Raw genomic sequence first — 114509 nt, 5'->3', positions numbered from 1 at the left:
GGTCACCCACAGCCTGGCGATCGTCACCAGCACCACCACGGTGAGTGCCGATCCGATGAGGACTGCCGCGCCGGCCAGGCCCGCCGCCTGCGTGGCCTGCGCGCTGGTCATCGGTGGCGAGGTGGGCTGACCGCCCTGGTCCAGCCAGACCGGGACCGTGCCCGCCACCGGGGCGCGGGTCGGCAGCTCGACGACCGCGAACCGCTCGTCCGGCGGTTCGCCCCACCGGACCGCCACCGAGCGCTGCGCCGTCGTGCTGCCGACCTCGGCGACCACCGTGGCCACCACCTGCTGCCTGGTCGCGTGCTCGCGCTCCACCTGGGCGAGCCGACCGCGCAGTTCGCCCTGCGCCACCACGGTCGCCAGCACGATGGCGGCCACGGCCGAGAGCACCGCGAAGACCAGGGCGATCGGTTCGAAGTAGTCGGTGCGCCGGCGCAGCGGGTTCGCGCCGGGGAACACCCGGCGAAGCAGGCGCCGCAGGCCGTCGCGGTTCCGGTCGGCTCCCATGACGAGCCTTCTTCCGCCCCGAACACATCATCCGGCAAGGGCCAATGTACGACCCGCCCGGACCGAAAGCCATCCGCCGCGAGCAGGGCGAACAGCTGTCTACGGGAGCTTCCAGTCGATGGGCTCGACGCCCTTCGCCGCGAGGAGCTCGTTGACCCGGCTGAACGGGCGGCTGCCGAAAAAACCACGGTCGGCGGACATCGGACTGGGATGCGCCGACTCGATGCAGTCCACGCCCGGCATCAGCGGCCGCAGGTCGCGGGCGTCGCGGCCCCACAGGATCGCCACCAGCGGTTCGTCGCGTGCGGCAAGCGCCTTGATGGCCTGCGCGGTGACCTTTTCCCACCCCTTGCCGCGGTGCGAACCGGGCTTGTGGGGCCGCACGGTCAGGGACCTGTTGAGCAACAGCACGCCACGCTCGGTCCACGGCGTGAGGTCACCACTGGAGGGCGTGGGGTAGCCGAGGTCGTCGGTGTACTCGCGGAAGATGTTGACCAGGCTGCGCGGCGGTGCGACGCCGGGCGCGACCGAGAAGCTCAGCCCCACCGGATGGCCCGGGGTGGGGTACGGGTCCTGGCCGACGATCAGCACCCGGACCTCGTCGAACGGCTGCTGGAAGGCACGCAGGACGTGTTCCGGGGCAGGCAGGTAGGTGCGCCCGGCGGCGACCTCTGCGCGCAGAAACTCACCCATCGCCTTGATCTGGTCGGCGACCGGTTCCAGAGCTCGCGCCCAACCGGCCTCCACGAGTTCGCTCAGCGGACGTGCGGCCATGGCTGAACACCGTAGCGAGATCCACGATCAGTCCGGCGACGGGCCCCGCGGTACTCGCCGAGCACACAAACGTGACGCAAATCACATTCTATAGAAGTAACGTCACGCCTCATGCGGTTTCGCGCGGTATCCACAGCACACCCGATAGTGTCATTTTCGCCTGTCATACCGCTATTTCGGCGGGCAAATCGGTCGCTCGTCAGACACGACACCGACGGCGCTCGAACGGTGAGATTCCGCATAAGCGGAATACCATCTCCAAAGCGTTGTGTGCTGTTTTGGTGGCCTCCCACTGGTCGCTCGGCTAGGTTCTGCGGAGTTCGAATCGACCACGACCGTGGCTGGCATGACCCGGAGGTGGGCCGCAAACTCATGACTTCGCCGGAAACAGCCGAAACACCCGAGCAAAGATCACTGCTGCGCCGGGCCGTTGGCGCAGCCGCGATCGGCAACTGCACGGAGTGGTACGACTTCGGCGTCTACGCGTACGTGGCCGCCTACGTGGGCCATCAGTTCTTCCCCGGACCGTGGGAGACCGTCTCCGCCTTCGGCGTCTTCGCGATCTCGTTTCTGTTCCGGCCGCTGGGCAGCCTGTTCTTCGGCCCGCTGGGCGACCGGATCGGCAGGCAGAAGGTGCTGGCCGTGACGATCCTGCTGATGTCCGGCTCGACGTTCGTCATCGGTTTGCTGCCCACCTACCAGACCATCGGCATCGTGGCGCCGATGCTGCTGCTGCTGTGCCGGTTGTTGCAGGGCTTCTCCACCGGAGGTGAATACGGCGGCGCGGCCACCTACATCGCCGAGTACGCACCCGACCGGCGGCGCGGCTTCTGGGGCAGCTGGCTGGAATTCGGCACGCTCGTCGGATTCGGATTCGGTGCGCTGGTGCCGACAATCCTGATCCTCAACCTGGACAGCGCCGACATGGCGAGCTGGGGTTGGCGTATTCCGTTCCTGATCGCCGGTCCGCTCGGCGCCGTCGGGCTCTACCTGCGGGCCAGGCTGGAGGACACCCCGGCGTTCAAGGACCTGGAGGCCAGCCACAAGGTCGCCAAGTCCCCGCTGAAGGACCTCGTCCGCGAGTGGTGGCGGCAGCTGCTGATCCTGATGGGCATCGTGGTGCTCATCAACGTCGCCAACTACACGATCCTCACCTACATGGAGACCTACCTGAAGAGCACCCTGCACGTCCCGGACGGGCAGGAGTACCAGGTCCTGGTGCCGCTGCTGCTCACGGTGGCCTTCATGCTGGTGGTCATCACGCCGGTCGGCGCGCTGTCGGACCGGGTGGGTCGCAAGCCACTGTTCCTGTCCGCGGCGATCTGCTTCCTGGTGCTGCCGGTCCCGGCGTTCCTGCTGATCGCGCAGGCCACCGTGCCGACCACGGTGCTGGGTCTGGGGCTGCTGGCGATCGGGCACGTGCAGCTGATCGGCCCGCTGGCCGCGACGCTACCGGCGATGTTCCCGACCAAGGTCCGCTACGCGGCCTTCAGCGTCGGCTACAACATCTCCACCGCGGCGTTCGGCGGGACCGCGCCGCTGGTCAACGACGCGGTGGTGCAGTCCACCGGCAACAGCCTCTTCCCCGCCTTCTACCTGATGGGCGCGGCGCTGGTGGCGCTGGTGCCGATCCTGCTGCTGAAGGAGACGGCGCGCCAGCCGCTGATGCAGGACGCACCGGCCCCGGCGACGTCCCCGGCGTCCTGACCCGTTCGCCCCGACGGACCCCGGTGTGCGACCGCGCACCGGGGTCCGTCGCGTCAGCGCCAGTGCTCCCAGCCCGACGGCCCCTCGTAGACCGCGCCGTCGACCGTCACGCCCGAGCCCTCGGCGACCACGCCCACGGCCCGCCAGCCCTCCGGCAGCGGGCGGTCGGGTGGGAACGTCGCGGCCAGTGCCTGGTCCTCGCCGCCGGTGAGCACCCAGTGCCGCGCGTCGGCGCCGAGCGCCGAGGCCACCTCGTTCAGCCGCTGCGGGACCTCGACCTGCTCGGTGCGGATGTCGATGGCGACCTGCGAGGCGGCCGCGATGTGCCCGAGATCGGCCAGCAGCCCGTCGGAGGTGTCCACCATGGCCGTCGCGCCCGCGGCGGCCGCCTGCGGCCCGGCCGCGTACGGCGGCTCCGGGACGCGGTGCGCCCCGACCACCGCCACCGGGGAGCGGAAACCCCGCCCCAGCACGGCCAGCCCGGCCGCCGACCAGCCCAGCCGGCCGACCACCGCCACCACGTCCCCGGGCCGCGCCCCGGAGCGCGTCACCGGCTCCCGGCCCTGCAGGTCGCCCAGCGCCGTGATCGAGATCGTCAGTGAGGTCGCCGACACCATGTCGCCCCCGACGATGCCGATGCCGACCTGCTGTGCTTCTTCCCACATGCCCTCGACCAGCTCGTCGACCACGTGGCAGGGCAGGTCCGGCGAGCAGCCCAGGCCGACCAGCAGCCCGGTCGGCACCGCGCCCATGGCGGCGATGTCGGAGAGGTTGACCGCGACCGCCTTGCGCCCCACCTGGTGCGGGGTCGACCAGTCGAAACGGAAGTGCACCTGCTCCACGAGCACGTCCGTGGTGGCGACCACCCGGCCGTCCGGGGCGGCCACGACGGCCGCGTCGTCCCCTGGTCCGAGCACCGTGCCCGGCGGGAATTCCCGGCCAGCCGTCACCCGATCGATGAGACCGAACTCACCCACCTGGGAAACGGTCTGTGCGTCCTGCGACGGATCAGGACCCAACTGGGACCTTCCTTCCTTGAGCATCCGCTCGGTCCGATGGGGTAGCTTTCTGCCAGTTTCCTACCCCGAGCACATGGGCGAGACGAAGGGGCACGCCGTGGTTCAGGCATACATCCTCATCCAGACCGAAGTCGGCAAGGCGGCGGCGGTGGCCGCCGAGATCGCCGGGTCGCCGGGCGTCATCAGCGCCGAGGACGTCACCGGCCCCTACGACGTGATCGTCCGCGCCGAGGCGGAGAACGTCGACCAGCTCGGCAAGATGGTCGTCGCCAGGATCCAGAACGTGGAGGGCATCACCCGCACCCTGACGTGTCCGGTGGTGCACCTGTGACGAGTGGGCGGTCGCCCCGGTAGAACCGGGCCCCGCACCTCCTTCGCGCGGCCAGGCCGGTGCCGGCGGGCACCGGCGGCCGTGCTGTAGTGGACGACGTGGTTCACCAATCAGCGCCCGGAGTGCCCCGGCCGGTGTTGATCGTGGCGATCACGCTCGGTGCACTCCTCGCCCTGACGGTCGCCGGGATCGGCGCCTACGGCTGGTACGGCGCGCGCCAGGAGCAGCAGGCCGCGGAAGCGGCCGAGCAGGCCCGGCGCAGCGGGCCGTTGGCGCTCGCGCCGATCCCCGCGCCCCAGGCGACGTCGCCGGAGTGCGCCGCGGTCCTGGCCGCGCTGCCGCGGGAGCTGACCGTGGCCGGCGCGCGGGTGCCGCGCCGCGAGCTGGCGCAGCCCGCGCCCCCGGCGACGGTGGCGTGGGGCGACGCCGAGCACGACCCGGTGACGGTGCGGTGCGGCATCGACGCACCGGCGGAGCTGACGCCGACGTCGCAGCTGCTGGACGTCTCGGGGGTGAGCTGGCTGGAGATCAGCCAGGGCGGCGACACCTCCTGGTTGGCCGTCGACCGCCCGGTTTACGTGGCACTCAGCGCCCCCGGCGGAACCGGCACCGGCCCGCTGCAGGACCTCTCCGCGATCCTGCGCGACACGCTGCCGAAACAGCCCGTCTTCCGCTGACCCGCTACGCGGCCGCAACAGCGCGCGGGGCAAACGCTTCCGGGTGCGCTCAGCGCAGGCCGGTACCGCGGGCGATCGCCGTGTCGATCAGCGTGCTCAGCAACGTCGTGTAGTCCACCCCGGTGTGCGCCCACATCCGCGGGTACAGCGAGATGGACGTGAAACCCGGCATCGTGTTGACCTCGTTGATGATCAGCTCGCCGTCCTCGCGGACGAAGAAGTCGACGCGGGCCAGTCCCTGGCACTCCAGCGCGCGGAACGCCCGCACCGCGGTGTCGCGCAGCCGCTCGATCACGTCGTCGCCGAGCTTGGCCGGGATGTCGAACTCGGTGACGTCGTCGAGGTACTTGGATTCGTAGTCGTACCAGTCGGTTTCGCCGGTGACGCGGAGCTCCGCGGGTAGCGACGCCTCGATCCGGCCATCCGGGAACTCCAGCACGCCGCACTCCACCTCGCGGCCCACCACCGCCGCCTCGATGATGACCTTCGGGTCGGTGCGGCGCGCCTCGGCGATCGCCGCGTCCAGCTCGGCCCAGTCGGTCACCTTGCTGATGCCCAGCGACGACCCGGCGCGCGCCGGCTTGACGAACACCGGCAGCCCCAGCCGCTCCCGCGCCGCCTCGTCCAGTGTGGACTGATCGCGGCGCAGGACCTCGAAGCGGCCCACTCCCAGCCCCTCGGCGGCGAGCAGCTTCTTGGTGTACTCCTTGTCCATCGACACAGCGCTGGAGAGCACGCCCGGCCCCACGTAGGGCACGTCGGCCATCTCCAGCAGGCCCTGGATGGTGCCGTCCTCGCCGAAGGCCCCGTGCAGCACCGGGAACACCACGTCCACCGACGACAGCACCTCGCCGCCGCGGCCCGGTTCCAGCAGCACGAGTTCGCGGCGCGTCGGGTCGCCGGGCAGCGCCAGGGCGGTACCCGGCGCGACCTCGGGTTCCTTGCGGTCCCGGATCTCCAGCTGCTTCGGATCGCCGGTACCCAGCACCCAGGCACCCTCGCGGGTGATGCCGACCGGCACGATCTCGAAGCGGTCCCGGTCCAGGTGCGCCAGCACGCTACCGGCGGACACGCAGGAAATGCCGTGTTCGGTGCTCCGCCCGCCGAAGACGACCGCCACCCGGATCTTGCGCTGTGTCATGCGCCGGACCATACCTGGCGGGCCGGGGCGCCGTCTCGCTGCATCGGGCGCGGACGCGTCCACGCGAGCCTGTCAGGACCTGCACAGTCGCGCGAGGATCGGCAGGGCCCGTGCCAGGTCGTCGCGCGAGCAGGCGGCGTAGCCCAGGGCGAGGCCGAACCACTGCTGCGGACCGCAGTGGTGCCGTCGCAGACCGTCAAGCACGAGCCCCTCCTCGGCGGCTTCGGCGACCACCCGCTGCTCGGTCGCGGCGTCGGGCAGCGGGAGCACGACATGCGCCCCGGCGCGGTCGCCGAACACCTCGACGCCCCGCTCCGCGAGCATGTCCACCACCAGCGAGCGGCGTTGGGACAGTTCACGGCGCAGCCGGCGCAGATGCCGTCCCAGGTCGCCGTGGCGGGCGAACTCCACCAGCACGCGCTGCCCAGCCGGAGCGGGGCTGGTCCCGGTGCGGTCGCGGTGTTCCAGCACCGCCGCCGCCACGTCGTCCGGAGCGAGCATCCACCCGACCCCGAGGGTCGGGGCGAGGATCTTGCTGGTGGTGCCCAGGTGCACCACCACGTCGGGGGCCATCGAGGCGAGCACCGGCAGCGGTGCCACGTCGTAGCGCAGCTCGCCGTCGTAGTCGTCCTCGACGATCAGCCAGTCCTCGGCGCGCGCCCGGTCCACCAACGCGATCCGGCGCTCCGCGGGCAGCCGACCGCCGATGGGGTACTGGTGCGCGGGCGAGCAGTAGACCGCCTGCACGCCGCGCGGGATGGCGTCGACCACGATGCCCGCGTGGTCGACCGGCGCGGGCACCACCCGCACACCCGCGGAGCGCAGCGCGCCGACCGCGCGCTGGTAGCCGGGCTCCTCCACCGCGACGGTCGCGCCGCGGCGCAGCACCGCGGACGCCAGCTCCACGACCGCCGACGTGGTGCCGCCGGTGGCGAGCACGTTGTCCACCGTGAGACCGCCCACGACGAGCCCGCGGTGGCGCAGGAGGTGCTCGACGACGGCCTCGCGGTACGTCACCACGCCCGCGCGGTGCGGCCGCCAGTCCGGATCGGTGTCGGCCGCCGACCGCCACGCGCGCCGCCACGCCGCCCGGTCGATGCCCTCCACCCACGGCACACCGGGGGTCAGCACCACCCGCTGCGGCGCGGGTTCCGGCTCGGGAACCCGGGTGCCCACCGCGACACCGGTGCGTGCTCCGGGCGGGCTGGTCGTGACGTACGTGCCGGAGCCGTGCCGACCGGCGATCCAGCCCTCGGCGTGCAGCTGCTCGTAGGCGGCGGCGGTCACGGTGCGGCTGACCCCGAGGTGGCGCGCGAGGGCGCGCGTGGACGGCAGCCGGTCGCCCCCGCGCAGCTGGCCGAGCGTCGCCGCGTGGCGCAGGGCGTCGGCGAGCTGCACGGCGAGCGGTCGCGCGTCGTCGCGGCGCAGCTCGATGGCGAGTTCCAGCAGCGGCGAACTCGCCGGCACGGCATGTGGCATTTCGAAAATCTCCCTGATTGGCACTTCGATAATGCCACTTCTCGGTTGATCCTGGTGGACGTGACCCGACAGCTCTCCCCCACCGCACGATCCACGATCCGCCGCGGCAGCGCGCGGGCCCGCACCGAACGCAGCGATCTGCACGCGGTGCTCGACGCCGGGCTGATCTGCCACCTCGGCCTGGTCGTCGACGGCTCACCACGAGTGTTGCCCACCGGCTACGGCCGCCGCGGCGACACCCTCTATGTGCACGGCTCCACCGGCGCGCGCAGTCTGCGTGAAGCAGCCGCGGGCGCGGAGGTGTGCGTCACCGTCACGCACCTGGACGGCATCGTCTACGCACGCTCGCTGTTCCACCACTCGGTGAACTACCGGTCCGCCGTGATCCACGGGCGGGCGCGCGGCGTCGTTGACGCCGACGAGAAGCGGGAGGCGCTGCGGGTCATCACCGAGCAGCTGGCTCCCGGGTCATGGGCGCACGCGCGGCTGCCGACCAGGCGGGAACTGGCCGCCACGGCGGTGCTCGCGCTGGACCTGGCCGAGGCGGCGGTGAAGATCCGCACCGGCGGCCCGAACGACGACGCCGAGGACGTCGCGGCCGGCACGGCGTGGTCGGGGGTGCTGCCGCTCGAACGGCGCTGGGGCACCCCGCAACCGGCGCCGGACCTCCCGCCGGACGTCGAGGTCCCGGCGCACGTGCGCGACCGGCGGTGGCCGGCGTGAGGGAACCGCACCGCGCGGGTCGACTGTGGACGATCACTCCCGGGTGCCGGTGATTCCGGGTGAGGTTCCCGGGCGCCGGTGTCTTCCGGGCGTCAGGGTTCCCGGCTCAGGCCGGTGAGCGGGTCATGGCGGTAGAAGGTCATCCGGGCCCGCTCCGGGCGGTACACGTGGACGCTCACCGCCGGGTCCGGGCCGTCGTTGCTCACCTGGTGCACGTAGTTCGGCCCGAACACCCGGGCCTGGCCTGCCACCAGCGGGTGCAGCACCTCCGCGCCGCCACGGACGACACGCTCGGTCAGCGAGCCGGTCACCACGGTGAACGCGCCCGTCGCGCCGCCGTGGTCGTGCAGTTCGGTGTGCTGGCCCGGCAACCAGCTCAGCAACCACGCCTCGTAGCCCTCGGTGCGCCGCAGCAGCCCGGCCCAGCGCTGATCCGGGTGGTAGCGCAGCAGGTGCGTCCACGAGCCACGGTCGGCGGCGAGTTCACGGGCGATGCGCACCGGGTGCGCGGTGGAAAGATCGGCAGGCGCGGCAACGGTATTCGGCGGAACGGCGAACACGGTGAAGGTCCTTCGGGATCGTTCGGGAATCCGGGCGCGCGGCAACATCAACCGCGACCACCCGGGACAGCAGGGGAATCGATCAACACGAAGAACACAGACAGAGCGCGCTGGCGACGCGGCGCAGGTCGATGTGACCCCGTCGATCAGTCATGGCGCGCAGCAACACGCCCCGAACTGAACCACCCCGCTCCGCCCCGCGTCAACTCGGGCGCACGATCTCACACCATGGTGGCGCCGGGTCCCATGGTGGCGTCGGTCAGCCGAGCGCCTGGAGGACGTCGGCGACCAGGTCGTCCGGGTCCTCGCAGCCAGCGGAGAACCGGACGAACCCCGGTGGCACCGGGTCGCCCCACTGTGCGCGCCGGTCCACCGTGCTGTGCAGGCCGCCGAAGCTCGTCGCCGCCACGACGAGCCGACTGCGTCGCACGAACTCCGCCACCGCCGCGGCGTCGGCCAGCTCGAAGCGGAACACGCCGTTCCAGCGCCGCATCTGGCGCCGTGCGAGATCGTGCGAGGGATCGTCGGGCGAACCCGGCCAGCGCAACCCGGACACCGCCGGGTGCCCGCGCAGCGCCGCCACGAGGGCCGCCGCGTTCTCCGCCTGCCGCGCCAGGCGCAGATCGAGGGTGCCCATGCTGCGGTGCGCCAGCCACGTCTCGAACGGACCGGGGATCGCACCGGACAACGTCCGCGCCCGCACCAGCCGTTCGGCGAGTTCCTCGTCGCGCACCGACACATGCCCCAGCAGCAGGTCGCTGTGCCCGGCCAACGCCTTGGTGTCACTGGCAATCACGATGTCCGCGCCGAGCTCCAGCGGGCGCTGCCCGAGCGGCGTGGCGGTGGTGTTGTCCACCGCGAGCAGCGCCCCGGCCCGGTGCGCCCGCTCGGCCAGCTCGGCGATGTCGCACACGTCCAGCCCCGGATTCGACGGGGTTTCCAGCAGCACCAACCGAACTCCGCGGAAGACCTCGTCGTCCCACGGGCCCGGCGTGGGGATCTCCCGCACGTCGAGGTCCAGCGCGGTCAGCTCGTCGCGCACGAACTGCCGCGTGGCGTAGTAGCCGTCGCTGGGCAGGACGAGCGCGTCACCCACGCCCAGCACGGCCCGCAGCACCGTGCTGATCGCCGCCATCCCCGACGGCAGCAGGACACAGCGCCCGCCGTCGAGCTCGCCGATCGCCGATTCCAGGGCGCGCCAGGTCGGATTGCCCGCGCGCCCGTAGAAGTCGCCGCCCTCGCCATCGCCCAGGTGGTACGGCGCGGCAAACACCGGACCCGGCAGCAGCGGTGTGCCGCCCACCGGTTCCGGATGGCCGCCACGCACGCAGCGGGTGCCGTCACCGAGATCCTCTGTGGTCACAACTCCCCTTCCGGGTCGGCTCACTCCGGCTTGCGTTCGCGGCCCAGCAGTTCCGCGGCCGCGGGGATGGGCGCCAGCCCCTCGTGGCACACCCGGTGCACCACGTCGGTGATCGGCATCTCCACGCCGTGGCGCGCGGCGAGCTGCCGGATCGACGAACACGACTTCACGCCCTCGGAAACCTGCCCGTGCGCGGCCTCCTGTGCCTGCGCCAGCGTCTCCCCGCGTCCCAACCGCTCCCCGAAGGTACGGTTGCGTGACAGCGGCGACATGCAGGTGGCGACCAGGTCGCCGAGCCCCGCCAGCCCGGCGAACGTCATCGGGTCGGCGCCCAGCGCCACGCCCAGCCGCGTGGTCTCGGCCAGCCCGCGGGTGATCAGGGAGGACATCGTGTTGTGCCCGAACCCGAGGCCCACGGCCATCCCGCAGGCCAACGCGATCACGTTCTTGCACGCCCCGGCCAGCTCGATGCCGACCAGATCCGTGTTGGTGTACGGCCGGAAGTAGGGCGTGGAGCACGCGTGCTGCAGGGTGACCGCGCGGTCGTGGTCCAGGCAGGCCACCACGGTCGCGGTGGGCTGCTCGGCGGCGATCTCCTTGGCCAGGTTGGGCCCGGACACCACCGCCACCTGCTCCAGCGGCACGTCGGCGACCTCGCTGATCACCTCGCTCATCCGCTTGAGCGTGCTCAGCTCCACGCCCTTGGCGAGGCTCACCAGCGTGGCGTCCGGCGGCAGCAGCGGCTGCCACCCGGCCAGGTTCTCGCGCAGCGTCTGGCTGGGCACCGCGAGCACCACCGCGCTCGCCCCGTGCATCGCCTCCACCGCGTCGCCGGTGGCGCGCAACCCCTCGGGCAGCACGACGCCGGGCAGATATCCGGAATTGCAACGGGTTTTGTTGATCTCCGCCGCCACCTCCGCCCGGCGGGCCCACAGGACCACGTCGTTGCCGGCGTCGGCGAGCACCTTCGCGAAGGTGGTGCCCCACGACCCGGCGCCGAGCACGGCGATCTTCGCGCCAGATCCTCGGCTTGTCCGGCGCTGGTGGTCGCCCAGCGGAGCCGGGGCCGCAACGTTGGTTGAGCGCTCAGGCGACGCCATCGTTGTCCCGGTCCTTGCGCGCGGAGCTGTAGAACTCGTTCGGCGGCTGCTCGCCGCGGATCTCGCCGAGCAGCTCCCGGGACCGGCTCATCGCCAGGTCCGTGACCTCACGCAGCGCACGGGTGTCGTCCTCCAGGCCGCGGAAGGCCGACAGGTCCAGCGGCTCGCCGAACGCGAGGGACACCGTCTTGCGCGGCAACGGCCGAAACTTCTTCTTGTAGTGGTCGTAGATCTCGCGGGTGCCCCACCGCGCGGCCGGGATGACCGGGATGTCGTGCGCCAGCGCGAGCCGCGCCACCCCGAGCTTCGGCGTCATCGGCCAGCCGTCCGGGTCCTTGGTGATGGTGCCGTCCGGATAGATCACGACGACCTTGCCTCGGCGCAGCGCCTCGTGCGCCTCCTGCAGGCTCTTCTGCGCGTCGGCGGTGCCCCGGAATACCGGGATCTGCTCGACCCCGACCAGGATGTTCTTGAGCACCGGCACGTTCCACAGGGTGTTCTTCGCCAGGAACCGCGGGATCCGCCCCGCGCGGTGCACGGTGACCGCGTCGAAGACCGGGTCCAGGTGCGAGACGTGGTTGAACACCAGCAGCGCCGGGCCCTCGGCGGGGATGCGGTCCAGTCCGGTCACGCGCGTGCGGGCCAGCACCGCGGTCAGCGGGTAGAAGACCGCGCGGGCCAGTTCGAGCCAGAACCTGCCCATCCCGTGGGCCTTCTCGCTGGTGTGCCTCCGCTGGCGCCGGAGGCTCTTGGGGTCCGCCACGGCAACTCCTTCTTCGGTTGCGAGAGCGAAGGTCAAGGTACCTGCCGCGCCCGGCCGCCTCGCCACCCAGCACCCGATATCCGAGGCGGTGGTGACGCGCCGCGTCCGGGCGACGCAAGATGGCTTGGTGACCGCGGGTGTGAACCTCATCGTCCCGATCAAGCCGCTGCACGCGGCCAAGTCCCGGTTGCTGGGTGCCGCCGACCGCGGCGCGGGCCGGCCGGACGCGCACGCCGGGCTGGTCACGGCCGTGGCGTTGGACACAGTGCTCGCTGCCCGCGAGGCGCCGGGCGTCGACGCCGTGGTCGTGGTGACCGCCGATCCGGCGCTGACCGAGGCGTTCACCGCCGAAGGCGTCGAGGTGCTGGCCGACACCCCGGCCGCCGGGCTGAACGCGGCCCTGCGGCACGCCGACGCGCTGCTGCGGCGGCGCGGGGTCCGTGTCGGGGCGCTGCAGGCGGATCTGCCCGCGCTGCGGCCCGGAGAACTCGGCGCCGCCGTCAGCGCCGCCGGGCCGAGCCGCGCGTTCTGCGCGGACCGGCACGGAACGGGCACGACCCTGCTGCTGGCCGAACCCGGCCGCCCGCTGGATCCACGCTTCGGCCCGGGTTCGGCCGCCGCGCACACCGCGTCCGGGGCTCGACCGCTGCCGGGCAGGTGGGACTCGCTGCGCTGCGACGTGGACACCGAAGCGGACCTGGCCGCGGCGACCCGGCTCGGGCTCGGCCCGCGGACCGCGGAACGCATCGCCGCCACCGCACCGCGCTGCGGTGGCTGACCGCGTGCGACACCACACGGCGCATGACCGAGATGACCTCGACAGAGGTCGAGCTGAACCGCTCTGATGGGCGACAATGGGCTGGTGAGCACCGAGAGCAGCGATCGGCGATCCAAGCAGCCTGCCAAGCGAACCACCTCCGCCGGCCGGTCCGCGCGTCGTGCGCCGCGCCCGGCTCGCCGACCCGGGAATGCGGCCGCTGCGGAGGCTCCCGCGAACGTCTCCCGAAGCGCCCGGGTGCCCTCCGCCCCGCCCGCCGTGACCCGCGCCGCGGCCACCACCGACCTGCCGGAGGACCGCTACCTCAACCGCGAGCTGTCCTGGCTTGACTTCAACGCCCGCGTCCTGGCCATCGCCGAGGACCGGTCGCAGCCGGTGCTGGAACGCGCCAAGTTCCTGGCGATCTTCGCGTCCAACCTGGACGAGTTCTACATGGTGCGTGTCGCCGGGCTGAAGCGCCGCGAGGAGACCGGGCTGTCGGTGCGCAGCGCCGACGGGCTCACCCCGCACGAGCAGCTGGTCCGCATCTCCGCACGCAACCAGGACCTCGTGGAGAAGCTCAGCCGCGTCTTCCTCGACGAGCTGCTGCCGGAGCTGGAGGCGCACGGCATCCGCATCCTCAGCTGGGCCGACCTGCAGGCGCCGGACCAGGCCAAGCTCACCCGCTACTTCGAGGACCACATCTTCCCGGTGCTCACCCCGCTGGCGGTCGATCCGGCGCACCCGTTCCCGTACATCTCCGGGCTGTCGCTGAACCTGGCGGTGACGGTGGCCGATCCGGACGCGGGCATCAAGCGTTTCGCGAGGGTGAAGGTGCCGGACAACGTGCCGCGGTTGATCCGCATCGAGTCCGAGCGGGAAACCGAGCGCGCCACGTTCCTGCCGCTGGAGGAGCTCATCGCCGCGCACCTCGGCAAGCTGTTCCCCGGCATGCGGGTCGCCGAGCACCACATCTTCCGGGTCACCCGCAACGCGGACCTGGAGGTCGAGGAGGACCGCGACGAGGACCTGCTGCAGGCGATGGAGCGGGAGCTGGCGCGCCGCCGGTTCGGTCCGCCGGTGCGGCTGGAAGTCACCGACACCATGAGCGAGACCATGCTGGAACTGCTGCTGCGCGAGCTGGAGGTCGATCAGCACGACGTGGTGGAGGTCAAGGGTCTGCTGGACCTGTCGTGCCTGTTCCAACTGGAGCGGTTACAGCGACCGGATCTGAAGGAATCGCCGTTCGTCCCGGCCACCCACCCCGCGTTCGCCGAGGGACAGACGTCGAAGAGCATCTTCGCCACGCTGCGCGAGGGCGACGTGCTGGTGCACCACCCGTACGACTCGTTCTCCACATCGGTGCAGCGGTTCATCGAGCAGGCCGCCGCCGATCCGCACGTGCTGGCCATCAAGCAGACCCTGTACCGGACCTCCGGCGACTCGCCCATCGTCAACGCGCTCATCGACGCCGCCGAGGCGGGCAAGCAGGTGGTGGCACTGGTGGAGCTCAAGGCGCGGTTCGACGAGCAGGCCAACATCCAGTGGGCACGCACCCTGGAGCGGGCGGGGGTGCACGTGGTCTACGGCCTCGTGGGCCTGAAGACACACTGCAAGACGGCGCTCGTGGTGCGGCAGGAGGGTTCGACGATCCGCCGCTACTGCCACCTCGGCACCGGCAACTACAACCCGAAGACCGCGCGCATCTACGAGGACCTCGGCCTGCTGACCGCGTCCCCGGAGATCGGCGCCGACCTCACCGATCTGTTCAACGTGCTCACCGGTTACGCCCGGCACGGCGAGTACCGCCGGATCCTGGTGTCGCCGCAGGGCATCCGCAACGGAATCGTGGAGCGCGTGGAGGCCGAGACGGAGCGGGCCCGGCGGGGTCTGCCGTGCGGCATCCGGATGAAGGTGAACTCGCTGGTCGACGAGCAGATCATCGACGCGCTGTACCGGGCCTCGCTGGCCGGTGTGCCGGTCAAGGTGGTGGTGCGCGGCATCTGCTCGCTCAAGGCCGGGGTCGAGGGGCTCAGCGAGAACATCGAGGTGCGCTCCATCCTGGGCCGGTTCCTGGAGCACTCCCGGGTGTTCCACTTCGTCGGCATCGACGAGCACTGGATCGGCAGCGCCGACATGATGCACCGCAACCTCGACCGCCGCATCGAGACCCAGGTGCGGGTGACCGATCCCAAGCTCACCGCGCAGCTGGACACGATGCTCGACTCCGCCCTGCACCCGTCCACCCGCTGCTGGGTGCTCAACGCCAAGGGCGACTGGGAGGCTTCGCCGCGCAGCGGGGAGCAGGTGCGCGACCACCAGGTGGAGATGCTGCGCCTGCACGGGGCGAAGGTCTCGTGACGGAGACGTGTTTCCGGCGAGGGCGGAGAGCGAGATGAGCGTGACCGAGAACGAGGTGGCCGCCGACGGGGTCGGAATGTTTGGCGGCGAACCGGTGCGGGCCGCCGGTGCGGTGCTGTGGCGCGCCGGGACCGACGGTCCCGAGATCGCCGTGGTGCACCGCCCGCGCTACGACGACTGGTCGCTGCCCAAGGGCAAGCTCGACAACGGTGAGCTTCCCGCGCACGCGGCGGTCCGCGAGGTCGCCGAGGAGACCGGGTTCTCCTGCGTGCTGTCGCGCTGGCTCGGGCGCGTTGACTACCGCGTGCCGCGGCCCGGCGGCGGGTCGGCGCCGAAGGTGGTGGACTATTTCGCCGCCCGCGCGGACGGCGGCTCGTTCACACCGAATGACGAAGTGGACGAACTGCGCTGGCTGGATCCGGCGGCGGCACGCACTCTGCTGACCTATCCGCACGACGCGGACCTGCTCGACGCGTTCCTCCGGCTGCCTGTCGAATCGGCGACCGTGTTGCTGGTGCGGCACGCGAAGGCGGGCAAGCGGTCCGACTGGGACGGAGACGACGCGCTGCGGCCGCTGACCGAAGCGGGCCGCCGCCAGCGCGACGCGTTGCGTTCCCTCCTGCTGTTGTTCGGACCGCGGCGGATCTATTCCGCACCGCGAGTGCGCTGCGAACAGACCGTGGACCGGATCGCCGCGGATCTGGGCATCGGTATCACCGCGGAACCGCTGTTCTCCGAAGAGGGCTATCGGACCGATCCCGACGGCGCCGTGCGGCGGCTGCTGCGGGTGGCGGCCGGCCCGGGCACCGCGCTGGTGTGCAGCCAGGGCGGGGTGATTCCGGATCTGGTGGGGCGCCTGGCGCGGCGGGCGGGCCTGGAACTGGGCGAGGTGGCCAGCAAGAAGGGCAGCGTGTGGACGCTGACGTTCAGCGCGGACGGCGCCTGCGGCAACGGTGACGGGCCCGCGCTGCGGCTGGCCGCCGCCGACTACCTCGCCGATCCGCTCGGCTAGCGAAGGGCGCGTGCGGGTGGCGGGAAGCGCCTGACGCCGCCCGCGGGGGGGCGTTGCCGGAAAACCAGCGGTGGACGCGGGAGCGGCCGCGCCGACGCACCACCTGCCGAACTCGTTCTCCGCGCCCCCCGTTCAGCGGCTCATCGCGCCGGTGGGCGTTGCGCACCGCCCACCGGCGCTCCGTGTTCCGGCCGCCGCTGGCGTGGCGGCCACGCCGTTCTCCGGCCCGCTCGTCCTGGTGCGGTTCAGCAGTCCGACATGCCAAACCGCATCCGGGTGTCGAACCGGCGGCTGCGCGCTCGCCGCCCTCGACGGCAGGACGGCCCCGACGCCGCGGGTCGGACGGCCGCGGCTTGGGGTCCGGGTCGGAGCAGGGCGTCCGGCGCGTTGCGCGCGCCCGATCGCCGTGAGCGGGCGGCACCTGCCCCGTGCACGGGGCCCGGAAGCCGCCCGCTCGGTCCAGTGGTGCCCGCTGCGGAGGCGAACACTCACTTCTTGGTGGACTTGCGCGTGGTCGTCGCCTTCTTGGTCGCCGGACGCGTGGTCTTGGCCGCCGTGGCCTTGGCCGTGGTCTTCGGCGTGGCCTTGGCCGTGGTCGTCCGCTTCGAGGTGGTCGCCTTGGCAGCGGTCGCCTTGGCGGTGGTCCGCTTCGGAGCGGCCTTGGTCGCGGTGGTGGCCTTCGCCGTGGTGCGACCGGTCGTCTTCGTCGCCGCGGCCCGCGTGGTCGTGGCCTTGGCGCGCGTGCCGGCAGCCTTGGTGGCGCTCGCGGTCCTGGTGGTGGCACCACGGGTGGTCGCCGCCTTGGTCGAGGAGACGCGCGGCAGTTTCCGCTGCCCGCCGACGACTTCCTTGAACTGGGTGCCAGCGCGGAAGGCCGGGACGTTGGTCTTCTTGACCTTCACGGCCTCACCGGTGCGCGGGTTGCGAGCGATGCGCGCGGCGCGGGCCCGCTTCTCGAAAACCCCAAAGCCGGTGATGTTGACCTTCTCGCCCTTGTTGACGTTGCGAACGATGATGTCCACGACGTTTTCGACAGCCTGGCTGGCGGTCTTCTTGTCGCCGAGGCGTTCTGCCAGTGCCTCGATGAGTTGGGCCTTGTTCACTTCAGTCCCTCCCAGGACACAACAACGGCCCCGTTGGGCCGACTCAATGTCAACGGTAAAGCCCCGGACAAACAAACGCCATTCGCCACGCCTCCTTTTTTCGTTGGGGCGTGGGGCATTCGGGTCGGGCCAACCGGGCTCTTCGGGGTCCTGGAGCAACTGTTCAGTTGTCCTCGGAAGAGCGGGTTTTTCCTTTCACAGCAGGAAAAACCCGCTCTCCCGGAGGGGGTCGGATCAGCCCTGCGGGGCCGGCAGGGTGGTCGGGAGGAAGCTCGGCCGGGCCCGTTCAAAAGTGTCGATCGTCTCGGCGTGGCGAAGGGTCAGACCGATGTCGTCGAGACCTTCCAGCAGCCGCCAGCGGGTGTAGTCGTCGATGGCGAAGGGCACCGTGAGGTCCTTCGCGCTCACCGTCCGCTGCTCCAGGTCGACCGTCACGGCGGTGCCGGGCTCGTTCTCCAGCAGCTTCCAGAGCAGTTCCACATCGGACTGCTCGCACTGGGCGGCCAGCAGCCCCTGCTTGCCGGCGTTGCCCCGGAAGATGTCGGCGAACCGGGAGGAGATGACCACCCGGAAGCCGTAGTCCTTGAGCGCCCACACGGCGTGCTCACGGGACGACCCGGTGCCGAAGTCGGGTCCGGCGACCAGCACGCTGCCCGCGCGGAACGGCTCCTGGTTGAGGATGAAGCCCTCGTCGGCCCGCCAGGCGGCGAACAGGGCGTCCTCGAAGCCGGTGCGGGAGACCCGCTTGAGGTAGACCGCCGGGATGATCTGGTCGGTGTCCACGTTGGACCGGCGCAGCGGGACGCCGACCCCGGTGTGCGTCTTGAACGGTTCCATCGTCACTGCTCCTGGTGGGTGGGGTTTCAGTCGAGGTCCTCGGGGGAAGACAGGGTTCCGCGCACCGCGGTGGCCGCGGCCACCAGCGGCGAGACGAGGTGGGTGCGGCCGCCCTTGCCCTGCCGGCCCTCGAAGTTGCGGTTGGAGGTGGAGGCGCTGCGCTCCCCCGGGGTGAGCTGGTCCGGGTTCATCCCCAGGCACATCGAACAACCGGCCGAACGCCATTCGGCGCCCGCGGCGGTGAAAATCGCGTCCAGCCCCTCGGACTCCGCCTGCTTGCGGACCTTCATCGAGCCGGGTACCACCAGCATCCGCACGTCCGCGGCGACCTTGCGGCCCTTGAGCACCTCGGCCGCGGCGCGCAGGTCCTCGATGCGGCCGTTGGTGCAGGAGCCGAGGAACACGGTGTCCACGGCGATCTCGCGCAGCGGAGTACCCGGTTCCAGGCCCATGTAGGCCAACGCCTTCTCCGCGGCGAGCCGCTCGCCCTCATCGGCGATCTGCGCGGGGTCCGGCACGCGCTCGCTCAGCGGCAGGCCCTGCCCCGGGTTGGTGCCCCAGGTGACGAACGGGGTGAGTTCGTCGGCGTTCAGCGTGACTTCTGCGTCGAATGTGGCGTCGTCGTCGGTGCGCAGCGTCTTCCAGTACTCGACAGCGGCGTCCCAGTCGGCGCCCTTCGGCGCGTGCGGACGGCCCTGCAGGTAGGCGAAAGTCGTCTCGTCGGGGGCGATCATGCCCGCCCGGGCACCCGCCTCGATGGACATGTTGCAGATCGTCATGCGGGCTTCCATGGACATCTTCCGGACCGCCTCGCCGCGGTACTCCAGGACGTAGCCCTGGCCGCCGCCGGTGCCGATCTTGGCGATGACGGCGAGGATGACGTCCTTGCTCGTGACGCCCGGCCGCAGGGTGCCCTCGATGTTGATGGCCATGGTTCTGAACGGCTTCAACGGCAACGTCTGGGTGGCGAGCACGTGCTCGACCTCGGAGGTGCCGATGCCGAAGGCCAGCGCGCCGAACGCACCGTGCGTGGAGGTGTGGCTGTCACCGCAGACCACGGTGGTGCCCGGCTGCGTCAGGCCCAGCTGCGGGCCAACCACGTGCACGATGCCCTGCTCGGCGTCGCCCATCGGGTGCAGCCGGATGCCGAACTCCTCGCAGTTCTTCCGCAGCGTCTCCACCTGTGTGCGCGAAACCGGGTCGGCGATCGGCAGGTCGATGCCCGTGGTGGGGACGTTGTGGTCCTCGGTGGCCAGGGTCAGGTCGGGGCGGCGCACCTTCCGGCCGGCCAACCGCAGCCCCTCGAAGGCCTGCGGACTGGTGACCTCGTGCACCAGGTGGAGGTCGATGTAGAGCAGGTCGGGTTCGTGGCCTTCACCACGGCGCACGATGTGCGCGTCCCAGACCTTCTCCGCGAGCGTTTTTCCCATCGCTGCTCCCAGTCGAGGCTGCCGAGGTCCGGACGGACCGAACCTCTCCCACAGAGTGGACTTCCCATATCTCGGGAAGTTAGTATCGGTACGTGGGACAGCATAGCGGCATCGGAGTACTGGACAAGGCGGTGGCCGTCCTGCACGCGGTCGCCAACGAGCCCTGTGGCCTGGCGGAACTGTGCAGCCGCACGGGTCTGCCCAGGGCAACGGCGCACCGCCTGGCGGTGGGCCTGGAGGTGCACCGCCTGTTGCGCAGGGGCTCGGACGGGCGCTGGCGCCCGGGAGCGGCATTGGCGGAGCTGGCGGGAGGAGCGGTGGACCCGCTCCTGGAAGCGGCGGCGGTGGTGCTGCCGAAGCTCAGGGACGTGACGGGCGAAAGCGTCCAGCTCTACCGCCGGGACGGAATGCAGAGGATCTGCATCGCAACGGCGGAACCGCCGAGCGGTTTGCGGGACACGGTTCCGGTGGGCACGGCGATGCCGATGACCGCGGGCTCGGGAGCGAAGGTCCTGGCGGCGTGGGCGGACCCGGCAACGCAGCGAGCGGTTCTGGCGGAAGCGGTCTTCGGCGAGAGGACCCTGCTGGAGGTGACCCGCCGAGGCTGGGCTCAGAGCGTGGCGGAGCGGGAATCGGGAGTGGCGAGCGTCTCGGCCCCGGTCCGAGACGCCCAGGGCAACGTGGTGGCGGCGATCTCGGTCTCCGGCCCGATCGACAGAATGGGCCGCCGGCCGGGAGCCCGCTGGGCAGCGGACCTCCTGGCAGCAGCTGAAGCCCTGCAGAACCGCCTGTAAGCCACTCAGCAAAGCACCGAGAGCGGCCCGAAACCGCTCTCCCGGCCCAACAAAGTACACCCGGGCGACCACCGCGCCGTGGGGGTGTGGGGGGCTCGGGCTCCCCATAACGGAAAAACGGAAAGAGCCCCATCCGCGCACTCAGTGGATGGGGCTCCCCCACTCTTGTAGTCCCGACGGGATTTGAACCCGCGCTACCGCCTTGAGAGGGCGGCGTCCTAGGCCGCTAGACGACGGGACCGCGTTCGGGAAGAACTCTACAACACCCTCACCCGCCCCCGACAACCACCCCCCATAACCAATACCCAGCCCAACCCACCACAACAGCCAAGGCCCCCGGGGGACACCCCCAACTTCCGGCAAACCTGGGAGGTTCCTCCTGGGAGTGGCCACACCTGGAGGCTCGGGCCCCATGGCGAAAAACGGAAAGAGCCCCATCCGCACACTCAGCAGATAGAGCCCCCCTTGATGCTGGTCCCTTGCCCAGCCCAACACACAACGACAGCGAGGAGCACACTGCGGGGTGACACCGCACCGTGGGGGCGTGGGGGCTCGGGCCCCCACAGCAAAACACGGAAAGAGCCCCATCCGCACACTCAGCGGATGGGGCTCCCCCACTCTTGTAGTCCCGACGGGATTTGAACCCGCGCTACCGCCTTGAGAGGGCGGCGTCCTAGGCCGCTAGACGACGGGACCATGTAGTTGTTGAGAGATCGTTCCGCCCCGTTACGGGGTTTCGGCGATCTGCTCGCTGGGGTACCAGGACTCGAACCTAGACTAACTGAACCAGAATCAGTCGTGCTGCCAATTACACCATACCCCATGGTGCCGCAGGGCCAGCCGCCTTTTTCGATCTCCCGGGGGAGTTCGACTCCGGACCGCTGTCCGCCGCGTCGATAAGAATATTAGACCATCCCCTCGGGAGCCCTGAAATGACCCCCCTCTGTTGAGGATCGTCGCAGGTGGCGGCGGCCGCAGCGGCCCGGAGCCGGCGTTAGCAGCTCAGCTGCGCGAGCGGGCGGCCGGACGCGCCTCGGCGTTCGGCAGGCACCGCGGGGAGGTCCGACATGAGCAGTCCGGGCAGTTCGAAGAGGCTTGTGATGGTCGGCACATCGGTGGGCCGGTCGGCGGTGCCGGTGCGGTCGAGCCAGACCCCGTGCATGCCGACGCGGGCGGCGCCCTGCGCGTCGATGTCGAGCCGGTCGCCGACGTGGACGACTTCGGCAGGGTGCAGACCGAGGGCGTCGCAGGCGGTGCGGAAGATGCGGGGGTCGGGCTTGGCGGCGCCGACCTCCTCGGAGATGACGAGCTCGTCGAAGGTGTCGGCGAGTCCGACGGCGGCGATCTTGCGGCGCTGGTAGGCGCCGGGGGCGTTGGTGATCACGGCGAGGCGCAGGCCGCTGCCGCGCAGCCAGTCGAGGCAGGGCAGGGTGTCGTCGAACAGCCGCCAGGCACGCTGCATGGCGGCCATGCGCCGCGCTTCGCGGCGTTCGGCCTCGGCCGCGTCGAGATGTTCGCCGAAGGCGGCGAAGAAGGCCCGGGTGCGTTCGACGCGCATGGTGTCGAAGTCGAGCTCGTTGGTGACGAACCGCGCGTAGTAGCGGTCCGTGGTGCGCTGCCACACGGACCAGGCGCGGTCATTACCGACGAGGGCCCGCAGGCTGTGCCGCGACGAGCCGGCGCTGTCGACCAGGGTGTCGTCGACATCGAGGCACACAGCCTTAACCTGCCCGAGTGCGCGGATGGTTGAATCTTGAGGCGCGGATATCACTCCGAGAGGCTAGGCGTTCACCGGCTGCATCCGACTCGGCCAACACGGTGATCCTGTCGGGCTGTTCCGGCGGGGCCCAGATGGAGGCATCCGCAGCACGTGGACGGGAGACCGCTTCGGCGGTTCAGCCGAGGGCTTGGCGGAGCCGCTGCAGGGAGACCTCGCGGCCGACGAGTTCCATCGACTCGTACAGCGGCGGAGACACGGTGCGCCCGGTGACGGCGACACGCACGGGCGCGAACGCCTTGCGGGGCTTGATGCCGAGGCCGTCGACGACGGAGTCCTTCAGCGCCTGTTCGATGCTCGCCGCGGTCCACTCGGGCAGCGCCTCGAGGGCGGTGATGGCGGCCTGCAGGACGGGCTTGGCGTCGTCGCCGAGAGCCTTCTGCGCGGAGGTCGGGTCGGGCTCGAACTCCTCGTCGGCGAAGAGGAATCCCATCATGCCGACCGCGTCCGAGAGCACGATGAGCCGTTCCTGCACCAGCGGCGCGGCGGCGCGGACGACGGCGAGCTGCTGCTCGGTCGGTTCCGCGGGCAGCACCCCGCCCTGCACGAGGTAGGGCACCACGCGGTCGACGAACTCGTCGGGCGCCAGGGCCCGCAGGTGCACGGAGTTGATCGCGTCGGCCTTCTTCTGGTCGAAGCGCGCCGGGTTGGAGCTGACCCGGCCGATGTCGAAGGCGTCAACCATCTCGTCGAGGGTGAACACGTCGCGGTCGTCGGCGATGGACCAGCCGAGCAGCGCGAGGTAGTTCAGCAGACCCTCGGGGAGGAATCCGCGGTCGCGGTGGTGGAACAGGTTGGACTGCGGGTCGCGCTTGGACAGCTTCTTGTTGCCCTCGCCCATGACGAACGGCAGGTGCCCGAACTCCGGGGTGAAGTCGGTCACGCCAATGCGCTGCAGGGCCTCGTAGAGGGCGATCTGGCGGGGCGTGGAGGACAGCAGGTCCTCGCCGCGCAGGACGTGGGTGATGCGCATCAGCGCATCGTCGACCGGGTTGGTCAGCGTGTAGAGCGGGTCGCCGTTGGCGCGCACCAGGACCGGGTCCGGGACACTGCCGGCGGGGAAGGTGATCTCCCCACGGACGAGGTCGGTGAAGGTGATGTCGCGCTCGGGCATCCGCAGCCGCAGGACGGGCTTGCGGCCTTCGGCGCGGTAGGCCGCGATCTGTTCCGCGGTGAGCTCGCGGTCGTGGCCGTCGTAGCCGAGCTTGGGGTCGCGTCCGGCGGCGCGGTGGCGGGCCTCGATCTCCTCCGGGGTGGAGTAGGACTCGTAGAGCTCGCCGGCGTCCAGGAGCCGCTGGGCGATGTCGGCGTAGATGTCGCGCCGCTCGCTCTGCCGGTAGGGCCCGTACGGGCCGCCGACCTCGGGTCCCTCGTCCCAGTCGAGGCCGAGCCAGCGCAGCGCTTCCAGCAGCGCCTGGTAGGACTCCTCGCTGTCCCGGTTGGCGTCGGTGTCCTCGATGCGGAACACCAGGGTGCCCCGGTGGTGCCGGGCGAACGCCCAGTTGTAGAGGGCGGTGCGGATCAGGCCGACGTGCGGGGTGCCGGTCGGCGAGGGGCAGAACCGGGCTCGGACGGGCCTGCTGGCGGCTGTGGCTGCGGCGTCTGACGTGCTCATAACACATTCAGCCTAGCCACTTGGCGTCTGCGCTTGACGAGCACACCCGGGGAGGAGCATGCTGCAGTTATTCAACAGGCGTTGAAATTCTGGAGGGATCGCAATGGAGCGAACAACGTGCTGCATCGTCGGTGGCGGCCCGGCGGGCATGGTCCTCGGCCTGCTGCTGGCCCGGTCCGGCGTCGAGGTCACCGTGCTGGAGAAGCACGGCGACTTCCTCCGCGACTTCCGGGGCGACACGGTGCACCCCACCACCCTGCACCTGCTGGACGACCTCGGCCTGGCCGAGCGGTTCGCCGAGCTGCCGCAGCGGCGGGTGGACCGCGTCTCGCTGCCCATCGGCCCCGCCGGGGAGCTGTTCACCTTCGGCGACTTCCGCGAACTGCGGGTGAAGTACAACTACGTCGCGCTGGTCCCGCAATGGGACTTCCTGGACATGCTGGCCGACGCGGGCAAGCAGGAACCCACCTTCCAGCTGCGGATGAACACCGAGGCGACCGAGCTGATCCGGGAGCGCGGCCGGGTCAACGGCGTCCGGTACCGCACCGCCGACGGCGCCACCGGCGAGATCCGGGCCACCATCACCGTCGCCTGCGACGGCCGCAAGTCGTTCGTGCGCACGCTGCCCGAGCTGGGGCTGCGGGACTTCCCGACGCCGATGGACGTCCGGTGGTTCCGGGTGCCGCGCCGCCCCGACGACCCGGCGGGTGCCATCGGGCTGATCCGCGACCGCACCTTCCTGGCCCTGCTGGACCGCGGCGACTACTTCCAGATCGCGTCGATCATCGCCAAGGGCACCGACCAGATCGGGCGCAACCGGCCGATCGAGGAGTTCAACGAGACACTGGTGCGCCAACTGCCCTGGCTGGCCGGGCGCGACCTGGTGCGCAGCTGGGACGACGTCAAGGTGCTGCACGTGACCCTGGACCGGCTGCGCCGCTGGCACGTCCCGGGCCTGCTGTGCATCGGCGACGCCGCGCACGCCATGTCCCCGGTCGGCGGCATCGGCATCAACCTGGCCGTGCAGGACGCCGTGGCAGCGGCCCGCTGTCTGGCGGAGCCGCTACGCGAGGGACGCCTGGAGCGCCGGCACGTCGCGGCGGTGCAGCGCCGACGCTGGCCGACCACGGTGCTGCTCCAGCGGATGCAGCGGGTGATCCACGACAACGTCGTCGGCCCCGCCCTGCGCGGCGAAATCGATTTCGGCAACGTGGCGCACCTGCCGCTGCCGCTGCGGGCGGTCTCGAAGCTGCCGTGGCTGCGCCGCATCCCGCCGTACGTGCTGGCCTACGGAGCGGTCCGCGAACGCCCGCCCCAGTCCGCCCTGCGCTGAGCTAGCCCTGCTGGACGGGGTTGGTGAGGGTACCGAGGCCGTCGATGGAAACAGAGACCTTCTGGCCCGGCCGCATCGGCCCCACCCCGGCCGGGGTGCCGGTCAGAATCACGTCACCGGGCAGCAGCGTCATCACCCGCGAGATCCACGAAACCAGCGCCGCGACGTCGTGCAGCAGCAGGGAGGTCCGCGAGTCCTGCTTGAGCTCGCCGTCCAGTTCGGTGCGGATGCGCAGGTCGGCCGGGTCGATCTCGGTGTCGATCCACGGCCCCAGTGGGCAGAACGTGTCGTAGCCCTTGGCGCGGGTCCACTGCCCGTCGGCCTTCTGCTGGTCGCGGGCGGTGACGTCGTTGGCGATCGTGTAGCCCAGCAGCACGTCGGTGCCGCGCGCCTCGGGCACGTCCTTGCACGGTTGGCCGACCACCGCGGCGAGTTCGCCCTCGAAGTCCACCCGCTCGGAGTTCGGCGGCAGCTTGATCGCCGCGTTCGGCCCGATGACCGAGGTGGACGGCTTCAGAAAGATCACCGGGTTCTCCGGTGGTTCACCGCCCATCTCGCGGGCGTGCTCGGCGTAGTTCTTGCCGACGCAGATGACCTTGGTGGGCAGGATCGGGGCGAGCAGCCGGACGTCGGCCATCGGCCACCTGCGCCCGGTGAAGGTCGGCTCGCCGAACGGGTGCTGGTCGATCTCGACGGCGACCGCCTTCTCCCGCGGGGCAGCCGGATCCGGCTCCAGCGCGACGAAGGACACTCCGTCGGAGTGGGCGACACGTGCCAGACGCACAACGAACCTCCGGAATCGACAGTGGACGGGGTGAGAGGCACCCCCGCACCAAGTTACTTGGCCGAAAGGCGCCCCTCACCTGCCACCCGTGCGGGGACCAGGGGCGTTGGCGGCAGCCGGTCAGCCGCGAGTGGCGGCGCCGACGCGCAACGCCTTGTACGCCAGCGCGTCGCAGAGGGCCAACCAGCTGGCCTCGACGATGTTGCCGTGCACGCCCACCGTGGTCCACTCCTCGGTGCCGTCGCGGGATTCGACCAGAACGCGGGTGACCGCGTCGGTGCCGGGCGCGTCGACGAGGATGCGCACCTTGTAGTCGGCCAGTTCCACCGCCTCCAGCCACGGCAGGTGCGGTACGAGCGCCTCGCGCAGCGCCGCGTCGAGCGCGTTGACCGGCCCGTTGCCCTCGGCGGTGGCGATCACCCGCTCGCCCGCCACGTGCACCTTCACCGTCGCCTCGGCGACCACGTCGCCGTCCGGGCGGCGGTCCAGCACCACTCGGTACGACTCCAGCCGGAACGGCGCGTCCACCGGCTCGGCGCCCGCCACCGCCGCCATCTCCCGGCGCAGCAGCAGTTCCAGCGAGGCGTCCGCGGCCTCGAAGGACCAGCCGCGCGCCTCCAGCTCCTTGACCCGCCGCACCGCGCCGGAGACCGCCTCCGGCGCACCGGACAGGTCCAGGCCGAGTTCCGCGGCCTTGAGCTCCAGGCTGGCCCGCCCGGCCATCTCGGTGACCAGCACCCGCATCCCGTTGCCCACCGCGGCCGGGTCGATGTGGTTGTACAGCTCGGGGTCCACTTTGATCGCGCTGGCGTGCAGACCGGCCTTGTGCGCGAAGGTCGACTGCCCCACGTACGCCTGGTGCGCGTCCGGCGCGAGGTTGGCGATCTCGGCCACCGCGTGCGAAACCCGGGTCAGCTCGCGGAGCTTGCCGTCCGGCAGCACCGGCATCCCCAGCTTCGTGACGAGGTTGCCGATCACCGCGAACAGGTCCGCGTTGCCGGCGCGTTCCCCGTAGCCGTTGGCGGTGCACTGTACGTGCGTGGCCCCGGCCTGCACCGCGGCGACGCTGTTGGCCACCGCGCACCCGGTGTCGTCCTGGCAGTGGATGCCGACGCGGAACCCCGTCCGCGCAACGACTTCGCCGACCGTCTCGGCCAGTTGCAGCGGCAGTTGACCGCCGTTGGTGTCGCACAGCACCACGACGTCGGCGCCCGCGGTCACGGCGGCTTCCAGCACCCGCAGCGAGGTGTCCGGGTCGAAGGCGTAGCCGTCGAAGAAGTGCTCGGCGTCGAGGAACACCCGGCGTCCCTCGCCGACCAGAAAACGCACGGTGTCCGCCACCATCGCGCAGTTCTCGTCCACATCGGTGCGCAGGGCCCGCTCGATGTGCCGACGGTCGGCTTTGGCCACCAGCGTCACCACCGGGGCGCGCGAGTCCAGCAGCGCCCGCACCTGCGGATCTTCGTCCACTGTGGTCCCGGCGCGGCGGGTCGAGCCGAAGGCGACCAGGGTCGCGTGCCGCAGGTCGAGTTCGCCGTCGGCGGCGCGCTGGAAGAACTCGGTGTCCTTCGGCAGCGCGCCGGGCCACCCGCCCTCGATGAAGCCGACGCCGAGCGAGTCCAGCAGTCGGGCGACCGCGAGCTTGTCGGTCACCGAATAGGAAATGCCTTCGCGTTGCGCGCCGTCCCGCAGGGTCGTGTCGTACACGTGGAAGTCGTCGCCCAGCGGGCATCCGGCCGGGGTGGTGCGGCTCACTGGTGTTTCTCCCGTCGGCATCGGAGGTGGATGGGTGCGGCGGCAGCGCGTAGGCAACAAAAAAGACCCCCCGCGGGTGCGAGAGGTCGCGCGCCGGGATGCGGAGTCGTTACCCGGCGCGCCTGCCAATAATGATCACACTGCGGAAAGCCACGTCATCATGCTGCCACAACGCGCCGCCGTGCCCACATGGGGGACCGTTCTTCCCAGCATCCGAAACGCGGGGCAGCCCCGCCACGGCGTGCTCGGCGTGGCTGCCCCGCGCGGTACGGCTATGTCTGCTGGGCGACCTCGCGGGAGGAGACCAGGGCCGCGAGGCGGTCGCCGATCGCGAAGGTCGCACCCGGGGCCGAGTGGTCCCGGGTCGCCAGGTCGAAGGCCACCGCCGCCTCGACGCGCCTGGCGGCCTCAGTCAGCCCGACGTGGTCGAGCAGCATCGCGACCGACAGCACCGCCGCCGTCGGGTCCGCCACGCCCTGCCCGGCGATGTCCGGGGCGCTGCCGTGCACCGGCTCGAACATGCTCGGGTTGCGCCGGGTGGCGTCGATGTTGCCGCTGGCCGCCAGGCCGATGCCGCCGGTGATCGCGCCCGCCAGGTCGGTGATGATGTCGCCGAAGAGGTTGTCGGTGACGATCACGTCGAACCGGGTCGGGTCGGTGACCAGGTGGATGGTGGTGGCGTCCACGTGCTGGTAGGCCACGGTGACGTCCGGGTACTGCAGCGAGACCTCCTCGACCACGCGAGACCACAGCGAACCGGCGTGGGTGAGCACGTTGGTCTTGTGCACCAGGGTCAGGTGCTTGCGCGGCCGGGCGGCGGCCCGGGCGAACGCGTCGCGCACCACTCGTTCCACACCGAACGCGGTGTTGATGCTGACCTCGGTGGCGATCTCGTGCGTGGTGTCCTTGCGCAGCAGGCCGCCGTTGCCCGCGTACGGGCCTTCGGTGCCCTCGCGCACCACGACCATGTCGATCTCGCCGGGGTCGGACACCGGGCTCTTCACCCCGGGGTAGAGGCGGGCCGGCCGCAGGTTCACGTGGTGGTCGAGCTCGAAGCGCAGACGCAGCAGCAGGCCGCGCTCGAGAATGCCGCTGGGCACCGAGGGGTCGCCGACCGCGCCGAGCAGGATCGCGTCGTGCTGCCGCAGTTCGCCCAGGACGGATTCGGGCAGCAGCTCCCCGGTCGCGTGCCAGCGGGCGGCTCCGAGGTCGTATCGAGTGATCTCGGTATCCGGCACGACCTCACCGAGGACCTTGAGAGCCTCGGCGATCACCTCCGGCCCGATCCCGTCGCCGGGGATCACAGCGAGCCGCATCTACACACCTCCCGGGAACCACCCCGACCCGCGGGGCTCGAACTGTTGAGCCGAAGGCTACCGGCACCCCTGCGACCGGCGGCACGCCGGGCCCACCAAGTGGATGATATGTCCCGGGGTGTGGGACACCCATACGGGTGACAGACCCCGTGGATCCTGGCGTGACAAAGGGGCCGTCCCAAGAAGCGGAACGGCCCCTGTCTCACTCGTCCGAGTGGTCTGCGGCGTTGGGCGCCAAGGTCACTCGAAGGACACGGTGCGCACGATGCGGGCGCCGACGGCCGCGCCGATCGGCTCCAGCACGCCCGGCTCGACCGGCCGGTCCACCCGCAGCAGCATGATCGCCTCGGACCGCTCGGTGGTCTGGGAGACCATCGCCGCCTCGATGTTCACGCCGACCTCACCGAGCAGCGTGCCGACCTTGCCCATCACGCCCGGCCGGTCCGGGTACTCCAGCAGCAGCACGTTGCCCTCGGCCCGCAGGTCGAAGTGGCGGCCGTTGACCTCCACCAGCTTCTCCACCTGGTTCGGCCCGGACAACGCACCCGAGACCACCGCGGTGCGACCGTCCGGCAGACCGGCGCGCACCGAGACCACGCTGCGGTGGTTCGGGCTCTCCGAGGAGGTCTTCACCTCCACCCGCACGCCCAGGTCCTCGGCCAGCTGCGGCGCGTTGACGAAGGTCACCTGGCTCTCCACCGCACCGGCGAACACACCGCGCAACGCCGCCAGCTGCAGCACCGACACGTCCTCGTCGGCCAGCTCGCCGCGGGCCTCCACGGTCACCGAGCTCGGCGTGCCTCCCAGCAACGCCGCCAGCAGCTGGCCCAGCTTCTGCGTCAGCGACAGATACGGCCGGACCTCCTCGCCGACCACGCCGCCCTGCACGTTGACCGCGTCCGGCACGAAGTCGCCGCGCAACGCCAGCCGCACCGACCTCGCCACGTCGGTGCCCGCCCGGTCCTGCGCCTCCACCGTGGACGCGCCCAGGTGCGGGGTGACGACCACATTGGGCAGCTCGAACAGCGGGCTGGAGGTGGTCGGCTCGGTCTTGAACACGTCGATGCCGGCACCACCGATGTGGCCGCTGCGCAGGGCGTCCACCAGGGCGTCCTCGTCGATCAGACCACCGCGGGCGGCGTTGACGATCAGCACGCCCGGCTTGGCCTTCTTCAGCTCCTCGGCGCCGATGAGCCCCAGCGTCTCGGCGGTCTTGGGCAGGTGGATGGAGATGGCGTCGGCACGGGACAGCAGCTCCTCCAGCGACACCAGCTCGATGCCCAGCTGGGCGGCGCGCCCCGGCGACACGTAGGGGTCGTAGGCGATCAGCTTGGTGCCGAAGGCGGCGACCCGCTGCGCGAACAGCTGGCCGATCTTGCCGAGGCCGATCACGCCGACGGTCTTGCCGTTGAGTTCCACCCCGGTGAAGGAGCTGCGCTTCCACTCGCCGCCCTTGAGGCTCGCGTCGGCCTGCGGCACGTTGCGCGCCACCGCCAGCAGCAGGGCCATCGCGTGCTCGGCGGCCGACACGATGTTGGAGGTGGGAGCGTTGACCACCATCACGCCGCGCTCGGTGGCGGCAGGCACCTCCACGTTGTCCAGGCCGACCCCGGCCCGGGCGACGACCTTGAGCTTCTTGGCCGCCGCGAGCACCTCGGCGTCGACCTTGGTGGCGGAGCGCACCAGGAGCGCGTCGGCGACGGCGACGGCGTCGAGCAGCGCCGACCGGTCGGTGCCGTCCACGTGGCGAATCTCGACCTCGTCCCCGAGGGCGTCGATCACGGACGGTGCCAGCTTCTCGGCGATCAGGACGACAGGACGGCTTGCGTTGGTCACGGGCGAACTCCAGGTGGAAAATCACGGTCGGCACGACGATGTGCCCGGACGGGGTCAGAGTTTAACGGGAGTTTGAGAAAGTCTTCACAAGGTTGTTGCCCGGATCACCGGCGCCCGACTGATCCGGTTCTTCGGCATTGTCGCAGATCAACCGGGGTGCCGGAACCACAGCGGCGCACCGTGGGGACGTACCGGGCGGGTCCACTCGGCCCCGGCACGAGGTGTGGCGCTGCCGCCGCGATCTCACGGCTCGTCGAACTCGCCGTCCTTGGCACCCGCCACGAAGGCGTCCCACTCCTCGGGCGTGAACACCAGGACCGGACCGTCCGGGTCCGCGCCGTTGCGCATCCCGACGTAGCCGTCCACGAACGCGATCTCCACGCCCGGCTCGTTGGGGTCGTCGGTGCTGGTGATCCACTCCGCGGTGGAGAAGTCCAGCTTGTGTCGGATGTGCGCCTTGTCGTCGACGATCTCGTTGTCTGCACTCACGATGCGTACTGTATCCCTCACTCGCGGCGACAGGTCCACCCCCGCGAACGCGAGGCCCGGTGGTCCTTCGTGGGGGCCACCGGGCCTCGTCGCACCCGACCGGCGCGCGGGTGGCGCGCTGCCGGTCACCAGCGGAAGCTTTCCCTACTTGTGCGTCACTTGTTCGTCCAGGACATCAGGGAGCGCAGCTTCTTGCCGACCACCTCGATCTGGTGGGCGTTGCCCTCCTCCTGGAGCTTGGTGAAGTTCGGTCGGCCGGCCTCGTCCTCGGCCACCCACTCCTTGGCGAAGGTGCCGTCCTGGATCTCACCCAGGATCTTGCGCATCGACTCCTTGACGTGGGCGTCGATGACCCGCGGGCCGCGGGTGAGGTCGCCGTACTCGGCGGTGTCGCTGCAGGAGTAGCGCTGCCCGGCAATGCCACCCTCCCACATGAGGTCAACGATCAGCTTGAGCTCGTGCAGCACCTCGAAGTAGGCGATCTCCGGCTGGTAACCGGCCTCGACCAGCACCTCGAACCCGGTCTGGACGAGCGCGGAGGCGCCGCCGCACAGCACCGCCTGCTCACCGAACAGGTCGGTCTCGGTCTCCTCCTTGAAGGTGGTCTTGATGACGCCGGCCCGGGCACCGCCGATGGCGGCGGCGTAGGACAGCGCCAGCGCCTGGGCGTTGCCCGAGGCGTCCTGCTCGACCGCGATCAGACACGGCACACCCTTGCCGTCGACGAACTGACGGCGCACCAGGTGGCCCGGGCCCTTCGGGGCGACCATGGCGACGTCGACGTCGGCCGGCGGCTGGATCAGGCCGTAGCGGATGTTGAAGCCGTGCCCGAAGAACAGGGCGTCACCCGACTTGAGGTTCGGGGCGATGTCCTCGGCGTAGATCTGGCGCTGCTTGGTGTCGGGCGCCAGGATCATGATCAGGTCGGCCTCGGCCGCGGCCTCGGCGGTGGTGAGCACCCGCAGGCCCTCCTCCTCGGCCTTGGCGCGCGACCTGGAGTTCTCCGGCAGGCCGATGCGCACATCGACGCCCGAGTCGCGCAGGCTCAGCGCGTGGGCGTGGCCCTGGCTGCCGTAGCCGATGATCGCGACCTTGCGCCCCTGCACGATGCCCAGGTCGGCGTCCGCGTCGTAGAAGATCTCAACTGCCATGGGAATTCAGCGTTCCTTTCGGACTTCTTCGGGTTGTCGGCCGGTGGCGGGGTTCAGCGCACTGCGGTGGCCGTGATGGAGCGCGGGCCACGCCCGATCGCGATCGTGCCCGACTGCACCATCTCGCGGACGCCGTACGGTTCCAGCATTCGCAGCAACGCGTCGAGCTTATCGGCGGTGCCGGTGGCCTCGATGGTGAGCGCCTCCGGCGAGACGTCCACCACCTTCGCACGGAACAGCTGCACGGTCTCCAGGACCTGGCTGCGCACCGAGGCGTCCGCGCGCACCTTGACCAGCAGCAGTTCCCGCTGGACCGACGCGTCGGGCTCCAGCTCCACGATCTTGATCACGTTGACCAGCTTGTTGAGCTGCTTGGTGACCTGCTCCAGCGGCTGCTCGCTGACGGCCACCACGATCGTCATCCGGGAGATCTCCGGGTGCTCGGTCGGCCCGACCGCGAGGGACTCGATGTTGAAGCCGCGCCGGGAGAACAGCCCGGCCACCCGGGCCAGGACCCCGGGAACGTTCTCCACCAGCACGCTCAGCGTGTGTCGGCTCATGGGCGCGCTCACCCCTCGTCCTCGTCGAACAGCGGGCGGATACCGCGCGCCGCCATGATCTCGTCATTGCTCGTGCCGGCCGCCACCATGGGCCACACCTGGGCGTCCTTGCCCACCACGAAGTCGATCACCACCGGCCGGTCGTTGATCTCCATCGCCCGCTGGATGACGCCGTCGACATCCTCTTTGGACTCGCAGCGCAGACCGGCGCACCCGTACGCCTCGGCCAGCAGCTTGAAGTCCGGGATGCGGTGCTTGTGGGTGCCAAGGTCGCTGTAGGAGTAGCGCTCGGCGTAGAAGAGGTTCTGCCACTGCCGGACCATGCCCAGGTTGCCGTTGTTGATGACGGCGACCTTGATCGGGATGTCCTCGATGGCGCAGGTGGCCAGTTCCTGGTTGGTCATCTGGAAGCAGCCGTCGCCGTCGATGGCCCACACGGTCCTGTCCGGCATCCCGACCTTGGCGCCCATCGCGGCCGGCACCGCGTAGCCCATGGTGCCCAGGCCGCCGGAGTTCAGCCAGCTGCGCGGGTTTTCGTAGCCGATGAACTGCGCGGCCCACATCTGGTGCTGCCCGACCCCGGCGGCGTAGATGGCGTCCGGGCCGACCAGCTGGCCCAGCCGCTCTATGACGTACTCCGGCGACAGGCTCCCGTCGCTCGGCCACTCGTAGCCCAGCGGGAACCGCCTGCGCCAGTCGTTGAGCTGCTCCCACCACGGTGCCAGGTCGGCCGTGCCGCTCTCGCCGGTGACCGCGGCCACCGCCTCGATCAGCTCGGCGAGCACGTCCTTGCAGTCACCGACGATCGGCACGTCGGCGTGTCGGTTCTTGGAGATCTCGGCCGGGTCGATGTCGGCGTGCACGACCTTGGCCTCCGGCGCGAAGGACGACAGCTGGCCGGTGACCCGGTCGTCGAACCGGGTGCCCAGCGCGATGAGCAGGTCGGCGCGCTGCATGGCGGCGACGGCGGCGACCGTGCCGTGCATGCCGGGCATGCCCAGGTGCTGGGGGTGCGAGTCGGGGAACGCACCGCGGGCCATCAGCGTGGTGACCACCGGGATGCCGGTGCGCTCGGCCAGTTCCCGCAGCTCGGCGTGCGCCTCGGCCTTGATGACCCCGCCGCCGACGTAGAGCACCGGGCGGCGCGCCTCGGCGATCAGCCTGGCGGCCTCGCGGACCTGCTTGCCGTGCGGCTTGCTGGTGGGCCGGTAGCCGGGCAGCTTCATCTCCGGCGGCCAGGAGAAGGAGGTGGTGGCCTGTTGGACGTCCTTGGGGATGTCCACCAGCACCGGGCCGGGCCGGCCGCTGGAGGCGATGTAGAACGCCTCGGCGATGGTGCGTGGAAGATCGTCGGGGTTGGTGACCAGGAAGTTGTGCTTGGTGATGGGCAGCGTGATACCGCAGATGTCGGCTTCCTGGAACGCGTCGGTGCCGATCAGACCGGTGGACTGCTGGCCGGTGATCGCCACGACCGGCACCGAGTCCATGTGCGCGTCGGCCAGCGCGGTGACCAGGTTGGTCGCGCCCGGACCGGAGGTGGCCATGCACACGCCGACCTTGCCGGTGGCCTGGGCGTATCCGGTGGCGGCGTGCCCGGCGCCCTGCTCGTGGCGGACCAGCACGTGCCGCACCTTCCTGGAGTCCAGGAGCGGGTCGTAGGAGGGGAGGATGGTGCCTCCCGGGATGCCGAACACGATCTCGCAACCGACGGACTCCAGCGAGCGGACCAGTGCCTGCGCACCGGTCATCTTCACTGGGGCACCGCTGGGGGGTGCGGGCTTGGGGCGGCGTCCAGGCGGGGGCGCCGGGACCGGATTCTGCCTGGTGTTGGCGCTGGTCATCGGGTCTGCCTCGGGGTCGGAGTTGGGCCGGACACGAAAAAACCCCCGCAGGCCCGAACATGGCCTGACGAGGGTTGGCGCGTCGACGCTGCGAACTTCCTAGGCGTCGACGCGCCAGGGAAGTACGAGAATGTCGAGCAGTCGCAGCATGGCCAGGACGGTAGACCGCCAGGCAAGGTTCCGTCAAACCATTCGAGACGATCATCCCACATGCTGGACACGAAAGGGCTGCGGCCACACCGCGCCGGGACGACTGTTGCCGCAGGTCGGAGTACCTCCGCACAGCAGGGCCGAGGTCCCGGTGTGACGTGCGACGCGCCCGTTCGGTGCTCGCAGGCGGGCCGATCGGCGAGGGTGAGACCATCGAGGGGTGAGCGAGACCCCGCAGGAGCCCGAGCAGCCCGAACCCGGCCAGGACACGGCGCGGGAACCCGCGCTGCCGACGTCGCTGACCTTCCGGATCACCCCGGTATCGCTGCTCGCCGTGCTCGCGATCGCCGTCTGCGCCACCCCGCTGGCCACCACCGCGGGCCCCTGGGCGCTGCTGATCTACCTGATCCCCTTGGCGATCATGGTCTGGATCCTGCGCACCCGCACCACGGTCGACCCGCAGCGGGTCGCGGTGCGCACCTTCTTCGGTGGCAGCAGTTTCGGCTGGGACGAGATCGCCTCGCTGCGACTGAACGAGCGGCGCTGGCTCAAAGCGGTGCTGCACTCCGGCAAGGAGGTCAGGCTGCCCGCGGTGCGGGTGCGGGACCTGCCGCGCCTGTCGGCGATGAGCGGTGGGCGGCTGCCCGATCCGACGTCGCAGGAGTAATGTCGGGAGCACCGCCGCGTCCCGCGCCCACAAGGCGCAACTTCCGAGGGTGACGGACCCGACGCACCACCGTCAGGCACGTGGCGCAGCCACTTCCGGGGGCACACCGCAACCGCGACACCGACAACGCGGACGCGCGGTGCCGCCGCAAGCGGCGAAGCCGTGTAGCCCACCCTCGCCGCGGGTTCTCGGCAGTTCGCTGGCGAGGACAGCCCCGACGCCGCGTATCGCGGGATCCCGGCGCCAGAAAGTGTCCGGGGTGCCGCACCCTGCACCGCCACGCAGAACGAGTTTGGAAACCGTCACATGCCTCAGCTGCGCTCTCGTACCACCACCCACGGGCGGAATGCCGCCGGCGCCCGCTCGCTGTGGCGTGCCACCGGCATGACCGACGACGACTTCGGCAAGCCCATCGTCGCGATCGCCAACTCCTACACCCAGTTCGTGCCCGGGCACGTGCACCTGCGCGACCTCGGCGACGTGGTGGCCGAGACGATCCGCGAGGCCGGCGGTGTGCCGCGGGAGTTCCACACCATCGCGGTGGACGACGGCATCGCCATGGGTCACGGCGGGATGCTCTACTCGCTGCCCTCGCGCGAGCTGATCGCCGACTCGGTGGAGTACATGGTCAACGCGCACCGGGCCGACGCGCTGGTGTGCATCTCCAACTGCGACAAGATCACCCCGGGCATGCTCAACGCCGCGATGCGGCTGAACATCCCGACGGTGTTCGTCTCCGGTGGGCCGATGGAGGCCGGCAAGGCGGTCGTGGTGGACGGCGTGGCGCACGCGCCGACCGACCTGATCACCGCCATCGCCGCGTCCGCCAACACCGCGATCGACGACGCCGGGCTCGCCGAGGTGGAGCGCTCCGCCTGCCCGACCTGCGGATCGTGCTCCGGCATGTTCACCGCGAACTCGATGAACTGCCTCACCGAGGCCCTGGGGCTGGCGCTGCCGGGCAACGGGTCGACGCTGGCCACACACGCCGCCCGCCGCGCCCTGTTCCAGGAGGCGGGGCGGACCGTGGTGCGCCTGGCGAAGCGCTACTACGGCGAGGACGACGAGTCGGTGCTGCCGCGGTCGATCGCGAACAAGAAGGCGTTCGAGAACGCGATGGCGCTGGACATGGCGATGGGCGGGTCCACCAACACGGTGCTGCACACGCTGGCCGCCGCGCGCGAGGGCGAGATCGACTTCACGCTGGAGGACATCGAGGAGATCAGCCGCCGGGTGCCGTGCCTGGCGAAGGTCAGCCCGAACTCCCACTACCACATGGAGGATGTGCACCGGGCCGGTGGCATCACCGCAATCCTCGGCGAGCTGGACCGGGCGGGGCTGCTGCACCGCAACGTCTCCTCGGTGCACAGCGCGAGCCTCACCGAGTGGCTGTCCAAGTGGGACATTCGCGGCGGTTCGCCGTCGCCGGAGGCGATCGAGCTCTTCCACGCCGCCCCGGGCGGGGCGCGCACCACGCAGGCGTTCTCCACCGAGAACCGGTGGTCCTCGTTGGACACCGACGCGGCGAACGGCTGCATCCGCGACGTGGCGCACGCCTACACCGCCGACGGCGGGCTGGCGGTGCTGCGCGGCAACCTCGCCGAGGACGGCGCGGTGGTCAAGACCGCCGGGGTCGAGGAGGAGCTGTGGCACTTCCAGGGCCCGGCCCGGGTGGTGGAGAGCCAGGAGCAGGCCGTGTCGGTGATCCTGAACAGGGAGATCCAGCCCGGTGAGGTGCTGGTCGTCCGCTACGAGGGCCCCGCGGGCGGTCCGGGCATGCAGGAGATGCTGCACCCGACGGCGTTTCTGAAGGGCTCCGGGCTGGGCAAGAAGTGCGCCTTGATCACCGACGGCCGCTTCTCCGGTGGTTCGTCGGGGCTGTCCATCGGCCACATCTCCCCGGAGGCGGCCAACGGCGGCACGATCGGGTTGGTGGAGAACGGCGACCAGATCCTCATCGACGTCCGCAACCGCAAGCTGGAGCTGCTGGTGCCGGAGGAGGTGCTGGCGGAGCGGCGGGCCAAGATGGAGGCCAGCGAGCACCCGTGGCAGCCGGTCGGCCGCGACCGCGAGGTCTCGGCGGCCCTCCGCGCCTACGCCCGCCTGGCGACCTCGGCGTCCCACGGCGCGGTCCGCGACGTCACCAAGTGAGTGAGTCGGGTGCCTCGCGCCACTCGGCGACGAGTGCCCGGCACTGTCATGAGAACGGGCCCGTGCACCGAGTGCGCGGGCCCGTTCTCGCGGTGGTTCAGGGGCGGTGGAACAGCAGCACCACCGCGGCGGCAGCGGCGAGCGCGATCACCAGGCTGATCAGCGCGAAGACCAGCGGGCGGCGGAACCACACGCGACCGTGGTCCAGCGCCGCCCGGCCCGGTCCGGTGAACATCAGCCCGAGTCCCAGCGCGCCGAGCGTCGCCTCGAACTCGAAACCGCCGGTGGCGGCGAAGAAACCGGCGCCGAGCTTGAGGTAGATCGCGTTGGCCATGACGCCGACGACACCGGCCGCGGCCAACGGGGTGAACAGGCCGAGCACCAGCAGCGCACCGGCGCCCAGCTCGGTGCCGCCGGTGATCAGCGCGAGCATCGCGTTCTGCTGGAAGCCCATGTCGGCCAGCGCCTGCGCGAACCCGTCCGGGCCCGGGCCGCCGAACGCGCCGAACAGCTTCTGCGCGCCGTGCACGAGGAAGACGCCGCCCAGGAACAGTCGCATCAGCAGCAGGCCGATGTCGGTGCTCGCGTTCCAGCCGAACGGCCTGCGCGTGTTGCCGAGTTCGTCGTAGTACTCCAGGGGGGCGCTGCCGCTCTGGTCGATCAGCGATGTGGCGTCGGCATCGGTGTAGCCGTCATCGTCGTCGTAGTAGTTGTACTTCTGCGCACCCATGCTCTGGGTCCCGCTAAGCCCGGGTGCACCTCCAGGTTGCTGCGCGTGGGCGCCGTGGCCGCGATCGTCGGGGTAGCCGCCCGCTCCGCCGGGGCGATCGTCGTGAATCCTCACGCCGGACGAGGCTAGGGCATGGTCACCCCACCGTGCGACCCCTTCCGGCAAAACGTCCTGACATGTCATTCCGCCGAGGCCGCCCTCCCGCCCCTGCGGCAGGATGACCCGATGGCGCGGCGGGTGGTTCGGGACTCCCATGATTCCGCTGGTCGCGGCGTCCGGTTCGGTGCCGAAACGTGGACACCACACCCACCAGGGGAACCTTCCATGTTCGCCGGAAGTTGGGTGCGGCACCTCCGGGGCCTGGGCGAGGGGCGGTGCTCCGCGCGTCCTCCTTCCGGAGTGTGGAACTTGGTGGGCTTACCGTGGGTTCACCGGTGGGCCGTTAGGCTCGATCGTCGTGGCAGCCCCGAACCGCATGCGTCGAGTCCTGTTGAGCACGACCATGGTGCTCGGCGTACTGCTGGCGGGCTGCGCGCAGTTCCCCGACGAGCACACCAGGCCGTGGGGCGACCCGCCCTCACTGGAGCCGCAGGCCGGTCCGCAGCCGTCGTTCGAGAGCGAACAACCACCACCGCAGACCGACACCGCACCGCAGCAGCCGGCCCAGCCGGTGGGCTGCACGGACCCGGACCCGGCCGTGGTGGCGACCTGCCTGGCCCCGGTCGGCGCGATCGCGGTGCTGCCCGACGGCAGTGCCGCGCTGGTCGGTGAACGCACCACCGGACGCGTGCTGCGGGTGGAGCGCGGCAAGAAACCCGTTGAGCTGGCGCGAATCCCGGTCGACGCCAGCAGCGGCGGGGGCCTCACCGGGCTCGCTTTGTCCCCGACCTACCACGAGGACGAGCTTTTCTACGCCTACGTCACGACCGGCAGCGACAACCGGGTCGTGCGGGTCGCTGCGGGTGATCGTCCCAAGCCGGTGCTGACCGGCATCCCCAAGGGGCCGCGCGGCAACTCCGGTGCGCTGCTGGACGACGGCCAGGGCGCGCTGCTGGTCGCCACCGGCAACGCGGGCAGCCCCGGCAACGCCGCCGATCCGCAGTCGCTGGCCGGCAAGCTGCTGCGCATCGATGGTTTCGGCAAACCGGCGCGGGGGAACCCGAACCCGAAGTCGCCGGTGGTCGTCTCCGGCCTGACCGATCCCGGCGGGTTGTGCGGCACGCCCGGCCTGGGCATCTACTGGGTGACCGACCGGCTGGGCAGCCAGGACGCGCTGTTCCGGCTGCAGCTCGGGGAACCGCTGGGGGCACCGTCGTGGACGTGGTCGGACCGGCCCGGGGTCACCGGCTGCGCCGCCGACCCGGCGAACGTGGTGGTGGCGCTGCGCGACGCCGCCGCGCTCTACATGCTCAGCCCGGCACCGGACGGCACCATCATCGGCCAGCCGTCGAAGGTCATGGAGAAGACCTACGGCCGGTTCTCCGCCGCGACGCTGGCCTCCGACGGCCTGATCTGGCTGGGCACCTCGAACAAGGACGGCGGCACCCCGGTCTCCAGCGACGACCGCGTGCTCCGCCTCCAACCACCGAGCGGCGGAACCGCGGGCAAGGACTGATCAGCCGCCGTTCACGCCGCGGTCGGTCAGATCGGTGAGCAGGTCGATCGCCTCGTCGTCGGTGAGGTCGGCGACCGCCGGGTGCTGCTGGACCAGCTTGGCGTGCGTGAACTGCCGCCACAGCGCCGAGATCGCCAGGGCGGTGGCCGCGGGGCGGTCCGACACCCCCGCGAAGTGGTCGGCCAGGTGCCGCAGGTCCGGTTCCAGCAATGTCGCGAGACGGTCGGCGAACCGCTGGTCCACCAGGGCCGCCTGGTCCAGCGCCAGCATCACGGTGCGGTGGGCGCGGAAGAAGCGCCAGTACTGCGCGACGTGCCAGCGGATCGCCTCGCGCCTGCTGAAGTCGGCGTCGTGCGCGGCGTCGGCCCGGACCTCCTGGTCATTGGCCTCGATCATGTCCGCCAGCAGCGATTCCAGCAGGTCTTCCTTGCTGGTGAAGTGGTTGTAGAACGACCCGGCGGCCCGCCCCGCCTCGGCGGTGATGTCGGTGATCTTCGCGTTGAGGTAGCCGACCCGGTCGAAGACGCGGCGCGCGGCGGCCTTCAGCGCGGCCTCGGTCTCCGCGGCCCTGGCCCTGCGGCTGTCCGCCATGACACCTCCCGTTCCTTGACAGGGCACGCTAGCAAGCAGCATTCTGAATCAGAATTCACTGAATCATATTTCAGTCAGGAGCGCGGACGTGGACACTCAGGTGCTGATCGCCGGAGCGGGGCCGACGGGCCTGACGCTGGGCATCGAACTGGCGCGACGCGGCATCGACCTCCGGATCATCGACGCGGCCAGCTCGCCGTTCGCAGGGTCGCGAGGTGACGGCCTGCAACCCCGCACGCTGGAGGTCTTCGCCGACCTCGGGGTGCTCGACGAGGTGCTCAGCAGCGGATCGCTCCCCGTTCCGCTGCGAGCGCACGTCGGCGGCCGGTACGTGGGCGAGCGCCGGATGACCGAGATCGTCGAGCCCACCCCCGACGTCCCCTACCCGAACGGCTGGATGCTGCCCCAGTGGCGCACCGAGGAGATCCTGCGCAACCGGCTGCGGGAACTCGGCGTCCGAGTCGAACAGGGCGTGGAGATCGTCGATTTCCACCAGGACCCCGAGGGCGTGACGGCAACGCTGAACACGGGAACGGTTCGAGCGACCCACCTCGTCGGCGCCGACGGCGGACGCAGCACGGTGCGCCGGACCCTGGGTGTCGACTTCGTCGGCGAAACCGACGACACCTACCGCATGCTGCTCGGCGACGTGCAGGTGACCGGCCTGGACCACAGCTGCGGCCACTGGTTCGGCGATGCCGACGACCCGGCCCGGGGCATCGTCCTGACCCCGCTGCCGGGCACGAACGCGTTCCAGTGCGCCACCCCGCTCCCCGACGACGCCGAGCCCGCCGCCACGCTCGCCACCCTGCAATCGCGGCTCGACGAGTACTCCGGCCGCAGCGACCTCCGGATGCACGACCTGACCTGGTGCACGGTGTGGCGCCCGAACATCCGCATGGCGCGGCAGTTCCGCCGGGGTCGCGTCTTCCTCGCCGGCGACGCGGCGCACGTCCACCCGCCGACGGGCGGCCAAGGTCTGAACACCGGGGTTCAGGACGCCTACAACCTCGGCTGGAAGCTCGCCGAAGGCGGCGCCGAACTCCTCGACAGCTACGAGGTGGAACGCCTGCCGGTCGCCGCCTCCGTCCTCGGCCTCAGCACCGAACTTCTCCAGCGACACGTCGAAGGACACCCGGACGCGTACCGGCGCGGCCCGGAGACCAACCAGCTGAACATCTCCTACCGCACCAGCCCGCTGTCCCACGACGACCGCCCCGACCCGGGCCGGGTCCGCGCCGGGGACCGGGCCCCGGACTCACCGCTGCACGACGAGAACGGCAGGCAGATCCGCCTCTTCGACCTGTTCCGAGGTCCGCACTGGACCCATCTCGCGTTCGACGCCGAGCCCCCAGCGACCTCCCCGAACGTCCACGCCTACCGCATCTCCCCCGCCCCCACTGGCGCGTCCCTTGTGGACGCCGAGCGCATTGCCCAAGCCAGCTACGACGTCTCGCCCGGCACGCACGTCCTCATCCGCCCGGACGGTCACATCGCCCGCATCACCCGGTGAGGCGCACGCACCGACCGCGCTCGCCCACTGAGGCGGTGGCGGGCACCGTTGCCGAACGGTGCCCGCCACCCTCGCAGAACTACTGGCCGCAGGCGGCGAGGACGAGTTCCCGGACGCGCTTGGCGTCCGCCTGCCCCTTCGTCGCCTTCATGACCGCGCCGACGATCGCGCCCGCCGCCTGCACCTTGCCGCCGCGAATCTTGTCCGCCACGTCCGGCTGCGCCGCCAGCGCCTCGTCCACCGCCTTCTGCAGCGCCGAGTCGTCCGACACGACCTCCAGACCGCGCGCCGCCACCACGTCGTCCGGCTCGCCCTCACCGGCGAGCACCCCGTCGACCACCTGGCGGGCCAGTTTGTTGGTCAGCTTGCCCTCGGCGACCAGCTCGATCACCCGCGCCACCTGCTTCGGCGTGATCTCCAGGTCGGCGAGCTCGACACCGCGGGTGTTGGCCTGCTGCGCCAGGTAGGACACCCACCAGGACCGGGCGTCGCCGGACGGCGCACCCGCCTCCACGGTCTCCGCCACCAGCTCCAGCGCCCCGGCGTTGACCAGGTCGCGCAGCTCCTCGGCGGACAGGCCCCACTCCTCCTGGGCACGCCTGCGTCGCTCCCACGGCAGCTCCGGCAGGGTCTTGGCAAGCTCCGCCACCCACTCCCGGGACGGCGCGATCGGCACCAGGTCCGGCTCCGGGAAGTAGCGGTAGTCCTCGGAGGTCTCCTTGCGGCGGCCCGCCGACGTGGTACCGGTGGACTCGTCGAAGTGCCGCGTCTCCTGCAGGATCGTGCCGCCCGAGGCGAGCACCGCGGCGTGCCGCTGCATCTCGTAACGCACCGCGCGTTCCACGCTGCGCAGCGAGTTGACGTTCTTGGTCTCGGTGCGGGTGCCGAACTCCGACGATCCCTTCGGCATCAGCGACACGTTCGCGTCGCAGCGCAACGAACCCTGGTCCATGCGCACGTCGGAAACCCCGAGCGCGCGCAGCAGGTCACGCAGCGCCGTGACGTAGGCCCGCGCGACCTCCGGGGCCCGCGCGCCTGCGCCGACGATCGGCTTGGTGACGATCTCGATCAGCGGCACCCCGGCCCGGTTGTAGTCCAGCAGCGAGTGCTCCGCACCGTGGATGCGCCCGGTCGCGCCGCCGACGTGCAGCGACTTGCCGGTGTCCTCCTCCATGTGCGCGCGCTCGATCTCCACCCGGAACGTCGAGCCGTCGTCCAGCACCACGTCCAGGTAGCCGTCGAAGACGATCGGCTCGTCGTACTGGGACGTCTGGAAGTTCTTCGGCATGTCCGGGTAGAAGTAGTTCTTCCGGGCGAACCGGCACCACTCCGCGACCTGGCAGTTCAGCGCCAGGCCGATCCGGATGGCCGACTCCACGGCCTTGCCGTTGACCACCGGCAGCGACCCGGGAAGGCCCAGGCACACCGGGCACACCTGGGTGTTGGGTTCGGCGCCGAAGGAGTTGGGGCAGCCGCAGAACATCTTGGTCTTCGTGGACAGCTCCACGTGGACCTCGAGGCCGAGGACCGGGTCGAACCGCTTGACGACCTCGTCGTAGTCCATGATCTCGGCGACGGCGGTCACTTCTCCTCCTCGGTCTCGCGCAGCGCGCGCACCGCCAGCGCGGTGCCGGTGACCAGCCCGAGCGCGGTGATGATCGCGTCCGCCAGTGCCAGCTTGTCGTTCTTCTCGCGCGCCGACCGGAAGCTCGCCCGCAGCCCGAAGGCCGCCGAGAGCACGGAGGCGAGCTGGAACGCTGCCTTGATCTTCGGGTTCAACACGCCACCTCCAGTAGCGTTCCGGACATCCGCATCCGCTCGGCCGCTCATGCCGCCTCCAGCTGCGGGACGCGGTCGATCAGCGGGCCGCCCTGCGCGGCGTTGCGCGCGACCTCGTAGGCCGCGCCGACCCGGTACAGCCGGTCGTCGGCCATCGCCGGGGCCATGATCTGCAGACCCACCGGCAGACCGTCCTCGTCGGACAGTCCACACGGGACACTCATGGCGGCGTTGCCCGCGAGGTTGGCCGGGATGGTGCACAGGTCGGCGAGATACATCGCCATCGGGTCGTCGACCCGCTCGCCGATCCTGAAGGCGGTGGTCGGCGTGGTCGGCGACACGAGCACGTCGACCTGCTCGAACGCGGCCGTGAAGTCGCGGGTGACCAGCGTGCGCACCTTCTGCGCCTGACCGTAGTAGGCGTCGTAGTAGCCCGCCGACAGCGCGTAGGTGCCGAGCATGATGCGCCGCTTCACCTCGGGACCGAACCCGGCCTCGCGGGTCAGCGACATGACCTCCTCGGCGCTGCGGGTGCCGTCGTCGCCCACACGCAGCCCGTAGCGCATCGCGTCGAACCGGGCCAGGTTCGACGAGCACTCGCTCGGCGCGATCAGGTAGTAGGCGGGCAGCGCGTAGGTGAAGTGCGGGCAGGACACCTCGACGACCTCGGCGCCCAACTCGGACAGCTGCTGCACCGCGGCCTCGAAGGCGCGCTGCACACCCGGCTGGTACCCCTCGCCGGAGAACTCGCGCACCACGCCGACGCGCACGCCCCTGAGGTCCCCCTCGGCGCCCTCGCGGGCGGCGGCGACCACCGGCGGCACCGGCTGGGCGATCGAGGTGGAGTCCATCGGGTCGTGCCCGGCGATCACCTCGTGCAGCAGCGCGGCGTCCAGCACCGTGCGGGCGCACGGGCCGGGCTGGTCCAGCGACGAGGAGAACGCGACCAGGCCGTAGCGGGACACCCCGCCGTAGGTCGGCTTGACCCCGACCGTGCCGGTCACCGCCCCGGGCTGGCGAATCGACCCGCCGGTGTCGGTGCCGATGGCCAGCGGCGCCTCGAACGCGGCCAGCGCCGCCGACGAACCACCACCGGACCCGCCCGGGATGCGCTCCAGGTCCCACGGGTTGCGGGTGGGACCGTACGCGGAGTTCTCGGTGGACGACCCCATCGCGAACTCGTCCATGTTGGTCTTGCCGAGGATGACCACGCCCGCCTCGCGCAGCCGCCGCGTCACGGTCGCGTCGTACGGCGGGACCCAGCCCTCCAGCATCTTCGAGCCGCAGGTGGTGGGCATGTCGGTGGTGGTCAGCACGTCCTTGAGCGCCAGCGGCACCCCGGCCAGCGGCGAGGAGACCCGGCCCGCGGCGCGGTCCTCGTCGACCCGCTGGGCGGCGGCCAGCGCCCCGTCGGCGTCGACGTGCAGGAAGGCGTGCACCGCCGGGTCCACGGCGGCGATCCGGTCCAGGTGCGCCTGCGTCACCTCGACCGACGAGACCTCGCCGGCCTGCAGCCGGGCGGCGATCTCGGCTGCGGTCAGCGTGGTCAGGCTGCCGCCGGATGCGGTCGACGTCATCGGGCCTCCTCTGTGCTCTGCGGGACACCCGCGCCCGGTCGGCGCCGATGAGCGGGCGGACAACTGCGGCTCATCAGCCCTCCTCGCTGAGAATCCGCGGCACGCGGAACCGGTTCTCCTCGGCGGCGGGCGCACCGGAGAGCGCCTGCTCGCGGGTCAGCCCCGGTCGCACCTCGTCGTCGCGGAACACGTTGGTCACCGGAACCGCGTGGGAAGTCGGCGGGATGTCGTCCGCAGCGACCTCCCCCACCTTGGCCACCGCATCGAGGATCTGGTCGAGCTGGCCGGCGAAGGTGTCGAGCTCGGCCTCGGTGACGGCCAGCCGCGCCAGGCCGGCGAGGTGCGCGACCTCGTCGCGGGAGATCTTGGACACTGCGAAGGCTCCCTGGTCATGTCCGGTTTCACGGGTACCACCCAGTCTATTGGCGCTGCACGGCCCGGCTCGCACGGGTACGCAAGAGAGAGGGGCTCCTCCCGGCGCGCAAGCGGCCGCGCGAGGCGGGCGCGTGGCCGCCGCGTCCACACCGAGCGCGACGCTCCCGCGACGCACGGTGCCTCCCAGGTCGTTCCACTGCGCGGATGGCAGGGGCACCGCCGGGCCGCCGCGTCTGACACAATTTCGGCGAGACCAGTCGCTCGCACGAGCGGCCGCCGACGCGCGGCCTCGTGCGCCTGGAAGCAGCGCGACCGGCGAGGTGTCGCGCACGAAGCTGGAGGCGTTGAGTCCGGTGTCCTTCCTGATCCGGGTGCAGATACCGGACCGACCGGGCAACCTCGGGTCGGTCGCGACCGCGCTCGGCGAGATCGGTGCCGACATCCTCAGCGTCGACGTCGTCGAGCGCGCCAACGGCGTGGCCATCGACGACCTCGTGGTCGAACTGCCCTCCGGCCGGCTGCCGGACGTGCTGATCACGGCCGCCGAGTCGGTCGAGGGCGTCGAGGTCGACGCGGTCCGCCCCTACGCCGGGGTGCTGGACACCCACCGCGAGCTCGAGCTGGTCGAGGAGATCGCCGCCGAGCCCAGCCGCGGTCTGCAGATCTTCGCCGACGGTGTCCCGAAGATCATCCGTTCGGGGTGGGCGATCGTGTTCGGCAACCGCTCGGGCGGCGCCGAGCAGCTGGCCGCCAGCACCTCGGCCCCCCAGGAGGGCTACCTGGAGCTGCCCTGGCTGCCGCTGCCGCGGGCGACGATCCTCGACGGCGACGAGCCGTGGGTTCCGGCGACGTGGCAAGAGCTGGCCACCGAGCTGGCCGCGACCCCGATCGGCAAGCCGGACCGGGTGCTGCTGGCGGGCCGCCCGGGCGGCCCGAAGTTCCGCGCCGCCGAACTGGCGCGCCTGGCCCACCTCGCCGGGATCGTCGCGGTCGTCCTCGACTCCTGACACCGTTCACGAAACGTGTGAAAACGTGTCGTGAGCCGTCACCTTGCGGTGCGGCGTTGACCGCGTGGGTCTTCCCGTGGCGGTACCCGCTGCCCGCGTAGTGCGGGTCTTATGTGGGTTTCCATCGGGCTCGTTTAGCCTCACGACGCAACTCGCCGAAGAGGGTCCTTGTTGCACGAGTGCAGCGAGGTTGCGTGCGGCGTTGAGGTCCCGGTCCAGGGCCATGCCACAGTGCTCGCATCGGTAGACGCGTTCGGACAAGCGCAGCTTGGCTTTCACCGCGCCGCAACCCGAACAGATTTTCGAGCTGGGGTAGAACCGGTCCGCCACGTGCACGCGCACGCCGGACCAGGCGGCCTTGTACCCGATCTGCCGCCGCAACTCTCCCATGCCGACACCTGCAATGTGCCGGGCGAGTCTCCGGTTTTTGGTCATCCCGGTGACGTTGAGGTCTTCGATGACCACGGCGCCGTGTTCGTGAACCAGGCGCGTGGACAGCTTGTGCAGACCATCCCGGCGCGCGTCAGCCACCCGCGTGTGCAGGCGCTGGATGCGGGTCTGGGTTTTAAGCCACCGCCGCGACGGCGTGCGCCGGGTACGCCGATCGGGCCCCTGTCGCCGCGCGGCTTGCCGGGAAAGTCTGCGCAGCTCGCGCAACGCGACCTCCAGGTGACGCGGGTTCGCAATGACCTCGCCGGTGGACAGGACTGCGAGCGAGGTGACTCCCAGGTCCACTCCAACAACCGAATCCGGGTTGCGTGGCGCAGAGTCGTTGCGTTCGACCTCGACGGAGAACGACACGAACCAGCGTCCGCCGCGCATCGACACCGTAACCGATCTGATCCGCGCGGTTCCCTGCTCGATGCCACGCGCGAGTTTCCGGGTGTTCTCGCAGGTGCGAACCACACCGATACGCGGCAGCTTGACGTGCCTGCGGTCTGCGGCGAGCCCGAACGCGCCGGTGGTGAAACGGCACGACAACACGCCGCGCTTGCCCTTGAACACCGGAAACCCTGCCTTGCGGCCTTTGCGCTTACCCGACCGGCTGTCGCCCCAGTTCTTCAGCGCGGTGGCGAGGTTCGCCAGACCGGACGAGTACGCCTCTTTCGAGTTCTCACCCCACCATGGGGCCACCTCGAACTTGGCCTGGTTCCAATCCTTGCGCAGCGAGTACGCCGACCACGACAGCGCAGGGGTCCGCTCATCCTCTGGGACACCGTAGGATGCCTCCGCCTCGCGCTGGTTCATCACGGCTTTCACCCGAGCCAGGCCCCAGTTGTAGGCGAACCGCTGCGCGCCGCAGTGCGACCGCAACGTGGATTCCTGGCTCGGGGTCGGGTCGAGCGCGAACCGGTACGCCTGAATCACCGTGCTCAACCGGCCTGCTCCGCAGCCTTGAGTGCAGCGTCAGCGCGCTCGCGGGCAAAGCGGCGCCCGTACAGGCGTGCGCACATGCTGGTCAACACCTCAACCATGTCACGCACCAGGTCGTCTTTGACCTCGTCATCGTAGAGCACGATGATCCTGCGCTCGGCCGCGGACAAAGCCGCTTCCAGGTATTGAACACCGAACCGGGCGAGGCGGTCGCGATACTCCACAACGATGGTCGACACGGATGGATCGGACAGGAATTTCCGCAGCCTAACACGGTTCCCGTTCAACCCGGAGCCGATCTCAGTCACCACGCCCGCGAGGGCGATACCGCGTCACCCGCATTCCTCGGCGACCCGCCCAGCCTGCCGTTCCAAGTCTGCTCGCTGGTCAGCGGACGACACCCTGCAATACGCCACCGTGCGCCCCGGTTCGGCAACCGGAGGGTCGACCAGGATCGTGCCAGTAGGAAGTTGACGAGCGGGCACAGGCAACGCCCCAGCGTAGAACCAGTTCAGGGCGTTCGATACGAAATACCCTGCTCACGCGCCCACTCCTTCAACCTCATACGCACAATTCAGCACAAACAAGCGCGGATTGACTTGAACTCGCGACCTGTTCGCATCCCCCGTCCCGGGGGTCGCCCGGAGCGGGACCCACCTCCGTCGGGTGGCTTCGCGGGGTCAGCGATCGAGGGCCAGGAACCGGGCCGCCCGCGCGGCCCGCACCGTCGCCACCGCGGTCACTCCGCCACCGGCAGCGCGACCTCGGCGGCCGCTTCCGGGCCGCGGTCCAGCAGCACCCGGAAACCGTCCTCGTCCAGGACCGGCACCCTGAGCTGCACCGCCTTGTCGTACTTCGAGCCCGGCGAGTCGCCGACCACGACGAACGCGGTCTTCTTCGACACCGATCCGGCCGCGCGGCCACCGCGGGCCATGATCAGCTCCTTGGCCTCGTCCCGGGAGAACGCCTGCAGGGTGCCGGTGACCACGATCGACAGGCCCTCCAGGGTGCGCGGGATCGACTCGTCGCGCTCGTCGGCCATCCGCACCCCGGCCTCGCGCCACTTGCGCACCACCTCGCGGTGCCAGTCGACCTCGAACCACTCGCGCACGGCGCGCGCGATCGTCGGCCCGACACCGTCCGCGGCGGCCAGCTCCTCCTCGGAGGCGGCCTCGATGCTCTCCAGCGATCCGAACTCGCGCGCCAGCGCCTGCGCGGCGGTCGGCCCGACATGCCGGATCGACAGCGCCACCAGCACCCGCCACAGCGGTTTCTCCTTGGCCCGCTCCAGGTTCGCAAGCAGCTTGGCGCCGTTGGCCGAGAGGTTGCCCTCCTTGGTGCGGAACAGCTGGGTCTTGAGCAGTTTGGTCTCGTCGAGGTCGAAGATGTCGCCCTCGTCCTCCACCACCCCGGCGGCCAGCAACGCGGTGGCGGACTCATAACCCAGCACCTCGATGTCCAGCACCTTGCGGCTGGCCAGGTAGTACAGCCGCTCCCGGCGCTGCCCCGGGCAGCCCCGCGCGTTGGGGCAGCGCAGGTCGACATCGCCCTCCTTCTGCCGCGCCAGCGGCCACCCGCACTCGGGGCAGGTGGCGGGCATGACGAACTCGCGCTCCTCTCCGGTTCGCACGTCCACGACCGGGCCGAGCACCTCGGGAATCACGTCGCCGGCCTTGCGGATGACCACCCGGTCGCCGATCAGCACGCCCTTGCGGCGCACCTCGTCGGCGTTGTGCAGGGTGGCCATCGAGACCGTGGACCCGGCGACCTTCACCGGCTCCATCACCGCGAACGGGGTGACCCGCCCGGTGCGGCCGACGTTGACCTGGATGTCCAGCAGTGTCGTGGTGGCCTGCTCCGGCGGGTACTTGTAGGCGATGGCCCAGCGCGGGGCGCGGGAGGTGGCGCCCAGCCGCCGCTGCAGCGGCACCTCGTCGACCTTGATCACAATGCCGTCGATCTCGTGCTGGGCGCTGTCACGGTGCTTGCCCCAGTACTCGATGTGCCGCACCAGCTCGTCCATCGTGGACAGCACCATGGTGTGCTGGGACACCGGCAGGCCCCACGCCTTCAGCGCCGCGTACGCCTCGGACTGCCGACCGGGCTCGAAGCCGTCCCGCTTGCCCAGGCCGTGGCAGATCATCCGCAGCGGCCTGCTGCGGGACACCCGCGGGTCCTTCTGCCGCAGCGACCCGGCGGCGGCGTTGCGCGGGTTGGCGAACGGCGGTTTGCCCGCCTCGACCAGCTTGGCGTTGAGCTCGGCGAACTCGTCGACCCGGAAGAACACCTCGCCGCGCACCTCCACCAGCTTCGGCACCGGGTACTCGTCGGTGCCGGTCAGCTGCTCGGGCACGTCACCCATGGTGCGGACGTTGAACGTGACGTCCTCACCGGTGCGGCCGTCACCGCGGGTCAGCGCCCGCTCCAGGCGCCCGTCGCGGTAGAGCAGGTTGATCGCCAGCCCGTCGATCTTGAGCTCGCACAGGTAGTGCGCGTCCGAGCCGACCTCCTTCTCCACGCGCTCCACCCACGCCCGCAGCTCCTCGGTGCTAAACGCGTTGTCCAGGCTGAGCATCCGCTCCAGGTGCGCGACCGGGGTGAACTCGGTGGAGAAGGTGCCGCCGACGACCTGGGTCGGCGAGTCGGGGGCCCGCAACGCCGGGTGCTCGGCCTCCATCCGCTGCAGCTCGGCGAACAGCTCGTCGAACTCGGCGTCGGAGATGGTCGGCGAGTCGAGCACGTAGTAGCGGAACTGGTGGCCGCGGACTTCCTCGGCGAGCTCGGCGTAACGCTCCCGCACCTCGGCGGGCACGTCCTCGACGCCTTCGGCCGCGCGTCCGGCGGCGGGGTCGGCGGGCACGCCCTCCTCGGTGATGGCGTCGTCGCGGCTGGTGTCGAGGTTCTCGCTGGTCACGCCCCGAGACTAGCGACCGGCCACGACAACGGCACGCAGCGGCCTCACGCCCCGGGTGGAGCGGATGCGGTGCGGTCCAGTTCGCGCACCAACTCGCGTAGCTCCAGCAGCCCGATGGTGCCCTGCGGTTCCAGTTCGGCCGTCTCCACCCTGCCGAGCCGGTCGGCGGCCAGCCGTTCGCCGAGGGTGGCGTCCAGCGGCAGGAAGGTCAGCGCCCGCCGCGCGTTCTCGTCCAGGCCCCGGAAGCCGGGATGGTAGACGGCGACGTCGACCAGGCCCTCGGCCTCGTCGACCTGCGCGACGACCCGCACGTCGGCCAGCGGGTACTTCTCGCCGCGCAGATTCACGGTGACCTCGGTGGGGTCCGGCACCGGCGGCACCGAGTCGTGGTACTCCCACAGCGCGTCGGGTGCCGGTGCCGCGGCCATCCAGGCGTCGGTGTAGGGGCGCACGTCCGGGTCGGCCTGGCTGCTGACGACCAGCGCGTAGGTGGCCTGCTCACCGCGTTCGATCGCGAACGTCAGGTTCGGGTGCACCGCGGCGACGGCGTCGGCCACCAGGTTCTCGACCCGCTGGGGTTCGCCGTCGCCGAGCGCGGAGGCGACCTCCGGCAGCAGTTCCTCCCACCGCTTCCAGAACCGCGCGGCCCGCGCCGCGGCCTCGGCGTGGACGTCGACCGGCTCGTCGGATCGGGTGCGGCGGAGGAACCTGAACATGGCCTCCATTGTGCCGTCAGGGCCCGGTCGCCGGGGGCGTTCCCGGCAGACTCACCCGGCGAGTTCGGCGGTCGTGATGCGCGTGAGCTCGCCGACGTCCACGCCGCGCACGTGCCGCGCCTCGGCCAGGGTGGTGACCAGCGCGGTCAGCGGGTCCTCCCGAGTCGCCTGTCGCAGCGCCTCCACGGCCCGCAGTTGGTTGCGCACCTTGCTGGCGGGCCGCTGCAGGGTGCTCTCCCACGCCAGCTGACGCACCGCTTCACCGAGGGCGCAGCCGTCCACGGGGTGCCCGGTGTCCAGCGCCGTCAGCGCCGACCGGGCCGCGGGGTGGGCCAGGCAGTCGGCGGCGGTCAGCACGTGCCGGGCCACCGCGGTGGCGGCGCGCCGCCGCCCGGCGTCGGTGGCCCCCCGCAGCGCCGACGCCAGTGCGGCGGGATACCCGGTGAGGGCGTCCATCGGGTCGGGCACCGCGACCAGGTCGTCGGGCCACGGGGCGACCGGGAAGGTGTGGAACTGCCCGGCCAGCCAGTCCGGGTCGGGCGAGAGCCTGGTGATCCGGCCGGCCAGCGCCAGCATCAGCGGCACCGGGTCGGCCTCCCGCCAGGGCAGCCCGGCGCGGACGCCTTCCAGCTCGTCGGGCGCGGTGCCCTCCCGGTACTCCGGCAGCACCGCCTCGAACGTGGTGCGCACCGCGCCGTGGGCGGCGTAGGAGAAGCGGGTGAGGGCGTTGGCGTCCCAGAACGCCGACACCGCGGCGCAGCGCCCGGCGCGGCGCAGGACCTCGGGCCGCTGCCCCTGCCGACCGCTGTCCTCCACGACCAGCACCCAGTCGCCGACCGACCGGAGCGCGACCATGGGGTGTTTCTCCTGCCGGGCGAACGCCTCCTCGCAGAAGTCCTCGATGTCCAGCGGGCAGCAGCGTTCGGTGACCGCGCCGAATGCCTCAGCGATCCGGGTGAGGCTGGCGCCCCGCACGAAGGTCAGGCACGCCGCCTCCTGGATGATGCTCCGCCGGATCCACGAGGCCCGCTCGACCTCGTCCCTGACGCAGTAACTTCCCACGCCTTCTTCCTACCAGCGCAACGACTTCCGCACGCACGAAACCGCGAAAGACCGTCCCGACCAGCGCGAGCGCCACAGACCGTCCACAGCGGACCGAGCGAACCGGACTACTGCTCGGCTTCGTCGGCGAAGAGCTTGGCGAGGTCCCTGGTGAGGCTGAGCGCTCGGCGGGCCCAGGCGGGGGTCGCACCCGCCAGGCCGCAGGTCGGGGTGGGGACGCCGCGCTCCGCGAGGGTGCTGCGGGCGAAGCCGAGGCGGGCGGCGAGGTCGAAGGCCGGTTGGGCGAGAGGACGCAGCTCCGCGCGGGTCGCCGACTCGGTGCTCGGGACCAGGCCGAGGAAAAGCGTCGTGCCTTCCTCCCACGCCTCCCCGAGCTCGTCGGCCAGCTCGCCCGAGACGTCACCGAGGCCGGTCGCGTCAAGCGCGATCGCACCGGCTCCGGCGCGGCGCAGCAACGCCACCGGTGGGCGGGCGGCGCAGCAGTGCACGACGACGGGCGAACCCGTGGCGGTCGAGAGCGCGTCGATCACCTCGGCGAGCAGGCGCTGGGCGTCCGGTTCCGGGACCGCGGGAACCGTGCCATAGCCGGACGGCGTGGGCAGGCTGCCCGCCAGCACCGCGGGCAGCGTCGGCTCGTCGAGCTGCACCACCACGCGGGCGCCGGTGCGCGCGGCGACCTGCTGGGTGTGCCCGAGCAGGCCCTCGGTCAGCGATGCGGTGAAGTCGCGCAGGGCTCCGGGGTCGGTCAGCACCCGGTGGCCGCGCATCAGCTCGATCCCGGCCGACAGCGTCCACGGGCCCGCGGCCTGCACCTTCACCACCTGCGGGGCACCGGCTTCGGAGACCGCCTGCTCCACCGCGTCGAGGTCCCAGCGCAGCAGGTCGACGGCGCGCCGGTGGTCGCGGCCGGGGCGCGACGCGACCCGGTATCCGGACGGCACCACCTCGACGGCCAGGTCGACCAGGAGCCCGGCGGTGCGGCCCAGCACGTCCGCACCGACACCGCGGCCGGGCAGCTCCGGGAACGGCATCAGCTCCGGCAGTTCGCCGACGACGGTGCGCGCCGCCTCGACGGGATCGGTGCCGGGCATCGATCCGATGGCGGTCGCCGTTCCAGGGCCCCACACTGCGTCGTTCACGCCGCCATTATCAACGGCGCCCGCACCGCCGCCCGCATGGTGCGCTCACGAGGACTGTGACGGCGCACGGCCTGCGCCGGTGAGCTGGTCGCGGAGGACCCGCTTGAGGAGCTTACCGGAGCTGTTGCGCGGCAGGTCATCGACGAAGTGCACCTCCTTGGGCACCTTGAACCCGGCCAGCCGCCCGCGCGCGTGCTCGATCAGCTCCGCCTCGCTGACCGCCGACCGGGCGACCACGACGGCCGCGATCCGCTCGATCCACTTCGGATCGGGCAACGCGACCACCGCCACCTCGGCCACCGCCGGGTGCTCGTAGAGAGCGTCCTCCACCTCCCGCGAGGCCACCAGCACCCCACCGGTGTTGATCACGTCCTTGATCCGGTCGACGACGAAGAGGTATCCGGCCTCGTCCCGCCGCACCAGGTCGCCGGAGTGGAACCAGCCGCCGCGAAACGCCTCCGCGGTCTCCTCCGGCTTGTTCCAGTACCCGGTGCACAACTGCGGCGAGCGGTACACCACCTCGCCCAGCTCGCCCGGCGCGACCTCCTCACCCTGCTCGTCAACCACCTTCGCCTCAACGAACAGCACCGGCCGCCCGGCGGAGTCCGGCCGCTCGTCGTGCTCCTCCGGCCGCAGCACCGTCGCCAGCGGCGCGATCTCGGACTGCCCGAAGCAGTTGTAGAAGCCAAGTTCGGGCAGGTGCTCGCGCAGCCGCTGCAGCACCGGGCCGGGCATGATCGACGCCCCGTAGTAAGCCTTGCGCAACGACGTCAGGTCGCGGGTGGAGAACTCGGCGTGGTTGGTCAGCGCCACCCACACGGTCGGCGCGGCGAAGAACGAGCTGATCCGCTCGCTGTCGATCCGCCGCAGGATGTCGGTCGGGTCCGGCGCCTCCACCAACCGGTTCGTCGAGCCGATCATCAGGTTCGGCAGCAGGAACACGTGCAGCTGCGCCGAGTGGTACAGCGGCATCACGTGCAGCGGCAGGTCGTCCTCGGTGAAGTCCAGGGCGACGATGCAGGAGACGTACTCGTGCAGCAGGGCGCGGTGCGTCATCATCGCGCCCTTCGGCGACGACGTCGTGCCGGAGGTGTAGAGCAGCTGCACGAGGTCGTCGTCGGCGACCGTCACGTCGAGTTCCGGCACGGGACCGGCGGAACACCACGCCAGCAGGGAATCGGCGCTGTCGCGCAACGGGATCACTCGCTCGACCGCGGTGCCGGCCCGGATTTCGGCGAGCCGGTCGGCCAGCGCCGGGTCCACCAGCGCGACCGTGCTGCCGGACTGCTCCAGCAGGTAGGCCAGTTCACCCGAGGTCAGGTTGTAGTTGAGCGGCACGTGCACCAGCCCAGCCCGCGCGCAGGCGAGGAAACCGATCAGGTACGCGTCGGAGTTCCTGCCGTACGCGGCAACCCGGTCGCCCTTCGCTGCGCCGGTGGCCAGCAGCGCGGCCGCGGCGCGGGTCACCGCGGCGTCCAGCTCCCGGTAGGTCCACACCCGCTGCTGTCCTGCGCCGTCGACAAACCGCAGCGCTTCGCGGTCCGGCACCCTCGCGGCGCTGCGCCGCAGCACGTCGGCGACCGTGCTGGTACGAAGATCGAGCATGAACCCCTCCCGTCCGCAGTGTGATGCCAGACACTAGCCGCGGATCGGGTTCACGCACCAGATCAAGCACCACTCGCGCAGGGCCTCGGTGACGACCTGATCATCTACGCACCTCAGGGGATCGCCGGACGCACCACACGACCGCAGCTGGGAGCCCGCGGCGTCGCCGGAACCGTCAGCGGGTGGCGGAAATGATGCCGCTGCCCAGCACCAGGTCGCCCCCGGTCTCCGGCCGGTACAGCACGATCGCCTGGCCCGGCGCCACACCGCGCAGCGGGCTGCGGAGCTGCACCCGGATGCCGTCGGCGTCCGCCTCCGCCACGGCCTCCGCGGTGCCGCCGTGCGCCCGCACCTGGACGACGCACTCCGTCGGCCCGTCCAGGGGCCGCCCCGCCGGCCACATCGGCCGCTTCGCGTCGATCTCGGTCACCAACAGCCGGTCCGCCGACCCGACCCGCACCGTGCCGGACACCGGCTCCAGCGACAGCACATAGCGCGGCCTGCCGTCCGGCGCCGGGGCGTCGATGCCCAGGCCCTTGCGCTGCCCCACCGTGAACCCGTGCACGCCGTTGTGTTCGCCGAGCACCGCCCCGGTGTCGGCGTCGACCAGCTTGCCCGGCTTGCGCCCCAGCTTCGACTCCAGGAACCCGCGGGTGTCGCCGTCGGGGATGAAGCAGATGTCATGGCTGTCGGGTTTGCGAGCCACCGCCAGGTCACGCTCGGCGGCCTCCGCCCGCACCTCGGACTTCAGCGAGTCGCCGAGCGGGAACATCGAGTGCCGCAGCTGCTCGGCGGTCAGCGAGGCCAGCACGTAGGACTGGTCCTTGCCCTCGTCGCGACTACGCCGCAGCTCCGGCACACCGTCCACGATGGACAGCCGCGCGTAGTGGCCGGTGCAGACCGCGTCAAAGCCCAGCGCCATCGCCTTGTCCAGCAACGCCTCGAACTTGATCTTCTCGTTGCAGGTCAGGCACGGGTTCGGGGTGCGCCCCGCGGCGTACTCGCCGACGAAGGTCTCGATGACCTCCTCGGTGAACCGCTCCGCGAAGTCCCACACGTAGAACGGGATGCCCAGCAGGTCAGCGGCCCGCCGCGCGTCCCGGGAGTCCTCGATGGTGCAGCAGCCGCGCGCACCGGTGCGCAGCGTGCCGGGCTTCGCCGACAGCGCCAGGTGCACGCCGACCACGTCATGCCCGGCGTCCACCGCCCGGGCCGCGGCGACGGCGGAATCCACCCCGCCGCTCATGGCTGCGAGTACTCGCACGCCTCACACCTCCGTGGCGGCGGTCCGCGACCCCGCCGAAGATCGGCGCAACCCGGCCAGGCCGGCGTTGCGTGCTCGTCGCACCACCGGGCCGATGACCTCGGTGAGCGCCTCCACATCCGCCGCGGTCGAGGTGTGGCCCAGCGAGAAGCGCAGCGACCCCCGCGCGGCCCGCGGGTCCGCCCCCATCGCCAGCAGCACGTGGCTGGGCTCGGACACGCCCGCGGTGCAGGCCGAGCCGGTGGAGCACTCGATACCCTTGGCGTCCAGCAGCATCAGCAGGCTGTCGCCTTCGCAGCCGGGGAAGGTGAAGTGCGCGTTGCCCGGCAGCCGGGACGGGCCGCCGCCGATCGCGTCACGCCCCGGGTCGCCGTTGAGGACCACATCCGGCACTGCCGCCCGCACGCCGTTGATCAGCTCGTCCCGCAGCTTCGCCAGCTGCGGGGCATGCGCCTGCCGGGACTCCACCGCCTCCCGCACCGCGCACGCCAGGCCCATCACGCCCGGGGTGTCCAGCGTGCCGGACCGCACCTCGCGCTCCTGGCCGCCGCCGTGCAGCACCGGTGTGCACTCGACGTCCCGGGACAGCACCAGCACGCCCACCCCGTACGGGCCGCCGACCTTGTGCCCGGTCATGGTCAGCGCGGCGACCCCGGAGGCCGCGAAGTCCACCGGCAGCGTCTCGATGGCCTGCACCGCGTCGGTGTGCAGCGGCACCCCGTGCCGGTCCGCGACGGCCGCCAGCTCCGCGATCGGGTTGACGGTGCCGACCTCGTTGTTGGCCCACATGACCGTGGCCAGCGCCACCTCGTCCGGCGCTTCCGCCAGCGCCGCCTCGAGCACCTCCGGCCGCACCCGGCCGTAGGAGTCCGCCTCCAGCCAGGTCACCTCGGCGCCTTCGTGCTCGACGAGCCATTCGACCGCGTCCAGCACCGCGTGGTGCTCGACGGCCGAGGCGAGGATGCGGCGCCGGGCCGGGTCGGCGGCGCGGCGGGCCCAGTAGATGCCCTTGACAGCCAGGTTGTCGCTCTCGGTGCCGCCGGCGGTGAACACCACCTCCGACGGCCGCGCGCCCAGCGCGTCGGCGATGTCCTCCCGCGACTCCTCCACCGCGCGCCGCGCTCGCCGGCCCGAGGTGTGCAGCGACGAGGCGTTGCCGATCCGGCTCAACGCCTCGCTCATCACGGCGACCGCCCGTGGCCGCATCGGTGTCGTGGCTGCGTGGTCGAGGTAAGTCATCGCGCATCCAGGGTAATGCAGGCGGACCCGCTCCCGGGGCGCGGTCCGGCGCCTCGACGCAGGTCAGCGAGGCTGGTGGCGTCCCGCGCGAACCATCAGCGCGGCAGCCAGCAGGGCGGCGACCAGCAACGCGAGGTCGAGCGGGACAACACCCCTGGTCGGCGCCGCCGCGGTCGCCAGCGCGCTGACCACCACGCCCCCCAGCCCGACCAGGGCGGCCTGCCCCAGCATGTCCGCGATCTGCAGGGCCGCCGAGTTGAACCCGCGCTCGCCCTCGGGCGACAGCGCCAGCACCCGCACGGAGGTGCTGGCGATCCCGACACCCATCCCGGAGCCCGCGGTGAACCAGAACGCGAACACCAACCAGTGCGGGCCCCACGAGGGCGTGGTCAGGGCAAGACCGGCCATGCCGACCGCGAGCAGCAGGAACCCGGCGGCCACCACGTGCTCGCGGCGCACGTCGCGCTGCCGACCCTGCCACAACGCACCAGCGGTCCAGCCGAGCGTGCCGACGGTGAGCGGCACGCCCGCCGCCGTCGGCGAGTAGTGGTGCACCAAGGTCAGCACGAGCGGCACGAACGCCTGCGCGGTGAAGAACAGCCCGGCCAGCAACCCGCGCGCGAGCACCATCACCGGAAGGCCGGGGCGCGCGAGCAGCGTCCCCTTCGGCAGCAGCACCCGCATCGACGGCACGAGGACCGCAACTGCCGCGATGCCCAGGAACAACGACGGCAGCGACGGGGTCTGCGCAGCCCAGTTCACCGCCACCACACCGCCCGCGGCCCCGACAGCGGCCACCAGCACGCCCGGTCGTTGCGGCGACGGCTCGCCGACGCCCGCGCCCAGGCGGCGCACGGTCGGCGCGATCATGGCAGTGCCCACCACCACCAGCGGAGCCAACCCGAGGAAAACCCACCGCCAGCTCACCTGCTCGGTCAGGAACCCGGCGATCACCGGCCCCACCAGGGCGGGCACCACCCACGCCGACGACAGCACGCCGAACGCCGCCGGTCGGTGCTCCTCCGGGTAGACGCGGGCGATCATCACGTACAGCGAGACGATCAGCGCACCACCGCCGAGGCCCTGCAACACCCGCGCGACCAGCAGGACCAGGATGTTCGTGGCCGCGGTGGCGACCAGCAGGCCCGCCGCGAACGTCTGCAGCGCCACCAGCAGCGGCAGCGCCGGGCCGCGCCGGTCGCACTGCCGCCCGCCCAGCACCGTGCCGACCGCGCTGGCCGCCATGAACACCGTGAACGGCCAGGCATACCAGTGCTGGGCCTGGAGTTCGGCGACGATCGTGGGCAACGCCGTACCCAGGCCCATGGCCTCGAAGGCCACGAGCGTGATGACCAGGACGAGCCCGGCCGTGAAGGTGCGGCGTTGCGGACCCCACAGGGCGTTTCGGGACTTCTCGGCAGTGATCACCGAACCAGGGTGCGCTCCCCACCGCGGTGCAGGTCTGGTCCATTTCGGCGAACTACCCCCACCCGGCGTCACGCCGTCAGCCGGTGCGGCTCCGCCTCGACGTGCCGCAGGGGTGTCGACCCGGTGGCCGCCTCGATCGCCCGCTGCGCCGTACGCGCCAGCTCGCGGCGGTCGCCGCCCACCAACTGCGGCAGCACCACCACCTCCACGCGCAACCCACGCATCCGGGCCACCGCCAGCAACGACCCGACCAGCGTCACATCGCCGAGGAAGGCCGCAGCCGTGGTCGGCTCGCCGTCCTCGGTGCAAAACCGCAGGGCGACCGGCAGTATCCGCGCACCGGCGTCGAGAGCCGCCTGGAACACCGCCGGGCGGAACGGTCCGGACGCCCGGCCACACCACGTCGTGCCCTCCGGGAACGCGCCGATCACCGCACCGGCGCGCAACTGTGCGGCGATTCGCCGCACGGCCCCGGGCAGCGCCGTGAGCCGATCCCGGTCGATGTACACGGTGCCGACGCGCCCGGCGAGCGCGCCCAGCAGCGGCCAGGACCGGACCTCGACCTTGGCCAGCAGCCGCATCGGGCACAACGCCTGCAACACAACGACATCCAGCCACGACACGTGGTTGCTGACCACCAGCGCACCATCGCCCGGCATTCGGCCCTCGATCACGACGCGGACGCCCAACGCCCGCAACAACATCCGGAACCAGCCCGGCAACGCCCGCTGCCGCCACCCGGCCCGCAGGACCGGCAGCACCAGCACGAGAGCGCAACCGGCCAGCAGCAGCGCGACGACCAGGGCGAGCCGGAGCACGAGCCGGGCAGCCCCGACCTCGGCTCGCCGGTCGCGCGGCGGAAGGCAGTCCGGCCCGCAGCGTGACACCGGCATCCACGGGTGGTTCATGCCGCCGAGCCCAGGAAGAAGCGCAGGTAGCGCTGGTCCGCTCGGGTCAGGTCGAGCAGCACGAAGAAGTCCGCGACACCGAAGTCCGGGTCGTGCGCAGGTTTTCCGCACACCTGCGCACCGAGCCGCAGATACCCCTTGAGCAGCGGCGGCAACGGGCCGCGCCCGGTGACCTCCAACGGCTCCCACGGCCGGTGCGGGTGCACGCGGAGCTCCTCCGGAGCGTAGTGCTTCTCCGACACCACTTTCCACACGTGAGTGGCCTGCAGTCCACCGTCGTCAAGCGGAACGGATGCGCAACCCGCGAGCAGGTTGTAACCGTGCAGCAGCATGTACCGCGCGATCCCCGCCCACACCAGACTGACGACGGCACCGTTGCGGTGGTCGCGGTGCACGCATGAACGCCCGGCCTCCACCAGCGCCGGGCGCAGCGGATCCAGCGCCGAGAGGTCGAACTCGGTCTCCGAGTAGAGCCCGGAGGACTTCACCCGCTCCGGCGGCAACATCCGGTAGGTCCCGACCACTTCCCCGGTGCGGTCGTCCCGCACGATCAGGTGGTCGCAGTGGTCATCGAAGGGGTCCTGGTCGACACCGGGCTCCCGGCCGGTGACCGTGGCCCCCATCTCCTCGGCAAACACCTGATAGCGCAGGCGTTGCGCGGCGGTGACCTCGGCCTGGTCCCGGGCGACCAGCAGCGAGTAGTGGGCGTCGGCCGACGTGTTCGGCGCGACGCTGGCCAGCAGCTGCGTCTCGGACATGCCGCAGGTGTAGCGCCGCGCGGCGAACGCCCACCAGGCTCGCAAATGACACGGAGTCAGAACTTCCGGTGAATCCCCGGTGCGCGAGCACCGAACGGCCGCACGGCGCGGGGACGTCAGGCGACGCCCTGCAGCGCCGCGGCGACCGCGCGCTCGATGACCGATGCGGGGCTGGGCTGCGTGGCCATCTCGGCGCTGACCTCGCGCGCCGCGGCGCGGAACGCCGGTTCGGCGAGCAGCCGCCGGACCGCGTTCCGCACCCCCGCAACGTCCACTGTGGCCGGATCGTGGGAGAGCCCGACACCCCGGTCCACCACCCGCCGCGCCGACATCGGGTTGTCGGCGAAGGCGGGCAGGACCAGCTGCGGGACGCCGTAGTGCAGCGCCGCGGCGGTGGTGCCCGAACCTCCGTGGTGCACGATCAGCGAACAGGTCGGCAGGAACGACGACAGCGGCAGGAAATCGACCGAGCGCACGTTGCCCGGTAGTTCCCCGAGGTCGGCGAGGTCGGTGTCTCCCGCGGCCAGGACCACCTCCACGTCCATGCCGCCGAGCGCCTCGATCACCACGGACAGGTTGCTCGTGCCGGTGATGACCGGCACCACGGTGCCGAGCGTGACGCAGACCCGCGGCCGCTCCGGCGCCCGCAACGCCCAGTCCGGGACCACGGAGCCGCCGTTGAACGGCACGTACCGCATCGACCACCACGGCACGCCGTCCAGCGAATCGGTCTGCCCGGCCGCCAGCCCGCCCATGCTAGGCGCGCGCGGGTCGACCCGCGCGATCAGGTCCGGCTGTCCCGCCGGGATGCCGAGCTTCGCGCGCAACGCGCGGACGATCTCGTCGTCGCCGTAGACGTCGCGGCGCTCGCGGGTCTCCGCGTCCCGCGTCGACCAGGACACCCGGTTACCCACCTCCAACGCCGGGGCCCCCAACGCCACCGCGGCCAGCCGCCCGGCCGCGTGATCGCTGGTGAACACCACGAGATCCGCGCCGAAGGCACGCCCGGCGGCGATCGTGCCCTCGGTCATGGTCGTGGTGAACAGGCCGAACGGGTTCCCCGTGCGCGCCGCCTTCCGGTACTCCTCGGACAGACCATCCGCGGCGGCCACCTGCTCGACGTCCGGGCGTTCACCCAACGACCCGACGCCGGCGAGCAGCTCCCGCCACACGTCCCGGTCCGGGAACACGTCCACCACCGGCAGTCCGGCCCGGGCCCCCGCCTCGGTCATCTCCGCGGTGGTGGCCAGCAGCACCTCGTGCCCGGCCGCCCGGGCGGCCCAGATGAGGGGAACGATCGGCAACATCAGCCCGTAGCCGGGCGCAGCGGTGAACAAGATTCGCACGGCATTCCACAGTGCCAGAACCGCGCTCCAGCCGTCAGCTGGTTTTCCCCGCGGCAGCCGAAGGCGCGGACCGCCGGTGAGATCTCCGGCATGGCGCCGGTTAGATTTCCGGCATGCAGCACACGACCGACCGCGTCGACCTCTTCACCGACGGCGCGTGCAGCGGCAATCCCGGGCCGGGTGGTTGGGGGGTCGTGCTGCGCTACGGCGAGCACGAGCGGGAGATCTACGGCAGGGAAGCCGCCACGACGAACAACAAGATGGAGCTCATGGCGGTCATCGAGGGCCTTGCTGCCCTGACCCGGCCGGTGCAGGTCGTGCGCATCCACACCGACAGCACCTATGTGCTCAAGGGGATCACCGAGTGGATGCGCGGCTGGAAGCGCAACGGTTGGCTGACCGCGGCCAGGAAGCCGGTCAAGAACGCCGAGCTGTGGCAGCGCCTGGACGCGGAGTGCAACCGGCACGGCGAGGTGCAGTGGCAGTGGGTGAAGGGCCACAACGGCCATCCGGAGAACGAGCGGGCGGACCGCCTGGCCTGCAGGGGGCGGGACGAAGCCCGCGCCCTCTGACCCTGCGGGCAGCAGCGCGAAGGGCACCTCCGACCGACTGGTTGAACTGGTCGTGAGGTGCCCTTCGCATGGGGTCGGCGCGGGGCTCAGCCCTTGCGCTTGGTGATTTCGTCGGTGAGCTGGGGTGCGACCTTGAACAGGTCACCGACGACGCCGTAGTCGGCGATCTCGAAGATCGGCGCCTCGGGGTCCTTGTTGACCGCCACGATCGTCTTGGAGGTCTGCATCCCGGCCCGGTGCTGGATCGCACCGGAAATACCCAGCGCGATGTACAGCTGCGGGGACACGGTCTTGCCGGTCTGCCCGACCTGGAACTGGTGCGGGTAGAACCCGGAGTCCACCGCCGCGCGCGAGGCACCCACCGCGGCCCCCAGGGAGTCGGCGAGCTTTTCCACCACCGCGAAGTTCTCCGCCGAACCGACACCACGCCCACCCGAGACGACCACGGACGCCTCGGTCAGCTCCGGGCGGTCCCCGGCCTCGGCCGGCTGACGACCGGTGATCCTCGCCCCGGTGGCGGCCGGCACCTCGACCTGCTCCACCGCCGCCGCACCCGCGGCCTGCTCGGCCTCCACCGCACCCGGCAGCACCGTGACCACCGGCGTGCCCCTGACCACCTTCGCGGTCGCGTCGTAGGCGCCACCGAACAACGAGTGCGACCCCCCACCCTCACCGTCGATGTCCACGACCTCCGACAGCAGACCCGACCCGGTGCGCACCGCCAACCGCCCGGCGATCTCCTTGCCGTCGATCGACGCCGGCACCAGCACCGCCGCCGGCGACACCCGCTGCACCAACCCGGCCAACACGTCGACCTGCGGCGTCACCAGGAACTGCACGGCCTGCGCCGACTCCGCCGCATACACCTTCGCCGCGCCATACGCGCCCAGCGCCGCGGTCAGCTTCTCGCTGGTACCCGGCTCGCCGACCACCACCGCCGACGGCTCACCCAACCGCCGCGCCACGGTCAACAGCTCGAACGTGACCTTCTTGACCTCGCCGTCCACGTGGTCAACGAGGACCAGAACCTCAGCCATGAAACCTATGCCTCCTCCAAACCCGTGAACAGCCTCAGAGCAGCTTCTCGCCGGCCAGGAACTCAGCGATCCGCACGCCGCCCTCGCCCTCGTCGGTCACCTTCACACCGGCCTGCTTCGGCGGCTTCGGCGCCGAGGCCACCACCTGCGAGGCGGCCCCTGCCAAACCCACCTCGCTCGCATCGATCCCGGCATCGGCCAGGCTCAGCACCGTCACCGGCTTCTTCTTCGCGGCCATGATGCCCTTGAACGACGGATACCGCGGCTCGTTGATCTTCTCCGTCACCGACACCACCGCCGGCAGCTCGGCCTCCACCGTCAGCACACCCGCGTCGGTCTCCCGCTCGATCCGCACGCTCGAACCATCGATCCCGACCTTGCGCGCATACGTCAGCTGCGGCCAGCCCAGCACCTCAGCCACCATCGCCGGCACCGCACCCGCACGACCATCGGTCGACTCGTTACCCGCGATGACCAGGTCCACGCCCGCCACGGTGCCGATCACCTTCGCCAACGCCCGCGCCGTCGCCGGAGCGTCCGTACCGTGCAACGCCGCATCCGACAGATGCACCGCCTTGTCCGCACCCATCGACAACGCCTTACGAATGGCATCCGTGGCACGATCCGGGCCCATGCACACCACGGTCACCTCACCACCATGGGCCTCCTTGATCTGCAGCGCCTCCTCCACGGCGCGCTCATTGATCTCATCCAGCACCGCGTCCGCCGACTCACGATCCAACGTGTGATCCGCATCCGTGAGCTTCCGCTCGGAATACGTGTCGGGCACCTGCTTGACCAGGACGACGATGTTCATGGGCCCTCTTCGACCTCCTGCGGACTTTAAGGACGCGCGCTGGCCCTCCAGCGGCTCTGCTTGCGGACCCGGCCTCGAAGCCCGGGTAGGTTGACCTTGCCATGCCACTGTTCGAAAAGCACAGTGACGCCAACCACCCGGTATGTTACCGGTCGGTAGCCCGGGTGCAACCAGCACCTGCTCGTGACAGTACTCACCTTTCGGTGAGCGCGGCCGTCGCGCCTGACCACCGGGGGCAATCTGGACGTTTCTACCAGTGAGTAGCCTTGCCGCATGAGGCAACGCGTCGCCATCGTGACGGACTCGACGGCTTCCATCCCGCTCGACATCGCCGAGCAGCTGGGAATCTCGATCGTCCAGCTGGAACTGGCGGTCGGCGACGAGCACAACGACGAGCGCCGGGTGCCGCACGCCCAACTCGCCCAGGCCCTGCGCGAGGGCATCCCGGTCACCACCAGCGAACCGCCACCACCGGCCTTTTTCTGGACCTACTCCGACGTCGCGGCCAACGGCGCCGAGGCGATCGTGTCGATCCACATCTCCGAGGGCCTGTCCCGCACCTGCCAGTCGGCCCGGATCGCGGCCGCGGAGATCGGCATCCCCGTCTACGTGGTCGACTCGCGACTGGTCGGCCTGGGGCTGGGCTTGCCGGTCGTCGCCGCCGCCGAGGCCGCGGCCGCCGGGGCCACCCCGCAGGGCGTGATGGGCGTCCTGGACCGCCGCCTGCGCAGCACCACCCAGCTGCTCTACGTCGACACCCTCGAATACCTGCACCGCGGCGGCCGGATCGGGCGCGCCCAGGCATGGCTTGGGCAGGCGCTGTCGATCAAGCCGGTGCTGGTGCTCAAGGAGGGGATCATCGACCAGCTCACCAAGGCCCTCGGATCGGACCGGGCGCTGAAGAAGGCGGTGACCAACGCCGTCCAGCGGGCGGGCGGCGGCCCGGTCGACATCGGCGTGGAGCACTTCGAGTACGGCGATCGCGCCCGGCAGGTGCTCGACGACCTGCGCTCCCAGCTGCCGCAGGTCCGCCGGACGACGCTGGAGGAGACGAGCGCCGTGCTGGGCGCCCACGCCGGGCCGGGCGCGCTCGGCATCACCATCTCGCCCGTCTGACGAACGCACCGCGGCACCGACGGCCACCCGGTCCTCGGTGTCGCGGTCTTGCCATCCCGGCCGCGGCAACCCAGCCGCGGCGATCATCTCCACTCCTCCGAGTGATGCGAACTCGCGTTCGAGCACGGAACACTGGGTGGTGCCGCTCCGAGATCACACCCTCCTGAAGGGACGGAGCGAGCTCTTCCGCCCACGTTCCCGTTCCCGGAGGGGGATCACCATGCGTTGCACGACCGTGCTGCTCGCCGCCGCACCGGACCGCGCCGGATCAGCCCGCCAGCTTGTCCATCGCGCGATGGATGCGCTTCACCGACACCGGGTGCGCCGTGCCGAGCGTCTGCGCGAACAGACTCACCCGCAGTTCCTCGATCATCCAGCCGATCCGCCGCAGCGGCTCGCTCGGGGACCGGCCCTGCGGCACCTCGGCCACAAGATCCCGATACCGCTGCTCGACCTCGTCCACCTGGTACATCCAGTCCCGGTCGCGCTGCGGGTGGTACTGCAGCTTCTCCAGCCGCTGCTCGATCGCCCGCAGGTAGCGCACCACGTCGGGCAACCGGTCGAACCCGGTCCCCGTGACAAATCCCGGGTACAGCAAGCCCTGCAGCTGCTCGCGGATGTCGGCAAGCGCGTCCGCCGGCGCGTTCTTGGGCGGATCGGCCAGGATCGACTCGACGCGCTGCGCCGCGACCAGGATCTTCTCCACCGCGGACACCACGGCGACGGTCACCTCACCGAGCTGCGCCCGCACCTTGTCCCGGAGCGCGGCGAAGGCCGTGTCGTCCCACACCGGCCCGCCGTTGTCGGCCATCAACTTGTCGACCGCGCAGCTCACGCAGTCCTCGAGCACGGCGGCGAGGTCACCGTAGCGGCTGCCGCCCAGCACCAACCGGGTCGTGCCGCTCATGCCGCGCTGCAGCGACTTCACCGGCGAGGGCACGTTCAGCAGCAGCAACCGGCGGGTGCCGTCCCACAGCGCCCGCTGCTGCTCCTCCTCGGTGTCGAACATGCGGACCGCGACGCTGTCGCCGTCGTCGACCAGCGCCGGATACGCCTTCACCGCGTGCCCCGCCCGCTGCTGCTCGAAGGTCCGCGGCAGCTGCCCGAAGCTCCACGACCGCAGTCCGCGCTGCTCGATGTCGTCGGCGGCCTTGGAGATCTCGGCGCGTACCTTCGGTTTCAGCCGCAGCTTCAACGACTCCAGGTCCTTGGACTCGGCAACCTTGCGGCCCTTGCCGTCCACCACCCGGAAAGTCATCTTCAGGTGGTCCGGAACCCGCTCCAGGTCCCATTCCGAGCGCGAAACCGCGACACCGGTCATGCGCCGCAGCTCCTCCTGCAGCGTGTCCAGCAGCGGGGCCTCCAGCGGCGCGACCCGCGCCAGCACGGCCTTGGCGAAGTCCGGGGCGGGCACGAAGTTGCGGCGCAGCGGTTTCGGCAGCGACTTCAGCAGCGCGGTCACGAGCTCCTCGCGCAACCCCGGGATCTGCCAGTCGAAACCGACCGGGTCGATCTGGTTGAGCACCGGCAACGGGATGTGCACGGTCACGCCGTCGGCGTCGGAGCCGGGCTCAAACTGGTAGGACAGCGGCAACCGGTGCCCGCCCTGCATCCAGAAGTCGGGGTAGTCCTGGTCGCTGACCTCCGCCGACTGCTGGTTGATCAGCATGGACTTCTCGAAGTTGAGCAGGTCCGGCTGCTCGCGGCGCACCTTCTTCCACCACGAGTCGAAGTGCCGGCCGGACACCACCTCGGCGCCGATGCGCTGGTCGTAGAACTCGAACAGCGTCTCGTCGTCGACCAGGATGTCGCGTCGCCGAGCCCGCTCCTCGAGGTCCTCGACCTCCTCGAGCATGGCCCGGTTCTCGTGGAAGAACGCGTGCCGGGTGTCCCAGTCGCCCTCCACCAGGGCGTGCCGGATGAACAGCTCGCGGCTGAGCTCCGGATCGATGCGCCCATAGTTGATCTTGCGGCCGGTCACCAGCGGAACGCCGTAGAGGGTGACGCGTTCGAAGGCCACCACCGAAGCGCGGTCCTTCTCCCAGTGCGGCTCGCTGTAGGTGCGCTTGACCAGGTGCTGCGCCAGCTTCTCCACCCACTCCGGTTCGACCCGCGCCACGATGCGGGCCCACAAGCGGGAGGTTTCCACCAGTTCGGCGGCCATCACGAACCGCGGTGGCTTCTTGAACAGCGCCGAGCCGGGGAACACGGCGAACCGGGCGTTGCGCGCACCCTGGTACTCGTTGCCGCCGCGGCCCTGCTGCGGAGCGGACTTCTTGTCGACGTCCTTGAGGCCGACGTGCGACAACAACCCGGCCAGCACCGACTGGTGGATCCGGTTTGTGTCGGCCTGGTGGTCGCCGAGGTTCATGCCCATCGACTTCACCAGCTGGCTCAGCTGCCCGTAGAGGTCCTGCCACTCGCGGACCCGCAGGTAGTTGAGGAAGTCGGTGCGGCAGAGCCTGCGGAACTGGCTGGACGACAGCTCCTTCTGCTGGGTGCGCAGGTAGCGCCACATGTTGAGGTAGGTGACGAAGTCGGAGTCCGCGTCCTTGTCGACGAAGCGGGCGTGCTTCTGGTCGGCGGCCTGCTGCTTGTCGGCTGGGCGCTCCCGTGGGTCCTGGATGGACAACGCGGCGGCGATGACCAGCACGTCGCGCACGCAGCCGTTGCGCTCGGCCTCCAGCACCATGCGGGCGAGCCGGGGATCGATGGGCAGCTGCGCGAGCTTGCGCCCGATCGGGGTGAGCCGCTTGTGCAGCTCGGTCTGCGTGCGGTCCAGCGCGCCCAGCTCGTGCAGCAGGTTGATGCCGTCGGTGATCTGGCGGCGGTCCGGGGGATCGATGAAGGGGAACGACTCGATCTCGCCCAGCCCCAGGGACGTCATCTGCAGGATGACCGACGCGAGGTGGGTGCGCAGGATCTCCGGGTCGGTGAACTCGGGGCGGGACAGAAAGTCCTCTTCGGAGTACAGCCGGATGCAGATGCCCTCGGAAACCCGGCCGCAGCGGCCCTTGCGCTGGTTGGCCGACGCCTGCGAAATCGGCTCGATGGGCAGCCGCTGCACCTTGGTCCGGAAGCTGTACCTCGAGATGCGCGCGGTCCCGGGGTCGATGACGTACTTGATGCCCGGCACCGTGAGCGAGGTCTCGGCCACGTTGGTGGACAGCACGATCCGCCGCCCGGAGTGCGGCTGGAACACGCGGTGCTGCTCGGCGGCGCTCAGCCGCGCGTACAGCGGGAGGATCTCGGTGTTGCGGAGGTTCTGCTGCCTGAGCGCGTCGGCGGTGTCGCGGATCTCCCGCTCACCGCTGAGGAAGACCAGGATGTCGCCGGGGCCCTCCGCGCACAGCTCGTCCACGGCGTCGCAGATGGCCTGCGTCTGGTCGCGCACCACGTCCTCGGACTCGTCCGAGTCGTCCACCAGCGGGCGATAGCGGACCTCGACGGGATAGGTGCGCCCGGACACCTCGATGACCGGTGCGTCGTCGAAGTGCCGCGAGAAGCGCTCCGGGTCGATGGTGGCCGAGGTGATGATCACCTTCAGGTCGGGGCGGCGCGGCAGCAGCTGCTTGAGGTAGCCGAGAATGAAGTCGATGTTGAGACTGCGCTCGTGCGCCTCGTCGATGATCAGCGTGTCGTAGCGTCGCAGCAGGCGGTCGTGCTGGATCTCGGCGAGCAGGATGCCGTCGGTCATCAGCTTGACCAGGGTGCGGTCGCCGATGCGCTCGGTGAACCGGACCTGGTAGCCGATCGCGTCGCCGAGCTCGGTGCCCAGTTCCTCGGCCACCCGCTCGGCGACGGTGCGCGCGGCCAACCGGCGGGGCTGGGTGTGGCCGATCATGCCCTGGATGCCGCGGCCCAGCTCCAGGCACATCTTGGGCAGCTGCGTGGTCTTGCCGGAGCCGGTCTCGCCCGCGACGATGACCACCTGATTGTCGCGGATCGCGGCGAGCAGGTCCTCGCGGCGCTGGCTGACCGGCAGCTGCTCCGGGTAGCTGATCTCGGGCACGTTCGCCCGCCGTTGCGCGACCTTGAGCTCCGCGGCGTCGATGTCCCCGGCGATCTCGGCGGTCACCGCCTCCAGCGCCTGCGGGTCGCGGATCTTGCGCGCCCCCTCGATGCGGCGGCGCAGCCGACGCTGATCGTGCAACATCAGCTCGGGCAACCGGTCCCGCAGATCACCAAGCGGGGATGTGACAGACGACGTAGCCATACTGCCCTCAGCATAGAGAAGGCCCGGTCGATCATTGCTCTGGTTTTCGCCGCAGTACCAGGTCAGCGCTGCACCGCAGGCGGCGGCGTGACACAGGACACGGTCCCGGTCGCATCGCCGGGCTCAGGTACGCTCGGCCCGGCACAGATAAGCCATGGCATTGTCACCGACACGGGTGAGCACGACCGTCGCGTCCTCGTCGCCCTTGAGCTTGAGCCGTCGGCGCAGCGCGTCGGGGTCCACGTCGAGGCCGCGAACCAGAATCTCCAGCCGCCCCACGTGGTGGCGGCGCAACTGTGCCCGCAACGACTTCTCGCTGTAGCGGCCGTGTTCGAACACCCGGAACGCGCGGACGCCGGGCGGCGGCTGGTCGCCGGTGAGGTAGGCGATGCGCGGATCGAGCTGCGCGAGCCCGTGCCGCGCCGCGTAGTGGCGCACGAGCCCGGCGCGCACCACAGCGCCGTCCGGGTCGACGATCCACTGCCGGACCTCCCCCGCCGGGCAGTCGTCGGGTTCGGCGTCGGTGATCGTCCAGCCGGTGCCGTCCGGCCGCAGCACCGTCGCCCGCCGACGCGCCCGCGCGTCGGCCAGCCCGCCGAGCCACAGCGCGGCTTCCCGGACCTGGCCCGCCAGCGACACGACCTCGACCTCGGCGGTGTCCGGGACCGCCGCGAAGTCCAGCCCCGGGGCACATTTGACCACCAGGTCTCGGTGGGCGTAGACGTCGAGCAGTTCGTTCAGCGGCGGGACGAGGTCGGCCGGGCTCCAACGCCGCCGACCGGTGTCGTCGCGGCGCGCCGGATCAGCGACCACAGCGGTGTTCCGGGTCACCGGGTGCAGCGCGTCGGCCTCCACGAGCACAGCGGACCGGCCCGCGACCGCGAGATTGTGCTGCGCCATCAACAGCCGGACCCGGTCGAGGTCGGACCCCGCGCACCGGGCCGCAACGGCAGTCAACGCGGCCAGGTCCGCGCCGATCGAGCACGTGACATCGTGCACGTCCCGCCCCGCGAGGCGCTGCGCTCGGTGCCTGGCCACCACACTGGCGGTCGCCTGCTGCAACGCCGTGTCGGTGAAGAGCCACTCGCCGCAGTCGTCCAGTTTGGATTCGGCGCGGCGGCGCAGCACGGCCGTCTCCAGCGCCGCGGCGGCGAACCGCTCTCCCACGAGTCTGCGCGCCGCCGCGACGTCAGCAAGCCGCGAGGCGGTGGTCAACGGGAGGCTGGACAGCTCCGCGACCGCGTCCCGGCCCGCTGCGGAGCGGAGGAAGACGACATCCTCGCGATCGAAGGTGTAACCCAACGCACTTCCCCAGGGCTGTTCACGGAACGTTCTGCGGCAGGCCCCCGGACGCCACGTCGTCGACGCCCCGGCGCGGTGCACGTCCCGCGCACCACGCGAGGGAACCCGACGACCGCGTCCGGCGGCAGGCTCGCGCATTCCGCCCGTGTCCGGCGAACACCGGATCAGCTCCAGTTCACCAGAGCCGGGCGCTCACCGGGCACACCGCCCCCGGGCCGGAGCGGTGTGCGATCAGTTGCCGGTGAACCTGGCCTTGCCGGGGCCGTTCTCGATGAACGACCGCATCCCGATCTTCTGGTCCTCGGTGGCGAAGGTGCCCGCGAACAGCTGGGTCTCCAGCTTCAGGCCCGTCGCGAGGTCGACGTCGAGACCGTTGTCGATCGCCGCCTTGGCCGCGGCCAGCGCCCGTGCCGCGCCGTGGGAGAACTGCTCGGCCCAACGCCGCGCCGCCGCGTAGACCTCGTCCGGTGCCACGAGCTCATCCACCATGCCGAGCGCGAGCGCCTCCTGCGCATCGACGAACCGGCCGGTGTAGATGATGTCCTTGGCCTTGCTCGGCCCGATCAGCCGCGCCAGCCGTTGCGTGCCGCCGGCCCCGGGGATCACGCCGAGCAGGATCTCCGGCTGGCCGACCTTCACGTTGTCGGCGGCGATGCGCCGGTCGCAGGCCAACGCCAGCTCGAAGCCGCCCCCAAGGGCGTAACCGGTCAACGCGGCCACGGTCGGCTTCGGGATCGCCGCGACCCGGCTGATCGCATCGGACAGGCCGCGCTCCTCCTTGCGCGCCATGTCGGTGTAGGACATCTCGGCCATCTCCTTGATGTCCGCACCCGCCGCGAAGACCTTCTCGCCGCCGTAGACGATCACGGCGCGGATGTCCGAGCGCTCGGCGGCCTCGATAGCGGTCTCCCGCAGCTCGACCTCGACCTGCCGGTTCAGCGCGTTCATCTTGGGCCGATCCAGCCGGATCGTCCCGATCGCGCCGTCCACCTCAAGCCTGACGAACTCGCCCACGCAGCACCCTCCTCGTTGAACCGCCGCCTTGCGAGGCTGAGGCTATCGCGCCCGGCCACACGGCTGCTGTGTCAGGCGTCTCAGCGCGCGCCGCCGCGACTCGCGCCGCCCGGGTCGTCAGCCACGCCGGCGCGCGAAGTACCGGGACCCGCTGCGCTGGAGCTCCAGGTCCTGGTCGAAGGTCTTCGACAGGTTGTCCTCGGTGAGTACGTCGTCGAGCAGGCCCTGCGCGACGACCGTGCCCTCGCGCAGCAGCAGCGCGTGCGTGAACCCGGGCGGGATCTCCTCGACGTGGTGGGTGACCAGCACCGACGCGGGGGCGTCCGGATCCATGGCCAGGGCGGACAGCCGGGCCACGAGGTCCTCGCGGCCGCCCAGGTCCAGCCCGGCCGTCGGCTCGTCGAGCAGCAGCAGTTCCGGGTCGCTCATCAGGGCACGCGCGATGGTGGTGCGCTTACGCTCGCCCTCCGACAACGTCGCGAACTGGCGGTCGGCCAGGTGCGCCACGCCCAGCATGTCGAGCAGTTGAGCCGCGCGGTCGGTGTCGATGTCGTCGTACTCCTCCCGCCACCGGCCGAGCACCGAGTACCCAGCGCTGACCACGACGTCCCGGACCAGTTCGTCACCGGGGATGCGGGCCGACAGCGCCGCCGAGCACAGGCCGATGCGGGGGCGCAGGTCGAAAACGTTGGTCTTGCCGAGCCGCTCGCCGAGCACGTCGACCGTGCCCTCGCTGGGGTACATCTCGGTGCTGGCCATCTTGAGCAGGGTCGTCTTGCCCGCCCCGTTGGGGCCCAGCACCACCCAGCGCTCGTCAAGCTCCACCGACCAGTTCACGTCGGAGACCAGCGTGGTGTTGCCCCGCCGGACCTCGACGCCATCCATCCGGATGACCAGGTCGTCCACGTCTACCTCCCAGCCGTGACTGACCGCAGCGCCCGCGGCGTCGCACCTGCGGTTCGTCTCCGTCCGGACCGCCGCTGGTGCCCGGCAGGTCCCCTCCGCGCCCATTGTTCCGCCCGCACCCGCGGCGAAGAGCGGCGGGGAGCACCTCACGCTGGCCCGGCCGAGTGATCGGCGCCCAAATGCCGGGACGGTCCCGTCTTTCCTGGCATGCGGGCCGGACCCGTGCCACGATCGCTGGCGTGTCCGATTCGTTGCTCACCCGCGATCGTGTGATCGACCTCTTCCTGGTCGTCACCTCTGCCTGTCGCTGAAGCGGTCTGCTTTCCGCCCGCTTCCGGGCCCTCCGCGCGGCACGACGAATCCACCCACCCGAACACGCCCCGGCCTCCATCGGCGGGGTGTGCGTGTCGCGCCGTCCTCACCGCACGACACGAACCTGGAGACACCCATGAGCGCTGTGCGCCAGCACCGTCCTACCCACCTGTCCGAATACACCCCCACCGAGCCGGTCCCGGAGCTGGGCGCGGTCGAACTGCACCCCGGCCTCGACGTCCCGCTGCTGCACGACCTGATCCGCCCGGACCATCCGCTGTGGACGCCGCGCGAACTGCGGGACCTGACCAGCCTGGTCGCCGCCGAGTTGGCCGGCCCGCTGCTGGACATCGTCCGCGTCGACGACGAACAGCGCTGGTGGGCGAGGCTGGGCCTGACCGCCGGGGTGGAGCTGTGGCTGCTGTCCTGGGCACCGGGCCAGGGCACCCTGCCACACGACCACGGTGGTGCGTCCGGTTCCTTCTCCGTGCTGTTCGGCGCGCTCCGCGAGGATTACCGCTACGCGGCCGGACCGGTGCGGACGACACACCACGAGGTCGGTTCCAGCGTCGGGTTCGGCAGCGGCCGGGCCCACCAGGTCCGCAACGTGAGTTCGGTGAATGCAGCCAGCGTGCACGCGTATTCGCCGCCGTTGCTGCCGGTGCGCTACTACGCCGACCTGGCGGATGTGCCGCCAGTCCCCGCGCAGCGTCCGCACCTCGCGAGCGCACCGCAACCGCAGGTGAAGGAGCTGGGATGACCCACATTCCGTTCCCGCGCCAGGAGGACGTCACCATCGGCCCGTTCAGCGTCGAGCACCTGCTCGCGGAGTCGCGCGCGAAGCTGTCCCGCGTCGACCCGCACGAGGCGCTGGCCCTGCAGCAGCAGGGCGGCCTGATCATCGACATCCGGCCGCAGGCCAACCGGCTCGCCGAAGGCGAGATCCCGGGCGCGCTGACCGTCGAGCGGATCGTGCTGGAGTGGCGGCTCGACCCGGCGGGCCACCACCGGCTGGAAGGACTGCACCCGGATCGCCCGGTCGTCCTGGTGTGCAACGAGGGCTACGCGTCCAGCCTCGCGGCAGCCCAGGCGAAAGCGCTCGGCCTGACCCGGGCCACCGACCTCGCCGGCGGTTTCCGCGCCTGGAAGGCCGCGGGCCTACCCGTCACCACCGCCGCCTGACCGCAGCAAGGGAACCTTCCTGTCACCAGCGGCAGGAAGGTTCCCTTGCTCGCATCGACCGGTTCGGAATGACAGGAAAGTTCCCTTGCTCACGTCCGGCGGGGTTGTGGGTTCGGGCTGGTTGGAACCGGGGGTGGGGTGGGGTTTCGTCCCGTAGGCTTCCGGGTTTGTGGGAGCGCAGAGCCTGTTGTTGCGGCCGTGGGTCGTGTGCACCGTCGTGGGCGGGGTCGCCGTGGCGGTGGTGGAGTTCATCGCCGAGACCGGTTTCACCGGAACCACCCTGGGGTGGCTGGGGGCTCTCGCCGGGGTGGTGCTGCTGCCCATGGCGACCCAGCTGGGGTTGATCGTCGGATCGGTGGTGTTCGGGCTGCGCGTCCGCCATGTGATCTTCGGCGGGATGCGGGAGGTGGCTTCGTGGACGCCGCGGCGCGTGAGGTTCACGTTGCGCGCATTGCCGGTCACCCTGCGCGCGCAGATCGGTCCGTGGCGGTCTCCGGTGATCCTCCGTTGCTGGTTGGCGGGGCTGGTGTCGGCGCTGGTCGGGCTCGCGGTGGTGGCGGCGGCGTGGTTGCTGGCCGATGACCCGTTCGGTCGCGGATTCGTGCTCGCCGCGACGCCGCTGATGCTCTACAAGCTGTGGCCGCAGCGGGTTCCGCTGATGACCTCCACGGGCTGGATACTGTTCTCGCTGCCCCGGCTGAAGGGCGCGGAGCGGGAGGAGTTCGTCGCCGCACCCGTGGCTGCCCGCGCTTACGAGGCGCTGCGAGTAGGGCAGATCGACCGCGCGCAGGAGTTCGCCGATGTGCTCGCCGAGCAGCACCCCGGGTTGTCCGTGACGGTGTCGTGCCGAATTTCGGTGCTGGAGGCGCGCGGCGAGTACGCGCCCGGGGTGCTGATGCTGCTGAAGTACTTGTCGGAGCACGACAACATCCCGCCGCGCAAGATGTCTTACCTGTTGGTGGGCTTGGCTGGACTGGGCTTCAAGGCCGTGGAGGCCGGGCAGCTCCCGGCTGAGACGCTGCTGCCGACCGCGAAGAAGGCGCTGCAGGACGCCGTCGAGCTGGGCTACCCGGAATTCGAGCTCAGGGGCACCAACGGGTTACTCGCGCTGCTGGAGGGCGACGCGGAGACAGCGGTCAGGCTCGCGGCGACCGGCGCGGAGTACAACCACACGCCGCTGTCCCGTGCCGACGACCTGGCGACGCTGGCCCGGGCGCACATGGCCTGCCGCAACAACGCAGCGGCGCGGGAGGCCCTCGCCCGGGCCGAGGAGCTGGCTCCCTGGTCGCCGCGGGTCGCCGAAACCAGGCAGCGGCTGTCCGTGGCGTGACCGCGGGAGCCGGCCCGTCACCGCATCTCGAGCACGAGTCGACGGTGCCGCCGGTTTCGCCGATCCGCGCGCGCTCGCCGCTTCCTCCAGCGGGAACGTGTCGGGGCCGATGCCACGCAACACCGGCTCCAGCACCGGTACGGACACCCTACCGTCCACAGTGGCCGGAGTTTGCATCCCCAACAGCAGCCTGGCACGCGACGCCGCAACGGGGGTCGGCGCAACGGCCCACCCGGGATCACCCCGTTGACGCCGCGGGGTCAGCGGGGTTCGGCGAGCCGGGCGACCGCCTTGCGGGCCGCGTCCCGCAGATCGCCGAACTTCGCGTCCCCGAGCATCATCCGGCGCAGCTGCGGAACCGCGAGCGGCCAGCTGATCATGCCGATGGACAGCAGCGCGAGCATCCCGGGGTCGAACTCGGTGGTGACCTTGCCGCTGTCCTGGGCGTGGCGGACGCTCTCGGCCTTCTCCCGGTAGTGCGCGGTGCGCTCGGACTCGGAGACGACGCCGGAGTCGCCGCGCTCCAGCGACTCCCAGAGCAGCAGGCGCAGCACGTGCGGGTGTTTCCTGTGGTACTGGGCGATGCGGTCGACGTAGCCGGGCAGATCGCCGCCGTCGATGGGGACTTCCGCAGCCAGTTCGGCCATGGTGCGCTCCAGCACCGCGGTGAACAGTTCGTCCTTGCTGCCGTAGTACGCGTAGATCAGCTGCTTGTTGGCCTTCGCCTGCTGGGCGATGCGGTCGACGCGCGCCCCGGCGATGCCGTGGGCGGCGAACTCGGCGATCGCCGCCTCGAAGATGCGGGCCCGGGTGGCTTCAGCATTGCGGGACACACCACGAACTGTACCCCGGCTACCAACCAACCGGTTGACATCGATCGCTGGCGGGACCGCTGGAAACCAACCAGCCGATGTTGCTTGGCTACTGCGCGGCCCTCGCCCGGGCCTGACGCGCACGTCGGCCGTGGAGCGCTCCCCCGCCCGCCCGCACCACGCCCGTCTCAGCGAGCACCGCCGCCAACCTCGCCGCGGGCGGCTCCGCGCTGATCAGCCGGTTCACATAGCGCAGACCGGCCAGCATGGCACCGGCCGCGACGAGATCGAGCAACGTCCACGGCGACCACACGTCGTGCGGATGACCGTGCGACCACACCACCGCCGACGACACGACGCCACCGAGGACGGACAGCACGGCCAGCATGCGCAGGACAGTCACAACACCCTCCAGGAACACCAAGCTCACTGCGAACGATGCCGATCCCGACACCAGTCACTACGCTCGGTCATGAGCGTGAGCTCAGCGTGAGGACTTCGTGAAAGCCTCCTCATCGAACCGAGGAGGGGTGTGCACCAGTCCTGCTCAGCCCGCGAGGACGACCTTGCCGAGTTCCGCAGGTCCGGACAGCAGCGGGTGCCGGGGCAGGACCCGGACCGTGTATCCCGCCGGGCCCGCGTGCGGCAGGGTCACCGCCGCCTCGTAGCGGCCGTCCGCCACCGGGTGCATCGACTCCGTTACGAAATCGTGCAGCACGTCCGAGTCATCGACTCGGCCCACCACCACCTCGACGTCCACATCGGACGGGTCCAGCCCGGCGAGGTCCACCCGCGCCCGCACGGTCACCTGGCCGCCGAGCAGCGGCGTGTCATCGTCCACCACCATTTCGGTCTCGCTGACGCGCACCCACGTCCACGCCGCCTGCAACCGCGCCCGGTAGTTCGCGATCTCCCGCGCCCCGCGGAACCCGTCCGCGGTCACCGCGCGCACCGACTGCGCCGCCGGGGTGTAGTGGTGGTCGACGTACTCGCGGATCATGCGGGACGCCTGCACCCGCGGCCCCAGCGTGGCGAGCGTGTGTCGCACCATCGACATCCACTTGCCCGGCACGCCGTCGGTGTTGCGCTCATAGAACATCGGCGCCACGTGCTCGGAGATCAGCTCGTACAGCGCCGCCGACTCCAGGTCGTCCCGCCGGTTCGGGTCGCTGACCCCCTCCGCGTTCGGGATCGCCCACCCGTTGTGTCCGTCGAACATCTCGTCCCACCAGCCATCCCGCACCGACAGGTTCAGGACGCCGTTGAGCGCCGCCTTCATCCCCGACGTGCCGCACGCCTCCAGCGGGCGCACCGGGTTGTTCAGCCACACGTCGCAGCCCGACACCAGGTACCGGGCCAGCGACATGTCGTAGTCAGGCAGGAACACGATGCGGTGCCGCACGTCCGGCTGGTCGGCGAACCGCACGATCTGCTGGATCATCGCCTTGCCGCCCTCGTCGGCCGGATGCGACTTGCCCGCGACCACGATCTGCACCGGCCGGTCCGGGTCCAGCAGCAGCTCCCGCAACCGCTCGGTGTCGCGCAGCATCAACGTCGCCCGCTTGTAGGTCGGGACCCGGCGGGCGAACCCGATGGTCAGCACGTCCGGGTCGAACACCGAGTCGCACCAGCCCAGTTCCAGGTCCGAGGCGCCGCGCTGCAACCACGCGACCCGCAGTCGGCGGCGCACCTCGTCCACCAGCCGCTGCCGCAGCGAGCAGCGCAGCTCCCACAGCAGCGAGTCGCTGACCGGCTCCATCCCGCGCAACCCGGCCCCGCTGTCCATTTCGGACTGGCCGAGCAGCTTGCCCAGCTCCCGCGCCGACCAGGTCGGCCCGTGCACCCCGTTGGTGACCGAGGTGATCGGGATCTCCTCGGTGCCGAAACCCGGCCACAGGTTGCGGAACATCTTGCGGATGACCTTGCCGTGCAGCTCCGACACCCCGTTGGCGCGCTGCGCCAGCCGCAACCCCATGTGCGCCATGTTGAACATGCCCGGGTTGTCCTCGGCGCCCAGCGCCAGCACCCGGTCGGTCGGGATGCCGGGCAGCAGCGCGTGCGCCGAACCGTCGCCGAAGTAGTGCCGCACCAGGTCCACCGGGAACCGGTCCACCCCCGCCGGGACCGGGGTGTGCGTGGTGAACACGGTGCCCGCCCGCACCGCGGCCACCGCCTCGTCGAACTGCAGCCCCGGGTCCTCCAGCAGCTCCCGCACCCGCTCCAACCCCAGGAACCCGGCGTGTCCCTCGTTGGTGTGGAACACCTCCGGCTGCGGATGGCCGGTCAGCTCGCAGTACGCGCGCACCGCGCGCATGCCTCCGATCCCGGCCAGAATCTCCTGCCGGATCCGGTGCTCGGCGTCCCCGCCGTACAGCCGGTCGGTGGTGCTGCGCAGGTCGTCGTCGTTCTCCGGCAGGTCGCTGTCCAGCAGCAGCAGCGGAACCCGGCCGACCTGCGCCTTCCAGATCCGCGCGTGCAGGGTGCGCCCGCCGGGCATCGCGATCCGCACCAGAACCGGCTGCCCCGACGGCGCGGTCAGCATCTCCAGCGGCAGGCCGCGCGGATCCAGCACCGGGTAGTGCTCGACCTGCCAGCCCTCCGCCGACAACGCCTGCCGGAAGTACCCCGACCGGTACAGCAGGCCCACCCCGATCATCGGCACGCCCAGGTCCGACGCCGACTTCAGGTGATCACCGGCCAGCACACCCAGCCCACCGGAGTAGTTCGGCAGCGCCTCGGTGAGGCCGAACTCCATCGAGAAGTACGCCACACAGGTCGGCAGGCTCGCGCCCTCGTCCTCCCGCTGCTGGTACCAGCGCGGCACCGTCAGGTAGCGGCGCAGGTCGTCAGCGACGGCGCGGGTGCGGGCCAGGAAGTCCTCGTCGCCGGCCAGCTGGCGCAACCGCTCGGCCGGGACCTCCGCCAGCAGGCGCAGCGGGTCACCGCCCACAGCGGACCACACCTGCGGGTCGACCGCAGCGAACAGGTCCTGCGTCGGCGGGTGCCAGGTCCAGCGGAGGTTGGTCGCCAACGTGCCCAGGGCGCTCAACGGCTCGGGCAGGTGGGCGCGCACGGTGAAGCGGTGGACGGCTCTCACGGGAGCGGACCATATCTCGGAACCGACCGGACCGTGCGCCGGTACCAGCGTCGCCGACCGGTGGGAAGCTAAGTGGCGTGCGTGTGTTCCGACTCGTCGCGGTGCTGGTCGTGGTGATCACCTGCGGTTGCTCCGCCGCGCCGCCCGAACCGCCGCCTGTGGCCGAGACCACGGTCGACCCGTCCTTCGTGCACGGCACCGACCACGGTGACGTCGACCGGCTCGCGGCGACCGCGGTCACCGACGCCCAGCAGTACTGGGCGCAGCAGTACCCGGCGCTGTTCGGCACCCCCTGGCGCGACATCGACGGCGGGTTCTTCTCCGTCGACACCGCGGGCACCGGCAAGGCCCCGCCGTGCGCGGCCGACGTCAGGGACGTCGAGGGCAACGCCTTCTACTGCGCCACCGTCGACGCCATCGCCTGGGACCGCGCGGCCCTGCTGCCGGTGCTGCGCGAGCACTACGGCGACGCAGCCGTCGTGGTGGTGCTCGCGCACGAGCTCGGGCACGCGGTGCAGGCACGCGCCGGGATGAACGTCGGCGGCGCGGAGGACGCGCTGCGGATGGAGACCATGGCCGACTGCTACTCCGGTTCCTTCACCCGCTGGGTCGCGGACGGGCGGGCACCGCACCTGCGAATCAGCGCCGAACAGCTCGACGCGGCGATGCGCGCGATCACCCTGTTCCGCGACCCCGTGGGCACCACCACCCCCGAGCACGGGACCGCATTCGACCGGATCTCGGCGTTCCAGGACGGCTTCTCTCACGGCCCGCGGCGTTGCGCGAACCTGGTCGAAGCCGGGCTGACCGCGTCCACGGCGGCCGACCCGAACCAACCGCTGGACGAGGTGCTGCGCGCCGACGGCGTGGCGTCCTGGTTCGGCGATCTCGTCACCCGGCGGGGCGGGCGCTGGACCCCACCGGTCCGCTCCGCCAGCTGCCCGGGGAAGGCGGGTCCGGTCGCGTTCTGCGCGCCCCCGCCGACGGTGGCCGCCGACCGCGAGGCCCTCGCCGGGCCGCACCATGACATCGGCGACCAGGCGGTGACGACGCTGCTCGCGTCGCGGTACGCACAAGCCGCGCTCGCCTCGCTCGACCGTCCCGCCGACGCCCGGCAGATCATGTGCCTCACCGGCGCCTACACCGCGGCGCAGCCCGAACTCTCCCCCGGCGACCTGGACGAGGCGGTGGACATCATGCTCACGTCCGGCGACGTCACCCCGACAACGATGACCGGGTTCGACCGTATCGCCGCCTTCCGCACCGGAGCAGTGCACGGCACCACCGCCTGCGGCCTCTGAAACAGGTGCGACACGAGCAAGGGAACCTTCCTGCCACCCGGGGCCGGGGTGACGTGCGCAAGGGAACCTTCCCGCCACCCGGGGCCGGGGTGACGTGCGCAAGGGAACCTTCCTGTCACTGCACCCCGGCCGGAATCCGGTGAGATCCGCCGTGGAAGTCGATCGTCAACCGATAGGCTTCGTCGGGCACCGGGCGGCGCAGGGCCCGGCAGGAGGATGTCGGCACCTTCAGGGATGGGGCGCGTCAGTGTTACGGGAATCGACAGGCAACCGGCGGCGGAAGTTCGGCACGGCGGTCTCCGCGCTCGCATGCGTCGCACTCGTCGGCGGGTGCTCCCAGACGATCAGCGGCATCCCGACCACGCTCGGCGGCTATTCGACCACCGAGGTGGCCGGGCTGCCGGTCACCAACGGCCCGAGCGGACCGAAGGACGGTGCGCCCGAATCCTCGCTGCCCGTCGAGGGCACCGACAACGGCGCGATGGACAAGCTGGCGCGCAACGCGGTCTCGGACGTCGAGGACTACTGGGCCGAGGTGTTTCCGAAAACGTTCGGCGGCAAGCGGTTCCAGCCGGTCAGGCGGCTGGCTTCCTACGACTCGTCCGGTCCGGGCATGCAGCTGTGTGGCGGCAGCACCGCGGGGATGGTCAACGCCTTCTACTGCCCTTCCGAGGACGTCATCGCCTGGGACCGCGGCGAGTTACTCCCGCAGCTGCACAACAGCTTCGGGCCGATGGCCGTGGTGGCGGTCCTCGCACACGAGATGGGCCACGCCGTGCAGCACCGCGCGGGCACGGCCAGCGCCAACGACCCGGTCATCGTGCTGGAGCAGCAGGCGGACTGCTTCACCGGCGCGTACTTCCGGCACGTCGCCGAGGGCTCCTCGGAGTACTTCCAGGTCTCCACCGGCCAGGGCCTCAACGAGGTCATGGGCGTGCTGAGCTTCATCCGCGACGCGCCCGGCAGGTCCGACTTCACCGGCGCCAACGCGCACGGCAGCGCGTTCGACCGGGTCACGGCGTTCCAGTACGGCTTCAGCGAGGGCCCGCAGCGCTGCGCGAAGATGGATCCCAATGACGTCAAGAAGCGCACCACGCTGTTCCAGTCCTGGAAGGAGGAGCAGGACACCGACCTACCGGTCGACGAGCGCAGCCTGAACGCCGTTGAGCAGAGCCTGCGCGCGGTGTTCCGCGACACGGGCGCCGAACCGCCGAAGATCGTCGAGCAGCCGCAGTCCTGCGGGGGCACACCGCCGACGTCGCCGGCCTCCTACTGCCCGACCACGAACACGGTGTCGCTGAACCTGCCGGAGCTGCAGAAGATCGCCCAACCGCCGAACAAGAACGCCGAGTCCGCCGGGTACGGCGACTTCGCCGCATACGCGCAGGTCGCCTCCCGGTACGCGCTGTCGGTGCAGAAAGCGGCGGGCCTGCCGCTCGACGACGAGGCCGCGGGCCTGCGCACCGCCTGCCTGGTCGGGGCGTGGAGCGGCCTGCTGGTGGAGGACCCGATCGGGCAGCGCAACCCGGTGGGGCAGCTGCGGATCGTGCCGCAGGACATTGACGAGGGCGTGTCCGCGCTGCTCGGGGACGACAGCCTGATCGCGGCGAACGTCAACGGTGACCAGGTGTCGGTCGGGTTCGCCCGCGTCGAGGCGTTCCGGATCGGCGTCCAGGAGGGCATGGCCCCGTGCACGACGAAGTACGGCGGCTGAGCTGACCGGAGTGCTGCGGTGTCGTCCTCGGGCGGCACCGCAGTCGTGTCTCCGGGCCAACGCGCAGCGGTTCCGGGCGGCCCACGGACCAGGCATCCGGACCGGGAAGGCTACCTGGCGCGACCAAATGGTGTTGTACCACCGCCCGCGACCTCGTCCGCCAGATGATGATCATCCGGGACGTGGCGGCCCACCTGCGCACGAACGGCGTCGCGGTGGAGGACCTGACCACCCGAACTGCTCGGTCGAGGGCCCTCCACCCACGGCGTGATCAGGTGAACGCGTTCAGAACAGGGCGTTGGCCAGCGCGCGGCGGGCGGCGATGACGCGCTCGTCACCGTCCGGGAACACCTCGAACATCTCCAGCAGGTGGCGGCGGATGCGGTCGCGCTCGTCACCGGACGTCCGCTTCACCGCGCGCACCAGCCGGTCGAAGCCCTCCGCCACCTTGCCGGTGGCGACCTCGGCGTCGGCCGCAGCGAGCTGCGCGTCGATGTCGTCCGGGGCCGCGTCCGCCCGCTCGATCGCGCCCGGGTCGGCCTGCTCGGCGCGGGCGCTGAAGCGGACCTGCGCCAGCGCGGCCTTCGCCTGCTCGTTGTTCGGCTCGGCGTCGAGGATCTTCTGGTAGGCGGCCTCCGCGGCGGCGTAGTCGCCCCGCTCGAGAGCTTCCTCGGCGGCGGTGAACCGCGGGTCCTCCGGCTCCTCCGCCGGGGCCCCCGGCCCGCCCTGCTCGGCGGCCCGGATGCCGGGCAGCTGGTCGCGCAGCGCGTTGAGCAACGAGCTGATCCACTGGCGGAGCTGCGGCTCCGGCTGGGCCCCGGCGAACGCGTCCACCGGCTGCCCACCGGCGATGGCGATCACCATCGGCACCGACTGCACCTGGAACAGCTGCGCGATGCGCGGGTTGGCGTCGACGTCGATCTTGGCGAGCACCCAGGCGCCGTTACCCTCCTGCGCGAGCTTCTCCAGCACCGGGGACAACTGCTTGCACGGCCCGCACCAGGTCGCCCACAGGTCGACGACCACCGGGACCTGCATGGACCTGTCGATCACCTCGGCCTGGAAGGTGGCCTCGGTGACGTCGACGACCGTCGCGGCGGCTCCACCGCCACCGCTGGGCGACTTGGGGGCGGCCGCGGCCCGAGCAGCGGCTTCGGCCCGGCTCTTGAGCGCCGACAGATCGACTGCGCCCGCCATCGCGGCGGACATTGCGGCTGCGTTCTGGCGTGGATCCGGCCTCGTCACGCCACCATCCTGACACGCCGCGCCAGGCGCGCGGCGGCTGGGCGGCCGATATCGCACCACCACCGCCGAAGCACGACACGCCCGATCGGACCCAGATCAACTCGAACACATGAACACCTGCCACTCGAAAAGGTGGCCTTGCTGGTCGATCTCTCAAGTCCGCGGACCTTGATCACCGAAGGGGACAGGGAGCCCGCGAGGGACCACCGCCCCTCCGCGGGCCCGCAGGGCCTCCGGTGGGGGACCTCTGGCCAGTAGTTCAACGAGAGGTACGAAAAAGTGCGTATTGCAACCCGTGTTGCCGGTGTCGCTGGTGCCGCCGCCCTCGGCGTGATGGGCCTGGGCACCGCCGCCTTCGCGGACAGCGCCACCAACAACGGCATCAACGCGGTCGACGACAACAACATCAGCGCCGTCCCGGTGCAGGCGTGCGGCAACAACGTCGGCGCCGTCATCGGCGTCGTCGTGCCGATCCTGTCGCCGCAGGTCAACGGCTGCGCCAACGCCCCGGTCGTGGACCACCTGAAGGTCAGCTGAGCAAGCCTCGAGAACCGGGGGTGGCACCACTGCCACCCCCGGTTCTCATCGGTCACTCCCGCGACAGGTGCTCCTCGACCCGCCGCACCTTCTCCTGCAGCTGGTTCGTGTAGCCGGGGCGGATGTCGGCTTTGAGCACCAGGCTGGTGCGCGGTGCGTGCGGCAGCCCGGACTCCCGCACCACCTTCACTGCAGCGGCCACCGCCTCGCTGACGCTGTCCCCGGCACCGCTCGGTGCCACGCTGAACGCCACCAGCACGTGCGCTCCTCCTCCTCGACGATCGGTCCTGCGCCGTCGCCCCGATCATGCTCTCCGCCGCGGAAATCACGCACCGCAGCCCCACAGCCATCAACCGAGCGGGTCACCGCTGCTAGCGTCGAACACCATGAGCGCCCGTAGCCCCCTGCCCTTCGACCCCATCGCTCGCGCGGCCGAGATCTGGGCCGAGCGGGTGGGCCCGTCCACGACGATGGCCGCGGTCACCAGCGTGATGCGGGTGCAGCAAATCCTGCAGTCCGCAGTCGACAACGCGCTGCGCCCGTACAACCTGACGTTCGCCCGCTACGAAGCGCTGGTGCTGCTGACGTTCTCGCGGCGCGGCAGCCTGCCGATGCGGGTCATGGGCGACCGGCTCCAGCTGCACCCGACCAGCGTCACCAACATCGTCGACCGCCTGGAGCAGGACGGACTGGTGCAGCGGGTACCGCACCCCACCGACCGCCGCACCACCCTGGTGGAGATCACCGAGGACGGCCGCGACCTGATGAAGAAGGCCACCGAGGCGGTCACCGAGATCGATTTCGGGCTGCGCGGCATCACCGAGCGGCAGACCCAGCAGCTGACCGAACTGCTCGGCAAGGTCCGGCACGCGGCCGGCGACTTCTAGTTCAGCTCGCGCAGCGCATACCGGACACGGCCCCAGAACGTCGGCTCGTCAGAGTCCGGCTCCACCAGCAGGCCGCGCTTGTTCGCCCACCGCTCGAACCACAGCGAGGCCAGCGGCGGTACCGACGCCACCACGGCCAGCACCAGCACGCCGAACCGCCACCGCAGCGGGCTGAACACCACCAGGCAGGCCACCACGTAGGCGGTGAACACCAGCCCGTGGACCCAGCCCATCACCGTCACGCCCAGCGACAGGTGCAGCCCGTACTTGAAGGCCATCGCCACCAGCAGACCGATCCAGGAGAACGCCTCGGCGATGGCCACCAACCGAAACCATCCGGCATACGTACGCGGCACGTCACACCCACTTCCGTTCCAGCGGACCTCCTTGCGAGTGTGCCCGGTGGCGGCGGTCACACCCCGACCGGTCCGTTATGAGCGGGTCTGCTCGTCCACCCACGACAGGTGGTCCGGGCGCCGGCGAACGATTTGCGAGGCAATGATCTCCGGTACGTCGTCGCCGAGGCGGGTCCTGAGGTACTCGACCAGCGCGGGCAGCCGATCCGCCGCGGTCCTGATCTGCACCTGCCACTCGGCATCGCGCCGCGTCGCGCTCTCCGGAGGCCGACGGCCGTGTGACCCCACCCTCGCCGAGGTCGCGGATGCCGACACCACTCGAAGTGCGCGATTGAAAAATCGCTGGTCCCGGCGCTCGCGGGTCTCCTAGACTGGGGCGGTCAAGCGCTTTCTTGGCTGGACGAACCTCGCGGCCCGGTTGGTAGCCCGGGCGGTCGGCGGTGGTGGCAGCCCACCCCGGCTCGTTGTCCCTGGACGGGCAGGGAAACCAGTGCAGCCAGGCTGATTCGTCATGCCTGGAGGTAGGTTTCCGTGAGCGGGATGTTCACACTCTTCCACAACGGCCAGTTCTGGGTCGGCGTCTACGAGATCCGCGAAGCCGGACTCGTCCGCGCGGCCCAGCACGTCTTCGGCGCCGAACCCACCAACGCCGAACTGGTGGAATTCGCCGCCGGGCCAGGATTCGCCGAGCTGGCCCGGCGCGCGCACGCGGCACCCGCGGTCGCCGACGACGGCCGCGACGAGCCGCGCCGACGCCGCCTGCCACGACGCGAGCAGCAGACCGTTGTCGGCACCGCCGCCCAGCGGGCACTCAAAGAGTCGATCGCCGCCCGCGCGGTCGAGAACAAGGCCGCGCGGAAACAGCGCCGGGCGGAGGAAGCCCGGCGCCGACGCGACATCGCACGGGCCAAGGCCAAGGCGCGGCACCGCGGCCGGTGACCAGCGGTTCACCGGCGCCGGCGCCAGCAGGCCACCCCCGACGGCCCGCGCCACCGAGCGCGCAGCACGACCCACGGGGATGTGCCCTTGTCCATCGCCGCCTCCTCGCTTCGACAACCTTGTCAGGCAGGGACTCCACCGTCGCGACTCGGCGGCACCGGGGTTGATTCGGAACATCTTTTCTGTCCGGTTCCGCCAGCGCGGGATGCCGTTGCGCGGAAGCGGATGCGGCCGGCCGCCGACTTGACCGCCACCAGGCATTCCCGGCCTGCCCAGCGGGCCCGGAGCATGGGAACTTTCCTGTCACCGGGCGGTCAGCGTTTGCGCAGGAAGGGAACTTTTCTGCCAGCTCACCGGGGCGGTGGAGCAAGGGAACTTTTCTGCCACTGGGGGAGGCGTGGCGGGCAAGGGATCCTTTCTGCCATCCCGGCGGCGAGTGCGAGGAAGGGAACTTTTCTGCCGTTCCGCCTCCCGGGAATTGGGCCGGTCGGCGGGTCCGGGGCGACTTGGCGCAGCAACGGCATTGACACGGCACGGCGGGTTAAGGTGCAATGCCGGGCGCCATGACAACGTTGTCTGAGTCCGGGAACGTCAAGCGCGCCACGATGAACGACGTGGCGCGGCTGGCCGGCGTGAGCATCAAAACCGTGTCGCGGGTGGTCAACGCCGAACCGGGCGTGCACCCGGCGACCGCGGAGCGGGTACTGACCGCGATCGACCAGTTGGGCTTCCGCCGCAACCTGGGCGCCCGCAACCTGCGCCGAGGCACCGGCACCGGCACGGTGGGCCTGGTGCTGGAGGACCTGGCGAACCCGTTCTACTCGGTGCTGACGCGGGCGGTGGAGGAGGTCACGCGCGTCCAGGGCAGGCAGGTGCTGACCGGTTCGTCCGATGAGGACCCCGCGCGGGAGCGCGAGCTGGTGCTGGAGTTCTGCGCTCGCCGCGTCGACGGGCTGCTCGTGGTCCCGGCCGGGCACCAGCACGGCTACATCGCGCACGAGATGAACGCGGGAACACCGGTGGTGTTCGTGGACCGCCCGCCCGGCAACCTGTACGCCGACACGGTCCTGATCGACAACGCGGGCGGCACCGCGCTGGCCGTCCACCACCTGGCCGAGCACGGGCACCGAGACATCGGATTCCTCGGCGACTCCCCGGCCATTTACACCGCGGCCGAGCGCCTGCGCGGCTTCCGGGAGGGCTGCGCCCAGGCCGGGGTGCCGTTCTCGCCTGATCTGGTGGCGATGGGTCCGCACACCGACGAGTCGGTGGCGCAGGCGTTGCGCACCACGCTCAGCCGCGCGACGGCCCTGGTCACCGGCAACAACCGCATCACCATTCAGGCGCTGCGGGCGTTGGTCCACCAGCCGCAACGTCCGGCGCTGGTCGGTTTCGACGACTTCGAACTCGCCGACCTGCTGGATCCGCCGATCTCCGTGATCATGCACGACACCTGGGAGCTGGGCCGCTCGGCGGCCGAGCTGCTGCTGGCGCGCCTGGACGGCGACCGGTCGCCGCCGCGCCGCATCGTCATCCCCACTCGGCTGCTGGCCCGAGGATCTGGAGAGGTAGCACGGTGAGTTCAGTCCACAGTGAGCAATCCGGGGCAGCGCGTGCGATCGCGCTCCCGGCGAACCAGCCGCAGCAGTTCTACCGCGGCGGTGCGTCGATCGCGGCGCTGCGCGGCGGCGAGGACGACCGCGAGTACGGCCCGGAGGACTGGGTGGCGTCCACGACCACCCGGTTCGGTCACGCCGAGTCGGGGCTGTCGCGGCTGCCCGACGGGCGCTGGCTGCGGGATGCGGTGCGGGCCGCGCCCGAGTGGTGGCTGGGCCGCGAGCACGTGGCCGAGTTCGGCGACAGCACCGCCCTGCTGGTCAAGCTGCTGGACGCCGGGCAGCGGCTGCCGGTGCACTGTCACCCGTCCGACGCCTTCGCTCGGCAGCACCTGGGGTCGCGGTTCGGCAAGACCGAGGCGTGGGTGGTCGTCGGCACCAGCGGCGCCAACCCCGTGGTTTACCTGGGATTCCGCGAGGACGTGGCGCCCGAGGTGGTGGCCGAGTGGGTCGCCACCCAGGACTCCTCGGCGATGCTCGGCTCGCTCAACGAGATCCCGGTGCGCCCCGGCGACACCGTGCATGTCCCGGCAGGCACTCCGCACGCGATCGGTGCGGGCGTGTTCATCGTCGAGCTGCAGCAGCCGACGGACTTCTCGATCACATTGGAATGGCAGGGCTTCCTCGCCGACACCGAAAGCGCCTTCCTCGGCCTGGACCAGCGGTCCGCGCTGGAGACGGTGAACCGCTCCGGTTTCGACGACGCCGTCCTGTCGTCGCTGATCAGGCACACCGCCGATCAGGACGCGGCGCGGGTGCCGCTGCTGGCCGAGGACGCCGCCCCCTTCTTCCGGGCCGACCGGCTGCGCGGCGCGGTCGACCTCGAACCGTCCTTCGGGGTCCTCGTCGTGCTCGACGGCAGCGGGAAGTTGCGGTCCGACGAGGGCGTCGACCTGGACCTGCACCGCGGCAGCACCGTCGTCGTCGCGCACGCCGCCGGCGCGGCGCGACTCGAAGGCGACCTCACGGTGGTGCACTGCCGTCCCCCCGAGCCCGGGAGCCGCAGGTGAGCGAACCGCTGCTGGAGGCCCGCGATCTCATCAAGCGCTACGGGAGCGTCGAAGCGCTGCGCGGCGCGGCGTTCACCGTGTACCCGGGCGAGGTCGTCGCTCTGATCGGCGACAACGGCGCGGGCAAGTCGACGCTGGTCAAATGCCTTTCCGGGGTGGAACAACCGGATTCTGGGCAGATCCTGGTGTCGGGATCGCCGGTGGTGCTGGACTCGCCCACCACCGCCCGCGCCCACGGCATCGAAACCGCCTACCAGGACCTCGCAGTAGCCCCGGACCTGGACCCGGCCGCGAACCTGTTCCTCGGGCGGGAAATCCGCCGCCCCGGGCTGCTGGGGCGGCTGGGCATGCTGGACAAGGCGACGATGCGGGAGCAGGCGGCCGAGCACTTCGCCCGGTTCGGGGTGTCGCTGCCGGACCTGTCCGTGCCGATCGGCTCACTGTCGGGCGGCCAGCGGCAGAGCGTCGCGGTGGCTCGGTCGGTGGCGTGGGCCGAGAAGCTCGTCTTCATGGACGAGCCCACCGCGGCGCTGGGCGTGGTGCAGCGGGAACGGGTGCTGGACGTGATCCGGCGGGTTCGCGACACCGGGATCTCCGTCGTGCTGATCAGCCACAACATGCCCGAGGTGCTGTCGGTGGCCGACCGGGTCGAGGTGCTGCGCCTGGGCACCCGGGTAGCGCGGTTCAACGCCGCCGAGGCGAGCCTGGAGGACCTGGTCGCAGCCATGACCGGTGCACTGTCGCAGGAGGACGCGAACTGATGGCCACCGAGCAGGAAACTCGAGAGTCCACTGCGGACGCGCCGGCCGGGGCAGCGGGCAAGGGTCTCGGGGCGCGGCTGGCGGGCTCCAACACGGTGTGGACGGGGCTGGTGCTCGTCGCGTTGTGCGTGCTGTTCAGCGTGATCCGTCCCGACGCGTTCCCCACCCTGTTCAACGCCCAGACGTTGCTGGTGCAGGCCGCGCCGCTGCTGATGCTCGCTGTCGGCATGACGTTCGTGATCATCACCTCCGGTATCGACCTGTCGGTCGGCTCGGTTCTGGTGTTCGCCGGGGTGGTGTCGGCGCAGACCATGGAGCGGCTCAGCGGCGGTGACGCCACCGCCGCGGGCTGGGACGTGATCCTGATCGGCCTGCTGGTGGCGCTCGTCGGCGGCGCGGCCTGGGGCGTGCTCAACGGCGTGTTGGTCGCCGTCACGCGGGTCCCGGCACTGATCGTCACGCTCGGCTCGTTCGGGGCGGCACTCGGTGCCGCGCAGCTGCTGACCAATGGCGTCGACGTGCGCACCGTGCCCGCCGCGCTGCGCCACACCCTCGGCACCGGGACGTCGTTCGGCGTGGTGCCGAACCTGGTGCTCCTCGCCGCCCTGGTCACGCTGTTGGCCGCGTGGCTGCTGCACACCACGGCCTTCGGCCGCTACACCTACGCGATCGGCTCCAACGCCGAAGCCGCGCGGCGCAGCGGCATCAAGGTCACCCGGCATCTGGTCGCCGTCTACACCCTGACCGGGCTGCTGGCCGGGCTCGCCGGATTCATGTCGCTGGCCTACTTCGGCACCACCACCATCAGCGGCCACAGCAACGACAACCTCAACGCGATCGCCGCCGTCGTGCTCGGCGGCACGAGCCTGTTCGGCGGCATCGGCTCCGTGCTCGGCAGCGTCATCGGCGTGTTCATCCCCGCGGTCCTCGACACCGGGTTCGTGATGGCCGGGGTGCGGCCGTTCTGGCAACCCATCGCGGTCGGCGCGGTCCTGGTGGCCGCGGTGTGGCTGGACCAGCACCGGCGGCGGGCGCGCAACAACCGCTGACCCAACGACTTCGGCACAACGGCGTGTGGAGGTAGCGAAGCTGATGAGAACCCACAGGATCGCGCTGGCGCTGGGCACCGCGCTGCTGCTCGCGGGCTGCGGCTCCGGGCAGATCGGCGACACCGGCGGCGGGCAGACCGACCCCAACAACAAGAACCTCGCCCTGATCACCGGCATGCGCGGCGAACCGTTCTACGTGTCCATGGAGTGCGCCGCGCAGCAGGAAGCCGCCGCGCAGGGCTACCAGCTCAACGCGCAGGCGCCGGAGAAGTTCGAGCAGGCGGAGCAGTCCCAGATCCTCGGCAGCGTCGTCAGCACCCGGCCCGGCGCGGTCATCATCGCCCCGACCGACGACAAGGCGCTGGCCGCACCGCTGCAGCAGGCCAAGAACAACGGCATCCAGGTCGTCGAGGTCGACACCGCGCTGCAGGACCGCTCCATCGCCGTCGCCTCGCTGTCCTCGGACAACTACGCGGGCGGCAAGCTGGCCGCGCAGACCCTCGCGCACCTGGTCGGCGGCCGCAGCGGCTCGGTGCTGGCGCTGAACACCAAGGCGGGCACCTCGACCACCGACGAGCGCGCGAAGGGCTTCGAGGAGGAGATCGCCAAGCACCCCAACCTCAGGCTGCTGCCCACCCAGTACACCGACAACGAGCCCGCCACCGCCGCCCAGATCGTGTCCGCCACGCTGGCCGCCAACCCCGACCTGGTGGGTGTGTTCGGCACCAACCTCAACACCGGTGAGGGTGCCGCGACCGCGCTGGCCAACGCGGGCCGGTCCGGGCAGGTGCAGCTGGTCGGCTTCGACACCAGCCCCAAGCAGGTCGAGGACCTGCGCAACGGCCGCGTCCAGGCGCTGATCGCGCAGAACCCCGCGCGCATCGGGCAGGAAGGTGTGCGCCGCGCCATCGCGGCGATCAAGGGCCAACCGGTGGAACGCGAAACCCGCACGGAGATGATCGCGATCACCCGGGACAACATGGACCAGCAGTCCCAGTACTTCTACAAGTCGCACTGCTGAGAGCCCCGGACGGCCGTTGCGGATGCGGGGCACCTCTCTCCTCGGTTTCTTGGTGGGGTGACTCGCAGTCATGCCCGCACCGCGTGAGCACTGGTTCCGGCGGCCGGGCCAAGGGAACCTTCCTGCCCTGCCGCCTCGGTCGGACCCGAGTGGAGCAAGGGAACCTTCCTGTCACCCCACCGGCCCCTGGGCTGCACAAGGGAACCTTCCTGCCACGTCCGCGCCCATCCTGGCGTTACCGTGGGGATATGGGTGCCTTCCGCGAACTGTTCCCCGGTCGAAAGCTCAAGCACGAGGGTGACGAGAGCGGCGTCGGGCAGCAGCACGATCCGGGCGGGCCGCTCGACCTGGACAGCGGTGTGGTGTACCTCGCGCCGCCCGAGCAGCCGAGCACCGACGACCACGACGAGACCGCAGATCCGCAACAGGACTGACACTCCCCGTCACCCGAAGGATCGACATTGGGGGCATCACAGGGCGATAGCGGATCCATGCAATAACCCTCAGCACGCAACCTGCTCCGTTACTGTGCCACGGGCAGGTGAGCACGGCCTTCTTCCCGAGGTCCGATGATCACTGCCGGTGCTGATCGTCATGCGCCGAGCCCGCGCACGAGTGGAGGAAGGGACGCTGTGCAGCCGGACAACGCATTCGCGAACCCGGCCTCGACCAGGCCGAAGTCGTCGAGGACGGCACGGCGCTGATCGGGAGCCTCACCCCCGCCGGGTCCAACGGGGCCGCCACGCCCGAGCAGCAGCGCGCCCTGGCACACCGGATCGGCCAGGACTGGAATCGGATCAGCTCCAGCATTGCCGAACTGTTCGCGACCGGGGTCCCGGAGAACGAGCCGCGGACCCAGCGCGTCATCCACGAGCACTACCAGTGGATCTGCCACTTCTGGACGCCCGACCGCGCCTCCTACCTGCGACTGGCGGAGATGTACGTGAACCAGCCGAAGTTCCGCCGCCGCATCGAACGTAAGAAACCGAAGGGCATGGCGGCCTACATGCGCGAGGCGATGATCACCTACGCCTGGGCCCACCTGCGCTGATCACCCTCCCGAGGGCGGTGGTGACAGGAAAGTTCCCTTGCTCTCATCCCCGCGCGACCGGAGCGGCTGCTGTCGGTGCCCTCATCTTGAATGGCAGCCATGCGGAGATGGGTGCTGCACATGGACATGGATGCCTTCTACGCATCCGTGGAGCAGCTCACCCGCCCCACCGTGCGGGGCCGCCCGGTGCTCGTCGGCGGTCTCGGGCCGCGCGGCACCGTCGCCGGCGCCAGCTACGAGGCCCGCCAGTACGGTGCGCGTTCGGCGATGCCGATGGCCGAGGCGCGCCGCCGCTGCCCGGTGGCCGTGGTGCTGCCCCCGCGGTTCCGCGTCTACCAGGCGGTGAGCGCGAAGGTGCTGGGCATCGTGCGCGAGGTCTCCGACGTCGTGCAGCAGGTCTCCATCGATGAGGCGTTCCTGGAACCCACCGAACTGGCCGGTGCTGAGACGGCCACCGTGGAGCGGTTCGCGACGCAGCTGCGAGCGCGGGTGCTGGGCGAGGTCGGGGTGATCGCGTCCATCGGCGCGGGGTCCGGCAAGCAGCTGGCGAAGATCGCGTCCGGGCTCGCCAAACCAGACGGCATGCTGGTGGTCCCGCCGGAGCGGGAGCTGGAGCTGCTGTCCGGGCTGCCGGTGCGGAAGATGTGGGGTGTCGGCCCGGTGACCGAGTCGAAGCTGCACCGCATCGGTGTCCACACCATCGGCGAGCTGGCCGCCCTGCACCTCAACGACGTGACGTCGCTGCTGGGACAGGCACTCGGGACGGAACTGCACCGGCTCGCGCACGGCATCGACGACCACCCGGTGGCCGAGCGTGCCGAAGCGAAGCAGGTGAGCGCCGAGACGACGTTCGACGTGGACATCACCGAGCAGGCCAGGCTGCTGTCCGAGGTGGTCGGGATGGCGGAGGCCGCGCACCGGCGCCTGGTGGCCTCCGGCCGCGCAGCGCGCACCGTGACGCTCAAGGTGCGTGACTCCGACTTCACCACGATCAGCCGGGCGGAGACGTTTCCGTCGGCGACCAGCGACCTGGCCGCGCTCACGGCCGCAGCCCGGCGGCTGGTGCCGGTCGCGGTACCACCGGGCACCCCGATCCGGCTGGTCGGCGTCTCCTACTCCGGGCTGGCGACGTCCGAGCAGGCGCCGCTGTTCGACAACCCCGCCGACCAGCAGGAGGGCCCGGCACCGGTCGCCGCGCCGACGGCCGGACCCGACCCGACGCCCGCGCCCCGGCAGTGGCGGGCGGGCGACGACGTGCGGCACACCGAGTTCGGGCACGGCTGGGTGCAGGGCTCCGGGCACGGGCGGGTCACGGTCCGGTTCGAGACGGCGGCCACCGGGCGCGGCGTGGCCCGCACCTTCGCCGTCGACGACCCGCAGCTCAGCGCCGCCGACCCGCTGGACAGCCTCGGCTGGTGACTCAGCTCGGCGTCGGCGGCAGCCGCCGCTTGTACTGCCCGACCCACTTCTGCGGGGCCACGGCCTGCACCGCGGCCTCCAGGTTCCGGGGCAGTCGGCTGAACGGCGGCAGGTGGAACCGGTAGCGCTCCCCTGGCAGACCCGGCATCGACGGCGGCTCCGCCACCAGCCAGCGGTCCAGTTCAGGATGCCGCGCCGCGAACCCCGGGTCGGCCGGGTAGAACTCCAGCGCCTGGCGGCGCTCCGGGGCGACGGGTCGGCTGTTCTGGATCCACGGCAGCGTGCCGACCCCGACCGCCTTGATCTCGTCCCAGGCCACACCGAAGACCTCGCCGCGGGTGCGGGCGTAGAAGCCGCTGCGGTCGATCAGGAAACCGCGGCTGCTGAGCATGCCCCGGGACGCGGTGATGAACCACAGGAACAGCACGCTGAACACAAGCTGCCCGATCCACAGCCCGACGCTGCTGCCGCTGTTGACGAGCGCGGCGGCCATCAGCACGGTGAGCAGTCCGCTGATGCCACCGCCGACCAGCAGCATCCGGAAGCTGCTGGCGCTGACGTCGACGTCGTGGGCGTCCGCGCTGAGCAGCACCGGGCGGTGCCCGACACCGGGCTGCACCCGGGTGGCGGGTTCCGGCGGCGGGCCGGAGGTGTAGCGGGCCGTGTCGCGGGCACGTGCCGGGACGGTCGCCCGTTCCTGGTCGACCCGATCAGCCCGTTGCCATCCCCCTGGAAGCCACTTCATGCCGTCCAGGGTAGCCACGCCGCAGCGAGTTGATCACGATCGGTGCCCGCCAAGCCCAGGGAGCTCCCAGGGGTCGCCCGGAGCCGGGGTCAGGCCGCGGGCACGCGCAGGATCAGGGCGTCACCCTGGCCACCGCCGCCGCACAGGGCGGCCGCGCCGACACCTCCGCCACGCCGCTTCAGCTCCAGCGCGAGGTGCAGCGCCAACCGCGCACCGGACATGCCGATGGGGTGGCCCAGCGCGATGGCCCCGCCGTTGACGTTGACCTTCTCCTCGTCGATGCCCAGGGCCCGGGTGGAGACGATGCCCACCGCCGCGAACGCCTCGTTGATCTCCACCAGGTCCAGGTCGGCGGCGTCGATGCGCTCCTTGGCGCAGGCCGCCTTGATCGCGTTTGACGGCTGCTCGTGCAGGCTCGCGTCGGGGCCCGCGACCACGCCGTGCGCGCCGATCTCGGCCAGCCACGACAGGCCCAGCTCCTCGGCCTTGGCCTTGCTCATCATTACCACCGCGGCGGCACCGTCGGAGATCTGCGACGACGAGCCCGCGGTGATCGTGCCGTCGGACGTGAACGCGGGGCGCAGCTTGGCCAACGTCTCCACCGTGGTGTCCGCGCGGACGCCCTCGTCGGTGTCCACGACCACCGGGTCGCCCTTGCGGCGCGGCACCTCCACCGGGGTGATCTCCTCGGCGAACAGGCCCTTGTCGATGGCGGCCGCGGCGCGCTGGTGGGAGCGGGCGGCGAACGCGTCCTGCTCCTCGCGGGTCACGCCGTGCCGCGAGTTGTACTTCTCGGTGGACAGGCCCATCGCGACCTGGTCAAACGCGCAGAACAGACCATCGTGGGCCATGTGGTCGAGCATCTGCACGTCACCGTACTTGAAGCCCTCGCGGGAACCGGTGAGTAGGTGCGGCGCCTGGGTCATCGACTCCTGTCCGCCGGCCACCACGATGTCGAACTCGCCGGCGCGGATCAGCTGGTCGGCCAGGGCGATCGCGTCCAGCCCGGACAGGCACACCTTGTTGATGGTCAGCGCCGGAACGTCCATCGGGATGCCTGCGGCTACCGCGGCCTGGCGGGCCGGGATCTGCCCGGCGCCCGCGGTGAGCACCTGGCCCATGATCGTGTACTGGACCTGGTCCGGCCGAACCCCGGCCCGCTCCAGGGCGGCCTTGATGGCGAAGCCGCCGAGCTGGGCGCCGGAGAAGTCCTTGAGCGAGCCGAGCAGCCGCCCCATCGGGGTGCGGGCTCCCGCCACGATCACCGAACCACCCACAACTGCCTCCCGGGTCCGTTCCGACGTACGCGTCCTTGCGCCGTAGCACCATCATCGCCCGCTGGCGCTCTCGGGACCATACCCCCGCTGACACTCCGTGCCGCATGTGACGACCGCCATAATGCCGGCAGCGGGACCGCACCCTGCCACGGCTCGGGTGACAGGAAAGTTCCCTTGCTCCACACCAGGTGTGCGGGGCTCTGCGGGCGGAGATGACAGGAAGGTTCCCTTGTGCACGTCCGGCACCGGCCGGCTCGGGTGACAGGAAGGTTCCCTTGCTTCGCCCGCCGCCGGTGCGTCAGCAGTTGCCGGTGCTGGTCGTGACGTCGCAGAGGTCCGTCTCCGCGGCCCAGAAGAGTTCGGTGCGGGCGTTCACGCCGAGTTCCCGGGAGGCCGAGACGTCGGTGTCCGCTCCGGAGTCGGCCTTGAGCCAGTACCGCACCTCGTAGTTCATGCCGCCTTCGGCGTAGGTGAAGACGTAGAACGGGGCCGGGACCGGGGCGGGGCCGAAGTCGGGGGCGGTCCAGGCGTCCTCGCCCTGGGCCTTGGCGGGGTCGACGTACAGGCAGTCGTACTCGACGGTCTCGTACCGGCAGGTGCGCGGCTCCGCCCCGCCGTACCGGGTGACGCTGGTGTCCTCGGTGACACCGTCGCGTTTCAACCGCTGGTAGATGGATTCGCAGGCGCCGCCGTCGCAGGCGTGCCAGTCACGCCACGCGGCGGCGCGGGCCTGCTTCGCGGAGGAGCCGCCGCTGACGGCTCGGCAGTACCTGCCGACGATGTGGGATGCCACCTTCCGGGCCGCACTGGTGGAGTCGATGGCGGTGGCGGCGGTTTCCTTCGCGCCGAGCCCGGCGGAGTCGAGTTGCCACATGCCGACGCCGGGGTTGAAGAACAGCCCTTCGGCCCGCTTTTCGGGGTCGGCGAGGGAGTTCTGGTCGTCGTAGCGGGAAAGCGTCATCGGGGAGGGCGCTTGGCCGGACCCGGCCACTTCGGGCCAGGTCGGCGAGACGGTGAGGTAGGTGGCGTCGGTGGCGCTGATGGTGCAGTCGGCTTGTTCGGCGGCGGCTTTGGCCGCCGACTGCACGGCCGCGTAGGGTTCGGCGCCGAACCTGAGCGGTCCGGGCCGCACCCAGGCCCGGTCACGCCGCATCTGGTCGGCTCGGGGGTTGTCGCCGCCTCCGCCGCTGATCACGCCGTCGCCACCAGCGGCCAGTGCGGTGCCCGGTCCGGCGGCGAGTCCAAGCGTGGCGAGGAGAAGCCCGAGTCCGCGGACCGGTCCACGTTGCCTGCTGGCCATTTCTGCCCCTCCCACGTGAATCAGCCACATGCTCGTGCGGTGCAAGGTCACCTCACTCCGCCGGTCGAGGCAATTCGATCTTGCCGGTTTTACTGCTTTTTCCCACGTTCTGCTGTTCAGCCGAGCGGGTTAGGCTGCGGGCATGCGAGCGGAACTGCAGGGCCTTGTCACGGCGATCGACCACGTGGGCATCGCGGTTGCCGACCTGGACGCGGCGATCGCGTTCCAGCGCGACACCTTCGGTCTGGAGGTCACCCATTCCGAGGTGAACGAGGAACAGGGCGTGCGCGAGGCGATGCTGCGCGCTCCCGGCGACCTCTCCGGGGCGACGCAGATCCAGCTGCTGGCGCCGCTGCGCACGGACTCGGCCATCGCGAAGTTTCTGGACCGCAACGGTCCCGGGCTGCAGCAGCTCGCGTTCCGGGTGACCGATGTCGAGGCGGCAATGGCGGCGTTGCGCGCCAAGGGGCTGCGGCTGCTCTACGAGGAGCCGCGGCGCGGCACGGCAGGCAGCCGCATCAACTTCGTCCACCCCAAGGACGCTGGTGGTGTGCTGGTGGAGCTCGTCGAGCCCGCCGAGTCCACTGAGGACCAGAATCACCCGATCCGGTCATGAGCGGGGAGCCCCGCCCCTGCACACCCGAGAGTCAGGCGGGCAGCAGCAGGAAGCGGCGTTCGGCGATCCGCTCCACCGCCGCCCGGGTGTGGGCCAGCGGGAAGTAGCGCCCGGTCCGCCAGGGCTCGGCCAGGTCCCGATAGTGCGGGTCGTCGGGGTCGCCGGACTGGCCCGGGGTGTTGACCGCGATCGAGGAGTCCCAGTCACCGACGTCGAGCACCATCCGGAACGACGGGCCGTTGGTCTGCCGGAAGTCCGCGGTGCGGTAGGAGGACTGGTTCACGGTGTCCGGGGAGCCGCCGCGCGGCAGCGGGCCCACGTCGAACCGCGCCCGCTGGGCCGCGTCGAACGCGCCCGACGCCGGGTGCTCGAAGAAGCTGTGGTGCAGCGTGCCCCACCGCCAGTTCCGCTCGCCGCGCCCCAGCAGCTGCCGCACCTCGGACCACGCGGCGCGCAGCGTGTCCAGCAGGAGCCGGTCGCGGGCCGCCGCGTCCGGCAGCCAGCGCCCCGGGTTCTCCAGCTCGCCGAGAAGCACCAGCGTGTCGGCATCGTCGATGACGCCGGCGGCGTCCGGCACCGCGGCGCGCACGAACCCCGGCCCCAGGTGCTTGGACAGCCACACCTCGAACAACGCCGCGGCGGCCGAGTCGGCCGACTCCACCGCGTCCCAGTCCCGCAGCAGCCGCAGTGCGCGGCGCAGCTCCGCATCGCCGCTGTCCAACGTGTACAGCAGGGCGGTCAGGCGGCGGGCCGGGATGGACACCTGGTCGTTCTGCAGAACCGCCGAGTCGGCCACACTGTGCCTGGGCTGCCGCGAGAGCACCTCGACGATCCGCTGGTGGCGGAACGGGTTGGCCCACTCGAAGCCGAGCCCCATGCCCTGGTGCTCCGGTGGCAGGTTGAACTGGTTGGCGGTGGCGATGAACCCCTCCGGCGGGTTGAGCCGGCACGGCAGGTCGTCGCCGGAGTAAAAGCCGTCCCACTCGTAGCGGCCGTCGCCGGGCACCGGCAGCAGGCCGTCGTAGCCGACACGCCGCGGCGCCCGCCCCCCGGGCACCCAACCGATGTTGCCGACCACGTCGGCGTAGACCTGGTTCTCCGTCGGTGCGCCCCAGTTGCGCATGGACTCGGTGAACTCGCTGAAGGACCGGGCCCGCATGTAGGCGATACTGCCGAAGTACGGCGACATGCCCGGCTCCAGCCACGCCGTGCGCACCGCGTACGCCAGGTGCCGCTGCTCGTCGACGCGAATCACCGGGCCGTGCCGGGTGAACGCGAGCTCGACGGTGCGGTCGGCCTCGCCGCGGACCGCGACCCGCTCCCGCAGCATGGTCATCGGCTCCCAGCCGTCCCGGTATCGGTAGCGGGTGTGGTCGGCCGGATCCAGCTGGTAGACGTACAGGTCCTCCTGGTCGACCGGGAAGATGGTGAGCCCGAAGGCGATGGTGCCGTTGTGGCCGATGCAGATGCCGGGCAGCGCGGGCTCCCCCGCGCCGATGACGTCCAGGCCCGGCGCGGACAGGTGCGCGATGTAGCGCAGCGACGGCGCCGAGTACGCGCGGTGCGGATCGTTGGCCAGGATCGGTCGCCCGGTGGCGGTCCGCTCGCCGCTGATCACCCAGTTGTTGCTGCCCTCGGTGGCCGGGTCCCGCACCGTGGCGCGCACGGCGCCGTCGCGGAACTCGACCTGCTGGGTGGCGAGTTCGAAGACGTCGAGCACGTCGTCGGGCAGCGCGCACGGGTCGAAACCCTCGGGCACGACCACGCGGTGCTCCGGTTGCAGGCCCTGTCGCACCAGGTCGGCGTCCACCCCCGCGGCGCAGGCCACCCTGGCGCGCCTGACCTCGCTGGTCAGATTGCGGGTCAGGCCGTGACTGCGGATGCGCACCACGTCCTCCGGCGCCCAGCGGGCGGGCCGGTAGCCGAGGATGCCGAACTCCTCGGGCAGCTGGTCGGGGTGCTCGTCGAGCCAGTCGAGGTAGGCGTTGATCCCCGCGGTGAACCGGGTGGCGATCCGCTGGGCGTCCGGCGCGTAGCGACCCCACTCCACGGCCATGTCGCCGCGGTACAGGAACAGCCGGGTGGCGCGGTCCTGCTCGACGTACTCGGGGCCGAGCACCTCGGCGAGCAGACCCAGGCCGCGCCGTCGCCACAGGTCGATCTGGAACAGCCGCTCGCGGGCGGCGTTGAAGCCCTGCGCCAGGAACACGTCATCCTCGTCGCGGGCGTAGAGGTGCGGCACGCCGTAGCGGTCCTCGATCAGCTCCACCGGGGCCCGCAGCCCCCGCACCCGGTACTGCGCGCCGCCGTCCGGGGACGCGTACGCCCTGGACGCGATCATGCCGGCTCCCGCGACACCGGCCGCCGCGACGAGCCCCTGCCGACGGGAAAGTCGAACCTGCCCAAGCCCCACCACAACCTCCCGCAACGACCGACTGCAGGAGGTTGTAGCGCGGGTAACGATCTTTCACAAGGGTGAAACAACTTCAAGCGGGTTTGATCTTGCGCGGCGGACCGGCGCCCAGTTCCAGGGCGCGCGCAATGAACCCGATCTCGCGGTCCAGCTCGTCGTCGTGCGAACCGTGCCTGGCCAGCGAGTGCCGGTGGTTGACCACCCGGGCCAGCAGCAGCGCGGCGGCGTCGATGTCGCAGCTGACCGGCCCCGGCGGCAGCGCCAGCTCGATCACCCGGCGGATCTGCTCCACCACCGCGCGGAACCGGCGCTGCATGGCCTGGCGCACCACCACGTGGGTGTCCGCCTCCCGCCACAGCAGGTGGCTGAGCAACGGTGATGCCTCCAGCCGCGCGTCCAGCTCGCGCACCAGGCGCCGCAGGCTGCCCGCCACGTCACCGCGCACCGCGACCCGGTCCGACTCCACGTCCTCCTCGGGCAGCCGGTCCACCAGCGCGGTCAGCAGGTCCTGCTTGCGCCGGAAGTAGTAGTGGATGAGTCCTTTGGGGACCTCGGCCCGCTCGGCGATGCGTGAGGTCGGGGTGGCGTCGAAACCGTGCTCAGCGAACAGCTCCCCGGCGGCGGCCAGGATGCGTTCCCGCGCCGAGGTACCCTCCGCCGCGGCGGTCACGTCCGAAGTGGACGCCCGCTTCCGCTTGCCGGCCGCACGGCCACCCGGCGCCTGCACCATCAATCCCGACCTCCGCCTTGCGGCCCGCTCCGGGCCGATCGACAAACGCGCGGTCCGCACGTTACCGCCGGACCGCGCCGCACCGCACCCGTGGACGACCGGCCGGAACCGACCGCCCACGGGCGGTGCCGATGAATCAGTGCTGACCGGCGACGCCGCGGTGGGCGGCGTTGGCCTCGGGCAGCGCGGCGGCACCCGCGAGCACCGCCAGCACGCCGACGATCCACGACGTCCACGAGGCGCCCGCCAGCTCGGTGTAGCCGAGCACCCACGGCGAGATGAACAGCAGGACACCCAGCAGCATGTGGCTGTACTCGCTGGTCATCGAACCCGGCATGGCCAGCGACCAGACACTGGCGACCACCAGCAGCGCCCCGAGCACGATCATCGCCGACATCGCCGCCGCGTCGGTCGCGGTCCACATCGTCGCGAGGATCAGGTAGGCGCCCAGCACGACACCCGCCCAGTCCTGCCAACGTACCCACGGCTTCGCGGTCGAACCGCTCGACCTGTTGGCCACGTCGATCACCTCCACTGAGCCCGACTCGAGGGCGCGCGGCCGAAAGTCACGCAGCGGTGCCGACACCTCGGACGCCGGCTGGCTCCTTCCGGTCCGCACGGCCTCCTACACCCTCCATGTTCACTCTTGGTTGGCCAGCCGGTCAAGAGGCACGCCCCGGCGGCTGCGCCACCACCCGCGTCACCTGAACAGCTGATCAACGTCCCCCTGGCCGCCCGCTGACGTGGCGTAACGAAACGTCCCGACTGCGCCGCGTCACCGGCGGCGCGGACGTGCGACACGCACCGAGAAAATCCGGCGGGTACCCGCCACACCTCCCACAACAACGTCGTCTTCCAGGTAGCTTGGTGCCATGGGCCTTGCCGACGACCGCGACCTGCTGCCACTGGGATCGGGATTCGACCTCGCTCGCAAGAACGGCTACGACCGCGCCCAGGTCGACGAGCACCTGGAACGGCTCGACGCCGACATCCGCATCCTCACCGCGGATCGCGACGCCGCCGTCTCCCAGGCCGCGGACCTGTCCAAGCAGTTGGAGGCGGCCCGCTCGGAGATCGAGAGCCTGCGCGGACAGGTCGAGCGGCTGGCCAAGCCACCGACCACATTGGAGGGTCTGAGCGAGCGCCTGCAGCGGATGCTGCGCCTGGCCCAGGACGAGGCCAACGACATCCGGGCCCGCGCCGAGGCCGATGCCGCACAGATCCGGGCGCGCTCCGAAGCCGAGGCGACCAACCTGCGCACCCGCTACGAGCGGTTGATCGCCGAGGTCGACAGTCGGCGCAGCGAGATGGAGACCGAGCACCGCTCGGTGATGGACAAGGCCAAGGCCGAGGCCGAGCGGATCACCCGGGAGGCCGAGGAGAACCGCAAGCGCGCCGACCAGGAGTCCGAAGCCCGCCGCGCCCAGGTCGAGGAGGACTTCGAGATCGCCATGGCCGCCCGCCGCAGCGAGGCCATGCGCACCCTTGCCGAACAGGAGGCCGCCAGCAAGGCCGAGGCCGAGCGTCGCGTTCGGGAAGCCACCGAGGAGGCCAACCGGCGCCTGCGGGAAGGCACCACCGAGGCACACCGCCGGGTCCGCGAAGCCACCGACCAGGCCAACCGCCTGGTCAGCGAGGCCACCGCGAAGGCCGAGCAGCTCACCCGCGAGTCCACCGAAGCCGCCCAGAAGCGCGAACGCGAGTCGATCGAGGCGGCCGAGAAGCGCGAGCGGGAGAGCGTCGAAGCCGCCCAGAAGCGCGAACGCGAGAGCATCGCCGCGGCGCAGCAGCGGGAAAAGGAGAGCACCGAGGCCGCCGAGCGGCGGATCCGGGAGAGCAAGGAGGAAGCCGAGCGGCTGGTCCGCGAGGCGACCGAGAAGTCCGAGCGCATGGTCCGCGAAGCGACCGAGGAGGCCACCCGCCTCATCGACGAGGCGACCCGCGAGAGCAAGCGCCTGGTCGCCGAAGCCCGCGCGGACGCCCAGCGCCGCCTCGGCTCCACGACCGAAGAGGTGCAGCGCCGCCTGGCCAAGGCCGACGAGCACGTGCATTCACTGACCGAGCTGCGCGACGCGGTCGCCAAGAAGCTGCGCGACGCCGCCGAGATGCTCGGCCAGACCACGCCCCTGCTGGAGCGCCTCGACCAGGAGGACGCCGAGGAGGACAAGCTGCGGCAAGCCGCGGCGGAAGCCCGAGAGCAGGCGCGCAAGGACGCCGAAGCGGCCCTGGCCCGCGACGGCCGGGAAACCGGCGAGCTGCCCGCCGTGGGGGACGAACCCGCGAAGCCGCAGCAGCAACCCGCGGCCGCGAAACAGGCGGGCACCGACGCCGCCGCAAAGCAGGCGAAGCCGGGCGCGGCCACGAAGAAGTCCTCGGCCGGTGGAGCCGTCGATGATGGGCCGACGGAGCAGATCCACCGCGACACCGTGCGCGGCCACGATCCGCACGACGAACCGACCCGCCGCATCCAGCTGCCGGTGCCCGACGGCGGCCAGGGACAGCGCTCGCACAGCGCGACACGCGTCGACATCGCCAACCGGCAGCGCCGCTGACCAATTCGCGGTCCGGTCGCGGAGCCCGCGGCCGGACCCTCCTTGCCCCGCCGGATCATTCCTCGCACTGAGTGCGACCAGGGGGCGTTTCGCTGTTCTGTCGCGGTGGGCGTCATCGTCGGCGGCCTTCCGCGTCTCTAGGGACAAGGGAGGCGGGGGAACTGCAGCCCGGCTCCAGCGGAAAGGACCAGATCACATGGCGGAACAGAAGTTCCCGACCGGCGACGACCGGCACCAGGCCCGGCGGAAGACCGGCACGTACTTCACACTGCCCAGCGAACTGGCCGAGCAGTTCAGGAGGAGCGAGCAACGACTCAAGTCGCCCGACCGGGGCGACAAGGACCAACTCGAAGACGACAAGTAACCGCGGCTCCCAACGGCAACTCGACTGCGTCACGCGGTCGAGCCCTGAGCCGTGCGCGGAGTGCTTGCGCCCACACCGCCGTCCCGGTCGGCACTAGCTCGACCAAGTGAAATTGCGGTCTGGGCGCAAGCACACCTGAAGGCAGTACAGGCGCGGGTTCCGGTGCCGCCGTCAGGCCGTCCGGGACAGCCACGAGCGCACCGCGTCGGCGAACGCGTCCGGAGACTCCAGTGGAACCAGGTGCCCGGCACCAGGCACGGTCACCAGTTCACCCGCGGGAAGCGCGGCGGCCAGCTCCCGCGCCTGCTCCGGTGGGGTCAGTGAGTCTTCCTCGCCGACCACCACGAGCGCCGGTCCGTCGAAGGCCCCGAGCACGTCGCCGCTGTCCGGGCGGCCCGCCATGGCCCGCTGCGCCCACGCCACCCCCTCCGGGGGCTGGGCGTCGATCAACGCCTTCACCTCGGCGACCACCTCGGGGCGCTGCTCGCGCGTCGTCGCCCCCAGTAGGTTCGGCAGCATGCTCTCCGCCAGCCAACCGTTCGTGCCGTCCCGCTCCGCGCGTTCGGCCACGCGGAGCCGGTTGGCGCGCTGCTCCTCGTCGTCCGCGACCGCCTTCGTGTCGACGAGCAGCAGACCCGCCACGCGTTCCGGGGCCGCGCGCAGCACGGCCATGGCGACGTAGCCGCCCATCGAGCAGCCGCCCAGGACCACCTCGGGCAGCTCCAGCCGGTCCAGCAGGGCCAGGATGTCGGCGGCGAGCACGTCCACTCCCGGGGTCTCCACCGGCGTGGACGGGTCGGCGGACCGGCGTGCCGACGAACCGTCCAGCGGGCTCTCCCCGAGCCCGCGCAGATCCGGCGCGATCACCCGGACCTGGTCCTCCAACCGGACACGTGCCGCGTTCCACATCCGCGCGTCCACCGGGAACGCGTGCAGCAGCACCAACGGCGTTCCGGCTCCCGATTCGATGTAGTGCATCGTTCCATCCTGCCGGAGCTGCCAACCGTTCACGACCAGAGCAAGGGAACCACCAGTTCCCCGACCAGCTCATTGCGGCCTCGACCTCTGACGACCAGCTCCGAACGACCGCCGCACCGCCAGTACACCGGTTCCGCCACCCGGGCGGGGTCGATGAGCGGCTTGAGCGCGGCGCTGCAACAGCACCTGTTTGACCACTTCGGACTCCGCGAGGCCGTGCGCCGCGGCCTGACCGCGATCTGGTCGCCCACCAGCGGCGTGTCGACATAGGTTGACGCAGTTGCTCGTCACGCCGTGCTTTGCGCTCTCGACGGCAGCCACTGTGGACAGTCCTTCCAGGGCGTGCTTGGCGGCCACGTGCTGGAAACCACCGGCTGCTGCCGGTGGCGTCTGGGCCGCGGCTACGCACCGGAAATGGCCGAAGCCGCCCTGCGTTTCCGGCCGGTCAGGAGTTGACGATGGTGACCTGTCGGGTTTCCGACGGGCCGTCCCAGGTGCGCGGCAACGGCGTCGGCACCCCCGGGGCCACCGCCGACACGATCGCGTCAAGTGCCGCCTCCGCCTTGCCCACCCACAGGTGTTTGGTGTCCGGGAAGCCGACCACCTGCGCCTGCGGGATGCTTGCGAACCGCTTACGGGCCTCGTCCGGCCGCAGGTAGTCGTCGAACTCCGGGATCAGCGCGTGCACCGGCTTGCCCGACTCCGCCCAGGCGCGCAGGTGGTCCTCGGTGCTCCAGCGCAGCGGCGGGGAGATCAGCACCGCGCCCTCCACCAGCGGGTCCAGGCCGTGCACCAGAGTCAGGTCGGTGCCGAACGACCAGCCGACGAGCCACACGTGCGGCAGGTCGTGGAACTCCGCGAACTCCAGCGCCGCCGCCACGTCGAACCGCTCGGCGTTGCCGCCGTCGAAGGCCCCGTCGCTGCGGCCCGCCTCGCTGGCCGTGCCGCGCGTGTTGAACCGCAGCACCGCCAGGTCCGCCAGCGCCGGCAGCCGGAACGCGGCCTTGCGGAAGATGTGCGAATCCATCATGCCGCCGTGGGTGGGCAGCGGGTGCAGGCAGATCAGCGTCGCCCGCGGTGGCCGGGACTCCGGCAGCGCCAGCTCACCGACCAACCGCAACCCGTCGGCGGTGTGCAGGGTGATCGGCTCGCGGCGGGCGGGCAGCACGGTGTTGGCGCGGATTTCGGTGCTCATCACCCCCGATCCTGCCACGGACGGGTGGCGGGCACGGTGTGACGTGCTACGACCAGCGCCGCGTGGGGCCGCGTCGGTCCCGCGCGTTCCAGCACCCGCTGTGCCAGTGGCGACGGTCGGATACCCCGCCGTGCTCCGCGCTCGGCCACGCCACCACGTGCGCGACACCGGGCCGGATCTCGTGGTCGCAGCCCGGGCACCGGTACACCTTGGTGGCCTGCGCGGCCGGGACCGTGCGCACCATCCACTCGCCGTCCGGGCCGTGTTCGACGCGGGACATGCCGACCGAGACACCCACCGCGCGGTGGCTGACGTCGGCGCGCAAACCTCTCGAGCGCTGGGTTCGGTTCCGTCGAGGCACGCACCCCACCGTAGCGGCCCACCCAACCGGGTGGTCGAACCACCACCGGCGACGGCATCACCCCGGCAGGTTCGGCCAGGCCGCCTGGGCGAGCCCCCGCGCGTACTCGCACGCGTCGATACCGGACTCCCCGGGCATGGACACGACGAGCTGCGCCACCTCCACCTGCCCGGGCTTCGCCCCGAAGGGCACGTGCCCGGTCTCCGCCGAGCACAACGGCACCTGCGGGTCCCCGCCCACGACGCTCACCACGGTGCGGCGACCGGCGATCGTCTCCTCCACCGCCGCGCCGTGCAGCACCTGCGGCGGATCACCCGCGGTGTGCAGCAGCTGCACGCGCGGCGACTCAGCGGACAGCTCCCCCCACAGGCACTGGTGGCGGGCCGGGCTCCTCTTCGGCCCGGCCTGCTCCAGTCCCGGGAGCTGCCGCACCGCGGACAGGTCCAGCATCGAACACGGGTCCACCAAGGCCAGCGAGTTCGGCGGGAACGCGCGGTGTCCGACCCGGTGCTGCTCGATGGCGGCGGCAGCCGTGTCGGCCCCCGACTGCGCGATCGCACACAGCCCCGCGGCCGGGTCGCCGACCAGCAGGTCGGCGCTGACCTGCAGCGCGATGCCGTCGGTGAAGACGATCTGGCGGGTGCAGTGCCCGGGCAGCGGCGCGTCCTGCACGATCCGCAGCGCACCCCGCTGCACCACCGGCGCCCCCTGCTGCGCAGGGTCCACGGGGACGAGCTCACCGACCGCCAGCTGCACCAGCGAACCCTCTCCGACGCGCACGTGCAGCAGGCAGTAGTCAAGCGAAACCGTTCCCGCGTTCTCGGCCCCTTCCAGCGCGGCCGGGTCGGTCAACGTGCACGGGTCCACAGTGCGCAGATCACCGAGCAGCGCGGCAGAACTCCCCGCGGGACCGCCTGTCCGCGCAGGCGCGGAACCGCCACCCGGGGTGCAGCCAGCCACCAGCAGAACCAGGAACAGCAGCAGCGACATGCCTCGGTGGCGGGAGCGCGGCGACATCAACTCAGCCTAACCTCGCCAACCGCCGACCACCCACCCCGACGCGATCAACGCCATGACCCGAGCAAGGGAACTTTCCTGTCATCCACCGCCCCGTGGGGAGGAGCAAGGGAACTTTCCTGTCACCTAGGGAACTGCCGGTCGGCGCCGCGTGGGTTACTCGTCGAATTTGCGCTTGGCCAGGTCGAGGATGCGTTCGACCGCCTGACGGGCGTCGGGGCCGTTGGCGTGCAGGACGATCCGGTCGCCCTTGCGGGCACCGAGGCCCATCACGCCGAGGACGCTGGTCGCGTCGGCTTCCTTGTCACCCATGGTGATGGTGACGTTGGCCTGCAGGCCGGTTAGGCTGCGGGCCAGCAGCGCCGCCGGCCGGGCGTGCAGGCCGACCTCGTTGGCCAGTTCCAGCTCCTGGACGACCTCGTCCGCGGCGGGCTGGGTTCCCGGCTCGACCAGTTGGCCGCCCGCCGCCGCCTCCTCCGCGGCCCGGGCCACCGCCCGCATGTCGGCGCCGCCCTGCGCGGCCACCGCCGCCGCCACCGCGCCTTCGACCAGCGGGCCGTCCGCGACCAGCGCCGTACTGGGGTCGCCGAGCGACTCGACGGCGAGTTCGGCGAGCATCTGGGCGCTGCCGAGGTCATACAGCAGTACCGCGCCGGAACCGGTGTTGGCGTCCGACAGCGCTGCCGACACCTTCTCGAAGTCGGTGCCGATGCCGCCGTTGGGCATGCCTCCGGCCGCGACGACCCGCACCTGCGGGGCCATCTGCCGCGCGAGTTCGGCCACGCCCTCGGCGAGCCGGGCGCTGTGCGAGACGATGACCAGTCCGACGCTCATGACTGCGACCTCACGGCATCAGCGAATGCGGACAGCAGCAACGCGGTCGAGCGCGCCCCCGGATCGATGTGCCCGGCGCTGCGCTCGCCCAGGTAGGAGGCGCGGCCCTTGCGGGCCACGAGCGGTTCGGTGGCCTGCACACCCCGGTGCGCCGCTTCGGCCGCCGCGGCCAGCACCTTCGCCGGGCCGTTGCCGGACTCCGCTGCGGTGCGGGCCGCCTCCACGGCCGGGGACAGCGCATCCACCATGGTCTTGTCGCCGATGACCGCGCGGCCGCGGGCAACCACGCCTTCCATGCCGGCCTGCAGTGCCTTGGCGACCGCGGCGCCGTCCAGCTCCGCGGTGTCCCCGAGCGCCGCTGCGGCGCGCAGGAACGCCGTGCCGTACAGCGGGCCGGACGCGCCGCCGACGGTGGAGATGAGCACGGTCGCGGTCAGCTTCAGCAATGCTCCCGGTGTCTCCGGCGCCGCAGTGTCCACTTTGGAGACCACGGCGCGGAAGCCGCGGTCCATGTTCTCGCCATGGTCGGCGTCGCCGATCGCGCGGTCGAGCTGATTCAGCTCGTCGCGGTGCTCGGCCACGACCGCCGCACCGGCCCGCAGCGCGGTGATCACGTCATGCGCAGTGCAACCCATCGGGCGTTCCCCCTCACCAGTGCAGCGCCGCGGTGTGCACCGGCGCGTCCCACAGTTCGGTCAGCTCGTCGTCCAGCTTCAGCAGCGTCAGGCTGACGCCCTGCATCTCCAGGCTGGTGACGTAGGGGCCGACCAGTCGGCGCCGCACCCGGATGCCCCGCTCGGCCAGCAGTCGCTCGGCGATCCCGTGCGCCAGGTACAGCTCCAGCAGCGGGGTGCCGCCCATCGAGTTGGTGAACAGCAGGACGTCGTCGCCCGCGGCGAAGGGCAGGTCCTCGACGATCGGGTCCAGCAGCCGCCGCACGATGTCGTCGGCCGAGGCCAGCGGCACCCTGGCGCGGCCGGGTTCGCCGTGGATGCCGATGCCGATCTCCATCTCGTCCGCGGCGAGGTCGAAGCTGGGTTCGCCGACGTGCGGCACGGTCGGCGCGGTGAGCGCCATGCCCATCGACCGCACCCGGGAAACCACCTTGCGGGCCAGTTCCTCGCAGCGGCCCAGGTCGGCCCCGGACTCGGCGGCCGCGCCGACGATCTTCTCCACCAGCACCGTGCCGCCCACGCCGCGGCGACCGGCGGTGTGGGTGGAGTCCTTGACCGCCACGTCGTCGTCGACGACCACGCTGCGCACCTCCACGCCGTCCATCTCGGCGAGCTCGGCGGCGGTCTCGAAGTTCAGCACGTCACCGGTGTAGTTCTTGACCACCAGCAGCGCCCCGGCGCCGGCGTGGGTTTCGGTGATCGCCGCCTGCACCGCGTCCGGGGTGGGTGAGGTGAACACCGCGCCGGGCACCGCGGCGGCGAGCATCCCCGGCCCGACGAACCCGCCGTGCAGCGGTTCGTGCCCGGAGCCGCCACCGGAGATCACGGCGACCTTGCCGGCCACCGGGGCGTCCGCCCGCACCACCACCGCCGGGTCGGTGCGGACCCGCAGCAGCTCGGGATGCGCCGCGGCCATGCCCCGCAGCGACTCGGCGACCACGTTCGCCGGATCATTGATGATCTTCTTCACCCGATGGCCTCCTTGCCGGTTCGCGGACGTCCCCCGGCGGGCGCTGGCCGGGGCGGGCTGGGCGTGGTCAACTCTGCCCGCCAGCATGCCGCCCGCGCAGCCCCCGTGCCCCGACGGGGGTCGAGAGCAAGGGAACCTTCCTGTCACCCCGGGCGCAAGCCCACCGGCATCCCGTGTTCTGCGCTGCTCGACAACGGGGCAGGTGGCGGACGGTCCGCGAGCTGCCCGCTCACCTGCCGCGGACCACGCGGATCAGGCGCATCAGGCGTCGTATGGTTCCCTTGGAGCGGCCGAAGGTCATCGGGTTGAGCGGCATGCGGTAGCGGGTGCGGGTCATCGACTGCGGGCGGGCGAACTCGCGCAACCCGTCCGGGCCGTGGATCCGGCCGAACCCGGAGTCGCCGACCCCGCCGAACGGCAGCGCCGGCACCCCGGCGAACGAGATCACCGAGTTCACCGACACCATGCCGGTGCGCAGCCGCCGCGCCAGCTCCACGCCCCGGGCGCGGGAGAACACCGCCCCGCCCAGGCCGTAGCGGGAGTCGTTGGCGCGTGCCACGGCCTCGTCCGCGTCGCGGACGCGCTGCACGACGATGGTGGGCCCGAAGGTTTCCTCGGTGACGGCAGTGGAGTCCTCCGGCACGTCGGTGAGCACCACGGGCTCGACGAACGGCGGCCGCACCGAGTGCTTCCCGCCGACGAGGGCCCGCGCGCCGCGCCGCAGGGCGTCGTCGATGTGGCCGCGGATCACGTCCACCTGGGACGGCATCGTGATCGGGCCGAAGTGAGCGCTCGGCTCGCCACCGGGCCGCAGCTTGCCGGCCCGCTCGGTGACCAGCTCCAGGAACCGGTCGGCGACCGCGTCCACCACGTAGACCCGCTCCACCCCGATGCAGGTCTGCCCGGCGTTGGACATCGCGCCCCACACCGCGGCGTCCGCGGCGGCGGCGAGGTCGGCGTCCGCGTCGACGATCAGCGCGTCCTTGCCGCCGCACTCCACCAGCACCGGCACCAGGTTCTGCGCGCAGGAGGCCATCACCCGTTTGCCGGTGGCGGTGGAGCCGGTGAAGGCCACCTTGTCCACGCCGGAGGCGCACAGGGCGGCCCCGGTCTCCCCGAAACCGGTCACCAACCGGAACACCGGGTGCTCGGGCACCGCCTCGGCGAAGCTGTCCACCAGCCACTGCCCGACGCCGGGGGTGAGCTCGCTCGGCTTGAACACCACGGCGTTGCCCGCGGCCAGCGCGTAGGCGATGGAGCCCATCGGGGTGAAGGCGGGGTAGTTCCACGGCCCGATCACGCCGACCACCCCGAACGGCAGGTACTCGACGGTGGCCGTCTGGTTGGCCATCAGCACCCCGGACGGGACCTTGCGGCGCTTGAGCACCTTCTCGGCGTTGGCCGCCGCCCAGTGCAGGTGGTCGATGACCAGGATCAGCTCGAGCCTGGCGTCGTCGAGGGGTTTGCCGGTTTCGGCGCAGATGAGGCCCGCCAGGTCGTCGACCCGCTTCGACAGCAACCGGCGCCAGGCGTCGAGGTGCTGCTTGCGCCCGGAGAACCCCAGCTCGGCCCACGCGACCTGCGCTTCGCGGGCGGCGGCCACCCGGGCGGAGACCTCGGCCGCGTCGTGGATCGGGTGCTCGCCCACGACCTCGCCGGTGCGCGGGTCGATCGATTCGAACGTCGTGGACGGTGCGCTCGACGCGCTGGACACCTCGACGCTGTCACGGGCGGTTCGGGTCATGCCGGACTCCCACCTTTACGTCGGTCGTTGTCATCGTGCAGCCTACGATCTGCCGCGGTCCGCCGGGGCCGTCATCCGGTCGGCAGCTTCCCGCGCACCGCACGGGCCAGGTTGGACGCGTGCACGCACGGGTCCATCGGGAGGTGTTCGCTGTTGAGCACCTCGACGTGCACGTACTCGCTGTCGCCCCTGTCGTTGACCTTCGCGCGGTGCTCCCACTCGACCTGGCAGGCCGGCGGGTCGGGGCTGGGCAGCACCTCGCCGAGGACGCCACCGAGGTCGACCGGCGGGATCGAACCCTTCTCTGGTTTGCCGACGAGGAAGCCGACCTCCAGGATCACGCCGTTGTCGCCGTACCACTCGCACTCGAACAGCCGCTGCCCGCCAGTGGAGTCGGCGTTGCCGCCGGCCACGGCGTCGCGCAGCGCGGACGCGTCGACGATGCCGCACGGGTCGAAGCCGGTCAGGCTGCCGGACACGCGGCGGCTGACCGGGGGTCTGGTGCGCACCACGTCGATCACGTCGGCCATGATCTGCACGCCGATGGAACACAGGTCGACCTGCTCGCCGGAGAGCTGCACGGCCAGCCCGCGGGCCGGGGCGATCAGCCGCGGCTCGCCGCCGAAGTAGGCCGACCGCACGAAGCAGGTGTCGCCGTTGTCGCTGATCTCGGAGGGCAGCCCGCCGATGTTGTGCTTGCTGCCGTCGTGGACCTCGGCGTCGAAGTAGAGCGTGATGTTGAGGTCCTTGCCGTTGTGCCCCTTCATGTAGTTCGCGCAGGTGCCCAGGCCGTCCGGGAGGTTCTCGGGAGCGGGCGTGCCGTACTGCGCGAGGTCGGCGGCCGCGAGGGTGGCGCACACGTCGAGCGCGCGGAGTTTGGACGGCGCGAACGCCGCGTCCATCAGCTCGGGTTTGTTGAGGTTGTACTTCGGCATCTCGACGGTCCGCCGGGGCGAAGTCGTCTTCTCCATCCCGGCGGCCGCGGAACAACCGGCCACAGCCAGCACGGACAGCAGCGCGGCGAGCAGGGTCACGGGTCGGAACACGCTGATCACACTATCGACCCGGAGGCCGCGCGTGGTCGGCAACGGGCGGATCGGCCGGGTGCGGCGCGGTGCCCCCACCCGAGAGTGGGGGCGCCCTCACGCCGCGCTACTTCTCCGTCTGCTGCGGCTGGTCCGGGACGACGATGGGTCGTAGTCGTGCCCAGGTGAGGAACGCGGCGGCGAACAGCAGCATCCCGATGCCGGCGTAGAGGTTGATGTTGACACCGGCGGACTTGTCCAGCTCGGCCTGGGGCTGGAGGAGGCCGAC

General features: G+C 71.1%; 103 protein-coding genes, 3 tRNA genes and 2 pseudogenes (1 of these 108 running past the window's edge). 35 read left to right on the top strand and 73 right to left on the bottom strand.

The genetic code is table 11. The features are described 5' to 3' along the window. Nucleotides 1-510: the 5' portion of an Rv1733c family protein gene (locus IEY17_RS03930; RefSeq protein ID WP_188985555.1), read on the bottom strand. Its footprint begins 72 nt before the window's first position; only the first 510 of its 582 coding nucleotides appear in the window; it begins with the start codon at nt 508-510; its stop codon lies off the left edge, out of view. 99 nt (nt 511-609) lie between these two features. Beyond that, entirely contained in the window at nt 610-1284 is a 675-nt protein-coding gene (locus IEY17_RS03925) for a uracil-DNA glycosylase (RefSeq protein ID WP_188985553.1), read from the bottom strand. Nucleotides 1285-1656: 372 nt separating this feature from the next. On the opposite strand from IEY17_RS03925, the gene IEY17_RS03920 reads away from it, so the two are divergent. Further along, nucleotides 1657-2991, top strand: coding sequence for an MFS transporter (locus tag IEY17_RS03920; RefSeq protein ID WP_188985551.1), 1335 nt, complete (start codon nt 1657-1659; stop codon nt 2989-2991). A 53-nt stretch (nt 2992-3044) separates the two neighbouring features. On the opposite strand, the gene IEY17_RS03915 is transcribed toward IEY17_RS03920, so the two are convergent. Then, nucleotides 3045-4010, bottom strand: a complete 966-nt coding sequence (locus tag IEY17_RS03915; RefSeq protein WP_188985549.1) for a thiamine-phosphate kinase — start codon at nt 4008-4010, stop codon at nt 3045-3047. A 97-nt stretch (nt 4011-4107) separates the two neighbouring features. Between IEY17_RS03915 and IEY17_RS03910 the strand changes: the two genes are divergently transcribed. Next, nucleotides 4108-4341, top strand: coding sequence for an Lrp/AsnC ligand binding domain-containing protein (locus tag IEY17_RS03910; protein ID WP_188986267.1), 234 nt, complete (start codon nt 4108-4110; stop codon nt 4339-4341). A gap of 134 nt (nt 4342-4475) precedes the next feature. After that, entirely contained in the window at nt 4476-5018 is a 543-nt protein-coding gene (locus IEY17_RS03905; RefSeq protein ID WP_188985547.1) for a DUF3515 domain-containing protein, read from the top strand. Between the two features lie 49 nt (nt 5019-5067). Here IEY17_RS03905 and IEY17_RS03900 read toward each other — a convergent pair whose 3' ends face one another. Further along, nucleotides 5068-6159, bottom strand: coding sequence for a D-alanine--D-alanine ligase family protein (locus IEY17_RS03900; RefSeq protein ID WP_188985545.1), 1092 nt, complete (start codon nt 6157-6159; stop codon nt 5068-5070). 72 nt (nt 6160-6231) lie between these two features. Next, a complete protein-coding gene (pdxR, locus tag IEY17_RS03895; protein ID WP_188985543.1) occupies nt 6232-7638 on the bottom strand; it encodes a MocR-like pyridoxine biosynthesis transcription factor PdxR in 1407 nt (468 codons plus the stop codon). 60 nt (nt 7639-7698) lie between these two features. Here pdxR and IEY17_RS03890 point away from each other — a divergent pair, with 60 nt between their 5' ends. Continuing rightward, nucleotides 7699-8361, top strand: coding sequence for a pyridoxamine 5'-phosphate oxidase family protein (locus IEY17_RS03890; protein WP_229679826.1), 663 nt, complete (start codon nt 7699-7701; stop codon nt 8359-8361). A 92-nt stretch (nt 8362-8453) separates the two neighbouring features. On the opposite strand, the gene IEY17_RS03885 is transcribed toward IEY17_RS03890, so the two are convergent. The 4 genes from IEY17_RS03885 to IEY17_RS03870 form a co-directional block, all read right to left on the bottom strand. Beyond that, entirely contained in the window at nt 8454-8921 is a 468-nt protein-coding gene (locus IEY17_RS03885; protein ID WP_188985539.1) for a cysteine dioxygenase, read from the bottom strand. A 259-nt stretch (nt 8922-9180) separates the two neighbouring features. Next, the gene (locus IEY17_RS03880; protein ID WP_188985537.1) at nt 9181-10284 is read right to left on the bottom strand and encodes a cystathionine gamma-lyase; all 1104 of its coding nucleotides are present in this window, start codon (nt 10282-10284) and stop codon (nt 9181-9183) included. Nucleotides 10285-10304: 20 nt separating this feature from the next. Next, nucleotides 10305-11384, bottom strand: a complete 1080-nt coding sequence (locus IEY17_RS03875) for an NAD(P)H-dependent glycerol-3-phosphate dehydrogenase (RefSeq protein WP_373289839.1) — start codon at nt 11382-11384, stop codon at nt 10305-10307. Then, nucleotides 11371-12147 carry a lysophospholipid acyltransferase family protein gene (locus IEY17_RS03870; RefSeq protein ID WP_188985535.1) on the bottom strand — a complete coding sequence of 259 codons (777 nt, stop codon included), beginning with the start codon at nt 12145-12147 and terminating at the stop codon, nt 11371-11373. Before IEY17_RS03870 ends, IEY17_RS03875 begins: the two co-directional genes overlap by 14 nt. Nucleotides 12148-12274: 127 nt before the next feature. On the opposite strand from IEY17_RS03870, the gene cofC reads away from it, so the two are divergent. The 3 genes from cofC (at nt 12275) to IEY17_RS03855 (ending at nt 16277) form a co-directional block, all read left to right on the top strand. Then, nucleotides 12275-12925 (top strand): 2-phospho-L-lactate guanylyltransferase, encoded by a 651-nt coding sequence (gene cofC, locus IEY17_RS03865; RefSeq protein ID WP_188985533.1) that lies wholly within the window; start codon nt 12275-12277, stop codon nt 12923-12925. A gap of 66 nt (nt 12926-12991) precedes the next feature. Next, nucleotides 12992-15265, top strand: coding sequence for an RNA degradosome polyphosphate kinase (locus IEY17_RS03860; protein ID WP_188985531.1), 2274 nt, complete (start codon nt 12992-12994; stop codon nt 15263-15265). 34 nt (nt 15266-15299) lie between these two features. Further along, entirely contained in the window at nt 15300-16277 is a 978-nt protein-coding gene (locus tag IEY17_RS03855; RefSeq protein WP_229679825.1) for an NUDIX hydrolase, read from the top strand. A gap of 488 nt (nt 16278-16765) precedes the next feature. Here the strand turns inward: IEY17_RS03855 and IEY17_RS03850 are convergent, their stop codons facing one another. The 3 genes from IEY17_RS03850 to leuC all read right to left on the bottom strand — a co-directional run bounded on the left by IEY17_RS03850 (nt 16766) and on the right by leuC (nt 19647). Then, nucleotides 16766-17380: an HU family DNA-binding protein gene (locus IEY17_RS03850; protein ID WP_188986264.1), complete on the bottom strand. Its 615-nt coding sequence runs from the start codon at nt 17378-17380 to the stop codon at nt 16766-16768. 234 nt (nt 17381-17614) lie between these two features. Then, complete coding sequence (leuD, locus tag IEY17_RS03845; protein WP_188985529.1) at nt 17615-18217, bottom strand: 3-isopropylmalate dehydratase small subunit; 603 nt, start codon at nt 18215-18217, stop codon at nt 17615-17617. A 26-nt stretch (nt 18218-18243) separates the two neighbouring features. Continuing rightward, entirely contained in the window at nt 18244-19647 is a 1404-nt protein-coding gene (gene leuC, locus IEY17_RS03840; protein ID WP_188985527.1) for a 3-isopropylmalate dehydratase large subunit, read from the bottom strand. A gap of 92 nt (nt 19648-19739) precedes the next feature. On the opposite strand from leuC, the gene IEY17_RS03835 reads away from it, so the two are divergent. After that, the gene (locus IEY17_RS03835; RefSeq protein WP_188985525.1) at nt 19740-20441 is read left to right on the top strand and encodes an IclR family transcriptional regulator; all 702 of its coding nucleotides are present in this window, start codon (nt 19740-19742) and stop codon (nt 20439-20441) included. Nucleotides 20442-20609: 168 nt separating this feature from the next. Here the strand turns inward: IEY17_RS03835 and IEY17_RS03830 are convergent. From IEY17_RS03830 to gltX, 5 genes are all read right to left on the bottom strand, one after another. Further along, nucleotides 20610-20682 (bottom strand) — tRNA-Glu (locus tag IEY17_RS03830). A 382-nt stretch (nt 20683-21064) separates the two neighbouring features. After that, nucleotides 21065-21137, bottom strand: a tRNA-Glu gene (locus IEY17_RS03825). Between the two features lie 55 nt (nt 21138-21192). After that, a tRNA-Gln gene (locus tag IEY17_RS03820) sits at nt 21193-21264 on the bottom strand. A 171-nt stretch (nt 21265-21435) separates the two neighbouring features. Next, nucleotides 21436-22158: an HAD family hydrolase gene (locus tag IEY17_RS03815; RefSeq protein WP_188985523.1), complete on the bottom strand. Its 723-nt coding sequence runs from the start codon at nt 22156-22158 to the stop codon at nt 21436-21438. A gap of 178 nt (nt 22159-22336) precedes the next feature. Further along, complete coding sequence (gltX, locus tag IEY17_RS03810) at nt 22337-23833, bottom strand: glutamate--tRNA ligase (RefSeq protein WP_188985521.1); 1497 nt, start codon at nt 23831-23833, stop codon at nt 22337-22339. A gap of 103 nt (nt 23834-23936) precedes the next feature. On the opposite strand from gltX, the gene IEY17_RS03805 reads away from it, so the two are divergent. After that, on the top strand, nt 23937-25166 hold the full coding sequence (locus IEY17_RS03805) for an FAD-dependent oxidoreductase (RefSeq protein ID WP_188985519.1): 1230 nt from the start codon (nt 23937-23939) through the stop codon (nt 25164-25166). Nucleotide 25167: 1 nt separating this feature from the next. On the opposite strand, the gene IEY17_RS03800 is transcribed toward IEY17_RS03805, so the two are convergent. The 8 genes from IEY17_RS03800 to IEY17_RS03765 all read right to left on the bottom strand — a co-directional run bounded on the left by IEY17_RS03800 (nt 25168) and on the right by IEY17_RS03765 (nt 34898). Next, complete coding sequence (locus IEY17_RS03800) at nt 25168-25950, bottom strand: fumarylacetoacetate hydrolase family protein (protein WP_188985517.1); 783 nt, start codon at nt 25948-25950, stop codon at nt 25168-25170. Between the two features lie 120 nt (nt 25951-26070). Further along, nucleotides 26071-27705, bottom strand: a complete 1635-nt coding sequence (gene cimA / locus IEY17_RS03795) for a citramalate synthase (RefSeq protein ID WP_188985515.1) — start codon at nt 27703-27705, stop codon at nt 26071-26073. Nucleotides 27706-27977: 272 nt separating this feature from the next. Then, nucleotides 27978-29021: a 3-isopropylmalate dehydrogenase gene (locus IEY17_RS03790; protein WP_188985513.1), complete on the bottom strand. Its 1044-nt coding sequence runs from the start codon at nt 29019-29021 to the stop codon at nt 27978-27980. A gap of 240 nt (nt 29022-29261) precedes the next feature. After that, complete coding sequence (gene serA, locus IEY17_RS03785) at nt 29262-30857, bottom strand: phosphoglycerate dehydrogenase (protein ID WP_188985511.1); 1596 nt, start codon at nt 30855-30857, stop codon at nt 29262-29264. Between the two features lie 243 nt (nt 30858-31100). Then, nucleotides 31101-31346 (bottom strand): DUF397 domain-containing protein, encoded by a 246-nt coding sequence (locus tag IEY17_RS03780; RefSeq protein WP_188985509.1) that lies wholly within the window; start codon nt 31344-31346, stop codon nt 31101-31103. A gap of 155 nt (nt 31347-31501) precedes the next feature. Continuing rightward, entirely contained in the window at nt 31502-32497 is a 996-nt protein-coding gene (ilvC, locus tag IEY17_RS03775; protein ID WP_188985507.1) for a ketol-acid reductoisomerase, read from the bottom strand. 53 nt (nt 32498-32550) lie between these two features. Continuing rightward, nucleotides 32551-33057, bottom strand: coding sequence for an acetolactate synthase small subunit (ilvN, locus tag IEY17_RS03770; RefSeq protein ID WP_188985506.1), 507 nt, complete (start codon nt 33055-33057; stop codon nt 32551-32553). 8 nt (nt 33058-33065) lie between these two features. Next, nucleotides 33066-34898 carry an acetolactate synthase large subunit gene (locus tag IEY17_RS03765; protein ID WP_188985504.1) on the bottom strand — a complete coding sequence of 611 codons (1833 nt, stop codon included), beginning with the start codon at nt 34896-34898 and terminating at the stop codon, nt 33066-33068. 370 nt (nt 34899-35268) lie between these two features. Here IEY17_RS03765 and IEY17_RS03760 point away from each other — a divergent pair, with 370 nt between their 5' ends. Together IEY17_RS03760 and ilvD are read left to right on the top strand one after the other, a co-directional pair. Next, nucleotides 35269-35715, top strand: a complete 447-nt coding sequence (locus IEY17_RS03760; protein WP_229679823.1) for a PH domain-containing protein — start codon at nt 35269-35271, stop codon at nt 35713-35715. 306 nt (nt 35716-36021) lie between these two features. Beyond that, nucleotides 36022-37866: a dihydroxy-acid dehydratase gene (ilvD, locus tag IEY17_RS03755; protein WP_188985502.1), complete on the top strand. Its 1845-nt coding sequence runs from the start codon at nt 36022-36024 to the stop codon at nt 37864-37866. A gap of 97 nt (nt 37867-37963) precedes the next feature. Here ilvD and IEY17_RS03750 read toward each other — a convergent pair whose 3' ends face one another. Further along, entirely contained in the window at nt 37964-38596 is a 633-nt protein-coding gene (locus IEY17_RS03750; RefSeq protein ID WP_229679822.1) for a DoxX family protein, read from the bottom strand. Between the two features lie 457 nt (nt 38597-39053). Here IEY17_RS03750 and IEY17_RS03745 point away from each other — a divergent pair, with 457 nt between their 5' ends. Then, a complete protein-coding gene (locus tag IEY17_RS03745) occupies nt 39054-40211 on the top strand; it encodes a PQQ-dependent sugar dehydrogenase (RefSeq protein WP_229679821.1) in 1158 nt (385 codons plus the stop codon). Here IEY17_RS03745 and IEY17_RS03740 read toward each other — a convergent pair whose 3' ends face one another. Continuing rightward, on the bottom strand, nt 40212-40802 hold the full coding sequence (locus IEY17_RS03740) for a TetR/AcrR family transcriptional regulator (protein ID WP_188985498.1): 591 nt from the start codon (nt 40800-40802) through the stop codon (nt 40212-40214). A gap of 88 nt (nt 40803-40890) precedes the next feature. Here IEY17_RS03740 and IEY17_RS03735 point away from each other — a divergent pair, with 88 nt between their 5' ends. Beyond that, nucleotides 40891-42315 carry an FAD-dependent monooxygenase gene (locus IEY17_RS03735; protein ID WP_188985496.1) on the top strand — a complete coding sequence of 475 codons (1425 nt, stop codon included), beginning with the start codon at nt 40891-40893 and terminating at the stop codon, nt 42313-42315. A gap of 79 nt (nt 42316-42394) precedes the next feature. On the opposite strand, the gene gatB is transcribed toward IEY17_RS03735, so the two are convergent. The 4 genes from gatB to gatC form a co-directional block, all read right to left on the bottom strand. Continuing rightward, nucleotides 42395-43900 (bottom strand): Asp-tRNA(Asn)/Glu-tRNA(Gln) amidotransferase subunit GatB, encoded by a 1506-nt coding sequence (gene gatB, locus IEY17_RS03730; protein WP_188985494.1) that lies wholly within the window; start codon nt 43898-43900, stop codon nt 42395-42397. After that, nucleotides 43897-44097: a hypothetical protein gene (locus IEY17_RS03725; protein WP_229679820.1), complete on the bottom strand. Its 201-nt coding sequence runs from the start codon at nt 44095-44097 to the stop codon at nt 43897-43899. The genes gatB and IEY17_RS03725 overlap by 4 nt, the downstream gene beginning before the upstream one ends. Before the next feature lie 44 nt (nt 44098-44141). Then, the gene (gene gatA, locus IEY17_RS03720) at nt 44142-45671 is read right to left on the bottom strand and encodes an Asp-tRNA(Asn)/Glu-tRNA(Gln) amidotransferase subunit GatA (RefSeq protein ID WP_188985492.1); all 1530 of its coding nucleotides are present in this window, start codon (nt 45669-45671) and stop codon (nt 44142-44144) included. Nucleotides 45672-45744: 73 nt separating this feature from the next. Then, nucleotides 45745-46044 (bottom strand): Asp-tRNA(Asn)/Glu-tRNA(Gln) amidotransferase subunit GatC, encoded by a 300-nt coding sequence (gatC, locus tag IEY17_RS03715; RefSeq protein WP_188985490.1) that lies wholly within the window; start codon nt 46042-46044, stop codon nt 45745-45747. A 355-nt stretch (nt 46045-46399) separates the two neighbouring features. Here gatC and IEY17_RS03710 point away from each other — a divergent pair, with 355 nt between their 5' ends. Next, on the top strand, nt 46400-47053 hold the full coding sequence (locus IEY17_RS03710; protein WP_188986260.1) for an ACT domain-containing protein: 654 nt from the start codon (nt 46400-46402) through the stop codon (nt 47051-47053). A gap of 6 nt (nt 47054-47059) precedes the next feature. On the opposite strand, the gene tnpB is transcribed toward IEY17_RS03710, so the two are convergent. The 13 genes and pseudogenes from tnpB to IEY17_RS03645 form a co-directional block, all read right to left on the bottom strand. Beyond that, nucleotides 47060-48421 carry an IS607 family element RNA-guided endonuclease TnpB gene (gene tnpB, locus IEY17_RS03705; protein WP_229679874.1) on the bottom strand — a complete coding sequence of 454 codons (1362 nt, stop codon included), beginning with the start codon at nt 48419-48421 and terminating at the stop codon, nt 47060-47062. A gap of 5 nt (nt 48422-48426) precedes the next feature. Beyond that, nucleotides 48427-48992: pseudogene (locus IEY17_RS03700) on the bottom strand (IS607 family transposase). A 174-nt stretch (nt 48993-49166) separates the two neighbouring features. Continuing rightward, nucleotides 49167-51302 (bottom strand): NAD-dependent DNA ligase LigA, encoded by a 2136-nt coding sequence (gene ligA / locus IEY17_RS03695; RefSeq protein ID WP_373289845.1) that lies wholly within the window; start codon nt 51300-51302, stop codon nt 49167-49169. Between the two features lie 83 nt (nt 51303-51385). Then, on the bottom strand, nt 51386-52057 hold the full coding sequence (locus IEY17_RS03690) for a hypothetical protein (protein ID WP_188985486.1): 672 nt from the start codon (nt 52055-52057) through the stop codon (nt 51386-51388). Between the two features lie 51 nt (nt 52058-52108). Beyond that, nucleotides 52109-53119 (bottom strand): DUF6461 domain-containing protein, encoded by a 1011-nt coding sequence (locus tag IEY17_RS03685; RefSeq protein ID WP_188985484.1) that lies wholly within the window; start codon nt 53117-53119, stop codon nt 52109-52111. Between the two features lie 107 nt (nt 53120-53226). Further along, entirely contained in the window at nt 53227-54258 is a 1032-nt protein-coding gene (locus tag IEY17_RS03680) for a methionine synthase (RefSeq protein WP_188985482.1), read from the bottom strand. Between the two features lie 45 nt (nt 54259-54303). Further along, on the bottom strand, nt 54304-55863 hold the full coding sequence (locus tag IEY17_RS03675; RefSeq protein ID WP_188985480.1) for a fatty acyl-CoA synthetase: 1560 nt from the start codon (nt 55861-55863) through the stop codon (nt 54304-54306). Between the two features lie 175 nt (nt 55864-56038). Next, on the bottom strand, nt 56039-57127 hold the full coding sequence (gene mnmA / locus IEY17_RS03670) for a tRNA 2-thiouridine(34) synthase MnmA (RefSeq protein WP_188985478.1): 1089 nt from the start codon (nt 57125-57127) through the stop codon (nt 56039-56041). 3 nt (nt 57128-57130) lie between these two features. Next, entirely contained in the window at nt 57131-58366 is a 1236-nt protein-coding gene (locus tag IEY17_RS03665; RefSeq protein ID WP_188985476.1) for a cysteine desulfurase family protein, read from the bottom strand. Nucleotides 58367-58429: 63 nt separating this feature from the next. After that, nucleotides 58430-59794, bottom strand: a complete 1365-nt coding sequence (locus IEY17_RS03660; RefSeq protein WP_188985474.1) for an MFS transporter — start codon at nt 59792-59794, stop codon at nt 58430-58432. Between the two features lie 68 nt (nt 59795-59862). Continuing rightward, nucleotides 59863-60702 carry a lysophospholipid acyltransferase family protein gene (locus IEY17_RS03655; protein ID WP_188985472.1) on the bottom strand — a complete coding sequence of 280 codons (840 nt, stop codon included), beginning with the start codon at nt 60700-60702 and terminating at the stop codon, nt 59863-59865. Beyond that, complete coding sequence (locus tag IEY17_RS03650; protein ID WP_188985470.1) at nt 60699-61460, bottom strand: GNAT family N-acetyltransferase; 762 nt, start codon at nt 61458-61460, stop codon at nt 60699-60701. Before IEY17_RS03650 ends, IEY17_RS03655 begins: the two co-directional genes overlap by 4 nt. Nucleotides 61461-61576: 116 nt before the next feature. Further along, entirely contained in the window at nt 61577-62806 is a 1230-nt protein-coding gene (locus tag IEY17_RS03645) for a nucleotide disphospho-sugar-binding domain-containing protein (RefSeq protein ID WP_188985468.1), read from the bottom strand. Between the two features lie 113 nt (nt 62807-62919). On the opposite strand from IEY17_RS03645, the gene rnhA reads away from it, so the two are divergent. Further along, complete coding sequence (rnhA, locus tag IEY17_RS03640) at nt 62920-63378, top strand: ribonuclease HI (RefSeq protein WP_188985466.1); 459 nt, start codon at nt 62920-62922, stop codon at nt 63376-63378. An 86-nt stretch (nt 63379-63464) separates the two neighbouring features. Here rnhA and IEY17_RS03635 read toward each other — a convergent pair whose 3' ends face one another. Together IEY17_RS03635 and IEY17_RS03630 are read right to left on the bottom strand one after the other, a co-directional pair. Beyond that, nucleotides 63465-64415 (bottom strand): electron transfer flavoprotein subunit alpha/FixB family protein, encoded by a 951-nt coding sequence (locus tag IEY17_RS03635; protein WP_188985464.1) that lies wholly within the window; start codon nt 64413-64415, stop codon nt 63465-63467. 34 nt (nt 64416-64449) lie between these two features. Then, nucleotides 64450-65232 carry an electron transfer flavoprotein subunit beta/FixA family protein gene (locus tag IEY17_RS03630; protein ID WP_188985462.1) on the bottom strand — a complete coding sequence of 261 codons (783 nt, stop codon included), beginning with the start codon at nt 65230-65232 and terminating at the stop codon, nt 64450-64452. Nucleotides 65233-65505: 273 nt separating this feature from the next. Between IEY17_RS03630 and IEY17_RS03625 the strand changes: the two genes are divergently transcribed. Beyond that, nucleotides 65506-66348, top strand: coding sequence for a DegV family protein (locus tag IEY17_RS03625; RefSeq protein WP_188985460.1), 843 nt, complete (start codon nt 65506-65508; stop codon nt 66346-66348). A gap of 268 nt (nt 66349-66616) precedes the next feature. Here the strand turns inward: IEY17_RS03625 and hrpA are convergent, their stop codons facing one another. The 4 genes from hrpA to IEY17_RS03605 form a co-directional block, all read right to left on the bottom strand. Beyond that, nucleotides 66617-70564, bottom strand: a complete 3948-nt coding sequence (gene hrpA / locus IEY17_RS03620) for an ATP-dependent RNA helicase HrpA (RefSeq protein WP_188985458.1) — start codon at nt 70562-70564, stop codon at nt 66617-66619. Between the two features lie 123 nt (nt 70565-70687). Further along, nucleotides 70688-71866: a class I SAM-dependent methyltransferase gene (locus IEY17_RS03615; RefSeq protein ID WP_188985456.1), complete on the bottom strand. Its 1179-nt coding sequence runs from the start codon at nt 71864-71866 to the stop codon at nt 70688-70690. A 231-nt stretch (nt 71867-72097) separates the two neighbouring features. Next, nucleotides 72098-72880, bottom strand: a complete 783-nt coding sequence (locus IEY17_RS03610) for an enoyl-CoA hydratase/isomerase family protein (RefSeq protein WP_188985453.1) — start codon at nt 72878-72880, stop codon at nt 72098-72100. 117 nt (nt 72881-72997) lie between these two features. Beyond that, entirely contained in the window at nt 72998-73765 is a 768-nt protein-coding gene (locus IEY17_RS03605; RefSeq protein WP_188986258.1) for an ABC transporter ATP-binding protein, read from the bottom strand. Between the two features lie 469 nt (nt 73766-74234). Here IEY17_RS03605 and IEY17_RS03600 point away from each other — a divergent pair, with 469 nt between their 5' ends. The 3 genes from IEY17_RS03600 to IEY17_RS03590 all read left to right on the top strand — a co-directional run bounded on the left by IEY17_RS03600 (nt 74235) and on the right by IEY17_RS03590 (nt 76610). Beyond that, nucleotides 74235-74858: a cysteine dioxygenase gene (locus tag IEY17_RS03600; protein ID WP_188985451.1), complete on the top strand. Its 624-nt coding sequence runs from the start codon at nt 74235-74237 to the stop codon at nt 74856-74858. Next, a complete protein-coding gene (locus IEY17_RS03595; RefSeq protein ID WP_188985449.1) occupies nt 74855-75280 on the top strand; it encodes a rhodanese-like domain-containing protein in 426 nt (141 codons plus the stop codon). Before IEY17_RS03600 ends, IEY17_RS03595 begins: the two co-directional genes overlap by 4 nt. Before the next feature lie 169 nt (nt 75281-75449). Continuing rightward, complete coding sequence (locus IEY17_RS03590) at nt 75450-76610, top strand: hypothetical protein (RefSeq protein WP_229679818.1); 1161 nt, start codon at nt 75450-75452, stop codon at nt 76608-76610. A gap of 260 nt (nt 76611-76870) precedes the next feature. On the opposite strand, the gene IEY17_RS03585 is transcribed toward IEY17_RS03590, so the two are convergent. From IEY17_RS03585 to glgP, 3 genes are all read right to left on the bottom strand, one after another. Continuing rightward, nucleotides 76871-77443 (bottom strand): TetR/AcrR family transcriptional regulator, encoded by a 573-nt coding sequence (locus IEY17_RS03585; protein ID WP_188985447.1) that lies wholly within the window; start codon nt 77441-77443, stop codon nt 76871-76873. Between the two features lie 88 nt (nt 77444-77531). Next, on the bottom strand, nt 77532-77825 hold the full coding sequence (locus IEY17_RS03580; RefSeq protein WP_188985445.1) for a hypothetical protein: 294 nt from the start codon (nt 77823-77825) through the stop codon (nt 77532-77534). A 144-nt stretch (nt 77826-77969) separates the two neighbouring features. After that, entirely contained in the window at nt 77970-80519 is a 2550-nt protein-coding gene (gene glgP / locus IEY17_RS03575) for an alpha-glucan family phosphorylase (protein WP_188985443.1), read from the bottom strand. Nucleotides 80520-80596: 77 nt separating this feature from the next. On the opposite strand from glgP, the gene IEY17_RS03570 reads away from it, so the two are divergent. Both IEY17_RS03570 and IEY17_RS25740 read left to right on the top strand, forming a co-directional pair. Next, nucleotides 80597-81820: a neutral zinc metallopeptidase gene (locus tag IEY17_RS03570; RefSeq protein WP_229679817.1), complete on the top strand. Its 1224-nt coding sequence runs from the start codon at nt 80597-80599 to the stop codon at nt 81818-81820. Nucleotides 81821-82067: 247 nt separating this feature from the next. Next, nucleotides 82068-83534, top strand: a complete 1467-nt coding sequence (locus IEY17_RS25740; protein ID WP_188985441.1) for a neutral zinc metallopeptidase — start codon at nt 82068-82070, stop codon at nt 83532-83534. 285 nt (nt 83535-83819) lie between these two features. On the opposite strand, the gene IEY17_RS03560 is transcribed toward IEY17_RS25740, so the two are convergent. Beyond that, complete coding sequence (locus tag IEY17_RS03560) at nt 83820-84731, bottom strand: tetratricopeptide repeat protein (protein ID WP_188985439.1); 912 nt, start codon at nt 84729-84731, stop codon at nt 83820-83822. Nucleotides 84732-85058: 327 nt separating this feature from the next. On the opposite strand from IEY17_RS03560, the gene IEY17_RS03555 reads away from it, so the two are divergent. Beyond that, nucleotides 85059-85316: a hypothetical protein gene (locus IEY17_RS03555; protein WP_229679816.1), complete on the top strand. Its 258-nt coding sequence runs from the start codon at nt 85059-85061 to the stop codon at nt 85314-85316. Between the two features lie 52 nt (nt 85317-85368). On the opposite strand, the gene IEY17_RS03550 is transcribed toward IEY17_RS03555, so the two are convergent. Further along, entirely contained in the window at nt 85369-85575 is a 207-nt protein-coding gene (locus tag IEY17_RS03550) for a thiamine-binding protein (RefSeq protein WP_188985436.1), read from the bottom strand. A 127-nt stretch (nt 85576-85702) separates the two neighbouring features. On the opposite strand from IEY17_RS03550, the gene IEY17_RS03545 reads away from it, so the two are divergent. Continuing rightward, nucleotides 85703-86203, top strand: a complete 501-nt coding sequence (locus tag IEY17_RS03545; protein WP_188985434.1) for a MarR family winged helix-turn-helix transcriptional regulator — start codon at nt 85703-85705, stop codon at nt 86201-86203. Here IEY17_RS03545 and IEY17_RS03540 read toward each other — a convergent pair. Then, nucleotides 86200-86559 carry a DUF3817 domain-containing protein gene (locus IEY17_RS03540; protein ID WP_268240286.1) on the bottom strand — a complete coding sequence of 120 codons (360 nt, stop codon included), beginning with the start codon at nt 86557-86559 and terminating at the stop codon, nt 86200-86202. The two genes, IEY17_RS03545 and IEY17_RS03540, sit on opposite strands and share 4 nt — an antisense overlap. A 75-nt stretch (nt 86560-86634) precedes the next feature. Continuing rightward, the gene (gene cutA / locus IEY17_RS03535) at nt 86635-86847 is read right to left on the bottom strand and encodes a divalent cation tolerance protein CutA (RefSeq protein WP_188986253.1); all 213 of its coding nucleotides are present in this window, start codon (nt 86845-86847) and stop codon (nt 86635-86637) included. Between the two features lie 252 nt (nt 86848-87099). Here cutA and IEY17_RS03530 point away from each other — a divergent pair, with 252 nt between their 5' ends. From IEY17_RS03530 to IEY17_RS03490, 9 genes are all read left to right on the top strand, one after another. Next, the gene (locus IEY17_RS03530; protein WP_229679813.1) at nt 87100-87498 is read left to right on the top strand and encodes a YjdF family protein; all 399 of its coding nucleotides are present in this window, start codon (nt 87100-87102) and stop codon (nt 87496-87498) included. Nucleotides 87499-88103: 605 nt separating this feature from the next. Beyond that, complete coding sequence (locus tag IEY17_RS03525) at nt 88104-89078, top strand: LacI family DNA-binding transcriptional regulator (protein WP_188986252.1); 975 nt, start codon at nt 88104-88106, stop codon at nt 89076-89078. Beyond that, the gene (locus IEY17_RS03520; protein ID WP_229679812.1) at nt 89075-90124 is read left to right on the top strand and encodes a class I mannose-6-phosphate isomerase; all 1050 of its coding nucleotides are present in this window, start codon (nt 89075-89077) and stop codon (nt 90122-90124) included. The genes IEY17_RS03525 and IEY17_RS03520 overlap by 4 nt, the downstream gene beginning before the upstream one ends. Then, complete coding sequence (locus IEY17_RS03515) at nt 90121-90885, top strand: ATP-binding cassette domain-containing protein (protein WP_188985430.1); 765 nt, start codon at nt 90121-90123, stop codon at nt 90883-90885. The genes IEY17_RS03520 and IEY17_RS03515 overlap by 4 nt, the downstream gene beginning before the upstream one ends. Next, nucleotides 90885-91934, top strand: coding sequence for an ABC transporter permease (locus tag IEY17_RS03510; RefSeq protein WP_188985428.1), 1050 nt, complete (start codon nt 90885-90887; stop codon nt 91932-91934). The genes IEY17_RS03515 and IEY17_RS03510 overlap by 1 nt, the downstream gene beginning before the upstream one ends. Nucleotides 91935-91977: 43 nt before the next feature. Then, nucleotides 91978-92955 carry an ABC transporter substrate-binding protein gene (locus IEY17_RS03505; protein WP_188985426.1) on the top strand — a complete coding sequence of 326 codons (978 nt, stop codon included), beginning with the start codon at nt 91978-91980 and terminating at the stop codon, nt 92953-92955. Between the two features lie 248 nt (nt 92956-93203). After that, nucleotides 93204-93389 carry a hypothetical protein gene (locus IEY17_RS03500; protein ID WP_188985424.1) on the top strand — a complete coding sequence of 62 codons (186 nt, stop codon included), beginning with the start codon at nt 93204-93206 and terminating at the stop codon, nt 93387-93389. 215 nt (nt 93390-93604) lie between these two features. Next, on the top strand, nt 93605-94006 hold the full coding sequence (locus IEY17_RS25180) for a TipAS antibiotic-recognition domain-containing protein (RefSeq protein ID WP_188986250.1): 402 nt from the start codon (nt 93605-93607) through the stop codon (nt 94004-94006). Nucleotides 94007-94105: 99 nt separating this feature from the next. Further along, nucleotides 94106-95425: a DNA polymerase IV gene (locus tag IEY17_RS03490; protein ID WP_188985422.1), complete on the top strand. Its 1320-nt coding sequence runs from the start codon at nt 94106-94108 to the stop codon at nt 95423-95425. 1 nt (nt 95426) lies between these two features. On the opposite strand, the gene IEY17_RS03485 is transcribed toward IEY17_RS03490, so the two are convergent. From IEY17_RS03485 to IEY17_RS03475, 3 genes are all read right to left on the bottom strand, one after another. Next, a complete protein-coding gene (locus tag IEY17_RS03485) occupies nt 95427-96170 on the bottom strand; it encodes a hypothetical protein (RefSeq protein WP_188985420.1) in 744 nt (247 codons plus the stop codon). A gap of 89 nt (nt 96171-96259) precedes the next feature. Next, nucleotides 96260-97447, bottom strand: a complete 1188-nt coding sequence (locus IEY17_RS03480) for an acetyl-CoA C-acetyltransferase (protein ID WP_188985418.1) — start codon at nt 97445-97447, stop codon at nt 96260-96262. A 298-nt stretch (nt 97448-97745) separates the two neighbouring features. After that, complete coding sequence (locus tag IEY17_RS03475; RefSeq protein WP_188985416.1) at nt 97746-98747, bottom strand: hypothetical protein; 1002 nt, start codon at nt 98745-98747, stop codon at nt 97746-97748. A gap of 142 nt (nt 98748-98889) precedes the next feature. On the opposite strand from IEY17_RS03475, the gene mce reads away from it, so the two are divergent. Further along, nucleotides 98890-99363, top strand: a complete 474-nt coding sequence (gene mce, locus IEY17_RS03470) for a methylmalonyl-CoA epimerase (RefSeq protein ID WP_188985414.1) — start codon at nt 98890-98892, stop codon at nt 99361-99363. A 31-nt stretch (nt 99364-99394) separates the two neighbouring features. On the opposite strand, the gene IEY17_RS03465 is transcribed toward mce, so the two are convergent. The 3 genes from IEY17_RS03465 to IEY17_RS03455 all read right to left on the bottom strand — a co-directional run bounded on the left by IEY17_RS03465 (nt 99395) and on the right by IEY17_RS03455 (nt 103041). Further along, nucleotides 99395-101704, bottom strand: a complete 2310-nt coding sequence (locus IEY17_RS03465) for a penicillin acylase family protein (protein WP_188985412.1) — start codon at nt 101702-101704, stop codon at nt 99395-99397. 145 nt (nt 101705-101849) lie between these two features. Further along, nucleotides 101850-102506 (bottom strand): TetR/AcrR family transcriptional regulator, encoded by a 657-nt coding sequence (locus tag IEY17_RS03460; RefSeq protein ID WP_188985410.1) that lies wholly within the window; start codon nt 102504-102506, stop codon nt 101850-101852. Between the two features lie 136 nt (nt 102507-102642). Further along, nucleotides 102643-103041: an SPW repeat domain-containing protein gene (locus tag IEY17_RS03455; RefSeq protein WP_188986249.1), complete on the bottom strand. Its 399-nt coding sequence runs from the start codon at nt 103039-103041 to the stop codon at nt 102643-102645. Between the two features lie 337 nt (nt 103042-103378). Here IEY17_RS03455 and IEY17_RS25735 point away from each other — a divergent pair, with 337 nt between their 5' ends. Both IEY17_RS25735 and IEY17_RS03445 read left to right on the top strand, forming a co-directional pair. Then, nucleotides 103379-105058 carry a coiled-coil domain-containing protein gene (locus tag IEY17_RS25735; protein ID WP_188985408.1) on the top strand — a complete coding sequence of 560 codons (1680 nt, stop codon included), beginning with the start codon at nt 103379-103381 and terminating at the stop codon, nt 105056-105058. A 196-nt stretch (nt 105059-105254) separates the two neighbouring features. After that, a complete protein-coding gene (locus IEY17_RS03445; protein WP_188985406.1) occupies nt 105255-105422 on the top strand; it encodes a hypothetical protein in 168 nt (55 codons plus the stop codon). Between the two features lie 171 nt (nt 105423-105593). Here IEY17_RS03445 and IEY17_RS03440 read toward each other — a convergent pair whose 3' ends face one another. From IEY17_RS03440 to IEY17_RS03400, 10 genes and pseudogenes are all read right to left on the bottom strand, one after another. Then, nucleotides 105594-106400 carry an alpha/beta fold hydrolase gene (locus IEY17_RS03440; RefSeq protein ID WP_188985404.1) on the bottom strand — a complete coding sequence of 269 codons (807 nt, stop codon included), beginning with the start codon at nt 106398-106400 and terminating at the stop codon, nt 105594-105596. Between the two features lie 273 nt (nt 106401-106673). Continuing rightward, nucleotides 106674-106760: pseudogene (locus tag IEY17_RS26010) on the bottom strand (3-hydroxybutyrate dehydrogenase); the annotation flags it as partial. Between the two features lie 85 nt (nt 106761-106845). Continuing rightward, nucleotides 106846-107595, bottom strand: coding sequence for an alpha/beta hydrolase (locus IEY17_RS03435; protein WP_188985402.1), 750 nt, complete (start codon nt 107593-107595; stop codon nt 106846-106848). A gap of 46 nt (nt 107596-107641) precedes the next feature. Next, entirely contained in the window at nt 107642-107956 is a 315-nt protein-coding gene (locus tag IEY17_RS03430) for a hypothetical protein (RefSeq protein ID WP_188985400.1), read from the bottom strand. Nucleotides 107957-108013: 57 nt separating this feature from the next. Beyond that, nucleotides 108014-108973: a DUF3558 domain-containing protein gene (locus IEY17_RS03425; protein ID WP_188985398.1), complete on the bottom strand. Its 960-nt coding sequence runs from the start codon at nt 108971-108973 to the stop codon at nt 108014-108016. A 156-nt stretch (nt 108974-109129) separates the two neighbouring features. After that, nucleotides 109130-109807, bottom strand: a complete 678-nt coding sequence (dhaM, locus tag IEY17_RS03420) for a dihydroxyacetone kinase phosphoryl donor subunit DhaM (RefSeq protein WP_188985396.1) — start codon at nt 109805-109807, stop codon at nt 109130-109132. Further along, complete coding sequence (gene dhaL / locus IEY17_RS03415; protein WP_188985394.1) at nt 109804-110442, bottom strand: dihydroxyacetone kinase subunit DhaL; 639 nt, start codon at nt 110440-110442, stop codon at nt 109804-109806. The genes dhaM and dhaL overlap by 4 nt, the downstream gene beginning before the upstream one ends. A gap of 13 nt (nt 110443-110455) precedes the next feature. Continuing rightward, a complete protein-coding gene (dhaK, locus tag IEY17_RS03410) occupies nt 110456-111451 on the bottom strand; it encodes a dihydroxyacetone kinase subunit DhaK (RefSeq protein WP_188985392.1) in 996 nt (331 codons plus the stop codon). Nucleotides 111452-111680: 229 nt separating this feature from the next. Continuing rightward, nucleotides 111681-113195, bottom strand: a complete 1515-nt coding sequence (locus IEY17_RS03405) for an aldehyde dehydrogenase family protein (RefSeq protein WP_188985390.1) — start codon at nt 113193-113195, stop codon at nt 111681-111683. A 71-nt stretch (nt 113196-113266) separates the two neighbouring features. Further along, on the bottom strand, nt 113267-114241 hold the full coding sequence (locus IEY17_RS03400) for a hypothetical protein (RefSeq protein WP_188985388.1): 975 nt from the start codon (nt 114239-114241) through the stop codon (nt 113267-113269). Between the last annotated feature and the right edge of the window lie 268 nt (nt 114242-114509).

Origin of the sequence: Saccharopolyspora thermophila (genome assembly GCF_014646075.1) — a bacterium.
In the GTDB taxonomy this organism is placed as follows: Bacteria; Actinomycetota; Actinomycetes; order Mycobacteriales; family Pseudonocardiaceae; genus Saccharopolyspora; species Saccharopolyspora thermophila.
The sequence above is the reverse complement of the archived record's forward strand: the minus strand, read 5'-3'. Positions and strand labels throughout refer to the sequence as shown.

What these genes read in the sequence shown, in the direction of transcription:
- IEY17_RS03925 (WP_188985553.1), bottom strand. Translation starts at nt 1,284, where the DNA reads ATGGCCGCACGTCCGCTGAGCGAACTCGTGGAGGCCGGTTGGGCGCGA.
- IEY17_RS03920 (WP_188985551.1), top strand. Translation starts at nt 1,657, where the DNA reads ATGACTTCGCCGGAAACAGCCGAAACACCCGAGCAAAGATCACTGCTG.
- IEY17_RS03900 (WP_188985545.1), bottom strand. Translation starts at nt 6,159, where the DNA reads ATGACACAGCGCAAGATCCGGGTGGCGGTCGTCTTCGGCGGGCGGAGC.
- pdxR (WP_188985543.1), bottom strand. Translation starts at nt 7,638, where the DNA reads ATGCCACATGCCGTGCCGGCGAGTTCGCCGCTGCTGGAACTCGCCATC.
- IEY17_RS03875 (WP_373289839.1), bottom strand. Translation starts at nt 11,384, where the DNA reads ATGGCGTCGCCTGAGCGCTCAACCAACGTTGCGGCCCCGGCTCCGCTG.
- IEY17_RS03860 (WP_188985531.1), top strand. Translation starts at nt 12,992, where the DNA reads ATGGGCGACAATGGGCTGGTGAGCACCGAGAGCAGCGATCGGCGATCC.
- IEY17_RS03855 (WP_229679825.1), top strand. Translation starts at nt 15,300, where the DNA reads ATGAGCGTGACCGAGAACGAGGTGGCCGCCGACGGGGTCGGAATGTTT.
- leuD (WP_188985529.1), bottom strand. Translation starts at nt 18,217, where the DNA reads ATGGAACCGTTCAAGACGCACACCGGGGTCGGCGTCCCGCTGCGCCGG.
- leuC (WP_188985527.1), bottom strand. Translation starts at nt 19,647, where the DNA reads ATGGGAAAAACGCTCGCGGAGAAGGTCTGGGACGCGCACATCGTGCGC.
- gltX (WP_188985521.1), bottom strand. Translation starts at nt 23,833, where the DNA reads ATGAGCACGTCAGACGCCGCAGCCACAGCCGCCAGCAGGCCCGTCCGA.
- IEY17_RS03805 (WP_188985519.1), top strand. Translation starts at nt 23,937, where the DNA reads ATGGAGCGAACAACGTGCTGCATCGTCGGTGGCGGCCCGGCGGGCATG.
- IEY17_RS03790 (WP_188985513.1), bottom strand. Translation starts at nt 29,021, where the DNA reads ATGCGGCTCGCTGTGATCCCCGGCGACGGGATCGGGCCGGAGGTGATC.
- ilvC (WP_188985507.1), bottom strand. Translation starts at nt 32,497, where the DNA reads ATGGCAGTTGAGATCTTCTACGACGCGGACGCCGACCTGGGCATCGTG.
- ilvN (WP_188985506.1), bottom strand. Translation starts at nt 33,057, where the DNA reads ATGAGCCGACACACGCTGAGCGTGCTGGTGGAGAACGTTCCCGGGGTC.
- IEY17_RS03765 (WP_188985504.1), bottom strand. Translation starts at nt 34,898, where the DNA reads ATGACCAGCGCCAACACCAGGCAGAATCCGGTCCCGGCGCCCCCGCCT.
- ilvD (WP_188985502.1), top strand. Translation starts at nt 36,022, where the DNA reads ATGCCTCAGCTGCGCTCTCGTACCACCACCCACGGGCGGAATGCCGCC.
- IEY17_RS03750 (WP_229679822.1), bottom strand. Translation starts at nt 38,596, where the DNA reads ATGGGTGCGCAGAAGTACAACTACTACGACGACGATGACGGCTACACC.
- IEY17_RS03740 (WP_188985498.1), bottom strand. Translation starts at nt 40,802, where the DNA reads ATGGCGGACAGCCGCAGGGCCAGGGCCGCGGAGACCGAGGCCGCGCTG.
- gatA (WP_188985492.1), bottom strand. Translation starts at nt 45,671, where the DNA reads ATGACGTCGACCGCATCCGGCGGCAGCCTGACCACGCTGACCGCAGCC.
- IEY17_RS03690 (WP_188985486.1), bottom strand. Translation starts at nt 52,057, where the DNA reads ATGTTCAGGTTCCTCCGCCGCACCCGATCCGACGAGCCGGTCGACGTC.
- IEY17_RS03675 (WP_188985480.1), bottom strand. Translation starts at nt 55,863, where the DNA reads ATGCTCGATCTTCGTACCAGCACGGTCGCCGACGTGCTGCGGCGCAGC.
- IEY17_RS03665 (WP_188985476.1), bottom strand. Translation starts at nt 58,366, where the DNA reads ATGACTTACCTCGACCACGCAGCCACGACACCGATGCGGCCACGGGCG.
- IEY17_RS03655 (WP_188985472.1), bottom strand. Translation starts at nt 60,702, where the DNA reads ATGAACCACCCGTGGATGCCGGTGTCACGCTGCGGGCCGGACTGCCTT.
- IEY17_RS03650 (WP_188985470.1), bottom strand. Translation starts at nt 61,460, where the DNA reads ATGTCCGAGACGCAGCTGCTGGCCAGCGTCGCGCCGAACACGTCGGCC.
- rnhA (WP_188985466.1), top strand. Translation starts at nt 62,920, where the DNA reads ATGCAGCACACGACCGACCGCGTCGACCTCTTCACCGACGGCGCGTGC.
- IEY17_RS03635 (WP_188985464.1), bottom strand. Translation starts at nt 64,415, where the DNA reads ATGGCTGAGGTTCTGGTCCTCGTTGACCACGTGGACGGCGAGGTCAAG.
- IEY17_RS03630 (WP_188985462.1), bottom strand. Translation starts at nt 65,232, where the DNA reads ATGAACATCGTCGTCCTGGTCAAGCAGGTGCCCGACACGTATTCCGAG.
- IEY17_RS03625 (WP_188985460.1), top strand. Translation starts at nt 65,506, where the DNA reads ATGAGGCAACGCGTCGCCATCGTGACGGACTCGACGGCTTCCATCCCG.
- hrpA (WP_188985458.1), bottom strand. Translation starts at nt 70,564, where the DNA reads ATGGCTACGTCGTCTGTCACATCCCCGCTTGGTGATCTGCGGGACCGG.
- IEY17_RS03605 (WP_188986258.1), bottom strand. Translation starts at nt 73,765, where the DNA reads ATGGATGGCGTCGAGGTCCGGCGGGGCAACACCACGCTGGTCTCCGAC.
- IEY17_RS03600 (WP_188985451.1), top strand. Translation starts at nt 74,235, where the DNA reads ATGAGCGCTGTGCGCCAGCACCGTCCTACCCACCTGTCCGAATACACC.
- IEY17_RS03595 (WP_188985449.1), top strand. Translation starts at nt 74,855, where the DNA reads ATGACCCACATTCCGTTCCCGCGCCAGGAGGACGTCACCATCGGCCCG.
- IEY17_RS03560 (WP_188985439.1), bottom strand. Translation starts at nt 84,731, where the DNA reads ATGGCGGGCGCAGTCGATCTGTCGGCGCTCAAGAGCCGGGCCGAAGCC.
- IEY17_RS03545 (WP_188985434.1), top strand. Translation starts at nt 85,703, where the DNA reads ATGAGCGCCCGTAGCCCCCTGCCCTTCGACCCCATCGCTCGCGCGGCC.
- IEY17_RS03530 (WP_229679813.1), top strand. Translation starts at nt 87,100, where the DNA reads ATGTTCACACTCTTCCACAACGGCCAGTTCTGGGTCGGCGTCTACGAG.
- IEY17_RS03525 (WP_188986252.1), top strand. Translation starts at nt 88,104, where the DNA reads ATGAACGACGTGGCGCGGCTGGCCGGCGTGAGCATCAAAACCGTGTCG.
- IEY17_RS03510 (WP_188985428.1), top strand. Translation starts at nt 90,885, where the DNA reads ATGGCCACCGAGCAGGAAACTCGAGAGTCCACTGCGGACGCGCCGGCC.
- IEY17_RS03505 (WP_188985426.1), top strand. Translation starts at nt 91,978, where the DNA reads ATGAGAACCCACAGGATCGCGCTGGCGCTGGGCACCGCGCTGCTGCTC.
- IEY17_RS03500 (WP_188985424.1), top strand. Translation starts at nt 93,204, where the DNA reads ATGGGTGCCTTCCGCGAACTGTTCCCCGGTCGAAAGCTCAAGCACGAG.
- IEY17_RS03490 (WP_188985422.1), top strand. Translation starts at nt 94,106, where the DNA reads ATGCGGAGATGGGTGCTGCACATGGACATGGATGCCTTCTACGCATCC.
- IEY17_RS03485 (WP_188985420.1), bottom strand. Translation starts at nt 96,170, where the DNA reads ATGAAGTGGCTTCCAGGGGGATGGCAACGGGCTGATCGGGTCGACCAG.
- IEY17_RS03475 (WP_188985416.1), bottom strand. Translation starts at nt 98,747, where the DNA reads ATGGCCAGCAGGCAACGTGGACCGGTCCGCGGACTCGGGCTTCTCCTC.
- mce (WP_188985414.1), top strand. Translation starts at nt 98,890, where the DNA reads ATGCGAGCGGAACTGCAGGGCCTTGTCACGGCGATCGACCACGTGGGC.
- IEY17_RS03465 (WP_188985412.1), bottom strand. Translation starts at nt 101,704, where the DNA reads ATGATCGCGTCCAGGGCGTACGCGTCCCCGGACGGCGGCGCGCAGTAC.
- IEY17_RS03460 (WP_188985410.1), bottom strand. Translation starts at nt 102,506, where the DNA reads ATGGTGCAGGCGCCGGGTGGCCGTGCGGCCGGCAAGCGGAAGCGGGCG.
- IEY17_RS25735 (WP_188985408.1), top strand. Translation starts at nt 103,379, where the DNA reads ATGGGCCTTGCCGACGACCGCGACCTGCTGCCACTGGGATCGGGATTC.
- IEY17_RS03445 (WP_188985406.1), top strand. Translation starts at nt 105,255, where the DNA reads ATGGCGGAACAGAAGTTCCCGACCGGCGACGACCGGCACCAGGCCCGG.
- IEY17_RS03440 (WP_188985404.1), bottom strand. Translation starts at nt 106,400, where the DNA reads ATGCACTACATCGAATCGGGAGCCGGAACGCCGTTGGTGCTGCTGCAC.
- IEY17_RS03435 (WP_188985402.1), bottom strand. Translation starts at nt 107,595, where the DNA reads ATGAGCACCGAAATCCGCGCCAACACCGTGCTGCCCGCCCGCCGCGAG.
- IEY17_RS03425 (WP_188985398.1), bottom strand. Translation starts at nt 108,973, where the DNA reads ATGTCGCCGCGCTCCCGCCACCGAGGCATGTCGCTGCTGCTGTTCCTG.
- dhaM (WP_188985396.1), bottom strand. Translation starts at nt 109,807, where the DNA reads ATGAGCGTCGGACTGGTCATCGTCTCGCACAGCGCCCGGCTCGCCGAG.
- dhaL (WP_188985394.1), bottom strand. Translation starts at nt 110,442, where the DNA reads ATGGGTTGCACTGCGCATGACGTGATCACCGCGCTGCGGGCCGGTGCG.
- IEY17_RS03405 (WP_188985390.1), bottom strand. Translation starts at nt 113,195, where the DNA reads ATGACCCGAACCGCCCGTGACAGCGTCGAGGTGTCCAGCGCGTCGAGC.